This window comes from Acinetobacter sp. ANC 4654 (assembly GCF_002135425.1).
Lineage (GTDB): Bacteria > Pseudomonadota > Gammaproteobacteria > Pseudomonadales > Moraxellaceae > Acinetobacter > Acinetobacter kyonggiensis.
In genome coordinates, this window is record NZ_NEGL01000003.1 from 1 (window position 1) to 115343 (window position 115343).

107 protein-coding genes (1 of these 107 running past the window's edge) are annotated in these 115343 nt (G+C 40.2%); 47 read left to right on the forward strand and 60 right to left on the reverse strand.

Annotation, left to right across the window (positions count from 1 at the left end; all coding sequences use genetic code 11):
• The first annotated feature begins 438 nt into the window (after window positions 1-438).
• The 5 genes from B9T24_RS05865 (at window position 439) to B9T24_RS05885 (ending at window position 4461) form a co-directional block, all read left to right on the forward strand.
• Window positions 439-1359, forward strand: a complete 921-nt coding sequence (locus tag B9T24_RS05865; RefSeq protein ID WP_086164933.1) for a VacJ family lipoprotein — start codon at window positions 439-441, stop codon at window positions 1357-1359.
• A 112-nt stretch (window positions 1360-1471) separates the two neighbouring features.
• The gene (gigA, locus tag B9T24_RS05870; RefSeq protein ID WP_086164934.1) at window positions 1472-2440 is read left to right on the forward strand and encodes an RsbU family protein phosphatase GigA; all 969 of its coding nucleotides are present in this window, start codon (window positions 1472-1474) and stop codon (window positions 2438-2440) included.
• Window positions 2441-2553: 113 nt separating this feature from the next.
• Window positions 2554-3072, forward strand: coding sequence for an anti-anti-sigma factor GigB (gene gigB, locus B9T24_RS05875; RefSeq protein ID WP_004649727.1), 519 nt, complete (start codon window positions 2554-2556; stop codon window positions 3070-3072).
• A gap of 24 nt (window positions 3073-3096) precedes the next feature.
• The gene (locus B9T24_RS05880) at window positions 3097-3921 is read left to right on the forward strand and encodes a carbon-nitrogen hydrolase family protein (protein WP_086164935.1); all 825 of its coding nucleotides are present in this window, start codon (window positions 3097-3099) and stop codon (window positions 3919-3921) included.
• A gap of 114 nt (window positions 3922-4035) precedes the next feature.
• Window positions 4036-4461, forward strand: coding sequence for an organic hydroperoxide resistance protein (locus B9T24_RS05885; protein WP_086164936.1), 426 nt, complete (start codon window positions 4036-4038; stop codon window positions 4459-4461).
• A 198-nt stretch (window positions 4462-4659) separates the two neighbouring features.
• Here the strand turns inward: B9T24_RS05885 and gspE are convergent, their stop codons facing one another.
• Entirely contained in the window at window positions 4660-6147 is a 1488-nt protein-coding gene (gene gspE, locus B9T24_RS05890; RefSeq protein WP_086165226.1) for a type II secretion system ATPase GspE, read from the reverse strand.
• A gap of 100 nt (window positions 6148-6247) precedes the next feature.
• On the opposite strand from gspE, the gene B9T24_RS05895 reads away from it, so the two are divergent.
• On the forward strand, window positions 6248-7069 hold the full coding sequence (locus tag B9T24_RS05895) for a hypothetical protein (protein WP_416224351.1): 822 nt from the start codon (window positions 6248-6250) through the stop codon (window positions 7067-7069).
• Window positions 7070-7077: 8 nt separating this feature from the next.
• Window positions 7078-8004 (forward strand): mechanosensitive ion channel family protein, encoded by a 927-nt coding sequence (locus B9T24_RS05900; RefSeq protein ID WP_086164938.1) that lies wholly within the window; start codon window positions 7078-7080, stop codon window positions 8002-8004.
• A gap of 105 nt (window positions 8005-8109) precedes the next feature.
• On the opposite strand, the gene B9T24_RS05905 is transcribed toward B9T24_RS05900, so the two are convergent.
• On the reverse strand, window positions 8110-10806 hold the full coding sequence (locus B9T24_RS05905) for a DUF2339 domain-containing protein (protein WP_086164939.1): 2697 nt from the start codon (window positions 10804-10806) through the stop codon (window positions 8110-8112).
• A gap of 162 nt (window positions 10807-10968) precedes the next feature.
• On the opposite strand from B9T24_RS05905, the gene polA reads away from it, so the two are divergent.
• Window positions 10969-13734, forward strand: coding sequence for a DNA polymerase I (gene polA / locus B9T24_RS05910; RefSeq protein WP_086164940.1), 2766 nt, complete (start codon window positions 10969-10971; stop codon window positions 13732-13734).
• A 169-nt stretch (window positions 13735-13903) separates the two neighbouring features.
• Here polA and B9T24_RS05915 read toward each other — a convergent pair whose 3' ends face one another.
• From B9T24_RS05915 to ppx, 6 genes are all read right to left on the reverse strand, one after another.
• Complete coding sequence (locus B9T24_RS05915) at window positions 13904-14356, reverse strand: DUF2314 domain-containing protein (RefSeq protein ID WP_086164941.1); 453 nt, start codon at window positions 14354-14356, stop codon at window positions 13904-13906.
• Window positions 14357-14431: 75 nt separating this feature from the next.
• Entirely contained in the window at window positions 14432-15001 is a 570-nt protein-coding gene (locus tag B9T24_RS05920; protein WP_074943448.1) for a YggT family protein, read from the reverse strand.
• 27 nt (window positions 15002-15028) lie between these two features.
• Window positions 15029-15859, reverse strand: a complete 831-nt coding sequence (gene proC / locus B9T24_RS05925) for a pyrroline-5-carboxylate reductase (RefSeq protein WP_086164942.1) — start codon at window positions 15857-15859, stop codon at window positions 15029-15031.
• A 28-nt stretch (window positions 15860-15887) separates the two neighbouring features.
• Entirely contained in the window at window positions 15888-17237 is a 1350-nt protein-coding gene (gene tilS, locus B9T24_RS05930) for a tRNA lysidine(34) synthetase TilS (RefSeq protein WP_086164943.1), read from the reverse strand.
• Window positions 17174-17998 (reverse strand): acetyl-CoA carboxylase carboxyltransferase subunit alpha, encoded by an 825-nt coding sequence (locus tag B9T24_RS05935; protein WP_086164944.1) that lies wholly within the window; start codon window positions 17996-17998, stop codon window positions 17174-17176. Before B9T24_RS05935 ends, tilS begins: the two co-directional genes overlap by 64 nt.
• 50 nt (window positions 17999-18048) lie before the next feature.
• Window positions 18049-19569: an exopolyphosphatase gene (ppx, locus tag B9T24_RS05940; RefSeq protein ID WP_086164945.1), complete on the reverse strand. Its 1521-nt coding sequence runs from the start codon at window positions 19567-19569 to the stop codon at window positions 18049-18051.
• Window positions 19570-19831: 262 nt separating this feature from the next.
• Between ppx and trxA the strand changes: the two genes are divergently transcribed.
• From trxA to B9T24_RS05955, 3 genes are all read left to right on the forward strand, one after another.
• Entirely contained in the window at window positions 19832-20158 is a 327-nt protein-coding gene (gene trxA / locus B9T24_RS05945) for a thioredoxin (RefSeq protein WP_004649742.1), read from the forward strand.
• 329 nt (window positions 20159-20487) lie between these two features.
• A complete protein-coding gene (rho, locus tag B9T24_RS05950; protein WP_086164946.1) occupies window positions 20488-21756 on the forward strand; it encodes a transcription termination factor Rho in 1269 nt (422 codons plus the stop codon).
• Window positions 21757-22169: 413 nt separating this feature from the next.
• Window positions 22170-22427 (forward strand): hypothetical protein, encoded by a 258-nt coding sequence (locus tag B9T24_RS05955; protein WP_086164947.1) that lies wholly within the window; start codon window positions 22170-22172, stop codon window positions 22425-22427.
• Between the two features lie 244 nt (window positions 22428-22671).
• Here B9T24_RS05955 and B9T24_RS05960 read toward each other — a convergent pair whose 3' ends face one another.
• The 3 genes from B9T24_RS05960 to pheS all read right to left on the reverse strand — a co-directional run bounded on the left by B9T24_RS05960 (window position 22672) and on the right by pheS (window position 26480).
• On the reverse strand, window positions 22672-22968 hold the full coding sequence (locus tag B9T24_RS05960; RefSeq protein ID WP_004649746.1) for an integration host factor subunit alpha: 297 nt from the start codon (window positions 22966-22968) through the stop codon (window positions 22672-22674).
• Window positions 22965-25346 (reverse strand): phenylalanine--tRNA ligase subunit beta, encoded by a 2382-nt coding sequence (gene pheT / locus B9T24_RS05965; protein WP_086164948.1) that lies wholly within the window; start codon window positions 25344-25346, stop codon window positions 22965-22967. Before pheT ends, B9T24_RS05960 begins: the two co-directional genes overlap by 4 nt.
• A 153-nt stretch (window positions 25347-25499) precedes the next feature.
• Window positions 25500-26480 (reverse strand): phenylalanine--tRNA ligase subunit alpha, encoded by a 981-nt coding sequence (gene pheS, locus B9T24_RS05970; protein ID WP_004649748.1) that lies wholly within the window; start codon window positions 26478-26480, stop codon window positions 25500-25502.
• Between the two features lie 156 nt (window positions 26481-26636).
• Between pheS and B9T24_RS05975 the strand changes: the two genes are divergently transcribed.
• Window positions 26637-27680 carry a hypothetical protein gene (locus B9T24_RS05975; protein WP_086164949.1) on the forward strand — a complete coding sequence of 348 codons (1044 nt, stop codon included), beginning with the start codon at window positions 26637-26639 and terminating at the stop codon, window positions 27678-27680.
• Between the two features lie 204 nt (window positions 27681-27884).
• On the opposite strand, the gene B9T24_RS05985 is transcribed toward B9T24_RS05975, so the two are convergent.
• The gene (locus B9T24_RS05985; RefSeq protein WP_086164951.1) at window positions 27885-28670 is read right to left on the reverse strand and encodes a ThiF family adenylyltransferase; all 786 of its coding nucleotides are present in this window, start codon (window positions 28668-28670) and stop codon (window positions 27885-27887) included.
• 161 nt (window positions 28671-28831) lie between these two features.
• A complete protein-coding gene (gene orn, locus B9T24_RS05990; RefSeq protein WP_004649751.1) occupies window positions 28832-29383 on the reverse strand; it encodes an oligoribonuclease in 552 nt (183 codons plus the stop codon).
• A gap of 125 nt (window positions 29384-29508) precedes the next feature.
• On the opposite strand from orn, the gene rsgA reads away from it, so the two are divergent.
• From rsgA to secB, 4 genes are all read left to right on the forward strand, one after another.
• Window positions 29509-30576 carry a small ribosomal subunit biogenesis GTPase RsgA gene (gene rsgA, locus B9T24_RS05995; protein WP_086164952.1) on the forward strand — a complete coding sequence of 356 codons (1068 nt, stop codon included), beginning with the start codon at window positions 29509-29511 and terminating at the stop codon, window positions 30574-30576.
• A 93-nt stretch (window positions 30577-30669) separates the two neighbouring features.
• A complete protein-coding gene (locus B9T24_RS06000) occupies window positions 30670-31077 on the forward strand; it encodes a rhodanese-like domain-containing protein (RefSeq protein ID WP_004649754.1) in 408 nt (135 codons plus the stop codon).
• Between the two features lie 20 nt (window positions 31078-31097).
• Window positions 31098-31352 carry a glutaredoxin 3 gene (gene grxC, locus B9T24_RS06005; RefSeq protein ID WP_086164953.1) on the forward strand — a complete coding sequence of 85 codons (255 nt, stop codon included), beginning with the start codon at window positions 31098-31100 and terminating at the stop codon, window positions 31350-31352.
• A 42-nt stretch (window positions 31353-31394) separates the two neighbouring features.
• Entirely contained in the window at window positions 31395-31850 is a 456-nt protein-coding gene (secB, locus tag B9T24_RS06010; RefSeq protein WP_004649756.1) for a protein-export chaperone SecB, read from the forward strand.
• 156 nt (window positions 31851-32006) lie between these two features.
• Here secB and B9T24_RS06015 read toward each other — a convergent pair whose 3' ends face one another.
• From B9T24_RS06015 to B9T24_RS06055, 8 genes are all read right to left on the reverse strand, one after another.
• On the reverse strand, window positions 32007-32813 hold the full coding sequence (locus B9T24_RS06015; RefSeq protein ID WP_086164954.1) for an enoyl-ACP reductase FabI: 807 nt from the start codon (window positions 32811-32813) through the stop codon (window positions 32007-32009).
• A gap of 506 nt (window positions 32814-33319) precedes the next feature.
• The gene (locus B9T24_RS06020; RefSeq protein WP_086164955.1) at window positions 33320-34054 is read right to left on the reverse strand and encodes a Bax inhibitor-1/YccA family membrane protein; all 735 of its coding nucleotides are present in this window, start codon (window positions 34052-34054) and stop codon (window positions 33320-33322) included.
• Between the two features lie 205 nt (window positions 34055-34259).
• Window positions 34260-35081: a TatD family hydrolase gene (locus B9T24_RS06025; RefSeq protein ID WP_086164956.1), complete on the reverse strand. Its 822-nt coding sequence runs from the start codon at window positions 35079-35081 to the stop codon at window positions 34260-34262.
• On the reverse strand, window positions 35081-36073 hold the full coding sequence (locus B9T24_RS06030; RefSeq protein ID WP_086164957.1) for an RsiV family protein: 993 nt from the start codon (window positions 36071-36073) through the stop codon (window positions 35081-35083). The genes B9T24_RS06025 and B9T24_RS06030 overlap by 1 nt, the downstream gene beginning before the upstream one ends.
• A gap of 67 nt (window positions 36074-36140) precedes the next feature.
• Window positions 36141-36965, reverse strand: a complete 825-nt coding sequence (locus tag B9T24_RS06035) for a hypothetical protein (protein WP_086164958.1) — start codon at window positions 36963-36965, stop codon at window positions 36141-36143.
• A gap of 359 nt (window positions 36966-37324) precedes the next feature.
• A complete protein-coding gene (locus B9T24_RS06045; protein WP_086164960.1) occupies window positions 37325-38917 on the reverse strand; it encodes a peptide chain release factor 3 in 1593 nt (530 codons plus the stop codon).
• Between the two features lie 124 nt (window positions 38918-39041).
• Entirely contained in the window at window positions 39042-41111 is a 2070-nt protein-coding gene (locus tag B9T24_RS06050; RefSeq protein ID WP_086164961.1) for a putative bifunctional diguanylate cyclase/phosphodiesterase, read from the reverse strand.
• A 460-nt stretch (window positions 41112-41571) separates the two neighbouring features.
• Window positions 41572-43770, reverse strand: a complete 2199-nt coding sequence (locus B9T24_RS06055) for a carboxy terminal-processing peptidase (RefSeq protein WP_086164962.1) — start codon at window positions 43768-43770, stop codon at window positions 41572-41574.
• A 200-nt stretch (window positions 43771-43970) separates the two neighbouring features.
• Here B9T24_RS06055 and nagZ point away from each other — a divergent pair, with 200 nt between their 5' ends.
• Together nagZ and B9T24_RS06065 are read left to right on the forward strand one after the other, a co-directional pair.
• A complete protein-coding gene (gene nagZ / locus B9T24_RS06060) occupies window positions 43971-44993 on the forward strand; it encodes a beta-N-acetylhexosaminidase (RefSeq protein ID WP_086164963.1) in 1023 nt (340 codons plus the stop codon).
• A 185-nt stretch (window positions 44994-45178) separates the two neighbouring features.
• Window positions 45179-46039, forward strand: coding sequence for a class I SAM-dependent methyltransferase (locus B9T24_RS06065; RefSeq protein WP_086164964.1), 861 nt, complete (start codon window positions 45179-45181; stop codon window positions 46037-46039).
• A 28-nt stretch (window positions 46040-46067) separates the two neighbouring features.
• On the opposite strand, the gene B9T24_RS06070 is transcribed toward B9T24_RS06065, so the two are convergent.
• Window positions 46068-47399 carry an alpha/beta fold hydrolase gene (locus B9T24_RS06070; RefSeq protein ID WP_086164965.1) on the reverse strand — a complete coding sequence of 444 codons (1332 nt, stop codon included), beginning with the start codon at window positions 47397-47399 and terminating at the stop codon, window positions 46068-46070.
• 305 nt (window positions 47400-47704) lie between these two features.
• Here B9T24_RS06070 and B9T24_RS06075 point away from each other — a divergent pair, with 305 nt between their 5' ends.
• The 4 genes from B9T24_RS06075 to pta all read left to right on the forward strand — a co-directional run bounded on the left by B9T24_RS06075 (window position 47705) and on the right by pta (window position 53220).
• Window positions 47705-48970, forward strand: a complete 1266-nt coding sequence (locus B9T24_RS06075; RefSeq protein ID WP_086164966.1) for a glutamate-5-semialdehyde dehydrogenase — start codon at window positions 47705-47707, stop codon at window positions 48968-48970.
• Window positions 48971-49092: 122 nt separating this feature from the next.
• On the forward strand, window positions 49093-49506 hold the full coding sequence (locus B9T24_RS06080; RefSeq protein WP_086164967.1) for a hypothetical protein: 414 nt from the start codon (window positions 49093-49095) through the stop codon (window positions 49504-49506).
• Between the two features lie 279 nt (window positions 49507-49785).
• Complete coding sequence (locus B9T24_RS06085; protein WP_086164968.1) at window positions 49786-51003, forward strand: acetate/propionate family kinase; 1218 nt, start codon at window positions 49786-49788, stop codon at window positions 51001-51003.
• A 57-nt stretch (window positions 51004-51060) separates the two neighbouring features.
• Window positions 51061-53220 carry a phosphate acetyltransferase gene (gene pta, locus B9T24_RS06090; RefSeq protein ID WP_086164969.1) on the forward strand — a complete coding sequence of 720 codons (2160 nt, stop codon included), beginning with the start codon at window positions 51061-51063 and terminating at the stop codon, window positions 53218-53220.
• Between the two features lie 137 nt (window positions 53221-53357).
• Here the strand turns inward: pta and B9T24_RS06095 are convergent, their stop codons facing one another.
• Window positions 53358-54185, reverse strand: coding sequence for a hypothetical protein (locus tag B9T24_RS06095; protein ID WP_086164970.1), 828 nt, complete (start codon window positions 54183-54185; stop codon window positions 53358-53360).
• A 209-nt stretch (window positions 54186-54394) separates the two neighbouring features.
• A complete protein-coding gene (locus tag B9T24_RS06100; protein WP_086164971.1) occupies window positions 54395-55009 on the reverse strand; it encodes a class I SAM-dependent methyltransferase in 615 nt (204 codons plus the stop codon).
• A 687-nt stretch (window positions 55010-55696) separates the two neighbouring features.
• Here B9T24_RS06100 and B9T24_RS06105 point away from each other — a divergent pair.
• Together B9T24_RS06105 and B9T24_RS06110 are read left to right on the forward strand one after the other, a co-directional pair.
• Window positions 55697-57223 (forward strand): fumarate hydratase, encoded by a 1527-nt coding sequence (locus tag B9T24_RS06105; RefSeq protein WP_086164972.1) that lies wholly within the window; start codon window positions 55697-55699, stop codon window positions 57221-57223.
• A gap of 109 nt (window positions 57224-57332) precedes the next feature.
• A complete protein-coding gene (locus B9T24_RS06110) occupies window positions 57333-57881 on the forward strand; it encodes a DUF2059 domain-containing protein (RefSeq protein WP_086164973.1) in 549 nt (182 codons plus the stop codon).
• Window positions 57882-57886: 5 nt separating this feature from the next.
• Here the strand turns inward: B9T24_RS06110 and B9T24_RS06115 are convergent, their stop codons facing one another.
• The 4 genes from B9T24_RS06115 to tig all read right to left on the reverse strand — a co-directional run bounded on the left by B9T24_RS06115 (window position 57887) and on the right by tig (window position 62248).
• Window positions 57887-58600: a DUF2846 domain-containing protein gene (locus B9T24_RS06115; RefSeq protein WP_086164974.1), complete on the reverse strand. Its 714-nt coding sequence runs from the start codon at window positions 58598-58600 to the stop codon at window positions 57887-57889.
• Between the two features lie 177 nt (window positions 58601-58777).
• Complete coding sequence (clpX, locus tag B9T24_RS06120) at window positions 58778-60088, reverse strand: ATP-dependent protease ATP-binding subunit ClpX (RefSeq protein ID WP_086164975.1); 1311 nt, start codon at window positions 60086-60088, stop codon at window positions 58778-58780.
• Between the two features lie 27 nt (window positions 60089-60115).
• Window positions 60116-60721, reverse strand: a complete 606-nt coding sequence (gene clpP, locus B9T24_RS06125) for an ATP-dependent Clp endopeptidase proteolytic subunit ClpP (protein WP_004649780.1) — start codon at window positions 60719-60721, stop codon at window positions 60116-60118.
• 192 nt (window positions 60722-60913) lie between these two features.
• A complete protein-coding gene (gene tig, locus B9T24_RS06130; protein WP_086164976.1) occupies window positions 60914-62248 on the reverse strand; it encodes a trigger factor in 1335 nt (444 codons plus the stop codon).
• Between the two features lie 281 nt (window positions 62249-62529).
• Between tig and B9T24_RS06135 the strand changes: the two genes are divergently transcribed.
• The 10 genes from B9T24_RS06135 (at window position 62530) to B9T24_RS06180 (ending at window position 77071) form a co-directional block, all read left to right on the forward strand.
• Window positions 62530-64743: a TonB-dependent receptor domain-containing protein gene (locus B9T24_RS06135; protein ID WP_086164977.1), complete on the forward strand. Its 2214-nt coding sequence runs from the start codon at window positions 62530-62532 to the stop codon at window positions 64741-64743.
• A gap of 214 nt (window positions 64744-64957) precedes the next feature.
• On the forward strand, window positions 64958-67252 hold the full coding sequence (locus tag B9T24_RS06140; RefSeq protein WP_086164978.1) for a TonB-dependent receptor: 2295 nt from the start codon (window positions 64958-64960) through the stop codon (window positions 67250-67252).
• A gap of 109 nt (window positions 67253-67361) precedes the next feature.
• Window positions 67362-68045: a Fe2+-dependent dioxygenase gene (locus tag B9T24_RS06145; protein WP_086164979.1), complete on the forward strand. Its 684-nt coding sequence runs from the start codon at window positions 67362-67364 to the stop codon at window positions 68043-68045.
• 379 nt (window positions 68046-68424) lie between these two features.
• Window positions 68425-70749, forward strand: coding sequence for a catecholate siderophore receptor Fiu (locus tag B9T24_RS06150; RefSeq protein WP_086164980.1), 2325 nt, complete (start codon window positions 68425-68427; stop codon window positions 70747-70749).
• Window positions 70750-70864: 115 nt separating this feature from the next.
• A complete protein-coding gene (locus B9T24_RS06155) occupies window positions 70865-71548 on the forward strand; it encodes a Fe2+-dependent dioxygenase (RefSeq protein ID WP_086164981.1) in 684 nt (227 codons plus the stop codon).
• Window positions 71545-72648, forward strand: a complete 1104-nt coding sequence (locus tag B9T24_RS06160) for an alpha-hydroxy acid oxidase (RefSeq protein ID WP_086164982.1) — start codon at window positions 71545-71547, stop codon at window positions 72646-72648. Before B9T24_RS06155 ends, B9T24_RS06160 begins: the two co-directional genes overlap by 4 nt.
• Before the next feature lie 285 nt (window positions 72649-72933).
• The gene (gene leuA / locus B9T24_RS06165; RefSeq protein ID WP_086164983.1) at window positions 72934-74631 is read left to right on the forward strand and encodes a 2-isopropylmalate synthase; all 1698 of its coding nucleotides are present in this window, start codon (window positions 72934-72936) and stop codon (window positions 74629-74631) included.
• Between the two features lie 102 nt (window positions 74632-74733).
• Window positions 74734-75894: a homoserine O-succinyltransferase MetX gene (gene metX / locus B9T24_RS06170; RefSeq protein WP_086164984.1), complete on the forward strand. Its 1161-nt coding sequence runs from the start codon at window positions 74734-74736 to the stop codon at window positions 75892-75894.
• Window positions 75894-76487 (forward strand): methionine biosynthesis protein MetW, encoded by a 594-nt coding sequence (gene metW / locus B9T24_RS06175; protein WP_074943522.1) that lies wholly within the window; start codon window positions 75894-75896, stop codon window positions 76485-76487. Before metX ends, metW begins: the two co-directional genes overlap by 1 nt.
• Window positions 76484-77071 carry a tetratricopeptide repeat protein gene (locus B9T24_RS06180; RefSeq protein ID WP_086164985.1) on the forward strand — a complete coding sequence of 196 codons (588 nt, stop codon included), beginning with the start codon at window positions 76484-76486 and terminating at the stop codon, window positions 77069-77071. Before metW ends, B9T24_RS06180 begins: the two co-directional genes overlap by 4 nt.
• Window positions 77072-77084: 13 nt before the next feature.
• On the opposite strand, the gene B9T24_RS06185 is transcribed toward B9T24_RS06180, so the two are convergent.
• Window positions 77085-77555 carry a GNAT family N-acetyltransferase gene (locus B9T24_RS06185; RefSeq protein WP_322853446.1) on the reverse strand — a complete coding sequence of 157 codons (471 nt, stop codon included), beginning with the start codon at window positions 77553-77555 and terminating at the stop codon, window positions 77085-77087.
• 122 nt (window positions 77556-77677) lie between these two features.
• On the opposite strand from B9T24_RS06185, the gene rdgB reads away from it, so the two are divergent.
• Window positions 77678-78307, forward strand: a complete 630-nt coding sequence (rdgB, locus tag B9T24_RS06190; RefSeq protein ID WP_086164987.1) for an RdgB/HAM1 family non-canonical purine NTP pyrophosphatase — start codon at window positions 77678-77680, stop codon at window positions 78305-78307.
• 93 nt (window positions 78308-78400) lie between these two features.
• Here rdgB and B9T24_RS06195 read toward each other — a convergent pair whose 3' ends face one another.
• The gene (locus B9T24_RS06195; protein WP_086164988.1) at window positions 78401-79276 is read right to left on the reverse strand and encodes an AEC family transporter; all 876 of its coding nucleotides are present in this window, start codon (window positions 79274-79276) and stop codon (window positions 78401-78403) included.
• A 154-nt stretch (window positions 79277-79430) separates the two neighbouring features.
• Here B9T24_RS06195 and B9T24_RS06200 point away from each other — a divergent pair, with 154 nt between their 5' ends.
• The 4 genes from B9T24_RS06200 (at window position 79431) to B9T24_RS06215 (ending at window position 83102) form a co-directional block, all read left to right on the forward strand.
• On the forward strand, window positions 79431-79649 hold the full coding sequence (locus B9T24_RS06200; RefSeq protein WP_004649799.1) for a Sec-independent protein translocase subunit TatA: 219 nt from the start codon (window positions 79431-79433) through the stop codon (window positions 79647-79649).
• A 12-nt stretch (window positions 79650-79661) separates the two neighbouring features.
• Window positions 79662-80102, forward strand: coding sequence for a Sec-independent protein translocase protein TatB (gene tatB / locus B9T24_RS06205; protein ID WP_086164989.1), 441 nt, complete (start codon window positions 79662-79664; stop codon window positions 80100-80102).
• A complete protein-coding gene (gene tatC, locus B9T24_RS06210; protein ID WP_086164990.1) occupies window positions 80099-80869 on the forward strand; it encodes a twin-arginine translocase subunit TatC in 771 nt (256 codons plus the stop codon). The genes tatB and tatC overlap by 4 nt, the downstream gene beginning before the upstream one ends.
• Window positions 80870-81083: 214 nt before the next feature.
• On the forward strand, window positions 81084-83102 hold the full coding sequence (locus B9T24_RS06215; RefSeq protein ID WP_086164991.1) for a PhoX family protein: 2019 nt from the start codon (window positions 81084-81086) through the stop codon (window positions 83100-83102).
• A gap of 43 nt (window positions 83103-83145) precedes the next feature.
• Here B9T24_RS06215 and B9T24_RS06220 read toward each other — a convergent pair whose 3' ends face one another.
• The gene (locus tag B9T24_RS06220; protein ID WP_086164992.1) at window positions 83146-83928 is read right to left on the reverse strand and encodes an NRDE family protein; all 783 of its coding nucleotides are present in this window, start codon (window positions 83926-83928) and stop codon (window positions 83146-83148) included.
• Window positions 83929-84021: 93 nt separating this feature from the next.
• Here B9T24_RS06220 and lgt point away from each other — a divergent pair, with 93 nt between their 5' ends.
• From lgt to B9T24_RS06235, 3 genes are all read left to right on the forward strand, one after another.
• Window positions 84022-84834, forward strand: coding sequence for a prolipoprotein diacylglyceryl transferase (lgt, locus tag B9T24_RS06225; protein WP_086164993.1), 813 nt, complete (start codon window positions 84022-84024; stop codon window positions 84832-84834).
• An 85-nt stretch (window positions 84835-84919) separates the two neighbouring features.
• Complete coding sequence (locus B9T24_RS06230) at window positions 84920-85306, forward strand: hypothetical protein (RefSeq protein WP_086164994.1); 387 nt, start codon at window positions 84920-84922, stop codon at window positions 85304-85306.
• Window positions 85306-85677 carry a hypothetical protein gene (locus B9T24_RS06235; protein WP_086164995.1) on the forward strand — a complete coding sequence of 124 codons (372 nt, stop codon included), beginning with the start codon at window positions 85306-85308 and terminating at the stop codon, window positions 85675-85677. The genes B9T24_RS06230 and B9T24_RS06235 overlap by 1 nt, the downstream gene beginning before the upstream one ends.
• Window positions 85678-85772: 95 nt before the next feature.
• Here B9T24_RS06235 and B9T24_RS06240 read toward each other — a convergent pair whose 3' ends face one another.
• The 3 genes from B9T24_RS06240 to rpmI all read right to left on the reverse strand — a co-directional run bounded on the left by B9T24_RS06240 (window position 85773) and on the right by rpmI (window position 87136).
• The gene (locus B9T24_RS06240; RefSeq protein ID WP_228145694.1) at window positions 85773-86333 is read right to left on the reverse strand and encodes an NADAR family protein; all 561 of its coding nucleotides are present in this window, start codon (window positions 86331-86333) and stop codon (window positions 85773-85775) included.
• A gap of 236 nt (window positions 86334-86569) precedes the next feature.
• Window positions 86570-86929 carry a 50S ribosomal protein L20 gene (rplT, locus tag B9T24_RS06245; protein ID WP_004649808.1) on the reverse strand — a complete coding sequence of 120 codons (360 nt, stop codon included), beginning with the start codon at window positions 86927-86929 and terminating at the stop codon, window positions 86570-86572.
• A gap of 12 nt (window positions 86930-86941) precedes the next feature.
• A complete protein-coding gene (rpmI, locus tag B9T24_RS06250) occupies window positions 86942-87136 on the reverse strand; it encodes a 50S ribosomal protein L35 (protein ID WP_039621088.1) in 195 nt (64 codons plus the stop codon).
• A gap of 236 nt (window positions 87137-87372) precedes the next feature.
• On the opposite strand from rpmI, the gene B9T24_RS06255 reads away from it, so the two are divergent.
• Complete coding sequence (locus tag B9T24_RS06255; protein ID WP_086164997.1) at window positions 87373-88632, forward strand: MFS transporter; 1260 nt, start codon at window positions 87373-87375, stop codon at window positions 88630-88632.
• A gap of 103 nt (window positions 88633-88735) precedes the next feature.
• The gene (locus B9T24_RS06260) at window positions 88736-89482 is read left to right on the forward strand and encodes an energy transducer TonB family protein (protein WP_086165227.1); all 747 of its coding nucleotides are present in this window, start codon (window positions 88736-88738) and stop codon (window positions 89480-89482) included.
• 33 nt (window positions 89483-89515) lie between these two features.
• Here B9T24_RS06260 and B9T24_RS06265 read toward each other — a convergent pair whose 3' ends face one another.
• The 3 genes from B9T24_RS06265 to B9T24_RS06275 form a co-directional block, all read right to left on the reverse strand.
• Window positions 89516-89938, reverse strand: a complete 423-nt coding sequence (locus B9T24_RS06265; RefSeq protein WP_086165228.1) for a YqaA family protein — start codon at window positions 89936-89938, stop codon at window positions 89516-89518.
• An 18-nt stretch (window positions 89939-89956) separates the two neighbouring features.
• Window positions 89957-90241 carry a hypothetical protein gene (locus B9T24_RS06270; RefSeq protein ID WP_086165229.1) on the reverse strand — a complete coding sequence of 95 codons (285 nt, stop codon included), beginning with the start codon at window positions 90239-90241 and terminating at the stop codon, window positions 89957-89959.
• Between the two features lie 108 nt (window positions 90242-90349).
• Complete coding sequence (locus B9T24_RS06275; protein ID WP_086164998.1) at window positions 90350-90973, reverse strand: glutathione S-transferase N-terminal domain-containing protein; 624 nt, start codon at window positions 90971-90973, stop codon at window positions 90350-90352.
• 309 nt (window positions 90974-91282) lie between these two features.
• Here B9T24_RS06275 and B9T24_RS06280 point away from each other — a divergent pair, with 309 nt between their 5' ends.
• Window positions 91283-91741, forward strand: a complete 459-nt coding sequence (locus B9T24_RS06280; RefSeq protein ID WP_086164999.1) for an Hsp20 family protein — start codon at window positions 91283-91285, stop codon at window positions 91739-91741.
• A gap of 113 nt (window positions 91742-91854) precedes the next feature.
• Here the strand turns inward: B9T24_RS06280 and infC are convergent, their stop codons facing one another.
• Both infC and thrS read right to left on the reverse strand, forming a co-directional pair.
• Complete coding sequence (gene infC, locus B9T24_RS06285; protein WP_081399747.1) at window positions 91855-92406, reverse strand: translation initiation factor IF-3; 552 nt, start codon at window positions 92404-92406, stop codon at window positions 91855-91857.
• 5 nt (window positions 92407-92411) lie between these two features.
• Window positions 92412-94334 carry a threonine--tRNA ligase gene (gene thrS, locus B9T24_RS06290; RefSeq protein ID WP_004649817.1) on the reverse strand — a complete coding sequence of 641 codons (1923 nt, stop codon included), beginning with the start codon at window positions 94332-94334 and terminating at the stop codon, window positions 92412-92414.
• 651 nt (window positions 94335-94985) lie between these two features.
• Between thrS and B9T24_RS06295 the strand changes: the two genes are divergently transcribed.
• Window positions 94986-96629 carry an acyl-CoA synthetase gene (locus tag B9T24_RS06295; RefSeq protein ID WP_086165000.1) on the forward strand — a complete coding sequence of 548 codons (1644 nt, stop codon included), beginning with the start codon at window positions 94986-94988 and terminating at the stop codon, window positions 96627-96629.
• A 90-nt stretch (window positions 96630-96719) separates the two neighbouring features.
• On the opposite strand, the gene yjgA is transcribed toward B9T24_RS06295, so the two are convergent.
• From yjgA to mazG, 9 genes are all read right to left on the reverse strand, one after another.
• Window positions 96720-97256 carry a ribosome biogenesis factor YjgA gene (yjgA, locus tag B9T24_RS06300; RefSeq protein ID WP_086165001.1) on the reverse strand — a complete coding sequence of 179 codons (537 nt, stop codon included), beginning with the start codon at window positions 97254-97256 and terminating at the stop codon, window positions 96720-96722.
• A 2-nt stretch (window positions 97257-97258) separates the two neighbouring features.
• A complete protein-coding gene (locus B9T24_RS06305; RefSeq protein WP_034696949.1) occupies window positions 97259-97528 on the reverse strand; it encodes an HPr family phosphocarrier protein in 270 nt (89 codons plus the stop codon).
• Window positions 97525-98376 carry an RNase adapter RapZ gene (gene rapZ, locus B9T24_RS06310; protein ID WP_004649821.1) on the reverse strand — a complete coding sequence of 284 codons (852 nt, stop codon included), beginning with the start codon at window positions 98374-98376 and terminating at the stop codon, window positions 97525-97527. The genes B9T24_RS06305 and rapZ overlap by 4 nt, the downstream gene beginning before the upstream one ends.
• Before the next feature lie 38 nt (window positions 98377-98414).
• A complete protein-coding gene (panC, locus tag B9T24_RS06315) occupies window positions 98415-99260 on the reverse strand; it encodes a pantoate--beta-alanine ligase (protein ID WP_086165002.1) in 846 nt (281 codons plus the stop codon).
• 2 nt (window positions 99261-99262) lie between these two features.
• Window positions 99263-100072 (reverse strand): 3-methyl-2-oxobutanoate hydroxymethyltransferase, encoded by an 810-nt coding sequence (gene panB, locus B9T24_RS06320; protein WP_086165003.1) that lies wholly within the window; start codon window positions 100070-100072, stop codon window positions 99263-99265.
• 39 nt (window positions 100073-100111) lie between these two features.
• The gene (gene folK, locus B9T24_RS06325; protein ID WP_086165004.1) at window positions 100112-100600 is read right to left on the reverse strand and encodes a 2-amino-4-hydroxy-6-hydroxymethyldihydropteridine diphosphokinase; all 489 of its coding nucleotides are present in this window, start codon (window positions 100598-100600) and stop codon (window positions 100112-100114) included.
• A complete protein-coding gene (gene pcnB / locus B9T24_RS06330; protein WP_086165005.1) occupies window positions 100597-102054 on the reverse strand; it encodes a polynucleotide adenylyltransferase PcnB in 1458 nt (485 codons plus the stop codon). Before pcnB ends, folK begins: the two co-directional genes overlap by 4 nt.
• 136 nt (window positions 102055-102190) lie before the next feature.
• On the reverse strand, window positions 102191-102598 hold the full coding sequence (locus tag B9T24_RS06335; protein ID WP_171264861.1) for a ComEA family DNA-binding protein: 408 nt from the start codon (window positions 102596-102598) through the stop codon (window positions 102191-102193).
• Window positions 102599-102608: 10 nt separating this feature from the next.
• Complete coding sequence (gene mazG, locus B9T24_RS06340) at window positions 102609-103370, reverse strand: nucleoside triphosphate pyrophosphohydrolase (protein WP_086165006.1); 762 nt, start codon at window positions 103368-103370, stop codon at window positions 102609-102611.
• Window positions 103371-103490: 120 nt separating this feature from the next.
• On the opposite strand from mazG, the gene B9T24_RS06345 reads away from it, so the two are divergent.
• Window positions 103491-104264: an SDR family oxidoreductase gene (locus B9T24_RS06345; RefSeq protein WP_086165007.1), complete on the forward strand. Its 774-nt coding sequence runs from the start codon at window positions 103491-103493 to the stop codon at window positions 104262-104264.
• 207 nt (window positions 104265-104471) lie between these two features.
• Here B9T24_RS06345 and B9T24_RS06350 read toward each other — a convergent pair whose 3' ends face one another.
• The 12 genes from B9T24_RS06350 to B9T24_RS06405 all read right to left on the reverse strand — a co-directional run.
• Window positions 104472-105119, reverse strand: coding sequence for a 4'-phosphopantetheinyl transferase family protein (locus B9T24_RS06350; RefSeq protein WP_086165231.1), 648 nt, complete (start codon window positions 105117-105119; stop codon window positions 104472-104474).
• Between the two features lie 89 nt (window positions 105120-105208).
• Window positions 105209-106618, reverse strand: coding sequence for a ribosome biogenesis GTPase Der (der, locus tag B9T24_RS06355; RefSeq protein WP_086165008.1), 1410 nt, complete (start codon window positions 106616-106618; stop codon window positions 105209-105211).
• A 168-nt stretch (window positions 106619-106786) separates the two neighbouring features.
• Window positions 106787-107935 (reverse strand): outer membrane protein assembly factor BamB, encoded by a 1149-nt coding sequence (gene bamB / locus B9T24_RS06360; protein ID WP_086165009.1) that lies wholly within the window; start codon window positions 107933-107935, stop codon window positions 106787-106789.
• On the reverse strand, window positions 107935-108636 hold the full coding sequence (locus tag B9T24_RS06365; RefSeq protein WP_086165010.1) for a YfgM family protein: 702 nt from the start codon (window positions 108634-108636) through the stop codon (window positions 107935-107937). Before B9T24_RS06365 ends, bamB begins: the two co-directional genes overlap by 1 nt.
• Window positions 108637-108666: 30 nt before the next feature.
• The gene (gene hisS, locus B9T24_RS06370; RefSeq protein ID WP_086165011.1) at window positions 108667-109962 is read right to left on the reverse strand and encodes a histidine--tRNA ligase; all 1296 of its coding nucleotides are present in this window, start codon (window positions 109960-109962) and stop codon (window positions 108667-108669) included.
• A gap of 7 nt (window positions 109963-109969) precedes the next feature.
• On the reverse strand, window positions 109970-111085 hold the full coding sequence (gene ispG, locus B9T24_RS06375; protein ID WP_086165012.1) for a flavodoxin-dependent (E)-4-hydroxy-3-methylbut-2-enyl-diphosphate synthase: 1116 nt from the start codon (window positions 111083-111085) through the stop codon (window positions 109970-109972).
• Window positions 111086-111109: 24 nt separating this feature from the next.
• Window positions 111110-111898, reverse strand: a complete 789-nt coding sequence (locus B9T24_RS06380; protein WP_086165013.1) for a helix-turn-helix domain-containing protein — start codon at window positions 111896-111898, stop codon at window positions 111110-111112.
• Complete coding sequence (pilW, locus tag B9T24_RS06385) at window positions 111889-112668, reverse strand: type IV pilus biogenesis/stability protein PilW (RefSeq protein ID WP_086165014.1); 780 nt, start codon at window positions 112666-112668, stop codon at window positions 111889-111891. Before pilW ends, B9T24_RS06380 begins: the two co-directional genes overlap by 10 nt.
• A 46-nt stretch (window positions 112669-112714) precedes the next feature.
• The gene (rlmN, locus tag B9T24_RS06390) at window positions 112715-113950 is read right to left on the reverse strand and encodes a 23S rRNA (adenine(2503)-C(2))-methyltransferase RlmN (RefSeq protein WP_086165015.1); all 1236 of its coding nucleotides are present in this window, start codon (window positions 113948-113950) and stop codon (window positions 112715-112717) included.
• A 122-nt stretch (window positions 113951-114072) separates the two neighbouring features.
• Entirely contained in the window at window positions 114073-114504 is a 432-nt protein-coding gene (gene ndk, locus B9T24_RS06395; RefSeq protein ID WP_004649839.1) for a nucleoside-diphosphate kinase, read from the reverse strand.
• A 118-nt stretch (window positions 114505-114622) separates the two neighbouring features.
• Window positions 114623-114823: a Fe-S cluster assembly protein IscX gene (gene iscX / locus B9T24_RS06400; RefSeq protein ID WP_086165016.1), complete on the reverse strand. Its 201-nt coding sequence runs from the start codon at window positions 114821-114823 to the stop codon at window positions 114623-114625.
• Between the two features lie 87 nt (window positions 114824-114910).
• Window positions 114911-115343 carry the 3' portion of a phosphatase PAP2 family protein gene (locus B9T24_RS06405; protein WP_086165017.1) on the reverse strand. 119 nt of this gene lie beyond the right edge of the window, so only the last 433 of its 552 coding nucleotides appear in the window; its start codon lies beyond the right edge, outside the window — the gene reads right to left on this strand; its stop codon occupies window positions 114911-114913.

Below are 115343 nucleotides of genomic sequence, written 5' to 3' on the forward strand. Positions count from 1 at the left end.
AAGTTGTTCTTCATAATCTCTTAATGATCTTCTTGCTGATTCGTCATCAACAAGCTAGGTCGGCTATACTACTCTCTTTCCAGAGAAAGTCAACAGGTTTTGTTAAATTCTTTTCCGACAAACCCAAGCTTAAATCCAATCTTAAAATCTCATTCGAAATCTTAACAATCCAACCAACTTATTGATTTACCAGAGGTTTTATTTAACATCACCGCCGATGGATACGCATTATAGGGGAAAAAAATTCCTGCGCAACCCCTTTTTCAATCTTTTAGCAACAAGTGGTTGTTTATCACTCAAAATTAGTCTTTTTGTCTTATTTTTCTACATATTTTGATCAAATTTGTTTTAATACGCGTATTCAAAGACCTGTTAATATAGTTTATTACGTAGTTTCAGCTTTAAGCACCAGCTTACTATAGAGCTCTAGGATTTCTTATGCGTCACTTCCATTATGTTTGGGCCAGCCTTTTATCTTTTGGGTTAATTTCTCCTGTAATTGCAAATGATTCGATTCATAATTCTGAATCACCAACAACAAAGGGCTTAGAAACGCCTTCAACCAAACAAATCCAAAGTGCTCAACACCCTCGTCTTGAAGCATTAAAAGAATTAAAAAATGTAAAAGCTAAAGATTTAAATGTAAATGCGAATGCAACCCAGCCTGAAAGCCAAAAAGATCCGTTACAACCCTTAAATCGACAGGTGTATGCTTTCAATGATGCTCTAGACCGTCATGTAGCTCGACCACTCGCTGTTCAATATAAAGAAAAAGTACCTTCTGATATGCGCGGATCATATCGTCAGTTTCGCAAAAATTTAGGTGAACCATGGAATGCAGCCAATCAACTGATTCAGGGCCGACCACTTCGAGCTGCAGAATCATTAGGCCGTTTTTCCATTAATACTATTACGACTTTAGGTTTTGCCGACCCTGCTCGACGTTTAGGCTTATATGCTGAAGAAGAAAACTTTGGCACCACCTTAGGTTATTACGGCATCCCTTCGGGACCTTATTTGGTTTTACCTGTTTTTGGTCCAAGTACATTTCGAGATACTGTGGGTCTCGTCATGGATAGCCAAGCCCGACCACAAAAATATATCTTCGAAGATCGTGAAGGTGTTTATTGGACAGACCAAGTTTTACGAGGCATTGATGCGCGTTCTCAACTTCTAGAAATAGAAGATGTTTTACAAGGTGATAAATATGCCGCCATCCGTGATATTTACTTACAACGTAAAAATTTCGCAATTGCAGAAAAAAAAGGGCTAGAATCTGAGTCACTGTTTATTGATGATGATCAAGATAGCACTGAGAATGACGTGCCAGAAGATGATGTAGATACAACAAGTAAATAAGTCTTTTCCATTTATTAAAAATATGATCAGTTAAGCATCTTTCTTTGCTGATCATTAGATTGTTATAGTACAACTATAGGCATCATCACTTTAAGGGTCATACAATTTCTTTATGTATTTCATTCAACCAACTCGTAATATTCCTTATTTAGATCAGGTACTCAGTACACTCCCCAGTGTGCAAATGATTTGCATAGATGATATTGATTTGTATGATCCCACCATTTTAGCGATTGCTGATGTGCAAGACTATCTGACCCATCAATGGTCGCTTCCTACTATTGTGCTGGCCTTTGAAAATGAAGGTACGGCCTTAGCTCAAGCTTGGGAACTGGGTGCTTTAGCAGGTTGGGTATGGAATAAACTCCCGCGTGATCCTGAAGGGGCATTACTTAAAATTGATGCACAATATAAGCGCAATCAAGATAGTCGTGATTTACCCTCAGCTGCACATCTACAAAAATGCTTACTGCCTAATCCAATTGAATTGATGAACTATAAGGTTGAAACCTTGTTTCAACCTTCTGCATATTTGTCTGGTGATTGGTACGATTATTGGAAAATTAGCGATAAAGAAATTATGTTTTATCTAGCTGATGTTTCTGGGCATGGGGTTACCAGCAGTTTACTTACGTCGTGGATGGCTGCCTTTCATGGTCGATCTAAAACACCGCGTGAATTGATTAAAAAACTCAATGGCATGCTGGTTCAAGAAAATATTGAAAAGCATATTACGATGATTGCAGGCGTTTTAAATTTAGAAACCCATCAATTACGTTGGTCAAGCGCTGGACATTATCCGCCTGCAATTATCTTTGAACCGAATCAACCACCTAAAATTTTAAACACCAGTAGTTTTCCTTTGGGATTAACTGAAGATCTTGAAGTCGAAGAATTTGTCTGTGTACTGAATCGTCATGCACGGTTTATTATTTGTTCGGATGGTGCACTCGAACCTTTTGATGGTGGTTTGAATGAACAATTTGAAAAATTAGTCTTCCATTTGCAAAATCAATCGTTCCAAGCGCCTGAACATGTGGCAGATGACATTGCAATCTTAAGTTTACGTCGAATGAATTAACTATATAATCAATATGTTAACTTTCAAGTAAGTAAACTACGCCCTTTGGCTACTTGAGTCTCTAGTGGCCCTATGTGATAATTTTACAATCCTTCTCTGCAAATGGCATTTATATGTCAACAGGTCATGTTGAATATGCAAGCTTGAATGGAACGCATATTTTTAAGCTTATTGGCGAAGTGCGTGCCCAATCTTGTATCAGTCTAGACAAACTCCTTAGTAAAATTGAACAGCAATCAAATGTGGTTGGGGCAATCGTAGATTTAACCCAAACCACATTTATTGACAGTACTGTTTTAGGTGTACTCGCCAAGCTTGGTCTCAAGCTCAAGCAAATCCACCACATTCAGGCCGTCATGTTATCTACCAACCCTGATATTACAACTTTGGCCAACAGTATGGGTTTGGGTCAAGTTTTTGTGATCTTAAATTATTGTGGTGACCCCAAAGTATGCACACTTGAATTAATGGAAGAACACATTAGTCATAACACCATGTTAACCACTGTTTTAGATGCGCATAAAACACTGATGGAGTTGAATGAAAACAACCTCAACATGTTTGAGCCTTTGGTTAAACAGCTGCAAAAAGAACAAGATAATATTGAGCAAGTGTCTCAACAAAACGTATAAAAATTATTTATTAGAGCCCACCACATGACTTTACTCTCTGTTGTACAAATGAATTCCCAAGATGATATTGAAGCCAATTTCATCGTGATCGAGTCGTTGATACAACAAAGTAAAGCAGATGGTGCAGAGCTGATTGTTTTCCCTGAAAACTTTGTTTGTTTTGCAGGTGGAAAACAACGCGAGACAGCAGCGCAGTTTGAAATGATTCAACAGCGTTTAGAACATCTTGCCCAACAATATCAAATTTGGATTGTGGCGGGGACACTTCCCTGTCCCTTCCGCCCTGATGGTTCCATCATTGCTGATGGTCGTGTACGGACGGTCAGCCTGTGTATTAGCCCTGAACGTACTGAAGCACGTTATGACAAAATTCATTTGTTTGATGTGCAAGTCGGTGATGCTGTCGGTGGCTATCAAGAATCTAAATTTTTTGAACCTGGAACAGATGTTATCGTTGCAAAAACGCCTTTTGGTCAGATTGGACTGATGGTCTGTTATGACCTCCGTTTTCCCGAATTAGCACTCACTTTACGTGCTCAAGGTGCAAATATATTGACTGCACCTGCGGCATTTACTTACACCACAGGTCAAATGCATTGGCAGTTATTGCTGCAAGCACGAGCAATCGACAGTCAATGTCATATTTTAGGCGCAGCACAACAAGGCTGGCATGGTGAAAAGCGCCAAACATGGGGGCATGCAGGGGCAACCCATAGCCGTGGTCAAATTTTAGCAATTACAGAGGCTGAGGGTGCTCAACTGCTGACCATTCCTTTCGATTTACAAGAACAACAGGCGATACGCGCATCGATGCCTTTGATACAGCATCGTAAATTAATGACTTTATAAATCTTTTTCCTTTAAAGCAAAAAAAATTGATATAAAAATTACAAAATCACCGCTTATTTTTCCCTCCAAATCATCCAAGATAAAATCTTGATAAAATTTATGAGGGATCACAACATGTCTTTAGAAAAAGCGGTCTATACAGCAAAAGCCAAAGCAACAGGCGGACGTGATGGTCGAGCGACATCATCAGATGAAATTTTAGATGTGAAATTAGCCGTACCTAAAGAAATGGGCGGTGCCGGTGGAGGCACCAATCCAGAACAACTTTTTGCAGCAGGTTATTCAGCATGTTTCCTCGGTGCAATGAAATTCGTTGCAGGCAGAGATAAACTCAACATTTCCAAAGATGCTTTTATTGAAGGCGAAGTCGGTATTGGACCAATTCCTACAGGTTTCGGAATTGAAGTAAAATTAAATATTCACTTAGAAGGTATGGATCAAGCTGAAGCACAAAAATTAGTGGATGCAGCGCATATCGTTTGTCCATATTCTAATGCGACTCGTGGCAATATTAATGTCACTTTAAATGTGATTACCTAAGCAAGCTCGCAATCTATCCTAAAATAAAACTCATCATTTTAGGATAGAATTCTGCATTGATTCAATAAGATGTAAATATCAATAAAATACAACTCAGGTCATTCAACCACCCTATTTCATGCACAATGCATAAAAAAATTGCCGAATTTTATGAAGTTCAGCAATTTATCAAATTATAAACAATCAAAAGACTTCACGTTAATCTGCAGCTTCATTGGTCACGCGTAGCACTTCTTCTAAGGTGGTTTTGCCTTGTAACACTTTCCTTAAACCGTCATCACGAATAGAGCCTGATTGCCGACGTGCATAAGCCTCCAATTCATATTCCGCAGCATTACCATGAATGAAACGGCGCATTTGATCATCGACAGGGACAATTTCATAAATTGCAGTTCGCCCCATAAAACCAGTATGTGAACAATGATCACAGCCTTTCGGTTGTGGCAACTTGAATGTAGCTTCGGTATTTAAATGTCGAAAAACTTCAGTTTCAAAGGCATCCGCATCATGCCATGTGGCACAGCGTGAACATAAGGTTCGCACTAAACGCTGTGCGATCACTCCAATCAAAGAACTGGCCAGCAAGAAGGGTTCAATCCCCATATCTTTTAACCGTGTAACTGCCCCAATAGCCGTATTCGTGTGTAGCGTAGACAAGACTAGATGACCTGTGAGTGAAGCTTGAACAGCAATTTCTGCGGTTTCTAAATCACGAATCTCCCCCACCATGACCACATCGGGGTCTTGACGCAACATGGCTTTTAACGCCCGAGCAAAGGTCATATCCACTTTGGTGTTGACCTGCGTTTGTCCAATGCCTTCCAATTGGTATTCAATTGGATCTTCCGCGGTCAAAATATTTTTTGAGCCATCATTTAAGTCCGATAAGGCTGCATATAAAGTGGTGGTTTTACCCGAACCTGTTGGTCCAGTGACCAAAATAATGCCATGTGGACGATGCACTAAATGCGTCAAACGCTCATAATCAGGCTGCATTAAGCCCAAATGGGTCATATTTAATCGCCCTGCTTGCTTGTCAAGTAAACGCATTACCACACGTTCGCCATGTGACGAAGGCAAGGTCGAGACACGCACATCGACTTCACGTCCTGCTAACCTTAAAGACATACGACCATCTTGCGGCACGCGCTTTTCAGCAATATCAAGTTTTGCCATAACTTTAATACGTGATACCAACAATGGTGCAAGTTCACGACGTGGTTGGACAATTTCGCGCAGTTGTCCATCAACCCGTAAGCGGACGGACAATTTTTTCTCAAAAGATTCGATATGAATATCGGAGGCACCGACACGAATGGCTTCAGAGAGCAAGGCATTAATTAGACGAACAATCGGAGCATCATCTTCCTGATCCATCAAATCTTCAGCTTCAGGTACTGAATCTGCCAAACTGAGTAAATCTGGATGGTCTTCTAAACCCGCAGCCACTTGCTGCGATTCGCCCGTATCACCCGCAAAGCTTGAACTCAGCAATTGATGAAACTCTTGCTCGCTACATAATTGGTGCTGTGCAGGATAAGCTAAATAACGGCGCGCTTCTTGTATCGCAAGCAATGGCGTATTTTCACGGCGTACAATAAAGGCTTGATCACCCTCGTATCGGAGCAATACGCCATGACGCTTAGCAAAACTATAGGGTATTTGTAATTGTTTAAGTATTTGCATCAAAGTTTATAATGATGGATAAATTGATTTGAGTGTACTCTAAGCATATGGCAGCGTGAAGTCTGTTTTTTACTGATTAAGCAATATAGGAAATATGCTGTTGTCTAAAAATAATGAATTGATCGAACCTGAGCATCCCAATTTAAAATGGTGGGGCGAATACAGCTTTGAATTAAATCAGCCCAAGGCATGGCAATTTGGTTCACTGTTATTTCGTCTCACGCGCGGACTCCAAGAATGGCGGATGGAATTTCATCGCCCACAAGTTCAGTATGACTATGAACAAAAGTGGCATGCCATTGAAGATCCGCATTTTGGTTTTCCTCAGCCCGCGAAAATAGAACGTTATATGTTCAAATCAACGCAAAGTAAATTGCAATTGATGCCGCGTTTAGCGGACCGTTCTGTGGTAATCAAACCAGTCGATCCCATTTATATTCCTGCTGGACAACGTGGCACACTGTATATCAGCACCCCCTTATGGATTGCTGGTTTTGTCGAAGGACAAAAAGATCCACTGTTTGATATTCCAGTGATTCTGCCCAAAGACACTTGGTTTGGTCCGAATCATCGTATGGGTGAGATTTGTTATGCGACTGCTGTTGATGGTCGTACTGAACTACACCAGTTAAAACCACGTGCCTTTCGTGCAGTCACACCAATTGAATTCCATAATACCAGTCACCAACAATTACGCTTTGATCGAATGAATGTACCTGTTTCTGCACTCCCGCTGTTTTATAGCGAAAGTACGGGTCGATTATGGACATCGCAAATTAAAGTTCTACATGAAGGTTTAGATCGCCCACCTCGAATCCGTATTGAAAATCGCACACCGCCACATGCAGGTGAAGTCATGTATGTCCATCCGCCACGTGCGCCAGCCAGTGCTTTGTTTAATATGTTTGATTCATTTTTCTAGGGGGCAAAATGGCCGATTCAAATATTCCAAAAGAAATTACCAGTAGCCTCAAAGGTGTTTTCACCAATATTAATACCGATCGACTCACTGAAATTTTGGTTGCACTCTCCTTGGCTGTCATTGGTTTTCTGATTGCCAGATTTGTATCAAATGCCTTTATTCGTACGATTGGCTCACGTTTTAATGCACACCAACGTCTGGTGTGGCGACGTGGTATTTTTTATTTCATCTTCTTAATTTTTGTCATGGCAAGCTTAAAAGAAGCAGGCTTTAAGCTGAGTGTCTTTTTAGGTGCAGCAGGTATTTTAACCGTTGCTTTGGGTTTTGCCTCACAAACCTCGGCTTCCAACCTAATCAGTGGTTTATTTTTGATTGGTGAAGGTTCTTTTGAAATCGGTGATACCATTCAATTGACCTTAATTCGAGGGAACACCATTGAAGGTGAGGTCATTTCGATTGACTTACTTTCTGTCAAACTGTTAACCCAAGATAATGTGTATGTTCGACTCCCGAATGAGCAGCTCATTCGCGCCCCTGTACATAACTTGTCAAAATTTCCGATACGGCGTATTCCCATCACCTTAGCCATTAATTTTCATGAAGATATTATTAAAGTTCGTGAAGTGCTGCTTGATGTTGCCAATAAATACCCATTGGTTTTGGCTGACCCGAAACCCGCAGTGACCGTGACCGCATTCCGTGAATCTTCCATTGAACTGCTATTTGCCATTTGGTGTGACCGTGAAAACTTTTTTAAAGTGCGGGATGAAATGCAAGAACGCATCCGCAATGGCTTCCTAGACAATCAAATTGAAATCCCTGTCCCTAAAATGGGTTTTGTCGATCGACCAACGAATATGCAACCTTTAAATGATGCCGATATTGATCAATATGCCAATGCCAAGGAAGTCAAAAGAGAGCCTGATTTAAAATAATAAAATCTCCCTAAATCCCTCTTTGAAAAAGAGGGACTTTCCTGCCTTTTATAAAGATGAGAATCCTCAAAATATATTTTGAGTCTGCAAGGAAGAGGAAAAATATCAAATTTTTTCACCTTCAGGCATTGGTGCAATATACGCAATCACCAACATCACCAAGCCTGCACCTAAAAATGAAACAACTCGAGTTAACGTGCCAATATGGGACAAATCGAACAGTACCAATTTTAAAGTTACCACCACCAAGATACTGCCGCCCAAAATCCAGACTGAACGCAACTGTTTATGACTGGCTAAACTCATGGTCATAAAGGCCAAACCCACCCAAAGTAAAGTCAAACTGAGTTGAACCGTACCATCTTGCCATAAAGCCAATTCATTCAAGGGTGTGCCTAAATAAACATGTAATGCACGCAGTACAATATAACTGCTTAGCCAAAGTAAACTGAGCACCATCAGCACGGCAACAATGCCTTTATCCAAACCTGATTTAACCTGTAAGGACAGCATCCATATAAACCCAATCCACATGGCGATACTGACCAAATCAAATGGATTTAAAATGGGGAACACATACGCTTGGAATGCTTGCTGGCTAAAGAGCTGCGAGCACAGCATCCAAGTTGCCATTAAAAGCAAAGTACTACGTGCTTGCCAAAATATTTTCCAATCAGGATTATCTACTTGCCAATAACACCAAGCACAGAACAGCAAAGGGAAGATCACCACACTCATATATGGCATGCTCGGGACCAAGCTTAAACTACTCATGGCGAGGCTAAGCAAAACGCCGAAACTCACCCACTCTTTTTCGGCTCGAACGCCCAACATGGGACGCAGCCACAAGGCAGTCAACATCAAACCAGAGAGTGCGAAAGCAGTGCGATCAAAAGTCGATAACCAAACGATCATGCCTTGCTTACTCTGATCAAGCACAATAATGCAGGCAAAAACAAAGACTGGAATTAACCCGAGCCATTTTGGCAGTAACCACGACCATGTAGCTTTGCAATACAACATGACTTCATTCATCAGCAAATAACATCCACTGACAATCAATAGGCAAATCACCAACTGACTCACACTATCGATTTGATCAAGCAATAAAATAATCAACATTGTGGTTGCGGACAGCATCTGCAAACAATGAAAAGCGATCGTGGCATGGCTCAATTGCTTGCGAAAAGAGGCACGACTATTGGCAAGCAACACTACCGCAAAATAACTCAGACACAGCCCCCAATACATTTCACGTGGAAATTGACTCAGCTCTGCCAGATAATAAAAACTGGATAAGCCTGCAACGACCAATAACCCCACCCCCAGATAACGACTGACATTCGATTCGCGATATAAGGCATAAATAAAAATTATTAAACCTTCGACCGCCCAACCCATCACACTCCATTGTTCAGGTAAAAGGATCGGTGGAATCAAGGCCAAGAAAATCAACATGAGGCTTAAATAACTTTGCGAAATCAGTTGCACCGCTTGATGACGTTTAGAAAGCAGATACAGTCCTGCATACACCACTGCAAAGTCTAAACTTGCACTGGCTTGCCAATACATTTCATCAAAATACATTAAATAAATAAAAATATAACCCACAATAGGCGCACCAAAAATCAGCGCGACATCTAAGGCAGGTTTGAGTTTAAATTGAGCAAGATCCGCTTTGGCAAGCAGCTGACTAAAGCGAAAACTCAGCCAAACAAAAATGGCGGTATGTACCACAACCAGTGCCGTTAAACTTCTGCGTTCTTCTGTTTCACCCTGATAAAAGGCATAACTGCCCCCCACGATCACCGTGACAAGGAATGCAATCTGATTCAGAATTTTCCACGGGCGTAATGTACTCAGTACAGCAACCGCAAGGTTAATCACCACATAATAAGCAATCAATTCGACCGCTGTCGCATTGCGAACTGGTAAAGTGAACGGTGCGATATAGGCAATGATCATCGCCATGAGTGCCAATTCAATTGATTGCTGCTTTAAGCTTAAATGCAGGGTAAGCAACATAATGACAGCAAAACAAAATGCTGCGATCCCTAAAGTCGAAATTACCCCATTGTAATAGGCAAAAAATAGCGTTAAAAATAATGCCGCTAAACCTAAACCTTCTAAAGCCAAAGCAAAACTGCGGTTTTTAGCCTGTAACCCATACCCCAATGCCGTCACTGCACCACTTACACTTGCAACAATGCTCAGTTTCAACGCCAGACTCAACTGCCAATGTTCGGTGGCAAAACGTAGCAATAACACGATGCCAATAATCAGTACCAAGATGGCAACTTTTAAAACAGGATTCCCCTGAACTATCCACTGCCTGAACTGATCAACCAAACTGATCGAATTTGATGTCGCAGCTAATTCAGGCGATTCTGTATGGACTATTGGTTCAACAGCAACAGAAGTCGTGGTTGGAACTTGCTGTAAGCGCCTTTGTACTTGATTTAACAAGGCTTCTAAACGCCGTAACCAGCGCAGAAAGAAAAAAATCCAAGCTGTGACCCCTGCACCAACAACAAAACTCCAATCCATTGCCCCACCGACAAGCGCAACAATGGATGCAAGATAGAGTGGAACTTTTGAGGTTTCTTGAAATGAAATATGCGTCTCAGTCGCAATTTGAGCTGCGGGTGTTTGCAGCGCATCGACATATTGCATCACACTCATGACCAAGGCCAAGCCACACAAATAAGTAAAAATGTGTGCTTTTAAAAACCACGCACCCACACCGACAATAATTAATACCATCAGCCAAATCATGCGGATTTCGCTCTGCCCTTTGTGCATTTTGTCTTTCTCTGCATCCTTATGAATTGATCATACAACAGCTCTGACTTTGATTTTTAAGCATTCATCAGATATTCAGTAACATGCATCTTTCACGATGTGCCTGTGATCAGCGGTAAAATCACGTACAATAAGCGGGTTATTTGGATTAGGAATCTTTCAATGCCACCATTTGTTTTGGTCGATGGCTCATATTTTTTATTTCGTGCGTACCATGCACTGCCACCACTAACCACTTCTACGGGTTTACAGACCAACGCAATTCGTGGTGCGATTTCTGCAATTCAAAAATTGATGCGTCGTATTCAACCAACGCATATGGCCGTGATTTTTGATACACCAGAACCTACTTTCCGTCATCTCCTTTCACCGATTTACAAAGGTGATCGACCAAGTATGCCAGATGAGCTTGCTCAACAGATTCCCTATCTTCACAATCTGATTCGCGCTTTAGGCATTCCGTTGTACACCCTACCGGGTGCTGAAGCCGATGACGTAATTGGAACACTGGCGAAACGTGCAGAGAAAGCAGGTCATCAAGTGCTCATTTCCACGGGCGACAAAGACATGGCGCAACTGGTCACCGACAAAGTGACCTTAGAAGACAGCTTTAAAGATAAGCCAATGGATGTGAATGGGGTCTTTGAAAAATTCGGGGTTTGGCCTCATCAAATCATCGACTATTTGACCCTAATGGGTGATGCTTCTGATGGGATTCGTGGCGTGCCGGGGGTTGGTGCGAAAACAGCAGCTAAACTTTTAACCGAATATGGTTCAATCGGTGGCATTTTAGAAAATGTCGATCAAATCAAAGGTAAAGTTGGTCAAAACATTAAAGATAATGTCGAAGGCATTGCCCTCGACCACCAACTGGCCAGTATTGTGATTGACCTAGATTTAAATCTCACGTATGACGATTTAAAGCTGGCTGATCCGAATGTCGAAGCCCTACGTCAGCTTTATACTGAACTTGAATTTCGCAACCAATTACAGTCTTTAGACCATCCCAACAATCCCAATAGTTCGGTCTATAAACAAACCTCAAAAGTGATTGAAAAATCTGCACATACAGAAGAAGTGCTTAAAACTGAAGATCAAGCCGACATGAGCAGTGTCGATGATCAATTGGGACAAGCCACTTACCATACCGTTTTAAGCCAAGCAGACTGGGATAAATTCCTCCAGCGTTTCAGCACTGAAAAATGTTTTGCCTTTGACACTGAAACCACTAGTCTAGATTACCGTATTGCAGAAATGGTCGGTTTTTCAGTGGCATTTGATGCCGATGATGCCTATTACATTCCGCTTGCACATGACTATGAAGGTGCACCTGAACAGCTCAACCGTGAAACAGTTCTCGCACAAATTAAACCCATTTTAGAAGATGCTTCGGTTAAAAAAATTGGTCATCATTTAAAATATGATGCACATATCTTGCAGAATCACGGGATTGAATTACAAGGCTGGTATTTCGATACCATGCTGGCTTCTTACGTGCTTAATTCTGTGGCAACGCGTCACGGTATGGATGATGTTGCACGTTTATATTTAAGCCATTTGAGCACCACCTTTGAACAAGTAGCGGGCAAAGGAGTGAAACAAAAAACCTTTAATCAAATTGAATTAGAGGTTGCTGCACATTATGCTGCTGAAGATGCGCATGTGACTTATCGCTTATATGAAGTGTTGTCGAAAAAATTAAAAGCCGTACCTGAACTCGACAATATTTTGCATCATATTGAAATGCCTGTGGCCCGTGTTCTGACCATGATGGAAGAAAACGGCATTGAGCTTGATCTCAAATTCCTCGATCAATTAGGCGTAGATTTTTCAAATGCCATTCAAAATTTAGAAAATCAAATTACCGAATTGGCGGGACAAAGCTTTAATGTCAGCTCGCCAAAACAAGTCGGTGAGATCCTGTTTGATAAGTTGGGATTAAAAGGTGGCAAGAAAACTGCCACTGGACAATACAGTACCAGTGAAAGTATTTTAGAAAAAATTGATCACCCGATTACCGCGTTAATTTTGGAGTACCGTGGTCTTTCAAAACTCAAAAGCACGTATACCGATGGTCTACAAAAACAGGCCAACAATGACAGTGGTCGTGTCCATACCAGTTATCATCAGGCACTTACGGCAACTGGTCGTTTATCATCGACCGATCCAAACTTGCAAAATATTCCTGTTCGTGAAGAAATTGGCCGTCAAATTCGTAAAGCTTTTGTTGCACCTGAAGGCCGCGTGCTACTTGCAGCCGATTACTCGCAAATTGAACTTCGTTTAATGGCACATTTTTCTCAAGATGATGCCTTAGTGCATGCCTTTAATCATGGACAAGATGTGCATCGTCGTACCGCTGCTGAAGTTTTAGGCATTGCCCTAGAAGATGTAACGCATGACCAACGCCGTCAAGCCAAAGCCGTCAATTTTGGTCTGTTGTATGGCATGTCTGAATTTGGTTTGATTCGTCAGCTAGGCTTTACCCGTCAAGAATCTCAAGACTATATCAAACAGTATTTCCACCGTTATCCGGGCATTTATGAGTATATGCAACGCACTCGTCAAGTGGCTTTGGAACAGGGCTTTGTCGAAACAATTTCAGGTCGTCGTTTATACACCCCTGATATTGATGCGCGCAATATGATGGTGCGTAAAGGCGCTGAACGTGCAGCAATCAATGCTCCGCTACAAGGCAGTGCTGCGGACATTATTAAAATGGCGATGATTGAAGTCGATAAAATATTACCGCAAGATCAAGCCAAAATGTTATTACAAGTACACGATGAATTAGTATTTGAAGTTGATGCTGATATTGCTGATGAACTTGCGCCTAAATTGGCTGAAGTGATGCAATCGGTAGTGAAACTTTCCGTTCCGCTGATTGTTGAAGTGGGCAAAGGCATGAATTGGGATGAGGCGCACTAAACATTTGGAGTCCCTTCCTCCTTTCAGGAGGAGGGTTTGGATAGAGGCTGTTTTTACTATCTCCACAAACCGATGAAGGTCTAATCAAAGACCTTCTTTTTTTCAAAACCTGTATTTGATCAAGTCAGAAAGAATACAACTTATATTGTGAATTATAATATCTACGAATTTACCATTTCTGATCGATAAATTTAGATACTCCCACACGTTGATCAAACTCAGCTTTTCCTTCATCTGACAATATTGATCGTTGATACCGTAAAGAATAACCTCCCAGCATCTCTCCATTATTATATAAAATATACCAATCCAAGATATCTACTTCAGAAAACTTTAACCATTGATCTACTTGAATCCATTTAAATTCATTTGGTAACTCAAATGGTTTTGCATAACAAAATACATCTTCAAAAAATGGGTTCATCAACCAAATATTCGCTCCCTCCAATGACTCTCTGGTTTCTGGTATATAAAACTTCACACATGCAAAATCATCTACAGACAATTGCTCAATCTGAGCTTTAAAAATATGAAGTGTATCTTTTGCTGATTGTACTGCACTTAGATATCCACCAGCATCATTGCTCAGCGTCATAAAGATAGGTTCATTCTTTTCACTCATACATATTTACTCATTTTTATTTTTTTAGAACCTATAAAAAAGGACTCATCTGAGTCCTTTTTTATTGCTTACAGCTTAAAGACCAGTCAGAAGTGCAATCGCCACTTCATTCATAATAATTTCAGCAATATACAAAGCTAAAAATGCAACAATTGGCGACAAATCAATCATGCCCATATTTGGCAAAATACGACGGAACGGTGCCAACAATGGTTCTGCAAGCTCCTGAATCACTTCAATATAAGGCGAGCGAGATTGAGTAAACATCACCACCCAACTTAAAATAATGGTCGCAAAAATTAAATAACGGCAGAAACGAATCAAGTCTTGAATCATGGTGACAAAAGTCAAAATCAGCAAATGCACCGGACTATTCGGCATAGCCCCTGACAAATACATGACACCAAAAATTTTAAGTAAATATAAAACCAACAGTAAAGCCAAAGCCGCTAAATTGACGCGACCTTTTGCCACAGTTGGAAAAATACGACCAAAAACATCCACTATTTTCGTTGCTTTAACCGTAGACATCACCACTGGATTATAAGCATTTACCCCTGCCAACTGCATGAGAAAACGAAAAAATACGAGCAAAATCGCTACGTTAATGATAATGCCAAAAATCAGCGCAGAGTTTGCACCCATACTGGAACTTTCCTAAATAAAAACGAGTTATTTGCTACTTTCACTTAGCTCTTGAGCAAGTTCTTGGCTGCGCTTTTGTGCAGCAGCCAAAGCAGCCTGAATATTTTGAGAAATTTGTGCACGATCAAAAACTTCAAGTGCAGCTTGAGTCGTACCATTTGGTGAAGTTACATTTTTACGTAATTCCGCAGGTGTATTTGCACTGGTGATTGCCATTTGTGCAGCACCTAAGGCCGTTTGCAAAGTCAGTGCGGTAGCCACTTTTTCATCTAAACCTAAGTTTTTACCTGCACGAATCATGCTTTCCATCATATAGAAGAAATATGCAGGACCAGAACCAGATACTGCCGTGACGGCATCAATCTGCGCTTCTGAATTTACCCACAGGGTTAAACCTGTTGCCGCTAAAACTTGGCTTGCAAGCTCACGGTCTTTAGTATCAACTGCTTCAGTCGCATACAGACCATGCGCACCTGTTTGCACCAAAGCAGGAGTATTCGGCATCACACGAACAATTCGGTCTGTGGCTAAAAGCGTTGCAATAGTTGCAATCTCAGCACCCGCAACAATAGACATGACCAATTTGCCTTCAAACAAACCTTTAAGAGGCTTTAATACACTGGCCAATACCTGTGGTTTCACCGCAAAAAGGACGATATCGGCATCACGAATGGCAGCAATATTATCATCGGTCACACAGACATCTTTTTCTGCTAATAAAAGACGTACTTTTTCGACCGGATCAGAAACTGTAATACGTGTTGGAGGCAAACCGCGTGAAATTAACCCGCCAATTAAGGCTTGAGCCATATTACCGCCACCAATAAAACAAATATTACAATTTAAAGCTGCACTCATGAATCATACTCGACGTAGAATTTTTTAACTAAGAGATTAAATTTGGTTGCCAACCACCGACTTCACAATATTCAGATTGAGCTAACCAAAACCCTTTTGGTGTAAAAACACCAAGCATAACATTATCTATGCTTAATATTTGAATTGTATGACGCTGCCAAGGAAAAATTTGCGCGTCTTGAATGGCTTTTTTTAATGGCCAACGACCGACTCGCCCATTTAAATGAATTTTTTCTCCACCTTGGCGCAGCACCAAATTTAACGCTTTATCCAATAATGATGTTGATAGCCCTATTTGCGCAGGCTCAGCGCGATATTGCCCTGAAAGAACATTAATACTTTGATTGAATTGTACTTGAATCGTTTTAATTGAAGTATCCAATTGATTTTTCTCAGCAAGATATTCTTCTACGCTTAAACGGAAAATTTTTTGCTGATAACGTACATAATAATATTGCTTCCAATGCAAAGCCGCTTGTGCATCGGACTTAGACTCGATCACTTCATACCGCAAGCGTTCAACCATCTCAAAACTGGGCCGATAGGTGTCCAGCCCTTTCATCCATGCTGATAAAAGTTGTCTTTGACGTGCAGTGGATAATTGCGCTAATTTTTTTAAATCAAGTGCAGTTGCTGTACCACAAAATACCAAATCTTGCTGCAAAACATCTTGCAAAATTTCATCCGCATCTTGCATCAAATAACTGGTGCGACTTAGTGCTTGTTGCATTTTCGGATAACGATTTTGTAGCATTGGCCACAGTTCATGACGACACCATGCCCGATCATAATCGGTATTCAAATTACTTGGATCTTCAATATTGTGCACATTCAACTGTGCTGCCCATTGGCAAATCTGCTCACGTGAGATATCGAGTAGCGGTCGCCAAAGGCTAAATTGCTCACGAACATCAACCTGTTTCATGGCAGATAGCCCCTGCACGCCAGCACCTGAAAGCAGACGCAAGATTAACGTTTCCGCTTGATCTTGCTGATGATGGGCCAAAACTAAAATTTCATTGGGTTTTAAATGCTTTAAATAAGCTTGATAACGTACTTCGCGGGCTTGCTGTTCCACATTGCCTGCTTGTACCTTGACCACTTCAACAATACAAGGAACATTCAGCGTAGCACATTGATCAGAGACAAATGTTCCCCAACTGGCGCTGAGCGATTGCAATTGATGGTCGATGTAGATAGCACGAATTTTTTCAGGGTATAAATAAGACATCAAATGCAGCAGCAACATGGAATCCATGCCGCCACTACATCCAATTAAAAAGCAGGTATTTTCAGGAAACTGTTGTTCCTGTTTTAAGACATTAGACCTAAATTGTCGCTGCCAAACTTCATTAAACGCTGGTAACGTGCTTCGCATCGTTCATTCGCTTCCATTGGTTGCAATTCTTCTAAAGCTTGTTGTAACACATCTTTAAGCGCTTGCATGACTTGCTCAGGTTGCAAATGTGCACCTTCACCTTCATCCACAACATATTCCACGATACCCATTTTTTTGAGTTTTTCAGCGGTCAATGCCAAAGCTTCACTGGCTTGTTCAGCTTTCTCGGCTGTTTTCCATAAAATGGATGCACAGCCCTCAGGTGAAATCACAGAATAAATACTATGAGACAGCATAATAACGCGATCCGCCACACCAATACCGAGTGCGCCACCTGAACCACCTTCACCCAGTATGGTTGCAATCACAGGTACTTTTAAACTTGAAAGCTGTGCAAGACTGGTCGCAATTGCTTCTGCTTGACCACGTTCTTCCGCGCCCACACCCGGATATGCACCCATGGTATCGATAAAAGTAAACACAGGTAGATTAAATCGTTCTGCCATATCCAGTAAACGTTGCGATTTACGGTAACCTTCTGGATTACTCATCCCAAAGTTATGTTGCAATTTTTCACGCGTACTACGACCACGATGTTGTCCAACAATCATGACTGGCTGACCATTAAAACGTGCCAAGCCACCGATCATTGCACCATCATCACCAAACACCCGATCTCCATGTAAAGCATCGAATTCAGTGAAGATTTCACCAACATAATCCAAAAATTGCGGACGTTCTGGATGACGCGCAATTTGAACCGTTGCCCATGCTTTAGATTGAGCAGCTTTATTTTTCATAGGTCGACCATTATCCCTAAATTAACAATCACTTGTTAACCAATCACTTGTTAATAGATAAATTGTTCCGACTGAATATTCAATTCAATATCCCAATGCTTGAACTGCACTTGCTCATCATGCAAGTCGGCCACAAGCAAAGGCCATTGTTTGGCATCGCCAGAAACGCTGAGTTGCCATTGTTGCTCATTGCCAACACTTAATTCAATGGCAGGAAGCATCTCATCGCTACGACTATGATTGAGTAAAACTGCAAGACGAAGCAATAGACAAAGATAAACTAATTTGCTACCCCCCACCTTAATTACATCCACCCGACTGTCACTGCGTAACTTACGACGATGATGTGCCACTAAATGTGAAAGATGGTTTTGATCAATTTGCGAGAAACCAGCAATATCCGAATGTTGCAATAAATAAGCACCATGACGATGATAACCCCCATGACTAATGGCCAAACCAATTTCATGTAAATATGCTGCGCGGCGCAGTAAATCACTATCTTCAGTGTTTAAATTCAATATCTTAGCAACACCATCAAATAAGTCTTGAGCCGTTTTTACCACACGCTCAGCTTGTTTAGGGTCGGCATTATAACGGCCCATTAAAGCTTGAACACTTCGATCTCGGATATCTTCATGTTGGAAACGCCCCAACAGGTCATACATGACACCTTCACGCAATGCACCATCGGAATAGACTAATTTATCAAGTTCAAGCACATCAAACACAGCATATAAAATGGCAACCCCAGCTGGCAAAACTGCTCGACGATCTTCTTTTAAGCCATCAAAATCAACTTCAGAAATATCTTTAAATTTAAGTAACTTTTCTTTGAGCTTTTCTAAGCCTTCGCGGGTTAAATTTTCTTGCTCATCGCTCCAGCCCATATTAATGGTAATTTGACGACACGCTTTAATCGTACCGCTTGAGCCGACAACTGTATCCCAACCGGCTGTTTTATAGGTATTGGCAATACCTGAAAGCTCTTTACGCGCAGCAACCACAGCTTTGTCAAAATTTTTCTGATTAATTTCGCCATCACTAAAATAGGCTTTGGTAAAAGCCACACAACCCATTTGTAAAGATTCAGTATGAATCGGTTCAAACTCTTCGCCAATAATCAGCTCGGTAGAGCCCCCACCAATGTCGATCACCAAACGACGACCGCTATTCGCCATGGTGTGCGACACACCCAAATAAATCAGACGCGCTTCTTCACGACCCGCAATAATTTCAATCGGTTTAGGTAAAATTTCTGCCGCTTTTTGAATAAATTCATGCCCATTTTTGGCCTGACGTAAAGCATTGGTCGCCACAATTCGCATACGATTGGCTTGTACTGAACTTAAACGCCCGACAAAACGCGCAAGACAAGCTAAGCCACGCTGCTGAGCGGCCTCGGTTAAGTTTTTATTTTCATCCAGACCAGCTGCCAATTGTACTTTTTCTGACATTGAAGCCACTTTTTTGACTTCGCCATGATCTACACGTGCAATCGCAAGGTGAAAACTGTTCGACCCCATATCGATGGCAGCAAGTAACTCTTCATCAATCAAAAAATCAGACATTATTCAAACGAACCTATAAGAATTATGCTTAGAGTAATTCACATACATGCAATTTAAAAGCCATTTATCAAGACAAATAGAGGAGTTTTTAATTTTTTAGTCAAAAGTATAATTGTAGGACACGATGAGCAATATCGTGAGCATCAATTAGACAAACTCACTATAATGTTTGAAAATTTACATATCGCACTACATAGTTAAACAAGGCTATGTAATACTTATCGTTATAAAACTCTCTTAAAATTTTATTTGGAGCATATCCATGTCTGGCAATATCGTAAACACAACTGATGCGAACTTCGAAGCTGACGTTTTACAATCTGACGTTCCTGTACTTGTTGATTTTTGGGCGGGCTGGTGTGCACCATGTAAAGCGATTGCTCCTGTATTAGAAGTACTCTCTACAGAATTCGAAGGCAAAGTAAAAATTGTTAAAGTTGACGTAACAGCTTGTGAAGCGACTGCAGTAAACTACAATATCCGTAACATTCCTGCACTCTTGATGTTTAAAAATGGTGAAGTCGTTGCGCAACAAGTCGGTGCTGCACCAAAATCTAAATTAACTGCATTTATTGAAGAAAATATCTAATTCAAAACAATGTCATTTAATGCAATACGCTATCTTAGGGTAGCGTATTTTTTTCGTCTATAAATTGACAAAAAGCTTATTTACTCTTATATTACATGTTCAAGGAATAAAGGATTTTCCAATCCAGCGTTTTCTTACAAGACACAACACATAAGATCGCCGCTCGGCAACATATATTGTTTTTACACTTTTTTCTTCGAAACAATGAATCAGACCACTGAATTGTTATTGTGCAAATACAATTACGTTATTTTTATTGCGTGCAAGCGGCTGAATGTTGCTCCCTTTTCCCATCTGTATTCCAGAATTTTGATTCTATCTGACCACCTATGAATTTAACTGAACTCAAGAAAAAACCGATTGGCGAACTCATCAAGATTGCTGAGTTTATGGGCCTCGAAGGAATGGCGCGTAACCGTAAACAAGACATCATTTTTGCCATTTTAAAGCGCCATGCAATGAATGGCGAAGAGATCTTTGGTGATGGTGTTCTAGAAATTTTATCTGATGGTTTTGGTTTCCTACGCTCTGCCGCAGGCTCTTATCTTGCTGGTCCTGACGATATTTATGTCAGTCCCTCTCAAATTCGTCGCTTCAACTTACGTACTGGCGATACCATTACAGGAACAATTCGCCCACCGAAAGAAGGCGAACGTTATTTTGCTTTATTAAAAGTGAATCAAATTAACTACGACACACCAGAAAATTCACGTAACAAAATTTTATTCGAAAACTTAACGCCATTGTTCCCAACTGAACAATTGATTATGGAATTGGGTAACGGTACAACTGAAGATTTAACCGCACGTGTGGTTGACTTGGTTGCACCGATTGGTAAAGGCCAACGTTCAATTATTGTTGCTCCGCCAAAAGCGGGTAAAACCATGTTGTTACAAAACATCGCTCAGTCGATTGTTCGTAACAACCCTGAAGTGTTCCTGATTGTACTTCTGATTGACGAACGTCCTGAAGAAGTAACCGAAATGGAACGTACTGTTCGTGGTGAAGTGGTTGCATCAACATTTGATGAAGCACCTGCACGTCACGTCCAAGTGGCTGAAATGGTGATTGAAAAAGCAAAACGCTTGGTTGAACATCGTAAAGATGTGGTGATTTTACTGGATTCTATTACCCGTCTAGCACGTGCTTATAACACCGTTATTCCTTCTTCTGGTAAGGTTTTAACTGGTGGTTTAGATGCACATGCACTTGAACGTCCAAAACGCTTCTTTGGTGCCGCACGTAATATTGAAGAAGGTGGCTCACTGACCATTATCTCAACTGCTTTAATTGAAACCGGCAGTAAGATGGATGATGTGATTTACGAAGAATTCAAAGGTACAGGTAACCAAGAAATCACACTGGATCGTCGTATTTCTGAAAAACGCGTCTTCCCAGCGATGAATATCAAAAAGTCAGGTACTCGTCGTGAAGAACGCCTCATGAGTGAAGACAATCTACGTAAAGTATGGATTCTTCGTAAGCTTTTACATCCGATGGATGAATTGGCAGCAATGGAATTCTTGTTGGATCGTATGAAAGAAACCAAAACCAATGATGATTTCTTTGATCAAATGAAACGTAAAGCAACCAGTTAATAATGCAGTTATTTTGATAAAAAGGCTATCTGTAACGATAGCCTTTTTATTTGGTTGACTTTACTTACATAAAGATACAATTGACTTTTTTCTTTGTAAATTTTTATGCAAGTTTTTGATTATTAAAATAATCAGATCAAAAAAACGATATTTTTTAGCAAGTTATTGAGTGTTTATCCAATACAAACCTTGCAATTGATTGTTATTTTCTGTTAAAAAATTGCTCAATTTTCATCTTTTTTTGCATTTTTTAGCTACAGCCTAGTAGTAATTAAAAATGCGCAGTGATAGCATATTTGCAGACCAGTTAGACTGCTTCTGCATTGTTACTACCTAAAAAATATTAGGAAGAATAAAAGCACTTAACAGGCTAACAAAGGTTATTTTTAATCTCATATTTAGAGAGTGATGCCATGTTATTCAAAAAAATCGCTATTGCTGCTGCAGTTGCTACTACTTTAGCTTTCGTTGGTTGTGCTAAAAAAACTGAAGAAGCTCCTGCTGCTGAAGCTGCTGCTTCTGAAGCTGTAGTTGCTGCTTCTGAAGCTGAAGCTGCTGCTTCTGCTGCTGCTGTTGAAGCTGCTCCTGTTGAAGCTGCTGCTTCTGAAGCTGCTGATGCTGCTTCTGTAGCTGTTGATGCTGCTGCTGATGCTGCTTCTGCTGCTCACTAATCTTTAAGATTAGACAGTAAAAAAAGAGAGCCATTGGCTCTCTTTTTTATCACACTAAAAAATATAATCTGAATAAAAACATCATTAGCATTTATGCTGCGTTCAAAACACTTTTACAGCGATTAAACATCGCGCCTCATAATGATCATTATTCAAAATAGTTTTTTCATATTACTCATGTCGCTACCGCTGTATTTTCTAGAAAAGCAACTGGTAAACTCAAATTTAAGGATAAAAAAGCAGATCAATCGATCTGCTCATTTCCAACGCGCTGTCTAAATTTCTGACCAGCACGGAAGGTTACCACACGGCGTGCAGAAATCGGAATTTCTTCACCCGTCTTCGGGTTTCGTCCTGGGCGTTGACGTTTATCACGCAACTCAAAGTTACCGAAACCTGAAAGTTTAACTTGCTCACCCGAGATTAGCGCTTGGCTAATCTCATCAAAGAATAGCTCGACCATTTGTTTTGCTTCACGACGGTTTAAACTCGTGAGCTCACTTAAATGATCAGCCATTTCTGCTTTTGTTAATGCTGTCATGAAGCCCTCAATGTCGCTTGGTAAGTGTTTTCCAACACTTGTAGGATATTGTCCATACCGGATTTGATTTCAGCATCTTCAAGTGTACGGGTTGGATGCTGCCAAAGAATTGCAAATGCCAGTGAGCGTTTACCTTCTTCCACACCTTGTCCAGTGTACACATCAAACAACCAAGTTGAGTCTAAAAGCGCTCCACCCGTTTTTTCGATAAGTTGCTGAATTTCACTAACATTAATCTTATCACTAATTAAAAGCGCAATATCACGTCTAACCGATGGAAATCGTGATAATTCTGTAAAATTAGATACATAAGTTTGCAAAACAGCCTGTTGATCGATTTCTGCCACCCAAGTGACACCCAAATCTAGCTCATCTTCTAAAGATGGGTGTAAACGACCTAGGTAACCAACAGATTGCCCATTCACTAAAATTTCAGCAGATTGACCAGGATGTAACCATTCACGCTCTGAACGCGCATATTCAACTTCGACGCGACCCGCTGCTAAAATTTCTTCAACTTCACCTTTGAGGTCAAAGAAATCCATCGGCTGCGCTTTACCATGCCAAGATTCAGCCGTTTTAGCACCCACAGCAATCAGTGCCAAAGTTGGGATTTGTTTTAAGTCATGGATGCTGGTTGCATCTTGATAATCGAAACGCAAACCCAGCTCAAAGAAACGCACACGGCTTTGCTGACGATTGATATTGTACTGTACACATGGAATGAGGCTAGACAACAAAGTCGAACGCATCGCAGCCAATTCACTTGAAATTGGGTTTGCCAACATCAATGGATTGACATTCGGATTGAGCTGCTTTTCGAGCTTAGCATCCGCAAAGCTAAAGCTAATCGCCTCTTGATAACCCAAAGTCACCAAGGTTTGACGAAGCTGAGGCAGTTCAAACTGATCTTGATGTTTGGCTAATTTCACATCAATCACAGGTAGACTAATTTGAATGTTGTCATAACCGTGAATACGGGCAACTTCTTCAATCAGGTCTTGATAAATTGCCATATCATAGCGGTGTGATGGCGGAATAACACTCCACTCACCTTGCGCTTTGAGCGTCACGATGCAGCCTAAACGTTGTAGTGCGTCCGTAATAAAATCGCTTGCAACGGCATAACCCAACAATTGATCGACTTGTACTTGTTTAAGTTCAATCGCTTCACGTTTAGGTAAAAGTTCCTCTTTTTCTACAACCGCAATCGGACCGAATTCACCACCCGCGAGTTCCGCAATCAATTGTGATGCACGATTCATCGCAATGATTGGCAATTCAAAGTCAACACCACGTTCATAACGTTGTGATGCATCGGTATGTAGCCCATAGCGACGAGCGCGACCTGCAATTGCAAGCGGTGCAAAGAATGCTGATTCTAGGAAAATTTCAGTGGTTTCATCCGTTACAGATGAAGACAAGCCCCCCATAATACCCGCCATCGCCAAGGCTTTTTCGTCATCGGCAATGACCATCACATTATCTTGAAGTTCAACTTCTTGTTCATTAAGCAAAACAAGTTTTTCAGCGGCTGTTGCCTGACGAACATGGACAGCACCTTGGACTTTAGCACCATCAAATGCATGTAAGGGTTGACCCAATTCAATCAGTACATAGTTGGTAATATCAACTAAAATACTGTGCTGACGCATACCTGAGCGAGCTAAAGCTTGTTCCATCCAAGCAGGCGTTGCGGCTTTGGTATTTACATTTTTAATCACACGTCCTAAATAACGTGGACAACCATCTGTATCAACGACAACTTTTTTCTCATCGCTAATGGTTGCAGCAACCTTTGTAATGACAGGTTCAGTTACAGCCAACTGGTTAATCACCGCAATTTCACGCGCAATACCACGAATACTGAAACAATCACCACGGTTTGGTGTGATGCTAATGTCAATCACGTGATCATCAAGATTGAGATATTCACGGATGTTGATACCCACAGGTGCATCGCTTGGTAGTTCTAACAGACCATCAATTTTATCTTCAAGGTCAATTTCAGAAGCGCCGCAAAGCATGCCTTGTGATTCAATACCACGAAGTTTGCCTTTTTTGATTTTGAAATCACCTGGTAAGACTGCACCGATGGTTGCAACAGGGGCTTTCATGCCGACACGCACGTTTGGCGCACCACAGACAATTTGCAAGGTTTCAGCTGTACCAATGTTCACAGTAGTGACACGTAAACGATCTGCATCTGGATGTTGTTCTACCGTTAAAACTTCACCCACCACCACACCGGTAAAAGGTTTCGCGGCTGGAATCATTTCATCGACTTCTAAACCCAGCATTGTGAGCTGGTCAGATAGAGTTTCGCTATCAATGGTAGGGTTGACCCACGTGCGTAACCAATTTTCGCTAATTTTCATAAATTCAATTTCCTTAATCTCCCCTAACCCCTCTTTATAAAAGATGGGGAAAGCCACGTACTCTATTTTTGACGGTGGAAGTCCCCCTTTCTTAAAGGGGGATTTAGGGGGATTTCTATAAACCTTTAACTTGTTAAATTTGTATTTAAACCATTAAGCAAATTGGCGTAAGAAACGCACATCATTTTGGAAGAACATACGCAAATCATTCACACCGTAGCGAAGCATTGCAAAACGTTCCACACCTAGACCAAAAGCAAAACCTTTATATTTTTCAGGGTCAATGCCCGCTGCTTGAAGTACATTCGGATGCACCATACCGCAACCTAAAACTTCTAACCAACGACCACGTTCATCCATAATATCCACTTCCGCACTTGGCTCAGTGAATGGGAAATAAGATGGACGGAAACGCACCGTTAAATCTTTTTCAAAAAATTCATTTAACAGATTAATCAACAAACCTTTAAGTTCTGCAAAGCTAGTATTTTCAGCGATGTATAAACCTTCAATTTGATGAAACATTGGAGAATGAGTTTGGTCTGAGTCACAGCGGTATACACGGCCCGGACAAACAATACGAATAGGCGGTTGTTGCGTTTCCATGGTACGAATCTGCACACCCGAAGTATGGGTACGCAATAAATGATTCACATCAAAGTAGAAGGTATCATGCATCGCACGTGCTGGGTGATGCCCCGGAATATTCAATGCTTCAAAGTTATGATAATCATCTTCAACTTCTGGACCAGTCGCAACAGTAAAACCTGCTTTGGTAAAGAATTGACAAATACGTTCCTGTACTTGAGTCACAGGATGGATACTTCCCACACTTTGACCACGACCTGGCAAGGTAATGTCGATCACTTCGCTAGCAAGTTTTTGTTCTAGTGCAGCTTTTTGTAATTCCGCTTGGCGTGTCGTTAATGCACCCGTAATGGCTTCACGTACCGCGTGAATTTTCGCCCCAAAAACTTTACGTTCTTCAGGGTCCATTTTGCCAAGTGCCTTCGATTGTTCCGCGAGCTGGCTTTTTTTCCCTGTAAATTGCACTCGGGCTTGATCGAGTGTAGCAAGGTCTTGAGCTGCTGCAATCGCAGCGAGCGCTTCAGTGGTCAGGGCTTCCAGTGACATAGTAACTCTCAAAGCAACAATTTAAAAATATAATAAAACCCCATATTCTAACAGTTTTTGAACGTATTGATGAAGTTCCCAATAGAGGAAAATTAGATTAGCATCCAGATTTATAAAAAGGATAAGATAAAGCCAATATTCATGAGATCAATAACAATGGCTCTCGATCAAATTTGGAAACAACAACTGACTTTAGTGACCTATGGCAATGAGTATCTGAAGCAAAATTTAAGCTTTAATCATTGGGTACAGCATGCCATTTTTAACCAGCATAACTTGCGTTTCCGTGATCTTTTGTCACAGCATTTACTGGCGCAACATTTTCAAGTTTGGCTAGAAGCACTAAAAAAACAAGGCACACAGCGTATTAGCTTACACAGCTCAAGTCTTTTAAATGATGAAAAAAATCCAAATGCTAATGTAGAACTATTACAGATTCCACATATTATTATCAGCCATGAACAGCATAAAAAAACCGCATGGATTTTTGGCAAAGAATTAGCAGAATGGTATAGCGCTGATAATGACTATGAAGTGCCTAAACTACAACAAGAACAATGTCGTCAGGAAACATTTTGGCGTTTTGAGCTGAATCCAAAACTGGCAAAACGTGTAGAGGCCGATTTACAACAGCCAAATTGGGATGATATTCAGCTTTATACCAACAATGAATTATTTGACAATAAATTTGCGCAAGGCTTTATGGAACCAGCAAATCGAGATTTTCCTTATTACGGCATCAGTCCATCAGACCTAGAGCATGCCGATAGATCACCTGTCGCAGAAAGTAAATATCTCCCGTTACTGCCTACCGAGTATCAAGCAGATTATGCTCATACAACGCTGCATCGTTTAGAGGCCTTATCAAGCTATATTCAGCACAAACTACAACATCCCTATCATGCCGATGGCAGTGAGCTTAGCCCTGAAGAACAGCTGAATCTGCGTCATTTTTCCCAAAAATTAGATGATTTAACGACAAAATTTATTGTTAAAGTGGCCAATCATTATCAGTCTGCAAAACTAACCCCAGTCGAAGTTGCCAATCCTTTAGATGGCGCTCATGCAGCACCCCATACAGCAAAAAATTTAAAAATGCATACAGCGCATACTTCGCAAAAAGTCGGTGCATCTGGAGTGATTAAACTGATTTTGTTAACCATTGTGATTTGTATCTGTGCTTATTATTTTGGACTTTGATTTTTGATCAAGATTCTAGAATCAATGTTAGGTATTTGGAAAATGTAAACTCAGCATACGCGCTGTATGATGTTTTAAATCAAGATGCTTTGAATCAATCGCAAGACATTCACAAAAAAGCACTGCTTATTTGCAGTGCTTTTTATGATGAGGACAGTTGTATTGTGATTTCCACATTCAAATATCAACAGCTCTTAGCTTTGATCACGATCTCACAAATTCAACTTTAGCTTTTTTCGCGGCCAATTTTTTTAACACTTCAGAGACTGCCACCATGGCAAAACTTGAAGTCACCACCACCGCTGAGCCGTAGCCGCCACAACGCAAGCCTGCACTTGGACAAACCTCTGCACTTGAAAATGGGTTATCAATTGAATACACGCAGGTAATGCCAAATTTTTCTTTACTCTTTTTACAAATACCTTTGGCACGCAACTGACTGCGCAATTTTGCCAACATGGGATCTTGTTCGGTTTTAGACAAATCTGCCACCCGAATTTTCAGTGGATCAAGCTTGCCACCCGCGCCACCTGAAACAATCAAAGGGATTTTATTAAAGCGACAATGCAGCATTAGCGCGAGTTTTGCTTTGACATCATCAATGCAATCCAGAACAACATCTGGCGTATTGGCTAAAAGTTCTTTAACATTTTCAGGGGTTAAATAATCATCGACCACATTAATTTTAATGCGCGGATTAATCGCATAGCAACGCTCAGCCATCACCTCAATTTTTTCACGCCCTAAGGTTGAACTCATGGCGGGCAATTGACGATTAATATTCGATGCCGCAATCACATCCATATCAATCAGGGTCAGTTCAGCAATGCCTGTTCGTGCCAAGGCTTCAACCGCCCAAGAACCCACACCGCCAATTCCAATCACCATGACATGGCTCTGTTCATACTGACGAAAAGCATCCTCTCCATAAATTTTTTCCACACCCGCAAAGCGGCGCTCATATTCATCATCTTGGGGAAAATCAGTCATTCGTCATCTATCTAACAGCTAAAACACCAGCGCATTTTATCAAATTCTGTGTTGTTCCGATAATGTATCTGTTCAAGAGAATAAATAGAATGTGATTCAAATAAAAAATAGCGATGTCTTTCGCCCATAAAAAAAGAGGCTTAAGCCTCTTTCTATACACCTTAATTCATAATAAAAAAGTATTCACGGTAATACTTTAATTCTGCAATCGAATCACGAATGTCATCCATGGCTAAATGTGAGGCATTCTTTTTCAAACCACTCATGATTTCAGGACGCCAGCGTTTCGCTAATTCTTTTACTGATGAGACATCAAGGTTACGGTAATGGAAAAACTGTTCCAATTCAGGCATCAAACGGTGCATAAAGCGGCGGTCTTGGCAAATTGAGTTGCCACACATTGGTGACACTTTAGGATTGATCCATTTTTTTAAGAATTCAATGGTCTGCTGCTCTGCATCTTGTGCAGTCAATTTACTACGGCGCACACGTTCAATTAATCCAGATTGACCATGTTGACGCGTATTCCATTCATCCATCGCATTGAGGATCAAGGGTGACTGATGGATCGCCAGCACAGGGCCTTCCGCCAAAATATTGAGCTTGTCATCGGTCACAATGGTCGCAATCTCAATAATTTTATCGTTATCGGTATCTAGACCTGTCATTTCAAGGTCAATCCAAATGAGGCGGGTATCAGGAGTGCTGCTCATAAATGTGCAATCTTATTAGGCTTAAAAACGGCTATAGTAGCAAATTTATTGCAACTTGGCTGTAACTCATACCCCGCTTCATGCTATTTTTGCCTTCCTTAGTGCATGGTTTTTTTAGGATATGAATGGCTTTAATTCGTAAACGTCGTTTAACTGAACAGCAACAACGTCGCATTCAGAAACAACATAAAACACGTCAAGAAGAACTCGATACTTCAAATGACCTCGAAGGCTTAGTGGTACAGCACTATGGCCGTCAACTTGAAGTTCAAGCCCTATCAATGCCTGATGAGCATCCGATTAAACCTGAAGTCAAATCAGGTGAACCAGAGCCTTTTTGGAAGCCGATTGAAATCGGCAGTGTCTGGCGCTGTCATACACGTACCAATTTAGAGGCATTGGTAACAGGTGACCGTGTTAAATGGCAAGCAGACCCCAATACAGGTTTGGGTATTATTACGGCCATTCACCCACGTCAATCACTCCTGACACGCCCAGACCGCTACCACAAAGTCAAACCTGTGGCAGCCAATGTCAGCTTAATTGTGATTGTGTTTGCCTCCTTTCCAGAAGTTGCACCCAGTCTCATTGACCGCTATATCGTGGCCTGTGCCGATGCCCAAATTCCTGCACTTTTAGTGTTAAATAAAGCTGATTTAATTCAAGAAAATGATCCGATTTTAAAGCTAATGCAAGAGTATCAAGCCTTAGGTTATGAAGTCATGCAATGTCAGTCGACGGGTGATGCCTCCGCAGTCTCTGCATTAGCAAATCGCCTAGCTGGTGAAACTGTAGCCTTTGTCGGACAGTCTGGTGTTGGAAAAAGCTCACTGATTAATGCCATCGTTCCCGATGCTGCACAAAAAACCAATATCATTTCGGAAAACTCAGCACTGGGTCAACACACCACGACCTCGACACGTTTGATTGCTTTTGGCGAAGGTTCAGCACTGATTGATTCACCCGGAATTCGTGAATTTGGTTTATGGCATTTAAACCCAGACAAAGTTCAACATGGTTTTCCTGAAATTGAAAATCTGCTGGGATATTGCCAATTCCGCAATTGCACCCATAAGCATGAAAAGCAATGTGCCTTGCGTCAAGCAGCGCAATCAGGTGAAATTTTGCAACGTCGTTTAGACAGTTATTTACGTTTAACCGATGAAATTGCTGAAGCACAGCAAAAAAATTAATTTTTCTTAACCCTTAGCCCTTGAAGCGGTGATTTTGATCGCCATATTTATGAGCTATACTCTACGCAATTTTAAATTGTAATTAGGTGACTTGTGGAACGTTGGTTGGCATTTATGGGGAATCACCCCTTCTTGTTTGGAACACTTGGGGTCTTGATTGTTTTGTTCTTCGTTTTAGAAGGACAACGCAATGGCCGTAAAATTTCAGCACAATCTTTGGGTATTTTAGTTAAAGCTAAAAATGCCATGCTGATTGATTTACGCGATGCAAAAGACTTCCGTGAAGGTCATATCAGTGGTAGCCGTAACATTCCGTATAGCCAAATTACAAGCCATATTGAAGAGTTAAAATCTGCGGATCGCCCACTCGTGTTTATTTGCAACTTAGGTCAAATCGCGGGTACAGCATTACAACAAGTCGGTCATGCCGATAGCTATCGTTTAGATGGCGGTATAAACAATTGGAAAGCCCAAGGCTTACCTCTGATTAAAAGCAAATAATTCACTTAAGGAGAATTTAAATGGCTGAAGTAATAATTTACTCCACCACAGTTTGCCCGTATTGTGTGCGTGCAAAACAACTTCTTGAGCGTAAAGGCGTGGCTTATAAAGAAATTAATTTGTCTAATGAAGCGCCTGAAGTCCGTATGGAGTTGATGCAACGCACCAATCACCGTACTGTTCCACAAATTTTTATTAATGATCAATTCGTTGGCGGGTTTGACCAACTTTATGCTTTAGAGCGTGAAGGCAAACTTAACGAACTATTGGCTTAAGACTTTAAATTAAATCACCTCTTCATAATTAAGGATTAAAGAATGAGTGAAGAACAACAAGCTCAACCACAATTGGCATTAGAACGTATTTACACGAAAGATATTTCTTTTGAAGTCCCTGGGGCGCAAGTATTTACCAAAGAATGGCAACCTGAACTCAATATCAATTTGTCTTCTTCTGCAGAAAAAATTGATGCAACGCATTATGAAGTGGCTTTACAAGTGGTTGTTCAAGCGAACAATGCGGGTGAAACAGCATTCATCGTTGATGTAACTCAATCGGGTATCTTCTTGGTCGATAGCGTTGAAGAAGAACGTCTTCCTTATATTCTTGGTGCATATTGCCCCAATATTTTGTTCCCATTCTTACGCGAAGCTGTAAATGATATGGTCACTAAAGGAAGCTTCCCACAATTGCTGCTTACCCCGATCAACTTCGATGCTGAATTTGAAGCAAATATGCAACGTGCTCAAGTTGCTGCTGAAGGTCAAGCGTAATTTAGCTTTGCTTTTGCATAAAAAAGACCGCAAATGCGGTCTTTTTTATTCTCAATTTATTCCCTCTCCTCTCAGGAGAGGGTTAGGGAGAGATTATTTATTAATTCCCTCATTCCCCTTGCGCAGCAGTGCTGCTCATCCCAGAGGGAGAAAAGCTTATTCAGTATCTGCCATAAGATCTGCACTCATACCCACCGTATTGAAGCCAGCATCGACATACATAATTTCACCAGTAATACCGCTTGCCCAAGGTGAGCAAAGGAATAATGCAGCATTACCTACATCTTCAATGGTCACATTACGTTTAAGTGGTGCAACTTTTTCATTAAGATCTAACATTTTACGGAAAGATTTAATCCCTGATGCCGCGAGTGTACGAATTGGACCCGCTGAAATCGCGTTGACACGAATGCCTTCACTACCCAAGCTAGAGGCTAAATAGCGCACGCCTGCTTCCAATGATGCTTTTGCCATACCCATGACGTTGTAATTTGGCATCACACGTTCAGAACCTTGGTAAGTCAACGTCAGTAAGCAACCTTGGCGAACGGTTAATAATGGTTTTGCAGCACGTGCCATTGCAATAAAACTATAGGCGCTAATATCATGTGCAACTTTAAAGCCTTCGCGATCGGTAACATCGGTAAAGTCACCATCTAAAGTGTTTGCTGGCGCAAAACCAATAGAGTGAACCACGCCATCTAAACCATCCCAATGTTTTGCCAATTCAACAAAAGCTTGCTCAATCTCTGCATCAACAGCAACATCACAAGGGAAAACTAAAGTTGAACCAAATTGTGCAGCAAAATCATCCACACGTTTTTTTAATTTGTCATTTGGATACGTAAATGCGAGTTCTGCACCTTCACGGTGTAAAGCTTGAGCAATACCAAATGCAATGGATAATTTACTTGCAATACCCGCAATTAAAAAACGCTTACCCGCCAATAGTCCTTGTGACATGTGAATCTCGCTTAAAATAATTTACAAGCATAATGCCAAGTCTGAAGCATTTGCGAAATTGCATAATGCGCCTTTTTTTAATATGTTCTGTAAAAATCATAAAAAATGCCCCTCAATCTAGGTAATGCTGATCAATTAAAGATTTTAGAAATAAATTCCTTAACTTTTTATTATTCACGACGGAGTCATATATTTTTAAATCAAATACTTGGAGCTCATTTTGTTCTTTGGTTTAGCCCAAATGAGAAGCAGAGCTTCGCAAGAAAGGCATCTTGCGGCGCAGTGCGCCCCACCGCAAAACTCGTTAAATACCTTTTATTGATCAATTAATCGCAGAAACAATACTTTTTCAAAATAGTTTTACCTCGGACAATTGCGGATGACATTTCCGTGAATCTCATAGTATCTATAATTTAAAAAAGAAAATGCCAGTCAATTTATTAACTGACTGGCATTACCTCAATCTAACGGCCTTGAGCTTATAATCAATTTAGTTTTTAGCTTGATTAATCATCACCTTGCAATAAACCAAGCAAACGAAGGAAGGAATAATACATCCAAACCAAGGTCGCTAATAATGCGATACCACACAACCATTCCATCGCTTTCGGTGCATACTGTGCAGCGGATGATTCAATCAGGTCAAAATCGAGGATTAAACTTAAAGAAGCAATCACCGCGACAAATGCAGCAAAACCAATTCCGAGCCAATTACTTTCAAAAATATAAGGAATGCTTGAACTAAAAGCCAGACGCATCACCATTTGCACCACAAAAACAATGGCAATCGCAATAGATGCGGACAATACAACCGCCTTAAATTTTTCTGTCGCACGAATAATTTGAAAGCGATACAAGGTAAACATCACCAAGGTGGTAACGAAAGTGGCAAGTAAAGCCTGCAACGGTACACCTGGGAATTTGACTTGGAAGACCACTGAAATCCCTCCTAAAAATGCCCCTTCAAACAAAGCATAAGGGATGGCCAACACAGGGGCAGTATTCGGCTTAAATGTCGTGATTAGCGCCAATATCAAACCACCAATTGCACCAACCATTGCCGCAGCATAAGCCAGTGACAAATTTAAGGTGATGAAGCTATAAAAAAACAGGGATAAACCGACGACAGCGGCAATCACGGTTAATAAAATCGATTTTTGCACCGCACCTTGCACGGTCATGGTGTCATTAAAATCACTGTGGGTTTCTACCCGCGTTAAAATGGGGTTATTACTTTGCATAATGGACTCATTCTTTTCATTTAAATAAAATTTTAAATATATAAGTAGGGTTTGTTCTTTTTTATACTACTGCTCTGTCGTGTAAAAGCCAAATCAGAACATTAAATCAATACAAAATATGACCAAGTCAAATAGCATATATTCATAGCAAACTATCAGGCGAAATACGAATCTTTATGGATAAAAGGTTGTGAGCAAGACTTTTTTAAAACTCAAGCTGTAAAGCCTGAAGTGAATTTCGCCATAACTGCGGTGCTAGAACATGCAAATCAAGATGCAATGTTGCAGCCAATCCCGTTAAAACATGCGGTAAATTGACTGGCGTATTTCGGGTGCGATGTTCAGTGGAACTTTGACAGCATAAGGGTGTCATGTCGGGACAGTCCGTCTCGAGCACCAAATGTTCAGCACCCATCGCCCGCACCACGGCATGTAGTTTTTTCGCATTCGGATTGGTAATTTGTCCCGTCACACCAATTTTAAAACCCAATTTAATAAAGGCTTTAGCTTCTTCTATTCCACCACTAAAAGCATGTGCTATTCCACCTAATTTAAATTGATGCTGTTTTAAAATCGCCAATGTTTCAGCATGCGATTTACGAATATGCAAAAGTACAGGCTTCTGAAACTGCTCAGCCAATTCAATTTGGGCCGAAAAAAAATCTTTTTGCTTTTGAAAAATTTCGGGGTACTTATGCTGTTTAAAAAAGGTGTCTAAGCCTATTTCCCCAAGCGCCACACATTCTTCTGTTTTTAAAATAGCTTCCAAATCGGCAAGATGGGACAGTTGATGCTGTTCAATATAAAAAGGATGTAAACCCGGAGCTAAATAACTTTTCGGTGCATGATCTAATTGATTTAAATCATGTTGGCTTTGTAGCAACGCTTGAAAACGCGATTGTACAAAACCAATCAAAATTAAGCGTTCGACCCCAACCGCTTTTGCTGCACGAGCCAATTGCTCCCGATCAAGATCAAAATCAGGAACATCAAAATGGGTATGGGTATCAAACAATGAATAAAGCATTAAGGTTTGGCTTTATTTACAGTGGCAGCACTTGCAGCCACAGCCTGATTTTTGGCTTCAACCTGCGGTAAATATTCTTTTTTTAGGATGGTTTGCAACTGATCATAGGGAATCATCAAACGTGGTAATCCTACAACATAGGGACCGATTTCATATTCGCCATATTGCAAAATCAAGCCTTGTTTAGATAAATAAAAATTATCTGATAGGGTAAATTTCCATGCCTGTTCATATTCTTCAACGCTGTTGGCTAATTTAGATTCCAGCACCCACGTTTTAAAAACCTCATGAGCTTTTTTTTCTAACTGGGCTTTCTGATTGGGCGCTAAAATAGCATTAAGCTCAACGTGTTTTTTATTTTTTAAATCAAAATTATAATAACGCTGTGAAGAAGAACCATGTGCCCCACCCAAATAACTACTGGAATTTAAAACCACAGTCGCCAAAGGTAAGTTTGCATTTAAAATTTTCGGTTTAATCATCAAACTGATTTGATGATTGGCACTTAAAGCCTTTAATTCCTTATCTAAAGCCAAAAATGTCACTAAATAAGGTGCAACTTGTTTTTCCAGCTTTTGCTTGGGCGTTTCAACCGTTGCCAATGTTTTTTGCGCAGTCTCTTGATCACTGACTTTGTTATGCTCTGGATCAGCAGTGCTTGTCGCCAATTGATCGGCCTTAAGTAGCTTTGGTGAAATGTCGACCATTTGATTTAATTGTTTTAAGATCTGTTGATCTATAAATTCATCAATAAAAGCTTGGTTACTCGACAGACGTTCAATCGAAATTTCTGGGCAATTGTTACCATCACATTCTGGCAAAACCAAAGCTAACTTTTCAGAATCCCCTGCAAATTTTAAAATTTCAGGTTCTACAATCGCGGGTTTCTGTACTGGATCGTCTTTTGGCTCAGTTTGTTTCGGTTGGCAGGCACTCAATGCCATCATGGATGCAAGAATACTGATCGTAAATAGTGTTTTATTTTTCAACATGATTCTGACCTATAATTTTTATCTGATAAATTGACTGTCATGAAATGTCAGTATTGACTACGGATGACTAGAACATATTCTGATAAGCATCAACTTTCAATATCTGTTGCGTTTGTTGTTTATTGAAATAAATATCCAGTTGCGCACCATCTTTGGCAATTTCATGAGTCCGATAATGCAAACCAATGCCTTCTTGATCAAAGAACCAATCTGCTTGTCCCCAGTAAAGTTTTTTCGGTGCGTGTTGTTTCACTTCGGTGCTTTGTGCTTTTAACCATTTTTGATACGCTTGCTGCACAATATTATTCATGTAAGCTTGTTGTTTCGGCTGAATTAAATCCAATAAAGCTACAGTTTGTTGCTTTTTACGATCTGCCACAAAGAAGTAATAACGCTCTTTGACATTAACCCCTTCTTGCTTGGTATCTACCCCTAACTGCATCAGTACATACTGATTCCGTTGATAAGCAATTCGGGTATACATCGACAATTCGTAGGCTTTATTCTTAGAAAATTCCGCTTGCCATGCATCCGATTTTTTCACATAGGCATTGATGGCTTGCTGCAAAGTCATATTTTGTTTCAGACCAAGTTGATCTTGAATCACTTTAGCTTGGCTTTTTGCAATCCAATCATTGAGCCAAGCATCAGCGGTATGCACCGTTTGAATACTGAGATCGATACAATTCTTGGTTTCACAAAAAGGTAAGGCAATTTTTGCCTCTTGTTCTTGGATATTTAAATACGGTAAAACTTCCGCTTGCTCGGTTTTAAATATAGCGGCGGGTGACTTTTCCTGTGTCGGTTCTTTCGGTTCTTGTTTTGAAGCATCACAGGCACTGAGTATCAGACCAATGGCAATCATGGATGCAGCCACTATTTTCCCGTTCATGCTCACAACTCTTTTTCTAAAATAATAATCTATATAAATCACGCTAAGGGGTCTGTTGACACTTCCTCTATGTTTGCGACAACCCATCTTTTTTAGCTGACATAAGGTACGAAGTAGGAAATTTAGTCATTCTAAATAACAGCTTCGTAACGAAATAGCAGCTAAAAATATGCATATCCTGAAAGGCTATGGCTAAAATTTTCTCAAATTTCGTTATGAAATTTAAAAATAGTCTCACTATTCTTTGCATTTCATGCCTTATCGGCTCAATTTTAGCCTACAGCGCAAACTATTTATGAAATGTCATCAGCCCCTAGTAAAACAGCCTCATAAAGAAGCTGTTTTATTTTGCGTTCTATTTAGTGTTCGCGTGTCGCCCGGAATTGGATATCTGGGTAACGCTCTTGCATCAACTGTAAATTCACACGGCTTGGCGCAAGGTAGGTCAAATGACCGCCACCATCAAGGGACAATTGATCATGGGCTTTTTTCTTAAACTCATTGAATTTTTTTTCATCATCACATGAAACCCAACGTACGGTGTTGATGTTAACTGGCTCATAAACACAATCTACTTTGTATTCTTCTTTCAACCGATAGGCCACCACATCAAACTGAAGAACACCGACTGCACCCACAATTAAATCATTGCTGATTTGTGGCATAAATACCTGCGTTGCACCTTCTTCTGAAAGCTCTTTCAAGCCTTTTTGCAACTGTTTCGATTTTAACGGATCTTTTAAACGAACACGGCGGAACATTTCCGGTGCAAAGTGCGGAATACCGGTAAAGTGTAGATTTTCACCCGAGGTAAATGTATCGCCAATTTGAATGGTGCCGTGGTTATGTAAACCAATAATGTCACCCGGCCACGCTTCTTCAAGCTGTTCGCGCTCACCTGCGAGGAATGTTAAGGCATCACTAATCCGTACATCTTTACCTAAACGTACATGATTCATTTTCAGACCTTTTTCATACTTACCTGAACAGATACGCATGAAAGCAATACGGTCACGATGTTTCGGGTCCATATTGGCTTGAATTTTAAATACAAATCCAGTAAAGCCTTCTTCCGTCGCTTCAACTGCACGTTCATGGGTCGGATGGGCTTTAGGTTCTGGTGCCCATTGAATAAAAGTATCCAGTACGTGGTCAACTGCAAAGTTACCTAAAGCCGTCCCGAATAAAACGGGGGTTTGTTTACCTTGTAAAAATAATTCACGATCAATTGGATCATTGGCCATTTGCACCAATTCCAATGACTCTTCAAAAGCTGCAAACGCCAAATCGCCGACTTTCTCACGTAAGTCTGGATAATCGTAGCCATCGCGGGTTTCAATTTCGGTAATGGTCGAACCAAAACCTGCTTTATAAACATAAAATTTTTCTTCGATCAGGTGATAAACCCCAGCGAAGTCACGGCCTGTGCCCATTGGCCACGTAATCGGCACACAACGAATTTTCAAAACATTTTCAATTTCATTGAGTAATTCTAAAGGCTCACGAATTTCCCGATCCATTTTGTTGACGAAAGAAATGATCGGTGTGTCGCGCATACGACACACTTCCATGAGTTTAATGGTTCGGTCTTCGACCCCTTTTGCACCATCAATGACCATCAGTGCAGAATCAACCGCGGTCAAGGTACGATAGGTATCTTCCGAGAAGTCTTCATGTCCGGGGGTGTCGAGTAAGTTGATCACATGTTTTTTAAACGGAAACTGCATTACAGATGTGGTGATGGAAATCCCACGTTCTTTTTCCATTTCCATCCAGTCAGACGTTGCAGCACGGTCTGACTTACGGCTTTTGACCATTCCGGCAACCTGAATTGCCTTACCCCATAACAACAGTTTTTCTGTCATGGTGGTTTTACCAGCATCGGGGTGGGAAATAATCGCGAACGTCCGTCGCTGAGCGACCTGTGCCGCTAATTCATCTTTAAAACTCATGAAAGATACCTACTGCAGAATGGCAGTGTAAAAGATCAGAACTGATCAATATAAAAATTTGCCGATATTGTAGCAGATCATCAAACTTTTGAAATGAGCTAAACTTGTTCAAAGCACATCTATCTTAACTTGAAAATGTATATTTAATCTCTTCTAAGTGATCAACCTTCACGGGCATTCCTAACAAATACCCTTGCAATTGCTGACATCCTAAACGGGTTAAGATCTCCGCCTGCAATGGCGTTTCTACCCCTTCTGCTGTGACCACCAAGCCTAATTTAATTGCCAATTGAATAATACTGGCTAAAATCATTTCATCTTTTGAACCAACAGCAAGATCTTTAATAAATTCTCGATCTATTTTCAACTCATCAACAGGTAAATTTTTTAAATACAAAAAACTAGAATGTCCTGTCCCAAAGTCATCAATGGCAAGTTTAATCCCCATCTGACGCAAACGGTTAAAACAACGAATACTGGCATCAATATGATGCATCGCGGTAGATTCAGTGATTTCAATTGCCAAATGATGTGGTTTAATTTGATACTTTTGAAATAAGCCTTCAAGCGTTGAAAATAGATGTTTGTGTTCAAATTGTACCGCAGACAAATTTACAGCCACAGGGAAATAATTTGAACCATTACGCTCCCAAATTTGGATTTGTTTACAAGCTTGCTCGAGTGCCCAATAACCCATTGGAATAATCAGTCCAGTTTTTTCAGCACCAGGAATAAACATATTGGGTGGCAAAAGCCCTAAATTTGGATGATTCCAACGAATAAGTGCTTCTACGCCACAAATTTCACGATTTTTGGTGGTAAATTTAGGCTGATAAAACAGCACAAATTGTTGTTCTTCTACTGCTTTATATAAATCATTAATCAGTTTAGTTTGGCTTTTCGCTTCTTGTTGATCGGCTGTGAAATTAAAGAATGAATAGGTATTTCTGCCCTGATTTTTTGATGTCAACATTGCAGCATCAGCATTAATTAATAAATCTTGTAAATTATTGGCATGATCTGGATACATTGCGATGCCGATACTACTCGAAATATTAATTTCTTTACCCGCAATTAAGAAACTGTCTTGTATCCATCCCAATACCTCTTCTGCGGTTTCGCTAGCAGTGTCAATGGTTGCTCTTTCCAGCACCATCAAAAACTCATCCCCCCCGATACGCAGCAACTTTTCATTTGCTTTGAGTTTACTGTGAATCCGCGTAGCAAGCAGTACCAACAGTTGATCACCCACATGATGACCAAAAACATCATTCACTGCCTTAAAGCGATCTAAATCAATATAAAGAAAGGCAATTTTATCATCGCGATAACGATGCTCAGTAAATAAAAAATGTGAATATTCGGCTAAGAATAAACGGTTAGGCAACTTGGTTAAATTATCTTCCACTGCTCGATTGGCTAACTCACGATTGACTTTAGATAACTGTTTATTACGTGCTTCTAAGCGTTGTTCTAATACGGCTACACAAAATGTAGCAACTAAAATTAAGCTACTAATAAACACGATTGTAAATAAAATTAATCCTTGTCCCGTTTGATAATTCGAAACCAGTTGATCGGTATGGATAGAATTAAAAGACATTGCAGCCATACCTGTATAGTGCATAGCAACAATGGTAAAAGCCATCATCAATACAAGGTAGAGTTTAATATGAATCAGTTTATAGACCGCATTTTTATATTTAAAAGTCAGCCATAAAGTTAAGCCAGATCCACTAATGGCAATCAAAACAGAAAAAACTGTTAATAATGGATCGTAGTGTATTTTATGCTGACCCAACACTAAGCCCATCATTCCGACATAGTGCATTCCAGAAATACCGAGCCCCATCAAGAGTGCACCCAAAATAAGGCGCATAAAAGGCAATGTTTCTTTGGTGATTAACCACACAGCGAAGGTAGATGCAATAAATGCAATAATATAAGAAACAAAAACAAACCTGTAATCAGAAGAGTAAGCTGCTGGTAAATGGCTGGCCAGTATACCAACCAAATGCGTACACCAAATGGCAGCACCTAAAACAAAGCCACTAATCACAAGAAGAATTTTTTTATACTTTTGAAACAGCTCACGAAATAATAATTGTTCAATCGATATTGCTAAATAGCAAACTAAAATAGCAACAATAATAGAACCTACAATGAGGCTAAAATCATAATGTATATGAATCATATTCAGCTTCCGTATTGGTTATATTTTTGTTTTAATCCGCATTATTAATATCAATTACCCTTTCACGAAAGTTTTTCGCCTCTAAAAAGTACTTATATAAAAAATCGATCAAAATAAGAATCTTATACTATTTCATTTTGGTCAAGTGGTAATTACGCTATCTACTTTTATTTCTAATTTAGGTGTTTCATTAAGCAAACATAGATCAAACTTTTTTCAATTAACCCTACTCCGTTCATGTTTCTAATAGTTAAAGTCACCATCCACCAAGCTCAAAAATCAAACAAAAACTCTAATTTATTTAAAAAAATCGCTAAAATTGCTGTCTCTTTTTATCTGCCTTTATAACATCAAACCGCGCTTATGCAACCTACAATAACTGATATACCGCCAAATAAAACCAGTCAGCTGAACTGACTGATTTTTTAACATTTAAATAAACAATGCTGAATCAACCCTTCTATTGAGCAGAAGCTTGAGTCGATTGTAATTTAGCATAATCCAATAAAACTTGAGCAGACTCAGTCACAAATACTTCTTCCTCAGCTAAAGCAGGTCGTTTTGCTGCTTTCATTTTGGCACGAGACTCAATCAAAGCATCAATTGAGGCTTGATAACTTTCCCAGTTAGCATACGGTTTTTGTCCTGTCACAACTCGACGTTGATTCTCTGACTCTAAGGTTTGCTGCTCTAACGCATTCAATTCTGCTTTACGCTGATCAATATCCAGTACAACACGTTTTTGCTCATCGGTTTTTTTAGCAATGGCTTTACGCTGTTCTAAATATTTAAATTGCGGATCATTCACCACCCGTTGTTGTGATAACTGGGCTAAGTTTTGTACATAAGGTTGTACAGAACCTTCGCGCTTAAAGGGTGCCGTTGGAATAGTGTCCCACTTCAAGGCATTTTTTGCCTTACGCTCACCAAACTCTTCATTGTAAATATCAACGAGTTTAATGTCTGGTACAACACCTTTATTTTGAGTACTACCGCCAGTAACACGATAGAACTTGCGCTGCGTTAAAGTCGCTTGACCATAAGCCAAGGTGTCCAATTGAACTTGTGCTGTACCCTTGCCTGTGGTTGTGCTGCCAATCACAATACCGCGCTCATAATCCTGAATTGCAGCTGAATAAATTTCACTCGCAGATGCTGAAGCCAAATTAACCATTACCGCCAGAGGACCTGCATAGGTTTGTGTGCCACCATCATCATCTTCAAATACGCTGACATTACCACTGCCATCCCGTATTTGTACCACTGGACCGGTCTTAATCACTTGACCCAACATACGTGCAACTTCTTCAAGTGAACCACCTGGGTTATTACGTAAATCAATAATAATCCCTTCAACATTCTTTGCAGCCAAAGATTTTAGTGCGTTGTTGGTGTCTTCAGATACTGAACGATATTCTGTGCCTGCACGACGCGCACGATAGTTCAAATAGAAAGATGGAATTTCAATCACACCAAAAGTATAATTTTTACCATCACGCTTAATATCAACTGTACGTGAACGTACACCCGCATCTTCTTCTTGAATCACATCACGCACCAAACTCACGGTACGCGCTTGACCCATTGATGCACCAGCACCCAATAAACGTAAGCTGACTTTTGTGCCGCGCTTACCACGGATTAAACCAACCACCTCACCACTTGACCAGCCCACGACATCGACCATTTTGTCGCCATCTTGCGCAACACCAATAATGCGATCACCCGATTTAATTTGACCTGACTTACTGGCAGGGCCACCCTCAACAATCGTTTCAATCTTGGTGTAGTCTTCGTTGCCACGTTCAGGACGAATTGAAACCCCAATCCCTTCTAATTGCAAAGTGGTTTGGCGGTTCAGCTCCATCGCATCTACAGGTGGAAAATAGTTGCTATGCGGATCATAGGTCAACATCATCGCATTTAAGGTTTTGTCCAAGACATCATCGCTTTTCACACGACTGACACGTTCAAGTTGACGCGTATAACGCTTGGTCAATGTTTGGACAGGTGTTAAATCTTCTGGACTGGTTAAATCCTGTCCATTGGCTAAAGTAGGATCATCTTTTAATGCTTTTTGTTTGGCAGCCTCTTCTTCTTTGCTAATGTTTAAGTTAATCAGCTGCGACACCAACATTTTTTGCCAATGTTTATGCTGCTCTTCTACAGAATTAAAATAAGGTGCTTTTTCACGATCTGTTTCAATATAAACATTACTTTGCTTTAAATTTTGTGGTTTTTTCAATTCAGCCAACATGAATTGATAGAACTGTTTTAAACGCTCACGATATTGGGCATGAATTAAATAAGGACCCGATAAATCCCCTGCTTTTAATGCAGCGCCAAAAGTTGAACCATAATTTTTCTTATACTGTTCAACTTCAGAAGCTAAAAATAATGAATGATCTGCATCTAAACTATCTAAATAGAAATCAAGAATTCGATTAGAGGTATTGGCATCTAAGCGCATATTTAAGTAATGTTGACGGTCAACCAATGTTGCCAATTGGCGTGATACCAGTGCTTGTTCTTGTGTCGATTGAATGGTTTCAGGCGCTGCAACGGTATTATTGGCTGCAATTGCCTCGTTCATTACATGGGAAAAGAAAAATCCACCTGTCGCAATTGCAACGGCACAAGCTAATGTTTGAAGTTTCATAAATAATTCGTACTTCCTTGGTCTTTGACCAATATTACAACGTTGTTTTTCAGCATGAATTGAGTATATTCAAATTCTTAAACAACTTAATATGTGTATGTCGTGTAGTTTTATCATATTCTGTACTGTCAAAATGTAGCAAATCATTGCAGAATTCAGGTATTGTTTTTGCTTTATAAAATACCCACACGGACACCGATATGATTGGCGCATTGATGCTAGACATCGCTGGCACAGAACTTACTCAAGAAGATATTGAACTATTACAAGCACCGCAAGTAGGCGGCATGATTTTATTTTCTCGAAATATAGAATCACCAGAACAAGTTCGTGCTTTAACAGATCATATGCGTCGTGTAAGACCCGATATTTTAATTGCCGTTGATCAAGAAGGTGGTCGCGTGCAACGCTTAAAACAGGGTTTTACCTTGCTTCCTGCAATGGGTCGTTTAGGTGAACGCTATCTGACTGACCCTGAACAAGCCATTGCTTTAGCTGAACAATGTGGTTGGCTGATGGCAACCGAAGTCCTTGCTGTGGGGATTGACTTTAGCTTTGCACCCGTATTGGACTTAAATGATGTCAGCGATGTGATTGGTGACCGTGCATTTGCCCAAAATATTCAAGATATTGTGCCACTTGCCCGTGCATTTTTAGCAGGTATGAAACGTGCGGGTATGGCAAATACAGGAAAACATTTCCCCGGTCACGGTTCAGTCAAGGCCGATTCTCACGTTGCAGCACCTGTAGATTCACGTTCGTATGACGAAATCTATCACAAAGATATGCAGACGTTTATTCAACTCATGCCGCAACTTGATGCACTCATGCCAGCGCATGTGATTTACGATCAAGTCGACCCAAATCCAGCGGGTTTCTCACCTTATTGGATTCAAAAAGTCTTACGTCAAGAATTGAACTTTGAGGGTGTACTTTTCTCTGATGACTTAACCATGCAAGCTGCCTGTGTGGTCGGTGGTGCAGATGCACGTATCCAAGCTGCACTCAAAGCGGGTTGTGATATGGGCTTAGTCTGTAATGACCGTTCAGCAGCGTGTACTGCTTTAGCAGGTATGCAGCAACTCCCCCTACCCAACCAACAACGCTTGGAACGTATGCGTGGAAAAATCCCATCCATCACTGTGGGTCAAACCCTTGAATTAGGTGCTGAATGGAAAAAAGTGAAAGACAATATCGAAAACTTTAAAAAATCATTTAATTAATGCGACAAAAGGAACACGACAAGGTGTTCCTTTTTCTTTATGATAATAAAAAACAAAGTCACAGACTTTTTAAATTGCTTGGCTCATTTTATCTTGCACAAGAGATTTAAAAAAAGCCGTGATGAAAGTAAAAAATCGAAGCAACTTACATTTAAAACTAAAAAAACAGATAAGGTCAGGATGACATGACACAACAGCTTTCAGAACATCGACATATTTCATTTACTGCGCATTATACGGGCTATATTTGGTACAGCATGGGGATTTCTCACCCTGTTTTTGCGACATCTAAGGGTAAAATGCTGGCAAAATTGGTTCACCCTTTAGAAAGTTGGGCGGAAAAATTTGTCGGTGGCAGCATGCGTACTACGCTGAAACAACGCCACAGCATGATTGACCAACACCTTATTCAACTGATTGAGCGGCACCCTGACTTACAAGTGCTGGAAATCGCCAGTGGTCTTTCACCGCGAGGATGGAATTTCCGCCAAAAATTCCCCAACATTGATTATCGTGAACTTGATTTACCTGATATGGCGAGAGTTAAAACCCAAGCTCTCCAAAAAATTGATTGCACTAGCCCCGAAGTTTTATCAGTCGATTTATTCACTGCGGACTTCGAACAAGCATTTCAAGTCTTTGATCCTACTCGCCCATTGGTGATAATTAGCGAAGGTTTAATTAACTACTTCAATAAAAACATGTTGTTACAATTACTTCATGCCATTTCAAATTACGGCAAAAATTTCAAAGAATTGCATTACCTCACAGATATCTACCCTGAGCCAGTCAAAAATAAATTAGCCAATTTTATTTGGGGTTGCAGTAAATTACTGAAATTGATGTCGCGTAGCGCTTTTAGTTTTCACTTCGTTCACCCTCAACAGGCACAAAGTTTTTTCCAACAAGCAGGCTTTGAACAGGTCAATATTACTCAACCGCAACTCTATTTTGACCATCAGACATCCTCTTTATCCTGTAACGATGAACATCTAGGAGACTTAGTTTGGATGATTCATGCCAGCATAAAAAACAGCGTTGATTAACGCTGTTTTTTATGCTGTATTGAAAAAATCAACTCACCGCTTCCAATACCGCAACGGCTTCTTTTTGCCGTTGTATATAACGCATTAAGCGCTCTGCCACCTCAAAACTACCATGTTTAAATAAAGCACGAATTTGCGTTGCACCTACATCAAAAATTAAACATTCAATTTTAAATTGACCTTCTTCATCTTCCAGATGCAAAGCCAAATCACGTGGATATTGTTGCGCTTGTGCCGTCAAACCTTCAGTAAATTCAAGTAAAATGCCAAAGTAGTTTAAATCAATAATCTGGGTCGGCAGTTGCAAATCTGAATGACGATGGGTCAATAGTGTCATCGGTTGTTGTACTGCAATCCGCTCTTCTCCACGACGCTCTAAGGTGAGCAATTGCGCCCGTGTCATGGGAATAATGCCTTCCACATTGTGAATGGATAGACCTTGTAAGAAGGTCGCAAATAAACTCATGGTTTCTTTACGACGTTGTAATTGTGGCACATGATCGGCATTGGCAATCATGGCAAATTCCATCTCTGGGCATTGCAAGGCAAAATTGGCATTTTCATGGGGCAAAGTAAAACTATCATATTGCCCACATGCCACCAGCACTTTACACTGTGGAATAGGCACATCGGTTAAACGCAACAACCGATTACAGTTAATTTCATAGCGCTCTTGCTCAGTGGTAGTAAACTCCGCCATCTGCCTAAAAAACAAACGCTTTGCCGTAGGGGACATGCGCGTTTTATCCATTTTGGCATGATTGACCAAATATAAAATCACCGCCTGACCAAACTCATCCATGCGTTGTTCTTTCATCAAATGCAAGGATTCTTCAAGCAACATCCGCCAACTTTTACGGGTTTTTTGCATCACCCCCATCAAAATCATGCGATCTACCAATTCTGGTCGTTGCACAGCAAAACTCGAAGCCACCACCGACCCCAGTGACATACCCATCACGGAAACTTTGGAAAGGTTCTCGATATCGAGCCATTGCCCTAACATTTTGGCTAAATCGGGTAATTCTAAAGTTCCGGCTGAAATACCCGTATCGCGGTTGCTGATTTGTTGATTTGCCCCCATTGAAGGTAAATCAATTAAAATGATTGGACCTGCACTCAGCAACTGCTCAACACAGTATTTATAAGAATTAAAATTTTGAAATGCCCCACCCACAATCACAATGGGCGTATTGTGCATCGTTTCAGGCTGAGCAATCGCCATATATTCAATTTTCCAGCCATCAATCCATGTGGTACGTGCAGGCGCTTTAAAACTGTTTCGATGATAAAGATCAAAAAAACCAACGTCCATATTTGATTGTTGTACTTCCGCGTCCATTTGGATCATGGAATTCATATCCCTTCCTCCATCCTTGCCTTATTGTTATTTTGCAAGAAAATATATATAGAATTTCTGCGCTGTACTGCATCCATTCTTGGCTTTAATTATCAGACGTCTATGTCCCTATATTTTCATTCTATACAGAGGATGATTTCACGTGCAACTTATTCCATCACCACTCATCTAAATTTACAAACAAAAAGAATTTCAAAATATTAACCGCGTGAAAAGTTCTAAGATTTTTTTTCAAGCGAGATGCTTCATTGTCGTGTTCCAGACTGTTACTATCAAAGGTGTAATTTCTAAGTGATCAAACCGCTATGCAAGATTCAATTGAACAATATATGCAAACGGTAGGACAACAAGCACGCCAAGCTTCTCGCGTGTTGGCAAGCGCTTCTACCCAAACTAAAAACCATGCTTTATCTGCAATTTACACTGCTTTACAAGACAGTGAAGCTGCAATTTTAGCTGCGAACCAAATGGATATGACTAAAGGTCGTAACAGCCATTTGGACAGTGCATTACTTGATCGCTTAGAGCTTACTCCCACACGCTTTAAAGACATGTTACATGGCTTAAAAGATGTCATGAATTTGCTCGACCCAATTGGTGAAATCACCGATTTAGCCTATCGCCCTTCAGGTATTCAGTTGGGCAAAATGCGCGTACCTTTAGGTGTTGTGGGGATGATTTACGAATCACGTCCCAACGTCACTTTAGAAGCTGCATCACTGGCACTAAAGTCAGGCAATGCCATTATTTTGCGTGGTGGTTCTGAAGCATTAGAGTCGAATAAAGCCATTGCCCAAGCCATTCAACATGGTTTAAAAGCATCTGGACTACCTGAAACTTCGGTACAAGTGGTGAATACGGCAGACCGTGCAGCAGTCGGACATCTGATTACCATGTCTGAATATGTCGATGTCATTGTCCCGCGCGGTGGTAAAAGTCTAATTGAACGAATTAGCAATGAAGCGCGTATTCCTGTGATTAAGCATCTGGATGGCAATTGTCATGTTTTTGTTGAAGCACAAGCCGATTTGCAAAAGGCCTTACCAATTGCACTAAATGCCAAAACGCATCGTTACGGTGTGTGTAATGCTATGGAAAGCTTGCTGGTCGATGAAAAAGTAGCTGAAGAATTTTTGCCACGCATTGCTGAATTATATGCAGAAAAACAGGTTGAACTTCGTGGCTGCCGCGAAACACAGCGCATACTCGGTTCAATGGTAAAACCTGCCAGCGAAGAAGATTGGTACACCGAATATTTAGGTCCAATTTTAGCCGTTAAAGTGGTGAGTGGCATTGATGAAGCCATTGAGCATATCAATAAATATGGTTCACATCACACCGATGCCATTATTACTGAAAACTATAGCCTTGCCCGCCAGTTCTTAGCGCGTGTCGATTCAAGTTCGGTGATGATCAATGCCTCTACGCGTTTTGCTGATGGTTTTGAATATGGTTTAGGTGCCGAAATTGGTATTTCAACCGATAAAATTCATGCCCGTGGCCCTGTTGGACTCGAAGGTCTTACCTCACAAAAATGGGTGGTTTTCGGTGATGGTCAAATTCGCCAATAAGCGCCTTTAACCCATTAAAATACCCATGTTCAGTTTCAAGCATGAGGCTGAACACAGTCACTACAATATCCCTGCGCTAAATTTCGTAACATCATAAAAACAACGATAAAAGGAAAAACATAATGTTCTATTATTTAATGATCTGTACATTTTCATTGGCATTATTGGTTTCTTTTGGTGTCATGAAAATTTTTTCCAAGTCCATTAACCAAATTCTGGCGCGTATTATCAATGACCCGATTCATAGTGCTTGGGCTAAATACACCAAATTTGCGGGTATGGTGGTTGGCACGTCATCAGGCATTCGTATTTATGATATGGAAAAATACATCACACCACTGACCTATACTGATAGTGACAAAAAAATTGTGATTGAATTAACCCAAGAACGCTGGGTACTGGAAATTTACCGCACGATTATTGAAACCTTACAGGGCTTGGCTTGGATGATGCTGGTATTTTTTATGGTGGCATTAATTGCTTATGTTATTGTGCGTTGGTCAGAAATTAAATACCAATCTAAGCCTTCAGAATAAAGCCTATTCGATGGTTTCAGATACATTATGCTACTGTTATACAAGCAATAACCTATTTGGCAAACAAAACATGACTATAAATAAAAACAATCACCTGATAAATTTTAAGTATTAATCGTTTTCAGGTCGATAGTGCTTAAGTCTAATCACCTAAAGTCTATCTTGGACAGAAAAAAAACACATGTTAAAACATCACTACAGATCCAGATTGCATTAAATCGTACTGCATGAAGATCACTACGGACAACTTACTTTCAATTAGAATTCGGGTATAAAAACGTGTCTACATCAGTATTAGTAATTAACTGCGGATCTTCATCAATTAAATATGCACTTGTTTCTGAACGTCGTGAAGATCGTATTTTTGGTTTGGCAGAAAATTTAGGCTCTGCTGAAGCACGCATTAAAGGCATTACCGCAGGTGGTGCTGCACTTGAACTCTCAATTCCACATGCCGACCATGAAAAGGCTTTGGAAACCATTTTAGAACGCTTATCGCATTATAATCCGCAAGCCATTGGTCATCGTGTAGTACATGGTGGCACACTGACCAAAGCAGAATTACTGACACCTGAAATTGTTGACCGTATTCGTGCAGCAACACCGCTTGCACCGCTTCACAACCCTGCACATTTAGTGGGTATTGACGCAACCATGCGCTTATTCCCTGAATTACCGCAAGTCGCTGTATTCGATACTGCATTCCATCAAACCATGCCTGCACATGCATACCGTTATGCATTACCTAAATTTTTGTATACCGAACATAATGTCCGTCGCTACGGTTTCCACGGCACTAGCCATGCCTATGTTTCAGAACGTGGTTCTGAATTGGCAGGCAGTTATAAACAAGGCGGTTGGCTTACTGCGCACTTGGGTAACGGTAGCTCGACATGCGCCATCTGGAATGGTGAAAGTGTCGATACTTCTATGGGTTTAACCCCATTAGAAGGTGTGGTGATGGGAACCCGTAGCGGTGATGTCGACCCAAGTCTCCATAGTTTCCTCGCAAGCAACTTAGGTTGGGATATTTATAAAATCGACAAAATGCTCAATAGCCAAAGTGGTTTATTAGGCTTGTCTGATTTATCCAATGACATGCGTACGCTGATTGAAGCATCAGAACAAGGCAATGAAGATGCAAGCATTGCAATTGAAGTGTTCTGCTACCGCCTTGCTAAATCACTGGCTGCTTTAAGCTGCGGCTTACCGCGCCTTGATGGTTTATTCTTTACTGGTGGTATTGGTGAAAACTCTGCCTATATTCGTGAAAAAACACTGGCATACCTCCCTCACTTTGGCTTCAACTTAAGTAAAGAGCAAAACGATAACTTAAAGCGTGGCACTGAAGGTCGTATCGATACGGGAACAGGTCCTCAAATTTGGGTTGTTCCGACCGATGAAGAAGGTCGTATCGCTAAAGAAACTGAGTATGTAGTGAGCCAAGAGGTGAATCAAGCAGCTGCAAAAAAGTCTAAAGATGTTGCAATTGCTTAAGTGCTCGCAAACCTTATGCTCGGATTAAACCAATTTTTTATTATTTAGAATAAATTTATGAAAACAATTTTGCTGGTACCCACTGGAGAAGGTGTAGGTTTATCTTCAGCCTGCTTAGGACTTATTTACGCTTTGGAATGCCAAGGTGTAAAAGCAGGTTTTCTTAAACCTTTTTCACAAGAAGCGCATCAAGAATCAGACCGTTCAACGGCACTGTATCGCCATTTATCAAACAGCGAAACGGTTGAACCGATTCCTTATCTCAAGCTCATCCAACAACTCAACTTAGGTGAAAATGATGAGTTACTTGAAGATGCAGTACGATTACATCGCCAAATTGCTAAAAATCATGATTTGATTATTGTCGAAGGTCTGGTTCCAAACAGTCGTGACTCATTTGCATCTACACTCAATGCCGCTTTGGCTCAGGCACTGGATGCAAAAGTGATTATCGTCAGTAATGCCGATATTAACAAACCGGAAGTGACTGCTGAAAAAGTCGAAAATCAATTACGCTATTTGGGTGGAGTATCGTCTACCCGTATGGCTGGCGTATTGTTCATGCGTACTAAAGGCTTACCAGAAGACTCTGCTGAAATTCCCGTAACGATTGATCCAAATTTACGCTTAATTAGCGACACCAATAAATTTACCGCCAATATTCAAAAAACCCATGCACATATTGGGTCTGAAAAACTTCCAGTGATTGGTTTAGTCCCTTTTAGTAATACGCTTAGTGTGCCACGAATCTCTGATTTGGCAGCCCATATTTCAGCAGAATGGATTAACCAAGGTGAAGCTAAGCAACGTCGGGTATTACACAGCAGTTTAATTGCATCAAATATTGAACATGAACTCAATAAATTTGTCGCAGGTGAACTCATTATTAGTGCCTCTGACCGCATTGATGTGTTATTGGCCAGTAGCTTAGCCACCAGCAATGGTGTTCCATTGGCAGGCTTAGTATTGACTGAACATCACGAACCGAATGCTTCCGTTTTAGAGTTCTGTCAAGCCGCAATTAAAAATGGCTTACCAATTCTGCATACCTCTTTAAGTACATTTGAAACGGCACAAAATCTTGCAAACTTAAGCAATGAAATTCCAATTGATGACACTGAACGTGCCGAACAAGTGACACGTTTCGTTTCTAGTCACATCAATGCCGATTGGATTGCACTGCTTTTAAATGGCTCATACAAACCGCGCTTATCCCCTTCTGCTTTCCGTCATGAATTGGTGCAAAAATCAATTGCGGCGAAAAAACGGATTGTATTACCCGAAGGTGACGAGCCACGTACCATTCAAGCGGCAGCAATTTGCCAATCACGTGGTATCGCACATTGTATTTTATTGGCAAAACCTGAAGTTGTGGTTGAAGTCGCTAAAGCACGTAATATTGAATTGCCACATGATCTTGAAATTATTGATCCTGACCTGATTCGTGAAAACTACGTACCGAAAATGGTTGAACTACGCAAAGGTAAAATCAACGAACTACAAGCGCGTGAACAACTTCAAGATACAGTTGTTTTAGGTACGATGATGCTTGCTCTGAATCAAGTGGATGGCTTGGTCTCTGGTGCTGTACATACCACGGCAAATACTGTTCGCCCTGCATTCCAACTGATTAAAACTGCACCTGAATATTCATTGGTATCCTCAGTATTTTTCATGCTGTTACCTGATGAAGTCTACGTGTATGGTGACTGTGCGATCAATCCAGATCCTGACGCTGAACAATTGGCTGAAATTGCCATTCAGTCTGCCGACTCTGCTAAAGCCTTTGGTATTGACCCACGTATTGCCATGATTTCCTATTCAACAGGAACATCGGGCGCTGGTGCAGAAGTCGAAAAAGTGGCGAAAGCGACTGAAATTGCCAAACAACGTCGCCCTGATCTACTTATTGATGGCCCACTACAATACGATGCGGCTTCAGTTGAAAGTGTTGGACGTTCAAAAGCCCCTGATTCGCAGGTTGCTGGTCGTGCCAATGTGTTTATTTTCCCTGATTTGAATACAGGCAACACCACATATAAAGCCGTTCAACGCTCAGCAAATGTCGTAAGTGTAGGACCAATGTTGCAAGGTTTAAATAAACCTGTAAATGACTTGTCGCGTGGTGCATTGGTGGATGATATTGTGTTCACCATTGCTTTGACGGCAATTCAGGCGGAACAACAAATTGAAGCCAAGGCCAGCAAAGCCTCTTAATTTTGTTTAATTGTTTTCAAAGACCACTCTTTCGAGAGTGGTTTTTTTATGGATAATTTATCTCAATATTATTCTGTTAAATGGAGTGCATGATAAATTTACTTCACATTTGCATGGGTATATTAATCTATCTAGGATCAATTATGTCCCCATAAGCCTTGTTCTCCAACAAAATAGGTATGATAATCTTCCACCTCAAAATTATAAACAGGCCTACATAATGTTGGTATATCCGCTATATAACCTCTCACACTGGCTATAATTTTTTCATAATTTTCCTGAAAATCCTTATAAAAAGGATAATCATTTGGATAATCTACATGACGATAAGGACCAACAAAATAATCTCTTTTAATTTTTATCCCTTCATTTATATCCCCACCGATAATATAATAATTATCATCATTTAAATATACTAAAGTATCAAACGGCTTATTGTCATCGACAGTTGCCGCACTAATAAAACCATAGTTACGATTTACATCTTGTACAGGCGCGATACTAACAACTTCATAACCTGCTCCATCACCATGTTTAGGGTTTGATACAACAATTTGATCATATATTCTCAAATCTCTTGCAGCCTGCCAGCTATTACTACGTGCATTGATTTGATCAATATTACCTTCATTATCCCACCCTTCAACAAATACGCTATTTTCTACATATATTGGATGCCCTCCTGTTAAATAAATCATTTCATAAATGTTACGTTGAATTCCATCCTCGACATATTCCAAATCAGGGTTAATAGTTTTTCTAATAATTAACTCATAAATTTCTTCGGATTCTGCCTTAAAGGTATTAATTACACGTTTATATTCACGAATTGAACCATTTCCTTGTTCAGGACTAGATAAAACCATATCACCAGCTTTAATCTCGTGAATTTGGATTAAGCCTTTATCCGTATTTACAAGAGTTCCAGCAGGAAAACCAGCTCCTGAATTAATATATGAGTGCATAAGTCTCTCTTACATTTTTAATTTGATTATTAATGAGTTTATCTACAGTTAACATAAACACTTACACGAAATTCCATTTTTATTTCCATATAAATTAATCACTTAAGCATTTCACAAAAGCCCAACCCTCACCGATTGAGCTTTTACGTGAATAGTTGTGTTACACGCTCATTATTTAATCGTTATTCCACATTTTTATTTAGCAGAATTTAATAAAGTTTTTGCGCCAACCACACCGTATGTCCTGTACATTCAACATCTTCAGCGACCATTTTTATGACCTGAAAACTATGATCATTCAATAACGCTGTATATTCTTCAGGGGCAAGACTTGCATGATACAAAGCATCGCCAAACAGATCGCCTATCGCTTCACCATGACTTGGCCCACTGCTAAACATCAGTACCGTTCCTTGCTGCGCAAATCTTTCAAATTGATTAAACATCTGCCGTTGATCATTCGGTGTTAAATGAAAAAAACTATCCCACGCCAAAATCGCATTAAATTTTTGATCTAATTCAACGGTTCGCATGTCTGCTTGAAGCCAAAGCTGTTCAGGAAAATTTTGCCTAGCCATTTCAATCATCACATCTGAACTATCAACACCCGTTATTTTATGATCATGCTGAATCAGATAATCTGCTATTGGTTTTCCCGAACCACAGCCTAAATCTAATATTTTAGAATGTTGAGGAATCAGTGCTAGAAAATGATCAAGCCATGTTTTTTCATACAGAAAATTGCCGCGTAATTCCGTCCATGCACGCGCATGTTTTTTATAAATTTCAATAATATTTTGCGCAGACTCGAACTGATTTTTCATGATCCACAATTTCTTATGTTTTAAACAGTATACGTAAATTTAGATCATAATTTGAAGATTTGAAGATTTGAAGATTTGAAGATTTGAAGATTTGAAGATTTGAAGATTTGAAGATTTGAAGATTTGAAGATTTGAAGATTTGAAGATTTGAAGATTTGAAGATTTGAAGATTTGAAGATTTGAAGATTTGAAGATTTGAAGATTTGAAGATTTGAAGATTTGAAGATTTGAAGATTTGAAGATTTGAAGATTTGAAGATTTGAAGATTTGAAGATTTGAAGATTTGAAATCGAATATATTTGAATCTTTTTAAACAAAAAAAAGAAGATAAAGCTTAAGCCTGATCTTCTTGTTGACCGTAAAACCACGTTGCTGCGATAAACAATGAAAAACCAAGCACTGAAACAACTGCTGTAATCATGTGTTTTTTACTCTAAATTTAATGAAATGATTATGTAAAAATTTTATGACAAAATTATGACAACACTGTCATATTTCACATAATCAAAAACAATATTTTAACTTTCAAAAAGATATAGATAAAAAACACCATAAAAATGGTATCAATCTTCAGTTGAAATTGCCTATTAAACTTTCGCCCAAAAAGCAGTCAAAATACCCACAAAACTTGCTTTTTATCTTATAATTTAGCCCGCTAGCTAACAGCCCGCTCAAGAGATATTTGATATGACAACTATTATCAAGCAAGATGACTTGATCACATCAGTAAAAGATGCGCTTCAGTTCATTTCTTACTATCATCCACAAGACTTTATCCAAGCGATGAGCCGTGCTTATGATCGTGAAGAGAACAAAGCCGCAAAAGATGCTATTGCACAAATCTTAATTAACTCTCGTATGTGTGCAGAAGGTCATCGCCCGATCTGCCAAGATACAGGGATTGTTAACGTATTTCTTGAAGTGGGTTTAGACGTTAAATTTGATTTAACCATGAGCCTAGATGACGCAATTAACGAAGGTGTACGTCAGGGTTACCTAGAAAACTCGAACATTCTTCGTGCATCTGTTTTAGCCGATCCTGCTTTTGGTCGTAAAAATACCAAAGACAACACCCCTGCTGTGATTCACTACAAACTCGTACCGGGTAACAAAGTCGATATTACTGTTGCTGCCAAAGGTGGTGGTTCAGAAAATAAATCGAAATTGGCGATGTTGAATCCATCTGACTCTATCGTGGATTGGGTACTTAAAACTGTTCCGACGATGGGTGCAGGCTGGTGTCCACCGGGTATGTTGGGTATTGGTATTGGTGGTACTGCTGAAAAAGCCATGATGCTTGCTAAAGAAGCATTAATGGAAGAAATCAACATGGACGAATTGCTTCGTCGTGGTCCACAAAGCAAAATGGAAGAACTCCGTATCGAGATCTTCGAAAAAGTAAATGCTTTGGGCATTGGTGCACAAGGTCTTGGCGGTTTAACCACTGTTCTGGATATTAAAATTAAAGATTATCCATGTCATGCTGCGGGCAAACCAGTCGGCATGATTCCGAACTGTGCTGCAACGCGTCATGCACACTTCCAGTTAGATGGTTCAGGTATTGCGCATATTCAAGCACCTAAATTGTCTGACTACCCTGCTGTGACTTGGGATTCTTCAACCTCTAAACGTGTTGACCTAGACAATATCACCCAAGAAGAAATGAACTCTTGGCAGCCGGGCGATACTTTATTGCTTAACGGTACGATCTATACAGGTCGTGACGCTGCGCATAAACGTATGTGTGAAATGTTAGATAACGGTGAAGAGTTACCTGTAGATTTAAAAGGTAAATTTATTTACTACGTCGGTCCAGTCGACCCGATTGGTGATGAAGTGGTAGGTCCTGCTGGTCCAACAACTGCGACACGTATGGACAAATTTACCCGTCAAGTTTTAGAAGCAACGGGCTTGTACGGCATGATTGGTAAAGCAGACCGTGGTCCAACGGCTATTGAAGCGATTAAAGACAACAAAGCCACTTATCTAATGGCTGTAGGTGGTGCTGCTTACTTAGTTTCTAAAGCGGTACGTCAAGCTGAAGTGGTTGCTTTTGCTGACTTGGGTATGGAAGCAATCTACAAATTTGTGGTTGAAGATATGCCTGTATCGGTTGCAGTTGACGTGAATGGTACGTCTATCCATGCCACTGCACCCAAAATCTGGCAAGCAAAAATTGGTAAAATCCCTGTGGTAGATGCAGCAGCAGGCTAAGCAACAAGTTTTACTTTTTTTCAGCACCCTTAACATGCTAAAGTCATGTTAAGGGTGCTTTTTTTGCCTAATTTTTTATACTTTCCAATCAATAGATACTAAAAATACGATGAAAAAACTAAACCAACTGCTTTATAGCATCACATTATGTAGTCTCAGTTTCGCCACATTTGCTCAACCTGCCACAGAAGCATCGGTCGAGAAAGCCCTGAAACTGAGTGACATTAGCGGAACATTAGCACAATCACAACAAGACATGCGTCCAATCTATGACCAGCAAGCTGAAGAAGTGATTAGAAACATTTTTAAAATACAACAGTTGAATGCTGAACAACAAAAAGCAGCCAAACAAATTGCAGATGTTACGGCTTCCTTTAGTCAAAAACTCATTTCCGACCCTAAATTTGTACAAATGCTAAAAATGGTTTATATGCAAACCTTCACAGAAGAAGAGGTTTTGGCGAATATCCAATTTTTAGAAACACCAATTGGACAATCAATTAACAAAAAAAGTAGCAAAATGATGGCTGAAATCATGCGTAATAGTATCGAAATGTCTACTGCAATGATGCAAGATCCTGCAACGCAAAAAGAAATGAATCAACGCGTTGAAAAAATTCTAAAGCCTTTGTTTAAACAACATGAGAAATCAGAATAACCCCATCACCATGTTGTGGGGTTCCAAAGTTTAAACGGTTGTGTCAACTGTACATCATCCGCTGGATCATATTTTACTGGTTTAAATTTTTGCGCTTTTTTGCGTACTTTTCCGGTATTTTGATCATTTGCGACAAAATTAAAACTTTCAGATTTCCACTGGGTAAATGCGATCTCATTTAAGCCTGTTTTTTCAGGCACAATAATTAAAGGGCCTGAAACTTCACGACGCGTACTGAGGTTCTCCTCATCGTATTTAATAAAATAGGTTTGTCCCGCATCTACAGTAAAATCTAAATACTTCGGCTTTTGAAAATGTTGCACTCCCAGCGGACGGCTGGTCGATAGACGATAAGTCCCCGCAGGTAACTCAACCCAGTAATAATGATTATTTAATAAACTGGGAATGCGTTCACTATTCATAAAAAGACTGGAGGCGACTATTTCTTGACGATTCCATTTGCTATCGGGACGGTACATATACACGATTGCAGCCTGATCATTTTGTGCATGTACAGGATGGAAGCGCTGTCCGGGTGTTTGATTAACCCAACCACCGATGGTAAACAGACCAAAACGGTATTGCTCCAACATACCCGGTTCATGTTCAGTATTCACAGGTTTTAAAGTTGATGTTGCTTGAGTATGTTCAATAGTAGATTTACCATGACATCCCAATAAAATAAAGCTTGCACAAATGGCTATACAGACTGCACGCATGATTTTCCCTCACCGCGTATTTTTTATTTTTGTACGAATTAAGCAATTCATTTTTCGATAGATCGATTGTATTTAAGCGTCCACGCCTAGCAGTTGAGATTAACACTCGATGTTATTTTTGGAAATAAAAAACGTGCGAAAACTCAAGTTTTCCGCACGTTTCAGACGAATAGCGAATTAAGCAGATTTAGAGTTAATCACCTTTAAATCTACTTTAGGCGCAACTTCATTTTCTGGTTTTGGCTGACGTTCTGGTTTTAATTCTGGTTTTTCTCCAGCATTAATCACCGCATCATTCACCACTACAGTACCTACATCGGTACGGCTTGGTAAATCATACATGGTTTCAAGTAAAGAGTTTTCCAGAATTGAACGCAGACCACGCGCACCAGTATTACGTTCTAATGCTTTTTTCGCAACAGCACGTAATGCCGAATCTTCAAATACCAAATCAACATTTTCCATACCGAATAAATATTGGTATTGGCGTGTTAAGGCATTTTTAGGCTCAGTTAGAATCTGCATGAGTGCTTCTTCATCTAACTCTTCCAATGTTGCAATCACAGGTAAACGACCAATAAATTCTGGAATCAAACCAAATTTCACCAAGTCATTGGCTTCCACTTGACGGAATAAATCAGACAATTTTTTAGTTTCGTCTTTTTTCTTCACATCTGCTGTGAAACCAATACCGCCTTTTTCCTGACGTTGCTGCACAATTTTCTCAAGACCAGAGAATGCACCACCACAAATAAACAGGATATTTGAAGTATCAATTTGAATGAACTCTTGTTGCGGATGCTTACGACCACCTTGAGGAGGAATTGAAGCCACCGTACCTTCGATCATTTTCAATAATGCTTGTTGAACACCTTCACCCGATACATCACGAGTAATTGATGGGTTCTCAGACTTACGGGTAATCTTGTCGATTTCATCGATATAGATAATGCCCTTTTGCGCTTTTTCTACATCATAATCGGCTTTTTGTAGAAGCTTTTGTACAATGTTTTCAACGTCTTCACCGACATAACCTGCTTCGGTTAATGTTGTCGCATCGGCCATCGCAAAAGGAACATCTAAAAGACGTGCTAAAGTTTGTGCCAATAAAGTCTTACCTGAACCTGTTGGGCCTACAAGTAAAATATTACTTTTCGCAAGTTCTACAGCATCGTCAGGTTTGTGACCTGAATGAGTGACTTTTAAACGCTTGTAATGGTTATACACCGCAACTGACAATGTTTTTTTCGCAACATCTTGCCCAATCACATATTGATCGAGCGCAGCACGAATTTCGTGTGGTTTAGGCAAAGGCTTAGTTGCCCAATCACTCGATTCAACTTGTTGACTGGTTTGGACTAAATCTAAGCATACGTCCACACACTCATTACAGATGTACGCGTCCTCACCTGCAATCAGTTTCCCGACTTCAGACTGCGTTTTACCGCAAAATGAACAATGCTTTTGTCCTTGAGGATGTTCGGACATATTCACTCCAATATTAAAATCTGAAAATTATGGACGTTTGCTTAACACTTCATCCACGAGACCGTATTCTTTCGCAGCCTGAGCTGTCATAAAGTTATCACGATCGGTATCTTGCGCTAAACGTTCATAGTCTTGACCACTATGTTCAGCCATTAAACGATTTAAACGTTCTTTAATGAATAGAATTTCACGTGCATGAATTTCAATATCTGATGCTTGACCACGGAAGCCACCGAGTGGTTGGTGAATCATCACACGTGCATTTTCTAAGCAATAACGTTTACCTTTTGCGCCTGCATTGAGCAAGAAAGCACCCATTGATGCTGCTTGCCCCATACAGTATGTCACTACATCAGGTTTAATAAACTGCATGGTGTCATAAATCGCCATACCCGCAGTTACAGACCCACCTGGTGAGTTAATGTAAAGGTGTATATCTTTATCTGGGTTCTCTGCTTCTAAAAACAACATCTGAGCAACAATTAAATTTGCCATGTTATCTTCGACTTCACCAGTCAGAAAGATGACGCGTTCACGTAAAAGACGTGAGAAAATATCAAAAGAACGCTCACCACGAGAGGATTGTTCTACGACCATTGGTACTAAAGCGTTATCAATTGTTGGAACATACATACGTTATTTATTCCTAAATTTTTGTTACTCAACTCATAATCACAATATGAGGGATAATTGCCGAAATTGCAAAATATTCCCAATTAAATAACAGATATTTTTTATATAAACATTGTGAATTCAGGCCATGTTGAATATAAACCGATACATAAAAAAAGGCGCATGATGCGCCTTTTTTTAGATTAACCAAGCTTAGCCTTGTTGGCGAGCTTGTTGTTCTTTCAACAATTCTTCGTAGCTAACATCTGTATCAGTCACTTTAGCAGCAGCTAAAATATGATCAACGATTTGATCTTCTAATACAACAGCTTCGATTTGAGCGCGTTGTTGTTTGTCATTTTTGAAGTATTCAATCACTTCAGTTGGATCTTCATAAGAAGAAGCCATGTCATTGATATACGCTTCAACACGCGCTGGATCAACTTCAATTTTAGCATCAGCTAAAACTTTGCTGACCAATACGCCAAGTTTAACAGCTTTCTCAGCTTGTTCTTTGAACAAGTCATCTGGAAGCATGCTGCTGTCAAATGCTTGCGCACCTTGAGCACCAAACTGTTGCGTGAATTGTTGGATCATTTGTTGACGTTGACGGTCAATTTCTTGAGACAACATAGCAGCAGGAACTTCAACTTCGTTCGCAGCGACAAGTGCATCAAACGTTGCAGCTTTAACTTGGTTACGAAGACCGTTCATTACTTCACGTTCCATGTTTTTGCGAACGTCAGCTTTTAATTTTTCAACGCCTTCTTCTTCAGTTAAACCAAAGATTTTTAAGAATTCAGCATCAATTTCTGGAAGTTTTTGTTTTTCAACAAGTTTAACAGTAATTTTAAACTGTGCAGCTTTACCTGCAAGGTTTTCAGCTTGGTAGTCTTCAGGGAAAGTAACATCAATCACTTTCTCTTCGCCTTTCTTCATACCAACGATACCGTCTTCGAAGCCCGGAATCATACGACCTGAACCTAAAACAAGTTTAAAGTCTTCAGCAGTACCGCCTTCAAACTTCTCACCGTCAACAGTGCCTTCGAAATCAAAAGTCACTTGCATGTCTTTTTTAGCCATGCCTTTTGTTTCAGCCCAAGCTGCACGTTGCTTTTGAAGGTTTTCAATCATTTGGTCAACGTCTTTGTCGTTAACTTCAGATTTTTTACGTTCAATTTCCAAAGCATCAAATGCGCTTACTTCAACTTCTGGATAAACTTCTACAGTTGCTTGATAAACAAGAGCGTCGTCTTTGTTTTCAACTTTATCAATGTTTGGCATACCAACAGCATTGATTTTTTCTTGCTGAATTGCTTCGAAAACTGTGTCACGAATAACATCGTTCACAACTTCTTGATAAATACCTGCGCCATATTCACGACGTACAACATTTAAAGGCACTTTACCTGGACGGAAGCCGTTGATCTTCGCAGTTTTGGCAGTGCGTTTTAAACGAGCTTCAAATTGCTCGTTCACACGGCTCGTCGGTACAGATACATTTAAACGACGGGCAACGCCCGAAACCGCTTCAGAAGTTACTTGCATGGCTTCCTCGATATAGAAATAGTAATTGCAATTTTGAAAGTGCCACATTATATGACAACATTGCAAGATATACAAAGCAGGATAATTTAACCACTATTTTTACGCTTTCCCTCAATAAAATCTACGTTTTATGTAAACAAAACTCCCTTCTTTATCCATGAGTGGCACTTTTGTATATTTTTTATTGCAAATGATAAACTTTATCATTACTATTAAGTTGTTTGTTTTTTATCTTATTTGTTTTCAATTATTTATCTCGTCCATCTTTGGAATTCTATTTTATGAGTAAGTTCAACCTTCGTCCGCTTAGCATCGCTATTCTAGGAATGACCTCCGCTTCTGTTTTTGCCAATACTGATACAGATTCTTCTTCCAAACATCAGCTTGCGACCATTGTGGTGTCCGCGGCAGGTTATGAACAAAAAATTAAGGATGCGCCCGCTTCTATCACGGTGATTACAGCAGAAGATTTAAAAAATAAACGAATTACTTCGATTGCCGATGCTTTAGTGGATGTAGAAGGCGTTGATATTAGCCCTACTGCTGGAAAAACAGGTGGTTTAAACATTCGTATTCGGGGGATGGATTCAGAATACACCTTAGTTTTAGTCGATGGACGTAGACAGAATAGTACTGGCGATATTTCGCCCAATGGATTTGGAGAATCCAATAATAGTTTTATTCCACCTATATCAGCAATTGAACGAATTGAAGTGATTCGTGGCCCTGCATCTACGCTTTATGGTTCAGATGCAATGGGTGGCGTAGTCAATATTATTACTAAAAAAGTTTCACCAGTATGGACAGGCGCTGTCACCTTAGAAGGCACAGTACTTCCGAATAGTTCTGATTTCGGCAATCAACGCGCTGTAGATGCTTTCGTATCTGGCCCTCTTGTTAAAGATTTACTCGGTATTCAACTTCGTGCACGAAAGGCTGAACGTGATCAATCAAATGTTGGATATTTGGATGAAAGTGATCAAGATATAGAATTAAATATGGGGCAAAACCCAACTAAATCGGATTTAGAAACCATTGGTGTGCGCTTAACCCTAACACCTACAGATGATCATGATTTATCTGTTGAATATGAACAAACAGAGCAATGGTACGATAACAGTAAGGGACAATTAGGAACCTTAGGTGCGAATGGTGGATATGATGAAGCAAAAGAATTTAATCGAGATAAAGTTATTTTAGCGCATACATGGCGCAACAAAGTTGGAACACTTGAATCGAGTATCAGCAACACTCAAACAGAAACGATTGGACGTTTAATTCCTTCTCGTGCACAAGGTGGTTCGACTGTTGTGACACCTCGTCTTTTAGAAAGTGAAGATACAACCATTGATAGTAAATTTACGACCCAAGCCATCCAAGGTCACAATATGACTTTTGGTGGACAATGGTGGGAAGCAAGTATTAAAGATGGTTTACGTGCAAACAAAGAAGTCTCTTTTGAACAAATTGGTTTATTTGCTGAAGATACATGGGCATTGACAGATCAATTGGCTTTAACACTGGGTTTACGTTATGACAACCATGATACTTTTGGTGATTTTTGGACACCACGAGCTTATTTAGTTTGGAATGCCAATGAGAGTTGGACATTTAAAGGAGGTTATAGCGAAGGCTATAAAGCACCTCGTTTAGAACGCTTAACCAATGGTATTTATAACGTTGGTGGTCAAGGTCGAATTCCTCTTTTTGGCAGTTCTAATTTAAAGCCAGAAACCAGTAAAAATTTAGAGTTTGGAACTTATTTTAGTAATAATAAAAACTTTGATGCCAATATCACAGCATTCTTCAGTCAGGTGGAAGATAAAATTGTCACTGGCAATACAGAATTCAGCTGTAATACAGATACTACTATTACTTCAGGTAGTAATTGGTCTAAAGCAGATTGTGAAAAATACATGTCTTCTATTGGGACACCTTGGATTATGGGCTACCATCCAACAAATGGACAACCCGATTCATGGAACGTCGCTCGACCAGTAAATGCTGAAAAAGCTGACGTCTATGGTATAGAAACCGGTTTCAATTGGGAATTCGCTCCTACTTGGAAATTTGGTATGAATTACACGTGGACAGAAACTGAAATCAAAGACAATTCTTTAGGGAATCCCCCTCTGAACGATACACCAGAGCATATTGTGAATGCTTCCCTAAAATGGCAAGCAGACGACAATATTCAACTCTGGGCACGTGGTGAATATCGTAGTGAAAGAACACGTTATTTAAAATCATATGAAAGCATGACAGCTATAGAAAAGAGCGTTTACAACACTTTAGGTGACTTTAAATCCTATGGTTTATTTCATGTTGGATCTAATTTTAATGTAAATGACAATTGGGATGTAGGTGTAGCTTTATATAATGTCTTTGACAAAGACTTTAATGACTATGAAAAAGTAGGAACTGGCTACTACAATCGTTATAGCAACACCCAAGAAGGCCGTCGCGTTCAGTTAAGCACCACCTTTAAATTTTAAAATTCAAAATCCCCATAAAAAACCCTGCTTATGCAGGGTTTTCCTATATAACAACACAATCAAACACTTAATTACAATTTGTTACATTGTTTCATCTAATATTCCGTTTTATTTTATATTGAGAATCGTCAATTCCAATCTCTATCAATAGTGATAAAAAATAAGAATCATTATTATTCTCATACATTTTCACAGTACACATTTTGAGTTAGAAATGGCCTTCATTAAAACACGCAAAAAATTCGTATCTTCTGCGATTGTGTCATCACTTTCAGTTATCGCTGGTAATGCCATTGCACAAGATCAAGTTGCTCAACTTGATACTATTCACACTCAAGCAAAAACAGAACAAAGTCTAAAAGTAGATCAATCTGCAAATTCTAAATTTGTAGCTCCCCTTCTTGATACTCCAAAATCAGTTTCTGTCATTTCAAAACAGCTGATTGAAGACACTCAAGTCACGACTTTAAGCGATGCTTTACGTACAGTACCAGGTATTACTCTTGGCGCTGGTGAAGGTGGTAACCCAAATGGCGATCGTCCATTTATTCGTGGTTATAACTCAGAAAGTTCAATGTATGTGGATGGTGTGCGTAACTCAACTTCGCAAAACCGTGAAATGTTTGCCGTAGAACAAGTTGAAGTGACTAAAGGTTCTGCATCAGCTATGGCGGGTGCAGGTACAACTGGCGGTAGCATCAACATGATTTCTAAAGTCGCTAAAAAAGGTGACTCATTAGAGGGTTCTGTTGGCGCGGGTACAGACAACTACCAACGCATTACCTTAGATGGCAACAAAGATTTTGGTAATGGCATTGCGGCACGTGTTGCTGTGATGGGTCACCACAATGAAAAAGCTGGTCAAGCGAATGGTGCAGAATATGCACGTGCAGGTATTGCACCAAGCATCACCTTTGGCTTAGATAGCGATACACGTGCGACTTTAAGTTACTATTACTTAAAGTCAGATGACACACCTGATTCTGGCATTCCATATAACAATCCATTTGCAGCTACTAATGCAAAAGCAGGTTTAAATGGTAATGGTAAACCGATTGATGTGAAACAAGGTATGTATTACGGCTGGAAAGATCGTGATTTCCAAAAACAAGAAAATCAAGCGGGAACAATCAAGCTTGAACATGATTTGACTGACAATCTAACGATCAGTAATACTGCCGTATATAACAACTCTAAAAATGATTACCTTTGGAGTAACCCAGATGATTCAAGAGGTAACTTTTATGATGCTACAGGGGCTTTAACAGGTAATATTTGGCGTCGAGTAAACTCTCGTGTTGCAGATACCGATACCTTTACCGATCAGTTGGCATTAACTGGTAAGTTCAATACAGGTGCACTCCAACATCGTTTTAACTTGGGTGCTGAATATAACGATCAAGAAACAGACCGTACGCAATACATTATTGACGGTCTTAACAGTACAGGTAGCGCACATAACACCTGCTCAGCTGCTGATCTTGCTTCGGGCTGGTGTACTTCGGTGCAAAATCCAAGTAATGCGCCTTGGACAGGTTCAATCAGTACTGATGGTGCTGACCGCTATAACATTCAAAGTACATCAAAATCAGTTTATTTCTTAGATAGTATTGAATTCAATCCACAATGGATTTTAGATTTGGGCGTTCGTTGGGATGACTATTCAACTGAACAAACTATGGTTGCGGGTCGTTTTAATACAACGGCTCCTGTAGGAACCATTGTTAAACTTGAAAATGATAAAGACTTTATCAACTATCAAGCCGGCATTACATTCAAACCTGTAGAAAATGGCAGTATCTATGCAAGCTATGCGACTTCTGCCAACCCAGTTGGTGTAGATGGTGGTGATGGTTCTGAAGGAATTACTGCAGCTATTCAGAATTTAAAACCTGAAGAAGTTAAAACTTATGAAATCGGCACAAAATGGGATGTGCTGAATGAGAAGTTAAATTTAACTGCTGCGATCTTCCGTACTGAAAAAGCCAATACTCGTGCTACTGCTGAAGATGGAACGACACGAAACATTGGTGAAACGCGTGTTGATGGTATCGAGTTTGGCGTAAATGGCAACATCACGGATAAATGGGCTGTATCTGCGGGTTATACTTATTTAGACAGTGAGTTAGTTGATGGCGGTTTTGAAAATATCGGAACGACAGCTGCTCCTATCTATATTTCAAACAGAAATAATGGCAAACAAGTTCAAAATGTTGCAAAAAACAGTGCAACGCTATGGACAACGTACCAAGTTATGCCACAGTTAACATTAGGTGCGGGCGCTGTTGCAATGGATAAAGTCTATGGTAACGCTGCTAATACTAAATACGTGCCAGGTTACGTGCGTTACGATGCAATGGCACGTTATAACGTGAACAAAAATGTTGATTTACAATTAAACGTAAACAACTTATCTGATGAACGTTACTTCACTAAGGCATATTCATCACACTATGCAACAGAAGCTGAAGGTCGTAGTGCTGTATTATCGTTAAACTTTAAATACTAAAATCCAATCAAATAATCCCATAAATATATTATGGGATTTGATTTAAAATAGCCTCATCATGAGGCTATTTTTATAGCCAAAGAATTCATTTTTCTAAAGGTGTATTACCGTGATTCATCATATTCCAAACGTACTCAGTAAAGAACAAGTTCAATATTTTCGTGATGAAATGGCAAAAATTGAATGGGTCAATGGCAAAGTCACTGCTGGAACGCTTTCTGCGACGGTGAAACAAAATCAACAACTGCCTGAAGATCTCCCACTGACCCACCACTTAAGTACGATTATTTTAGAATCTTTAGGTCAACATCCACTCTTTTTGTCTGCGGCTATTCCTTTAGACATTATTCCCCCACTGTTTAACCGTTATGAAAACAATGAAGCATTTGGTTTTCATGTCGACAATTCAATTCGTCGTATTCGAGGAACCAACGAGCGTCTACGTACAGACTTATCCTGTACTGTTTTTTTAACTGAACCAGAAGAATATGAAGGTGGTGACTTAGTGGTTGAAGACACTTATGGCTACCATGAAGTTAAGCTTCCTGCGGGCGATATGATTCTTTACCCATCGACCAGTTTGCATGAAGTAACCCCTGTGACGTCAGGTTGCCGTATTGCTTCTTTCTTTTGGGTACAAAGCATGATTCGTGATGATGCTGAACGCCATATGTTATTTAATTTAGACCAATCTATTCAAAGCCTGCGTATGCAGTTGGGTGATCAACACGAGGAAGTGGTCAAACTGACCAATCTTTATCACAACCTGATGCGAAAATGGGCAGAACTTTAAGAAAAATTTATTTAATAAACCCAATTCTGGAGAATCTTTTCATTAACTCCAGAATATTTAATTTCTTTTCATAAACTTACTAAGATACTGGTTTTTATATATTTTACCATTCGATTTATTTCTGTATAAAATTTAGTTTACCTTTCACCTATCATGATTGTTTTCTTAAATCACTAAGTCTCATTTAAACATTATTTCCATCATCAAATCGTTCTATTTCAAAGAAATAACATTGTTAATGATAACTATTATCACTAGAATTCGCATCAATTGTTACTCGCTATAACAATACCTCCATATTTACTGCTATTTTGCAGCAGCTCAAAAGTTGCAGGCAGTAAGGAAATTCTGTCATATACGATATTAGGGATTACCCACAATGGCACAGATTAAAAGCCGTAAACACAATAGAACAGCGCCTTTGGTTGCTTTAGCTGCATCTCTCCCCCTCATGACCCATGCGGCAACACCTGCTAAAGATGAGACAACGGTTCTACCAAAAATTACAGTTCAATCTGAAGTCGAAAATAAATATAAAGCAAATGCCGTCAGTTCACCGAAATATACTCAACCACTGGTCGATACACCGCAAACAATCTCAGTCATCAAAAAAGAATTATTAAAAGAACAAGGGGCAACCTCTTTAACAGAAGCATTGCGTAATACACCGGGGATTACTTTGCAACTGGGTGAAAACGGCAATACCAGCGCGGGAGATTCTTTCCAGATGCGTGGTTTCGATACTAAAAACTCGATTTATCTAGATGGTATCCGTGACATTGGTGCAATTAGTCGTGATATCTATAATCTAGAACAAATTGAAGTGGTTAAAGGCCCTTCTGGTGCAGAAGCTGGTCGTGGTGGTGCGGGTGGATATATCAATTTAGTCAGTAAGCTTCCTCATTTAGAGAATAGTCAGGAAGTCTCTGCAACGTATAATACTGCTAAACATTCACGCCTCACTGCAGATATTAACCAAGCACTTTCTACAGGAACAGCGATTCGTTTAAACGTAATGGGTCAGGAAGGTGGTATAGATGGCCGTGATTATGTCGAAAATAACAGCTATGCCATTGCCCCTTCGATTGCATTCGGTTTAGACAGCGATACACGTTTTTACTTGTATTCGCAGCATGTTCGCCAACGTAATATTCCTGATGGTGGTATTCCAACCATCGGCATGAAAGGCTTTTATTACAATAATACCGATGCAAAACTAACGCAGGCACAGCATGACATCATTAATGCCGCAGTCAATGCTGCAGAACCTGTAGATCGCGAAACTTTTTACGGTAATATTAATGATCATGAAGATGTTGATGCTGACATGTTCACCGCAAAAATTGAAAGTGATCTGAACGAAAATATCAAACTCACCAACATTTCTAGATTTGGAAAAACTGAAATGGATCGCGTATTAACAGGTGTTAATGGTTTGGTGATCAGCAATCTTGCAACCCCTAAAGATCCCAATTCATGGTCTGTAGTACGCACGCGTCAAGGGGTTGATCAAGAAAATAAAATTCTCACCAACCAAACTACGCTCAACATCAAGGCTAAAACAGGTTTTGTTGAACACGATCTTGTCGCTGGTTTAGAGCTGTTACGAGAAGAGCAGTTTAATAATACCTTAAATGTACAAACTCCCGGACAGGCAGCACCAACAATTCCATCAGCAAATTTGTACTCTCCCGATCCTTATCAAATTTTGCCAGACCTCGTTTATACTGGGGCTTATGCGAATGGAAAAACTGATACTGCAGCAGCCTATTTATTTGACACACTTAAGTTTGGCGAGCGTTTCCAACTGAATGGCGGCGTGCGCGTTGATTATTATGATACTGAAGCAGATGCATTAACTGTTGCAACCGATGCTACAACTTTAGCCGTGACTAAAACGCCAAGCAATTTGAGCACGCATGGTACGTTAGTCAGCTGGAAACTCGGTGGTGTATTTAAACCAACAACAGCAAGTAGTGTTTATGCCTCTTATGCAAAATCACTAACACCGCCAGGAACTGGGTTTGTATTAAGCAGTGCTTCAAACTCTACAACGAGCGTAACCAATAACCCATCAACTAAACCGCAAGAAACCCATCATTACGAAGTTGGCACGAAATGGACCTTCAATGAAGATAAGCTTATCTTAACTGCGGCGGCCTATCATACTGAAAATGAAAATCAAATTACGCAAGATCCGATTACCTTACAATATATTCCAGAAGGGAAAACCACGGTTAAAGGTTTAGAACTTGGTGCAGTAGGGCAAATTACCCGTGCATGGAATGTATCAGCAGGTGTTGCTCTTATGGATAGCGAACAAGAAAATCAGCAGACTTATAATGCAACCACTAAAGTTTGGACCGAAAATAATGCAGTACGCTGGTCCCCAGACTGGGCTGCAACGCTATGGACGACTTATAGTGTTGCTGGATTTAGAGCAGGTTTAGGTGCACGTTATGTCGATGAACAGAAACGCTCAATTACTCCTGGTTCAACTGCAACAACAACCATGCCTGCCATTCCAAGCTATATGGTCTTTGATGCACTATTAGGCTATACCTTGAATGATAAAGCATCATTAAACCTCAATATCTACAACCTTGCAGATAAAAAATACATTAGTACGCTAAATAATAGTGGTGCACGTTTAGTGATGGGGCAACCACGTTCGGCAGCACTGACCTTTAATTATAAATTTTAAGCCACTTAAAGCTTAATTAAGCTAAAAAAATTGAGTATAAATGTAGTGTGTTATGCGTAATGCACTACATTTTTATTTTTGAGTTCAACCCATTTAAGGAAGGTTGATAAGCCTGATGATGTTACATATTCCTGAAGTTTTGAGTAAACAGCAAGTGACTGAATTACGTCAGCAATTAGATGCCAGTCAGGCATGGATTCATGGACAACACAGTGCTGGCATTCAAGCGCAAAAAATTAAACATAATCTACAAATTGATGTGAATAGCATCATTTATCAATCTCTTTCCCCAAAAATATTGCACGCCATACAACAAAATTCGCAGATCAAATCCGCTGGATTACCGAAACATATACTCGCACCCTTATTTAATTGTTATCAACATGACGGCAGTTATGGCAACCATGTCGATAGTGCAGTGCAATATTCAACAGCAACAGGGCAAGCGATTCGGACTGATGTCTCCATCACCCTATTTTTATCGGAACCCGAGGAATATGAAGGCGGAGAACTGGTGGTTGAAGATCATTATGGCAGCCATGAAGTCAAGTTAGACGCAGGTGATGCCATTCTCTACCCTGCCACCAGTTTACATCGGGTTGAAGCGGTTACTGCGGGCAAACGGGTTGCCGCATTTACATGGTTACAAAGCATGGTGAAAGATGACTGGCAGCGTAGCATGTTGTTTGACCTTGATATGACCATTATGAAACTACGCCAACAGATCGGTGATTCAGAAGAAATCATCCATTTGACCAGTCATTATCATAATTTATTACGCCAATGGGGCGACCTATGAACGCTTTTACACCCCTCGCGCCTTTAAAACAAATTCCAGCTTATTTACAAACCATTGCAGACTACGAAAAACAAGCCCAGCAGCATCTTCCAACTATGGTCTGGCACTACTTACAGGGCGGATCGATGAATGAACTGAGTGTCCAAGACAATCTTGATCAATTTAAAAAAATACAACTGATTCCACGGCATTTAAACGATCTAACCCAAGGTCATACCGCCTGTGAAATTTTGGGGCAAAGGTTCCCTCATCCTATTTTTTTAGCCCCGATTGGACATCAGCAACAATTTCATCCTGAAGCAGAAATGGCTACGGCTTTGGCTGCTGAAGTACTTGAAAGCAATCTTATTTTAAGTAATTTTAGCAATACCGATATGCGTAGTCTAAAGATAGACAACCCATACAAATGGTTTCAGTTATATTGGCAAGGTGATCGTGAAAAATCACTGACATTGGTCAAACTGGCAGAACAACAAAATTTTAAAGCCCTCGTCATTACCGTTGATTCACCGCATACAGGCATTCGGGATCGTGAACGACGGGTGTTTTTTCAGTTACCTGAAGGCATGCAACATCCACATACCCCGACGCATATTCCATTGCCTGAAATAGATGAAAATCAGCATCCTGTATTTAACGGCTTAATGCAGATTGCACCAAAATGGAAGGATATTGAATGGATCATTGCACACACCTCCTTACCCGTGATTTTAAAAGGCATTGTGCATCCTCAAGATGCCAAACTTGCACTGCAATACGGTGTGCAAGGACTGATTATTTCTAATCATGGTGGTCGAGTCTTAGATACGTGTATTTCCCCGCTCACTGCTTTGCAACTGATCAAAAAAGTCGTCCCTACAGATTTCCCTTTAATTTTGGATGGTGGTATTCGCCGTGGTTCGGATGTATTCAAAGCTCTTGCTTTGGGTGCAGCAGCCGTATGTATTGGTCGTCCTTATATTTATGGACTGGCAAGCGCAGGCGCTTTAGGCGTGGCGCATGTGCTTAAAATTTTAAAGGAAGAATTTGAGATTACGATGGCTTTGATGGGAACAGCCACCGTCAATGACATCAATCAAGAACATATTTTGCAGAAATAAAACTTTTAAAGGAATTTTTTTTCTTAATCCAATCATACACTGCAAAATAAGGAAATTATTTCCAAGCGCGCTATTTTAGAATTAGGGTCAAGTTAATCCATTTACAAGATAAGCGTATTTAAGCTTATAAGGTGTTTAATCCACCGTATAAGACTTATGCTACTTTAGGTGAAAATTCTCCGAAAATTACTTGTAAATCGATACAATAGACACCATCTATATAAGTAGCAAGCAGTTGCCTTTACCCAAGATACGAGCAACCTATGCTGCACAAGGAGTTACCTCATGATGTTAGCTGATCCAAGTAAAAAATATCGTCGCATGTATCAACGTGTAGACTTGCCAGATCGTCAATGGCCGAATAAAGAAATTAATCAAGCGCCTATTTGGATGAGCACAGACCTTCGTGACGGTAACCAAGCAATTTTTGAACCGATGGATATGGAACAAAAATTCAAAATGTTCCAAATGTTGGTGAAAATTGGCTTTAAACATATTGAAATTGGTTTCCCTTCTGCATCACAAATTGACTTTGACTTCACCCGTAAATTGATTGAAGAAGATCATATTCCAGATGACGTTTATATTGAAGTTTTGGTTCAAGCCCGTGATCATTTGATTGAGCGTACTTTTGAATCTTTAGTTGGTGCAAAACGTGCCATCGTGCATATTTACAATTCAAACTCACCGACTTTCCGTGAAAAAGTCTTGAATGTTGATGTTGCTGGCGCTAAAAAATTAGCCATGAATGCGGCGACAAAAGTCAAAGAATATGCAGCACAATATCCAAATACAGACTGGATTTTCCAATACAGCCCTGAATGTTTTACTGCAACTGAATTAGACGTCGCAAAAGATGTCTGTGATGCGGTCACTGAAATTTGGGAAGCATCTCCAGAGAATAAAGTCATCTTAAACTTGCCTGCAACAGTTGAAGTTTCAGGTCCGCATGTGTATGCCGACCAAATTGAATGGATGCACCGCAACATTCAACGTCGTGATGGTGTGATCATTTCTGTGCACTGCCATAACGACCGTGGTTGTGGTATTGCCGCTTCTGAATTGGCCATTATGGCAGGTGCAGACCGTGTTGAAGGTTGTGTATTTGGTAATGGTGAACGTACGGGTAATGTCGACGTTGCCGCAATTGCTTTAAATATGTATACCCAAGGTGTTGCACCTAACTTAGATTTCTCCAACATTAATGAAATCATTGCCACCATTGAAGAATGTACTGGCTTACCTGTGCATCCACGTCATCCATATGCTGGCGACTTGGTGTTCACTGCATTCTCTGGTTCGCATCAAGATGCCATCAAAAAAGGCTTTGAATTCCAAAAGAACCAAGACATGTGGGATATGCCTTACTTGCCAATCGACCCGAAAGATTTAGGTCGTGACTATGATGCAGTGATTCGTGTCAATTCACAGTCGGGTAAAGGCGGGATCGCTTACTTGTTAGAATCTAGTTACAACGTGGTGTTGCCGCGTCGTTTACAAATTGAATTCTCACAAGCAGTGCAACAAGTCACCGATGAACAAGCCAAAGAAGTCACCGCACAAGACATTTGGGCATTGTTCAAAGAAAATTATGTTGCTGCCAAAGATGCACATTATTCAGTAAAAAACTATCGCTTGTCAGATGAAAATGGCTGTCAAGTGATTGAACTTGATGTTGATGTGAATGGTGAAACGCAACAATTGCGCGGTGAAGGCAATGGTCCAATTTCTGCAATTTTGAATGCACTTCAATTGCCGATTGATGTTTTAAGTTATGAAGAACGTAGCATCAGTTCTGGCGCACATGCCAAAGCTTTGGCCTTGATCGAACTTCAAATCAAAGGTACGGGTAAATCTGCATTTGGTGCTGGGGTGCATGACAACATCGTGACCTCTTCAATCGAAGCGATTATTGCCTGTACCAACCGCTTGATTGAACAAGGTGTACTTAACACAGACCAAGTGATTGCAGCTGCGGTATAAATATTAGCAATAATATTTAGCACTAAAATGACTTTAGAAGGATACCACTCAAGTGGTATCCTTTTATTTATACATTCTAAAGATTTAAGGCGAATTATTCCTGTGTCTTTTCCAGCTGACTCAGTGGGCATCGTTCTCCCACAAAAGTTCCAATTCGAAGAGCCGTTAGAGCTTGAATGTGGTCGTGTTTTGCCACGTTTCGAAATCATGGTTGAAACCTACGGTACGCTTAATGCAGACAAATCCAATGCCATTCTGATTTGCCATGCGTTGTCTGGGCATCATCATGCGGCAGGCTATCATCATGATGATGATAAAAAAGCAGGCTGGTGGGATGCCTGCATTGGTCCGGGCAAAGCGATTGATACGTCTAAATTCTTTGTGGTGGCACTGAATAATATTGGCGGTTGCAGTGGATCAACGGGGCCAATATCGCCCAACCCTGAAAATGACAATCGTCCTTATGGTCCAGATTTTCCATTGGTGACGGTACGTGACTGGGTTAAAACTCAAGTCTTATTATCCGATCGTTTAGGGATTGAAGTTTGGTATTCCATTATTGGTGGTTCACTGGGCGGTATGCAGGCTTTGCAATGGTCGGTGGATTATCCTGATCGGTTAAAAAACTGTGTCATTATTGCCAGTGCACCAAAACTCTCTGCACAAAATATTGCTTTTAATGAAGTTGCGCGGCAGTCCATTTTATCTGATCCGGACTTTTATAACGGGCGCTATCTAGAAAATGACAGCTACCCTAAACGCGGCTTAATTTTGGCGCGCATGGTCGGTCATATTACCTATTTATCTGAAGAAGCCATGAAACAAAAATTTGGCCGCGACTTAAAGTCGGGTAAATTTATGTATGGTTTTGATGTTGAATTTCAAGTCGAAAGTTATTTGCGTTATCAAGGTGAACAGTTCAGCCGTAACTTTGATGCCAACACTTACCTCATTATGACCAAAGCCTTGGACTATTTTGATCCAGCACGTGAATATGAGCTGTCTTTAACCAAGGCAATGGCGAACACCAAATGCCGTTTCTTGGTGGTTTCCTTCACCACAGATTGGCGTTTCACCCCACAGCGCTCACAAGAAATTGTCGATGCACTGATTAGCAATCATAAACCCGTCAGCTATGTCGATATTGATGCAGAACAAGGTCATGATTCCTTTTTATTCCCTATTCCGCTTTACGTGAAATCATTACGTGCATTTTTAGGTGGCGTAGAACACCTCGAAGCCACACCTAAGGAGACTGTGTAATGCGTATCGACCATCAACTTGCTGAAAAATGGATTAAACCTGACTCTAGCGTGCTCGACCTTGGTTGTGGTGATGGAGAACTGCTGGCACATATGGGGAAAAAGCACAACATTCGTGCATATGGATTAGAAATTGATCAAGAAAAGATTGCAATTGCGGTCAGTCGAGGGTTAAATATTATTCAACAAGACTTAAATCTTGGTTTAAGTCGTTTTGCAGACCAGTCATTTGATTATGTGGTTATGGCACAGGCTTTGCAAGCTGTAGATGCACCAGACGTATTATTGCGTGATATGGTGCGTGTAGGGAAACAAGCCATTATCACCTTTCCTAATTTTGCCCACTGGAAGACGCGTTCTTTTTTGGCTTTAAAGGGAATGATGCCTGTTTCAAATGCTTTACCTTACATGTGGTATAATACACCCAATATCCACTTATGTACTTTCCGTGATTTTGAAGCACTTTGTGCTGAAAATGATATCCGGATTATTAATCGACTCGCCGTGAATGGGAACCAACAAGGTAGTTTACTCAGTAAACATGTTCCGAATCTGTTTGGTGAAGTCGCTATTTATCGAGTGAGCGCACTATGAAAAAAATATTACTCAGCACACTATTGGTTGGATTTTTTAGCATTCAAGCCCATGCGGATTATGTTGCCTCGACCCCCTCTGTTTCAAGTCAGGCTGCACAATATTCTGTAATGGATATTAATAGCCTGATTAAAGCCGCTAAATCTGGCCAAGCGGGCGCACAATTCTATCTAGCGACCAAATACCAACACGGCAAAGATATTCAACAAGATGAAAACCAAGCCTTTACTTGGTATAAAGCTGCTGCGGATCAGGGTCTTTCTGCGGCGCAATTGAATGTCGGTCGTATGCTGGCGGATGGTGTTGGCACCAAAAGAGACGAAACTTTAGCCCGTAAATATTTTGAAAAAGCAGCAAGCCACGGTGACAACCGTGCCAGCTTCAACCTCGCAATGATGGAAGAGCAAAAGAAAAATTACGTGGGTGCATACCAATGGTATGAACTTTCAACCCGTGATGGCATGCTCGACAACAAAGTGATTTCCCTGTCTGAAGGTAAGAAAACTGCTTTAGCTGCAAACTTAAGCCAAGACCAAATTCGTATGGCGCGTGACCGTGCCGACAAATGGATTCAAGCGCAATAATATTGCACTGATTCTAGACAGCACCTTCGGGTGCTTTTTTATTTTGGGCAGTTCTATTTTTTTGCATCATCACAAACCTCAAGCCATGTGCTTCAATAACCTCCGATACCGCTTTAAAGCCAAATTTTTGATAAATAGGCTGCGCATAACAACTTGAATTTACGCTTATCACGGTGATATTTTCCTGTAGTTCAGCTGCAACATAGTTCCACAGCTTTCGACCAATGCCCCGCTTCTGTACAGCGGTATCTACAAAAAAATGTACGATATGGGCGGGTTCTTTATAAGCAATCATGCCTAGAACTGTTTCATTCTGTTCATACACATAATAATGAACCTGTGGCGTGTTTAATAATCTTAAAATGATCGCTGAAGAAAATTTTTCTTCACCTTCACGGCTTATGGCAAAGTCAGCAATATAAGGCTGAATTAATCTCTCGATTTGTTCTAAATCTGCATAGGTGGCTGAGCGAATCATCTTCATTCCTCTCCTGTTGTTATTCGAAGTAAACTGGTGGCTTTAATCTTCATGGATTATGCTGCTTTTATGCAATCTAATTCAGTTAAAATATAGACCTTCATTTTCAACTCATGAGCACAAATATAATGTCTGCAAATGCATGGTTATCTCAAGGGACTTTAGTCCTTGCCAGCAATAACAAAGGGAAAATTGCTGAATTTGAAAAATTATTTGCTGGGCTTAATCTTCCTGTTGAAGTGATTGCTCAAGGTAAGTTAAACATTGATGATGCCATCGAAGACGGATTAAGCTTTGTTGAAAATGCCATTATTAAAGCCCGTCATGCCTCGCGCATTTCAGGTAAACCTGCCATTGCCGATGACTCAGGTATTTGTGTTCCCGTACTGGGTGGTGCACCGGGCATCTACTCTGCACGCTATGCCGGTGAACATGGCGATGATGCTGCCAATAATGAAAAGCTATTAGCCGACCTTAAAGCACTGCGTAAAGATGGCGAAGCGATTGAAGGTATGTTCGTCTGTGTATTGGCTTTAGTTCAACATGCTGAAGATCCCTTGCCACAAATTTTCCAAGGCATTTGGACAGGCGAAGTTTTAGAACATGCGCGTGGTGAAAATGGTTTTGGTTATGACCCTTTGTTCTGGTTGCCTGAACTGGGAATCTCAAGTGCAGAAATGTCAAAAGAAGATAAAAACAAAATCAGCCATCGTGGGCAAGCGATGCAATTGTTTAAAGCGAGTTTGGAAAATCATTAAGCATTTTTAAATCCTCCCCTTGCGAAACAGTGTTTCTCATCCTGTTTAGGCAAAAACCTCTCTTTTTAAAGAGGGGTGTGGGAAGATTGCGCTTTAAAAGAAATGCAATACCACACCGTATAGCATCACCACGACACAGCTCACCATCGTACCCGATGCAATATCTTTTGCTGAAGTCCCCGTTCCCTGATAGTGGGTTTCTAACGCCACAATATTGGCCGCTGGCGGTAAACAGAACAATAAGAACATGACCCCAATATAGTGTTCAATATTCGGGATCGGAATTAACCAATACGTCAATCCACATAGCACCACACCACAACTCAGTTTTAATATAGCCACACGGCTACTACGCAATAAATCTTTTTTATACACTTTGGTATGACGCAACCACATCCCTAACACACACATGCCAGAAAAACTCATGCCAATTTTAGCGAGGCTATAGATGAGATCTATCGATTGATGTTGTTCCAAATGCTGCACACCCAATATTCGACAGATTAGTGCCAAAATTAATGCCATTATGGGGGGCGATTGCATGACTTTTTTTGCAATATCAGAGCTGGCTTGTTTGTCTGAACTGACGGAAGTGACTGCCCAAATATTGCCAAAAATAGAACCGCCAACATATAAAGCCACCATCGGCGCACTAATTTCAGGGCCAAATAAAGCAATCGCAAAAGGAAAGCCCAACCATGCCATATTCACATAGCTAAAACATAAAGCCCCTAATTGGTCTTTAGACAGCGCAAGGAAAAAATAGAACAGTAATACCGCAACCACAAAGCTAAAGAGCATCAAACTTAAGCTGCCGGCTTGATAAAACACCATGTTGTAAATAATCACGACAGGAATAAAGATCCGTGCCAATAGGCTTGCAAACAGTGCTTTTAAACGTGTTGAAAATTGGCTTGAAGCAAGTTCCCAGCCACATAAAAAGCCAAAAAGTGGTAACAGCAAAGCCACAACATCATCCTAAATATTCCACCTAAATATGCTAGCACTGAATTAAGCACAACAGCAGGTTTAATCTTGCCTGTCTTTAAACTGCAATTTTTCAGTCACATTGCTGTCATGGCAAAATGTTCAGATGGAACTCAATAAAAAATGAGTAAAGAACATGGCAGGATTATCGATTTGGCACGTTGTGATTTTCGCAATTGTGGTGATTTTATTATTTGGTACATCTAAACTCAAAAACTTAGGTAAAGATGTCGGTGGTGCTGTTAAAGATTTTAAAAAGTCGATTAAGGAAGATGAAGCTGAACAAGCTAAGCTTAAAGAGCCACTCACCATTGATGCTCAAGTGAAAAATGCTGAAAACTCTATAAAAAGCTAAGAGCACTCCCTTATGCTGAACATCGGAATGACCGAACTTCTTTGCTTTGCCATCATTGCATTATTAATTCTTGGGCCAGACAAACTTCCTGAAGGCGCACGTTTTGCTGCAAAATGGTATGGCAAAATTAAAAAATTCATTGGTAATGTTCAAAATGAAATTGACCGAGAATTACGCCTTTCTGAATTTCGTGAAGAAATGCAAAAAGAAATTGATAAAATCAGCGAACTTGAACGTCGGATGCAGCAACAACTGGATGCAATTCGAAGCACTGATGACAACAATACAGCTAAAGATCAACAGACCAAAAAACAGCAAATCAACAGTTATCAATGCTTAGAAAGAAGTGACTTCACTCCATTTTCTAAAGGTTATATTCAACGTCATTGGAAAAAATTACTGACTCCTTTAGAAATCCAAACAGCACCTACTCAATTGAAGATTGCCGTATGAGTCAAAGCCAACTCCCTACAGCTTCCGTGAAATCTGGAGCTGAAAGTTTAGAACAAATGCCCGTTATGCAACATTTAGTGGTATTACGTCGCTATCTTTTTAAGATTGTAGGTGTAATCCTTTTTTTGTTTTTTTGTTTATTACCCTTTCGAAATTATACCTATCAATTACTCTCAGACCCTTTAAGACAGCAACTTCCAGCAACATCTACGATGATTGCAACGGATGTCACTGCGACCTTTATGGCGCCATTTAAGCTCAATTTATTTGTTGCACTGATGTTGGCCATGCCTTTTATTATTTATCAACTGTGGTCTTTTGTACGCCCTGCACTTTATGAAAAAGAGCGTTTTCTTGCAGTCCCATTATTGTTCGGTAGCATCTTATTATTTTATTTAGGTATCGCATTTGCCTATTTTATTACGCTACCCAGTATTCTTCATTTCTTTATTAGTGTCTCGCCCGAAACAGTTGCTCCAATGACGGATATCAACAGTTATTTAAGTTTCTGCCTTAAACTCTTTTTAGTGTTTGGTCTGACTTTTGAAATACCGATCATTACTCTAATTTTAATTTTAATTGGTGCTGTCAGTACCCAAAGTCTGGTTGAAAAACGCCGTTTCATTGTCGTTGGTTGCTTCTTCATTGCGATGTTTGTAACACCACCTGATGCCATTTCAATGATTATGTTGGCTGTACCGATGTGGATGTTATTTGAACTTGGATTACTGCTAGGAAAATTATTAGAAAAGCGAAAAGCAACCTAAATAATGACATATATTTTTCACACAATAATATGTGCTTTTAAAAGCACATATTATTGTTTTTATTTATAAATATAAAAAATAAAACTGCTTTCCACCAAAGTAAAACCTGTCTTTAAACTGACTTCAAAATGTAAAAGAACTGTCACTAACTATTTATACAATCACTCACGATAACGAACTAAATAATACTTTTATTACTTTATACGGATTTATTATGACAGCCACTTCTAATCAGCCAAGTCGCCGTGATTTGCTTAAATGGTTTGCAGGAATTCCATTTTTACCTTTGGGTGCAATGAGTACAGCCGCAGCACTCAGCGGATGTAACGACAGTGACAATACTACTGCTGTGATTACACCACCAACAAAACCAGCAAATTTTAAAAATGCTAAATTCACTCCAATGGCTGCGCCAGATCTAAGCAATGCAGCAGCGATGGCGACAACAACGGTTGCGTCTAAGTTAACGATTGAATGGGATGACAATAGCCAAACTGAGTATACACTTGGTTATAAATCTTTCTTTAACACGGGTGTAGAGGTCGACAACTTAGCAGGTGGAAAAATTTTAGCAGGTGGTTATTACGACATTCATAATCAGCCAATTTTAGATACTTCCCTTGCAGGAACATCGCGTCAATTTTTCTCCGACTGCCCAGATGGTTCTTCCCTGATTCATATTGAAGGTGCCAATGTTTCTGGCGTCAATAAGCCTGTTTTTCATGTTGTTCAATTTGAATATGCATCTAAAAATCTGGCTAAACAGGATATGTATGGCAAATTACCCTCTCCAATCGCAGTACTCACTTTAGATCAAGATCAGACTACCGGTCATTTAGAACTTAAAAAATACTTTAATGTCGATATGTCAAATGTTCATGGTTTGTGGATTACCTGTGGTGCAAGCCTTTCACCATGGAATACCCACCTTTCTAGTGAAGAATATGAACCTGATGCATTCAATCAAATTGGTACAAAACTCAGCACATTAAAAGCATATAGCTCATATTTGTACGGTAATGAAACTCAAGCCAATGCTTACAACTACGGGCATATGCCTGAAATTGTTTTAGATGGTAAAGGCGGTGCAACAGCGAAGAAACATTATTGCTTAGGTCGTATTTCACATGAATTGATTCAAGTCATGCCAGATAATCGTACTGCTATTATGGGCGACGACTATACCAATGGCGGTTTCTTCATGTTCGTTGCAGACAAAGAAAAAGACTTATCTGCGGGCTCACTTTATGTTGCTAAATACAAAAATGAGCTAAATGAAACGTCAACTGCTGGCATTGAATGGATCAAACTGGGTCATTCAGACAGCAAAACCATTGAAGATTTAGTCAATGTTCGTGGTATTAAAGCTGAAAATATCATGGAAAGTTTAGCCACTGTTCCAGCAGATACAACAGGCTATAGCGAAATTGTTTTAGATGGTAAAACCCTTTGGGTCAAACTTAAAGAAGCCAATAATGGCTTTAGCAAAGCTGAAATTGAACTGGCAGCAGCATTCCTTGAAACCCACCGTTATGCAGCGTTAAAAGGCGGCAGTATGGCATTTACAAAAATGGAAGGCACAACGGTCAACATTAAAGATAAAGTTGCTTACTCTGCTTTGGCGAATATTCAAGGCTCTATGGTGCAAGGTCAAACTGGCTGGGTCGCTTCACATAACGTCAAATTCAGTAAAGTTGTTAAAGCTGGCGGCATTATGGCGCATGACTTAAAAGGCAGTCTGGTCGATACTGGAAATAGCCTGATTGACAGTTCTTGGGTTCCATATCAAAGCCATATGCTACGTATGGGCGAAGATATTCCTGCTGACAGCCTAGGCAATACCGCTAATCCGAATAATATTGCTAGCCCAGACAATCTGAAATTCTCAGAAACATTGCGCACATTATTTATTGGTGAAGACAGCGGTAACCATGTAAATAACTTCCTTTGGGCTTACAATGTCGATACGAAATCCCTTGATCGCATTCTTTCTACACCCGCAGGTGCAGAAGCAACAGGCTTACATGCGGTCGACTCCATTAATGGTTGGACGTATATTATGAGCAACTTCCAGCACGCAGGTGATTGGGGCGGTATTCATAATGTCGTCAAAACTGCTCTCACCCCCTTAATTAATGCAAATTATAATGATGGTTATGCAGCATCAGTTGGCTACATCACAGCAGACCCAATGCCATCCATCGTTAAAAAAATTGCGAATCCTAAGAAATAACTAAACAATCTTAAAAAAATGCCGACGTGAAGTCGGCATTTTTTTATTGACTCAAAGGAAAATTCAGCTTAATAATTTTCCCTTGAGTCTCGCCTTGTTGGGATTTTTCTTGCCATAACCATGTCTGGTTTTTCATTCTTAAAAAATTTGAACAGCGTGTGCCATAAATTGGACTTTGAATAAAAGTAGAAGACAATAGCGCTTCCATTTCTAGACTAATCCCTGTTTGTGGCAATAATTCAACAATAATTTTACGTTCATCTTCTAAAATATCCCACACTGCACATTCCAAGTCTGCTTCTATTGTCGTGGTCTGTTGCAACATGGGTAAAAACTCTTGGGTAAAGCGCTTGCGTAGATGTTTGCTCTTTTCCCAGTGTTCGGTCATTAAACCATTAGAAACCACATATACCCCTTGAGCCAAGACTTGTGGCGCTTCACCACGATTACTCATATAGACCGCTTGATGCTGATCACCGACAAATAAATTAAAACCCGCATAATCAAGTTGTTGCTTTTCTAAGGCTTGAGCAAAGCGAATTGGTGTTAAATCGGATTGTAAAAAATGTTGAATCAATTGCCCGCGGGAAGTCTGATATTTTTTTTGATCGGTGCCATCTCGAAAGTTGGTCACTACAGCCCATCGGCCCGATTCAGTCACCCCCATCCACGTTCCACCTGACTGCAAATCTTGTCCAGCAATAATTGGGCTATTTTGCCAAGTTTTTAAACCACTGGTCGGACGCTGATAAAACTCATCACGATTTGAAATTAAGCATAACGGTGTATCATCTAACACCTGCCAAGCTAAAGCTACAATACACATAAACCGTGCTCATTATCTTTACACATTGAATGTACAACATTTTTCATCACATTCAGCTAAAATCTGTGCAAAACATAATGACAAGGAACAGCAATGCTGACCTATCCAAATATTGATCCAGTTGCTATATCGCTGGGACCCTTACAAGTACATTGGTATGGACTAATGTATTTATTGGCATTTTTATTTGCTTGGGGGCTTGCCACCTATAGAACCAAACAGCGTGATGGTTGGACACCCGATATGGTCTCTGACCTGATTTTCTATGGTGCTTTAGGTGTCGTTGTCGGTGGTCGTATAGGCTACGTGTTCTTTTATGGTTTTGAACAATTTCTTGCCAATCCACTGTGGTTATTCCAAGTCTGGACAGGTGGCATGAGCTTCCATGGCGGCTTCTTGGGCGTGATGATTGCCATGCTGTTTTGGTGTAAAAAATACCAGATGACGTGGTTCCAAACCCTCGATTTTATTGCACCTTGTGTACCAACAGGCTTAATGTTTGGTCGTATTGGTAACTTTATTGGCGGTGAACTGTATGGTCGCCAAGTCTCCGATCCAAACTTTGCGCTTGGGATGATTTTCCCGAACGATCCTCTGCACTTGGTTCGTCATCCATCACAACTTTATCAAGCCTTAGCAGAAGGTCTCATTCTGTTTATTGTGCTCTGGTGGTTCAGTTCAAAACCACGCCCACGTATGGCGGTTTCAGCCCTGTTCTTGATTGGCTACGGTATTGCACGCTTTGTGGTGGAGTTTTTCCGCGAACCCGACCATGGACAACTCTTTATTGGCTGGATGAGTAAAGGGCAATTCCTCACTGTACCCATGATTTTGATTGGTCTATGGATGATGTGGTATGCCTACCAAAAGAAAATTTATGATTGGGGTCCACTCAAAAATTCATAAAATTTAAAGCGAGGCAAAAGCCTCGCTTTTTTATGGCTATTTTTGCTAAAGTACAATTCAATCCTCCTTGATCTATCCGAAAAATATGCTCGAATTTTGGTTTAATCCTCAAGTTTCAACTTTCCGTAAACTGATGATTTTTATTGTCATCTCGATTGCCACAGGCGTGCTTTATTGGATGGAACCCCTCAAACTTGATGCAATACTCATGTTCTTAGGTACAGGCATCATTTTTCTGATTTGTCTTTATTGCAAAATTCATTTTGCCGCTCAAAATCCAACAGGTTTATTATATCGACTGTTAACGTGGATTCCGATTGCACTATTAATGTCACTCATTTTTATGCATATGCAAGATGGAGAAATTTTAATTCCTGGTGCACAAGGGATTGGCTTTATGGCTTTAGCCATTTGTTTATTCTCGCCCTTATCGTTACTCAATAAAAATGACCTTGTAGATGAGCAGAAATAATGTTGCAGTTTTGGTATTCGGAGAGATGTACGCGTCAAATTAAACTGCTGGTATGTATAGCCACCTGTGTCATGATTTATCTCTGTTCCACAGAGCAACAACTCTCCACTATGTTTACGGCAATTAGTCTAATGATTGGCATGGGCATACATTTATGCAGAACTTTAAGCTTAAAAATCGCGGAAGATAACGCTTATAAAAAGGGCTTTACTCTTCTATTTTGGGTGATGCCATTCACTGCATTGATGACTTTAATGGCTGCATTGCCTACCGAACATAAAATCATGCTGATCCTACAAAGCATTGGATTTACAGCCATTGGTTTATTTATCTTATCGACCTTTCCGAATCGAAAATTTGATCAAAGCTAACCACAGATCACTCAGGTTGTTGTCTTTTCCTCTCCAATCTATCAATTTATTTTTCATAAAATGTTCGAACTCAATCGTGTCTAGCCCTAAAAAGCTCAATTAGACTGAGCCAAAAGCTGAGCTCGAACTTGCATGAGTGCAAAGCCGAGCAGATTTAATCCTTTCCACTTCGTTGGATTTTGAATATCTAGATGATCTTGCGCCATACCAACACCCCAAATCGCATCAACTGGCGATGCTTCAACCAGAATGTGATCATGCGTGGCAATTAAGAAATCTCTTAATTCAAGATGTTGAGAAAATTTAGCAAGGTTTGCTTGCAACACAATGTTAAATCGTTTTTCTTTCCATGCCTGTTCATCATAGTTTTGTACTTTTCGACCCAACTGCTTTGCTTCATTCGGATGTGTGACTTTTAAGATTTGATCAAATGTCTCATCATCATGAAATAACTGTGCTTTTTGCGCCATCATATAATGCTCAGCGGTGAAATATTTAATCCCATCCAATTCAAATTGCGCTGGAAACCACTGACTAAAACAACTTTTATCAACAATATGGGCTTGCTTTGGAGTATGCCCCCAAAAATATAAATATTTGAACTGACCACCTTGCTGTATTTGTTGTATTTGTTGTATTTGTTGTATTTGTTGTATTTGTTGTATTTGTTGTATTTGTTGTATTTGTTGTATTTGTTGTATTTGTTGTATTTGTTGTATTTGTTGTATTTGTTGTATTTGTTGTATTTGTTGTATTTGTTGTATTTGTTGTATTAAATCATTTAAAAAATTTTCATTATTCATAATTTATCTCTAATTATTATCTACTTAAAAAATAATCTAAAATAAAAAAGACCGCTAAAAGCGGTCTTTTTTTGAATCATCTATGATGATTAAGCAGCTAATGCGCTTTTCGCTTTTTCAGCGATAGCAGCAAATGCAACTGCATCATGCATAGCGATGTCAGCAAGTACGCGACGGTCGATGATTACTTGAGCTTTTTTCAAGCCAGCAATCATACGGCTGTATGACAAACCGTTTAGACGCGCACCAGCATTGATACGAGCAATCCACAAAGCGCGGAATTGACGTTTCTTCTGACGACGGTCACGGTAAGCATATTGACCCGCTTTGATTACTGCTTGGAACGCTACGCGATATACGCGTGAACGAGCGCCGTAGTAACCTTTAGCACGAGCAAGAATTCTTTTATGACGGCGATGAGCCTGGACACCACGTTTTACACGAGCCATTTATAAATCTCCTTAAAGGTATGGGCACATACGGCGAACTGAAGCAACGTCACTCACGTGAACCATTACACAGCCGCGTAATTGACGAATACGCTTAGCAGATTTTTTGGTCAAAATGTGGCGTTTGAACGCTTGTTTACGCTTAAAACCGTTAGCAGTCGCTTTAAAGCGTTTAGCTGCACCACGGCGAGTTTTCATCTTAGGCATAACAACCTCTTTTGAACACCTGTTCGGAGCGTCTGCACCATTGCAAAAACGACCTGCAGGTAAGGGAGCCAGTATTGTAAAGCATCTTTGCTTAAAACAAAAGCAAATATCCTTAAATATACCGATTGATTATCTGCTGGACTGAGTCTTATTTTGAATATAAAAAGTGCTATATTTTTATTAAAAGCCCACTATTCGGTCTTATAATTATCACAACATAAGAATACTGGACCCATATGAACCCTGCACTGGATGCTTTTGCAGCCCTACGTTATCGCGATTTTTCTATCGTCACGATTAACCAGTTCTGTCTGACGATTGCTATTTTAATTCAAGAAATTATTGTCGCCTATTCACTTTATCAAATTACCAAAGATCCTTTGACCTTAGGCTTGATTGGTTTAGCCGAAGCGATTCCATTTATCGCTTTGTCTTTATGGGGTGGTTATTTTGCCGACCGCTTTAACAAACAGAGCATCATGAAAATCTGTTTATTGTTTGCAATCCCCTTACCTATGGTTTTATGGTGGTTGTTTCATCGCTATGGATTAGGTCAAATCACAGTCAACACACTGTCTTTGGGAATTTATGCGGTCATTTTTGGCTTAGGCACCATTCGTGGTTTTTATAATCCATCTGCAACCTCGCTTAAGCCATTCCTAATCCCACGCGAGCTGTATGCCAATGGTGCAACGTGGACCACCATTGGTTGGCAAAGTGGCGTGATTATTGGCCCGATGTTGGGTGGCTTCATGCTGGCATTTTTAGGTCGTGAAAGCAGTTTACTTACTGTGGCTGTATTACTCGCCATTTGCTTTATATTAATTAATCTACTGCAAAAACGCAGCTTTCCTAAAATCGAAACAAATAATTTAATTGAAAGTTTGGGTGATGGTTTCCGTTTTATTTGGAGAACCAAAATTGTTCTGTGGGCAATTTCTCTGGATTTGGTTTCGGTACTGTTTGGTGGTGTGATTGCACTGCTGCCTATTTTTGCTGAAGATATTTTAAAAGTTGGCCCTGAAGGTTTAGGTTATTTACGTGCAGCACCTTCTATTGGTGCACTCATGACCATGATTGCCTTAACCAAGTTACCCCCTACACAAAATGCTTGGCGCAATATGCTGCTTGCAGTCACAGGTTTTGGCTTATTCACGCTGTTGTTTGCCTTTTCAAATAACATCTGGCTATCCCTGTTCGCTTTAGCCATGACGGGGGCTTGTGACAGTATTTCAGTGGTCGTGCGACAAACCATTCTACAAATTTATCCGCCTGAAAATATGCGTGGACGCGTAGCCGCAGTAAATGGCATGTTTGTTTCAAGCAGCAATGAACTGGGTGCTTTTGAATCTGGCTTAGCAGCAAAATACATGGGAACTATCATGGCAACAGTATTGGGCGGCTGTATGACCATGGCTGTCGTCACCATAAGCTGGATCAAAACCAAAGATTTATTTGGTGTAGATATTAGTAAAGGCAATGATCAAAGACATTAATTTATTTTTTAGACTTGCGAGTATTTTCAATTCAGGAAATACTGCGCACTTACAATGCTCCGCTACCGCTGCCATCTCTGATTTGATTAAAGAAATAATATTTATGAAACAAATCCTGTGTTTTTCTCTACTCATCAGCTTACCGTTAAGCGCTGCTTATAGTGCTGAACCTAAAGCCACACAACAACTTTCCGTTCAGAAAAGCGCAGCCCTTCCCGCGCACTTGACTACACGCATTCAGTGGAACAAATTTCCACGCCCGCAATATAAAAATGAAGATTTAAAAGATCAAAATAGAAGTGCCATTATTCGGATCTATGCCGATGAAACGGGCAATATTGCCGAAGCTCGGGTACAAGAAAGTACCGGTTTAACCCATTTAGATAATCTTTTAGTGCAAGCGGTTCGTGAAGCACATGTCAAACCACATGTTGAAAAGGATACCGTAACGCCAGTGATTGGCTACCAAACCTTTAGCTTAAAATTAAGCCCAGATGAAGACAGAGAAGTTTGCCAATATCAATTTGATTCTAAAAATTGGCAGGCTCAACAGCAAAATAAAAAAACAGCCTTTTCATATCGTAGCCAACCGACTTTAGAGCTCGATTCTGAGCAGTTAAATGAACATAACCGTGCGGTCAAATTCAGCTTTAAAGTGAATAAACACGGTGATGTGAAAAAAGTTAAAGTGAAAAAAGGTTCGGGTATTTATGCGGTAGACCAAGCTGTTGTTCAGGCAGTTTCACAGAGCCAAATTTCTGTGAAGCGCACGGCCAGCACATTATGGCTATATAAAAAATCAACTCTGAAAGATGAAATCAAATTTGATCTCAATCAATGTCCAGAATAAAAAGCATCAAAGAGATGCACAAGCATCTCTTTTTTAAAACATGGAAAAAGCCCAATAGATAAAAACATAACGCCCTACTTTTGCAAGGCTCACCATCAATAAAAACCGTACAAAGTTTTCTTTAAGTAAACCTGCAATGAGGGTAATCGGATCGCCAATCATCGGCACCCAACTGAGCAGCAATGACCAGTAACCATACTTTTGATATAGGGTCTGTGCTTTCAACATTTTAGCTTCAGAAACGGGGAACCACTTTTGATCTTTATAGTGTTCAATTTTAAAACCGAGCCACCAATTCACACAAGAACCCAAAATATTTCCTAAGCTGGCAACAGACAGTAGTGCAATGACCGAATGACTACCTTCAGCGAATAATGCCAATAAAACGGCTTCGGACTGCAATGGCAATAAGGTTGCTGCACCAAAAGCCGAAATAAACAATAAAACATAAGACAACATGCGGCAAATACGAGGTTAAAGCCCAAGCTTTTTCTTGGTTGTCTTGTATTCATAGACAGACCAAACAATAAATAACACCATCACCAGTCCACGCGCTAAATTATAACGTCGTGCAATCACACCAAAAACTTCACCCGATGCCGATGGTGCACTCGCTTTTAGCATTTCCGCCAAGGATTGCATATGAATTATTTCAGCAATATAAAGCAATAAACAACATGCAATACCAAAGATAATCGCCCAATAAATTTTCGCATTGCTTTCAATAATACGCGTTAAATTTAAGAAAAAATCTTTCATCATCATGTCATCCAATAAAAAACCACCGCAATGGGTGGTTTATTTCTGCGAAATTTAAGCGGTGTAATCACGAGATCTTAGCACAAAAACATGCACTATTTTTTGCAATCAAGTCACCACTTTAAGCGCTAATGCACGTTGCACGGCTGGGCGTGCGGTTAAGCGTTCAATATATTCTTTTACATAAGGATAATCGTCTAACTGAATTTGCTGCCATTCATAACGCAATATCCACGGCAGAATGGCCATATCAGCAATGGAATATTCACCTGCCACATACTTTTGACCAATTAACTGTTTATTCAACACGCCATAAAGCCGTTTGGTTTCATTCACATAACGCTCTATCGCATACGGAATTTTTTCAGGTGCAAATTTATTAAAATGATGATTTTGCCCCAGCATCGGACCTAAACCACCCATTTGCCACATCAGCCACTGCTCTACTTCAACGCGTTGCTGTTCATCCGTTGGATAATATAAGCCTGTTTTACGCCCCAAATATTGTAAAATTGCACCTGACTCAAACACTGAAATCGCTTCGCCACGAGGGCCGTCTTGATCCACAATGGCTGGAATTTTATTGTTGGGAGAAATACGTAAAAAGTCGGGTTGAAACTGATCATTTTCCAAAATATTAATGGGGAAAATTTGATAATCCAACGCCATTTCTTCTAATGCTATTGTAATTTTATGACCATTGGGTGTACCCCAATAATATAGATCAATCATGTTCTCTACCTTCCACCTTTCTCATTTTTTACATCACATTATTGAGATTTACCCCTAGTTATAGCATGTTTTATGGCAACAAACAGTACAACTTCATGTAGCAAATACCCTGATTGAACACAAAATTTTGCAAGCAATTATCAAATGAAGATTTTTTACTTTTTTTTAAATTTTATTGTTGAAATCTACAAAAGCAATCCTATATTTAAAATACAGCAATGAACCTTTAAGGAGATTGCTGAAGATACTGCGAATGCAACAATCAAAAACTTGTTTATAAAACTTTGCTAATTTCAGGAGGTTCTATCCATGAGCAACTTCAGTCTTAGTCCATTATTCCGTCGTAGCATTGGTTTTGACCGACTCAATGACTTATTCGATTATGCAATGCAAAGCGATACACCAAATTATCCGCTCTATAATATTGAAAAAACTGGTGAGCATAACTACCGCATAGTCGTTGCAACCGCTGGATTTAATCCAGAGCAATTAGAAATTAAGCTGGAAAATCAAGTCCTCACCATCACGGGAAAATCGGTTGAAGAAAAGTCGGATACAAGCGTTGAATTTCTACATAAAGGCATTGCCAATCGTTCATTTAAACTGTCTTTACGCTTAGATGAACATATTGAAGTACAACGCGCTGATTATGAACATGGTTTATTGAAAATAGACTTGCAGCGTATTATTCCTGAAGAAAAATTACCGCGGCATATTCCAATTGGCCAAACAGCAACACAACGGCTTGCTTCACCCGAAGCGAAATAAGCTAAAAAAAGACCAGTCATCGACTGGTCTTTTTTAACTTGCAAGATCAATCCTATTCAAACACAGACGTAAAAAAGCACTGCATATGCAGTGCTTTTTTGATCAATGAGTGCTTACTTTTTACGTTTCGGTCCAAGTAGCATACCCATTTGACGACCTTCCATTTTTGGTGCTTGTTCGACTGTACCGTATTCAATTACATCTGCTTCAACTTTTTGTAATTGAGCAAGACCTAATTGTTGGTGAGCCATTTCACGACCACGGAAGCGCAAGGTGATTTTTACCTTGTTGCCTTCTTCAAGGAACTTGATAATTGCACGTAATTTTACGTTGTAATCACCAACATCAGTCGCAGGGCGGAGCTTGATTTCTTTCACCTGGACTTGATGCTGTTTTTTCTTCGCTTCTTTTTGCTTTTGCTTAAGGTCAAACAAATGCTTATTGAAGTCCATAATTTTACAAACTGGTGGCTCTGCATTTGCAACAATCTCAACCAAGTCAAGATCAACGCTTTCAGCAGCACGTAAGGCATCAGCCAAGCTTACGATGCCTTTTTGTTCGCCATTTTCGTCTACAAGACGGACTTCTTTTGCACGAATTTCATCATTCAAAGCAGGACGGTTTGATTTATTACCGCCCTGTTGATTACGGTCAGGCTGTTTAATCGCTGTTACTCCACAATGTACCGGCCGCGTTCGGCTACGGCTGCTTTCACTAAGTCAACGAAGGCATCGATTGACATAGTACCTAAATTTGTTCCTGAGCGGGTACGTACGTTGACTGTACCTTCCTCTACTTCTCGGTCTCCAAGAACCAATAAGTAAGGAATACGCTCTAAAGTGCGTTCACGAATCTTAAAGCCGATTTTTTCATTTCTCAAGTCTGAAATCGCACGGATACCGCTTTCTTTAAGTTTTGCGACGACTGACTCACATGCCTCAGCTTGTGAATCTGTAATATTCATTACACACGCTTGTACTGGCGCTAACCAAGGTGGCATGAAGCCAGCGTAGTGTTCAATTAGTATACCAATAAATCGTTCGAAACTGCCAAGAATTGCACGATGCAACATAACAGGTTGATCACGATCATTGTCTTCAGTCACATAAGAGGCGTCTAAACGCTCTGGTAAATTGAAGTCACACTGAATAGTACCACATTGCCATACACGACCTAAGCAGTCTTTCAATGAGAATTCAATTTTTGGACCGTAGAATGCACCTTCACCCGGTTGTAAATCCCAAGCCAGACCTGCTGCATCTAAAGCATCTGCCAAAGATTTTTCAGCCATGTCCCAAAGTTTGTCATCGCCAACACGTTTTTCTGGACGTGTTGATAATTTCATTTGCACTTCTTCAAAGCCAAAATCTTTATACACATCTAAAGTGAGCTTAATAAAATCAGCAACTTCTTTACCAATCTGTTCAGTGGTACAGAAAATATGTGCATCATCTTGCGTAAAGCCACGCACACGCATAATGCCGTGTAATGAACCCGATGGTTCGTTACGGTGGCATGAACCAAATTCAGCCAAACGAATAGGCAAATCACGGTAAGATTTTAAACCTTGGTTAAATACTTGCACGTGACATGGGCAGTTCATTGGTTTTACCGCATAGTTGCGGTTTTCCGAATGCGTGGTAAACATGTTGTCTGCATAGTTTGCAGCATGTCCTGATTTCTCCCAAAGGGTGAAATCAACCACTTGCGGTGTACGAATTTCTTGATAACCATTGTCTTGTTGAACTTTACGCATGTATTGTTCAAGTACTTGGTAAATGGTCCAACCATTCGGATGCCAGAACACCATACCCGGTGCTTCTTCTTGCATATGGAATAAGTCTAAAGCTTTACCAATTTTACGGTGATCGCGCTTTTCCGCTTCTTCAATACGTTTGATATACGCTGCAAGTTGTTTCTTGTCTGACCAAGCTGTACCGTAAATACGCTGTAATTGTTCATTCTTCGCATCGCCGCGCCAGTAAGCACCAGAGATCTTAGTCAACTTGAATGATTTTAAGAATTTAGTGTTTGGTACGTGCGGCCCACGGCACATATCCAAATAATCTTGATGGTAGTACAAGCCCATTTGCGTTTCTTCAGGCATGTCCGCGATCAAGCGTAATTTATATTCTTCGCCACGTGCTGTGAATTCTGCAATCACTTCATCACGCGGTGTCATTTTTTTCACAACATCATAATCTTGATCGATGAGCTTTTTCATGCGCTCTTCAATCGCGGCCATGTCATCTAAAGTGAATGGACGTGGCATCCAGATGTCATAGTAGAAACCTTCTTCAATGACTGGACCAATGACCATTTTTGCTTCTGGGAACAATTGTTTAACAGCATGACCAACCAAGTGCGCGCAAGAGTGACGAATAATCTCTACACCTTCTTCGTCTTTCGGTGTAATGATTTGTATGGTTGCATCTTCAGTAATCAAGTCTGATGCATCGACTAGACGATCGTTTACACGACCTGCTACTGTATTTTTCGCAAGACCAGGACCAATGCTTAACGCAACGTCCATCACAGATACGGCTTGATCAAATTGTTTTTGATCGCCATTTGGCAAAGTGATAATTGGCATATATAAAAAATCCTTAAGGAGTGATGCCCCGTACCATGGGGCATATCACCGCGAGATTATGATCGAGGAGAACCTCAAAAGATAAAAACGGTGGATAAATAAAAATCGATTAGAATTTTACACGTCTTAACCCTTCGATTAAACCTTTTCGCGGGAAAAAACTCGATCTGCGATAGATTTGTCATTTTTTGCCTAGTTTACCCTGCCTAAAACAACCGCAATCACGCTTAAAACTGATTTCTTATTTGGGGCTTACAACAGCACCAAACAAATGACCTGCCCCACGGAACGAATTTATATAGCTGATTACACTATTTTTATCATTCAAATACATGTCTAGATTAGAAAATTTAAGGCGAAAATTTTTTAAGGTCTCGATCAATGGCTCCATATTTTATTCACCCATTGTATTTTCATTATTATTCCTCGGCTAATCTTACTTTTAATTTCCCAATTAGAGTAAAATAACTAAAAAAGCAAAGATGGGAACCCATGCGTTCAAAAAGACCATGCATAATAAAATAATTTTATTAATATTCAATACCTTATAAGTTTAAAAAAAACACTCGACTAAAGCCTAAATGCAAGACACTGTAGAAGTGCATATCTTTTCAGCAGGGTTTTAAAATAAATAGAGAATGGAGTTTTAAAATGGTTAGCGCATACGATGAATTACCGCGTACTCCCGCAAACTTTGTAGCGTTGTCACCGCTACGCTATCTTGATCGTGCGGCATATATCTATCCAAATCAACATGCGATTATTTATGGTCAGCGTCGTATTACTTGGCGTGAAACATACAATCGTTGTCGCCAGTTTGCTAGCCAACTCCAAAAACTCGGCATCGGTAAAAATGATACCGTTTCTGCACTGCTTCCCAATATTCCTGCCATGATTGAAGCGCACTTTGCTGTTCCTATGGCGGGTGCTGTACTCAATACCTTAAATACCCGTCTAGATGCCAAAACTTTAGCTTTCATGCTGGAACATGCGGAAACGAAAGTGTTATTGGTCGACCCTGAATTTGCAGCAGTTGCTAAAGAAGCACTGGCACTGGTTCCGCAAGACATCTATGTGATAGATGTCGATGATGCTGAATATGAGTATGGATTTTCGACCCCGATTGGTCAAATTGAATATGAAGACTGGCTGCTTGACGGCGATGAAAATTTTGAATGGCATTTACCTCAAGATGAATGGGATGCAATCAGTTTAAGTTACACCTCTGGAACCACAGGCAATCCTAAAGGTGTGGTTTACCATCACCGCGGTGCTTATATCAATGCAGCCAGTAATATCATTGCTTGTGGCATGACCCCTCGTGCAACCTATTTATGGACACTTCCTCTATTCCACTGTAATGGCTGGTGCTTTGCGTGGACTATGGCCGCCAACGGTGGCACTAACGTCTGTTTACGTAAAGTCGATGCAGAGCTGATTTTCAAATTAATTGCTGAACATAAAGTTGATTATTTCTGCGGTGCACCTATTGTTTTATCGATGCTAATTAATACCCCAGAAGATAAAAAAACGGCCTTTGACCACCGTGTAGAGGTCATGGTTGCAGGAGCCGCACCACCTGCGACAACCATTGAAGGCATGCGTAATATTGGTATTAATGTGACTCACGTGTATGGCTTAACGGAAACCTATGGCCCTTCTGCACTTTGTGCCTCACAGGCAGGCTGGAGTGAGTTGTCCATTCAAGAACAAGCGCAACTCCATTCACGTCAAGGCGTACCTTATCCGCTGCAAGACAGCATGAAAGTACTTGATCCTGAAACCATGCAAGAAGTACCTCATGATGGACAAAGCATGGGCGAGATTATGTTCCGTGGCAATATTGTGATGAAAGGCTATTTAAAGAACCCCGAAGCAACAGCTGAAGCCTTTGCTGGTGGATGGTTCCATACTGGTGATCTGGCTGTTTGCCAACCCGATGGTTATGCCAAAATTACCGATCGCTCCAAAGACGTGATTATTTCCGGAGGTGAAAATATTTCGTCACTTGAAGTCGAAGAAATATTATATAAACATCCTGCCGTACTCACTGTAGCCGTGGTTGCCAAACCTGATCCACGTTGGCAAGAAGTTCCATGTGCCTTTGTGGAACTTAAAAACGGTAAAACAGCAACTCCTGAAGAACTGGTTGAATTTTGCAAGCAGCATTTAGCACGTTTTAAAGTACCCAAAGATATTATCATTACCGAAATTCCCAAGACATCGACAGGAAAACTACAAAAATTCATCTTACGTGATTGGGCAAAAGAACGTGCTGTCAGTGAATTTAATTAATCCTCTGCAACATTCATCATATAAAAACGGTTTTTACCAATAAAAAAAGCGGCTCACAAGAGCCGCTTTTTTGCTTTAAAGATAAACAAATTAATTGTCTGAAATTAAAGCCACTTGTTGAATGTAATTAAACAGTTTCAGCTTTGAAGCAGCCAATTCATCTTCAGGCAATTGTTTTGCAATATCACGATGAATACGCAAAATATGCTGACGAATTGGATGATGCTCTGCTGCATTATGCGCTTTGATGAATTCCTTAATCACAGGATCACCCTGAGCAATCATACGATCTACCCAACGGTTCAATTGTGCTGTTTTTTTCGCACCTTGCTGTGGCGTTAAATAAGATAAAATTACGGTTTCATCTTCATTACGCAACAATTTACCAATACGTAAAAATTGGCGACGACGTGCTTCATGTGAAGTAATACTACGTACATCCAACAAAGCATCAATTAAACGCTCTTCTACTGGAAGTTTCTGAATTTGTTTCAGGCTCAATTCAGACAATTGTTCACCTAAAGCAGCCATACGTTGCACTGCTTTTTTTTGTTCGGTTTTGCTTGCACGCCCTTCTAAAGTGTCAAAGTCATCTTCAGTAAAACGCTGTTGCGGTCGACGTGCCACGATTAATCTGCCTCGTAAAATTTTGCTGCAAATAATGCTTGAATTTCAGATAAAGCTTGTTCTTCATCTGCACCATCAAGCACTAAACGTAAAGTTGTGCCCTTGCCTGCACCAAGCATGAGCAAGGACATAATATTTTTTGCATCAACCAATTTATCACCTTTACCAATTTGAATCGATGAACGAAATTTGGTGGTGACTTCGATTAGCTTTCCAGACGCACGCGCATGTAAACCTAGTTTATTAATTACGTCAACAGTTGTGTCAATCATGACCAGTGCTTCATTTCCCTGTGTAAGACCTGAATAGACCATTTTTCCTCAAGGGCTTTTTTAAGTCTATCCACGATATATACTGAACGGTGCTGCCCTCCCGTACACCCAATAGACACTGTCATATAGTGACGGTGACCTTCGGCAAAGGCAGGCAACCACTTATCTAAAAAATGGTAAATATCTTGGAACATCTCATTGGTTTGTTCACTTTGTAACAAAAATTGTTGTACAGGCAAGTCTAAACCTGAATATTTTCGCAATTCCAAATCCCAATGTGGATTAGGCAAATGACGTACGTCAAACACATAATCGGCATCAAGTGGAATACCGTGTTTATAACCAAAAGATTGTAAAATTAAAATTAAGTTATCCGATTGCCCAAGTTTGGACAATAAAGTGTGCTTTAAATCATGCACACTTTTATCGGTGGTATCAATATGTACTGTTGAGCGTAATTGTATCGGAAGTAATAATGTTTTTTCTTCCTGAATACATTCAGTCAAACTTTTAAAACGACTGGCTAAAGGATGTGGACGACGTGATGCACTAAAACGAGAAATCAATTCTTGGTCTTGCGTGGTCAAATAAATAATATCAACCGAACCATGTTTCTGTAATTGTTCAAAAACATGGTCAAATTCTTGCAAATCTGCGCGAGTACTGCGGACATCCACCCCTAAAGCCAATTGCTCTAGATTATTTTCACGATCCAGCTTCGCCACGATTTCAGGCAGCAAGGCCAAAGGTAAATTATCAATACAGTAGTAACCTAGATCCTCAAGCACCTGTAAGGCAGATGATTTTCCTGATCCAGATTGTCCTGTAACGATTAAAATACGCTTCATGGCAAGGCTATCCTTTAGCTTATGCTGTTTGCTTAAAACTATACCGTTTGTTTAACTTGTAAGTTATCAATCAGTCGAGTAGTGCCTAATTTAGCCGCAATAAATAGAATAACATTCTGATTAAATTCTTCAATTTTTTGCAATTCAGGTGTACGTGCTTGCACATAATCCACAATAAAACCAACTTGTGTCAACGTATGCTTAATATTTTCTAACACTTCTACAAGACTAACACCATTGTGCAGCTCTTGTTCAGCCGCTTTTAAACTTTGGAAAATGGTCGGTGCTATTTTACGCTGTTCTTCAGTTAAATAGCCATTACGCGAACTAAGTGCCAAACCATCTTCTGCACGCGTAATTGGTACACCGATCACTTCTAAAGGAATATTCAAATCACGTACAAACTGACGAATCACCGCCAGTTGCTGATAATCTTTTTGTCCAAAGAAAGCAAAATTCGGCTGTACAATGTTAAACAATTTTGTGACAACCACTGCCACGCCATCAAAGTGACCTGGACGTTGTAAACCACATAAATCATTGGTGATATCAGACACGCTAATATTGGTGAAGCGTGGTTTGTTGCCATACATTTGTTCAACGGTAGGCGCAAAAACAATGTCACACCCCACATCGGCTAACAAACGACTATCCTGCTCCAAAGTACGCGGATAATTTTCAAAATCTTCATTTGGACCAAATTGAATGGGATTGACAAAAATACTGACCACCACGACATCACATAATTTGCGTGCTTCACGCACTAAGTTTAAATGACCTTCGTGTAAATTCCCCATGGTCGGAACAAAACCAATAATTTTTCGCGCTGATCGAGCTGGACTGAGTGACGCTGATAATCCTTGAATCGTGGTTTCTGTTTTCATGTTTACAGCTCGACTTGAAAAGTGTGTTCTTTAGCAGGGAAAGAGCCCTCTAGTACCGCAGCATGGTAGGCTTTAAAAGCATCCAAAATTGCAGTTTCTCCCGCTTGTTCTTTCATAAAATTACGGACAAATTTAGCCACGCGACCAAAGGTCAAGCCCAGCATATCTTGAACAACCAGTACTTGACCGTCAGTATCTACACCCGCCCCAATACCAATCACAGGCACATCAGGAAACAATTCACTAATTTCTTTGCCTAATTGTGCAGGCACACATTCTAATAATAATAAAGATGCACCTGCTTCAACCACTGCTTTACAATCAGCAATTAAGCGATCCGCAGCTTCACGGGTACGTGCTTGTAGTTTATAACCACCAAAGACATGCACCGATTGTGGGGTTAAACCTAAGTGTACACAGACAGGAATACCATTTCGGGTCAAAACAGTGACCGTTTCATTTAACCATGCACCGCCTTCCATTTTGACCATTTGCGCACCCGCTTGCATCACAGTTTTTGAACTGCTTAAAGCATCATTTAAAGTGGCGTAACTCATAAACGGCAAATCGGTCATAATAAAGGCATGCTGATTACCACGGCGTACTGCTGCTGTATGGTAAGCCATATCTTCTACAGTAACGGGCAACGTTGAATCACGCCCCTGAATCGCCATCCCCAAAGAATCGCCAATTAAAATACTGTCGACTTGTGCAAGTTCCATTGCTTTCGCCATACTGGCATCGTAACAAGTCAAACACGAAAATTTGCGGCCATTGGTTTTAAATTGTCTTAAGTCACTGAGACTAATCATCAAGATGTTCCTCTAACATGTTCCAAGAACATGTCTAAATTAAATATTTGACCAAGAGTCATCATCCAAAACAGCAACTGTCGGATGTTGTACCACGGGTAAATCTTTTAATCGTTGTGCTTTGATTTCTATATTTGCATCTAAATCTAACAAAGGTATCACCACAAAATCACGCTCAAACAGCCCAACATGTGGCACCGTTAAACGGGCATTGTGTATGTGTTGCTGACCATAGACCAATAAGTCTAAATCTAAAGTCCGTTCACCCCAATGGCGCAAACGTACTCGACCAGACTCTTGCTCAAAACATTGCAATTGGTCTAATAAAGCCAAAGGGGCTAAATCCGTTTGCAACTGTACCACCGCATTTAAATAATTCGGTTGGTCTTGTGGTCCCATGGGCGGACTTTGATATAACTTCGATGTCTTCACTGTTCCAAGCGTCGCCAGCTTTTGCACAGCTTCGATCAAAATTTGCCGTGAGTCACCCAAGTTACTGCCTAAACCAATATAAGTTACAGTGGTCATTGAGTCGGTCCAAAAACCACTTGGTTTAAATCGCGTTTGACCCGTTTACGTTTTAAAATCGGATGATCTGCTCGAATTTCCGAACCCCCTGAAGTCACCATTTGAACAGGTCTTTCAGGTTTGCTTCTGTCCCTACTACGCTCACGACGACTGCGTGGTGCAGTCTCTTTAACCAAAGGCTCAATCTCAACAGATACGGATTTAGCTTCAACCACATCCCCAGTAGGAGCTTTACGACGGCTTTTTGCACGTTGGCGGTTGTATTGACTAATGGCACGTTCTTTTTCATCGGTGCTCATTAACTGATACGAATCCCACCACGTTCCCATGCCTTGTGTACTTTGATCACCTGACTTCTCTCGAAGTAACAGGAAGTCAAATCCTGCACGGAAGCGTGCATGCGTAGATAAAGCTTGAATTTGCTGGGGTTTAGGGCTAAGCAAACGGGTTTGCATTTCCCAAACTTCACGAATAAAGGTTTCTGCAAAACGTGGAATAATGGTTCGCGTTGCTTGACGTTTTAAAACATCTAAACCCGCTTGTGCTCGCGCTTCAGCAGCAACCATGCCTTTATTTGCATAAAACTCACAACGCTCTAAAAAAGGTTTCCATAACAAAACCGCATAGAAAAATGCAGGATTGATGGTTTTACCGATTTGAATACGTTGATCAGTATTGATGGCAGCACGTTCAATAAAGGTTGAGATCTCTGGATCGATGTCTGCAAAGAGCTGACGCCAAATATCAAAATCGATCAGCATCGGCAGCACACGATTCAAATGCCCCATAGTGAATAATTTCTGCGATTCATCATATAAACGATGCGGAGAAATATCACGCAACAACTGGGTCATTTCAGGGGTAAAAACCTCTAAAATGTCAGGTGCAATACTAAAATTCAATTTTGCTGCAAAGCGTAAAGTACGCAGCATACGGACGGGATCTTCCTCAAAACGTAAAGTTGGATCGCCCAGTAAGCGTAAAGTTTTATTTTTTATGTCATCAATGGCATGACAAAAATCGAGTACGATACCTTTACGTGGTTGATAATACATCGCATTAATTGAAAAATCACGGCGAGCAAAATCTTGCTCAATCGTGCCCCAATTATTATCTCGTAAAATCATGCCCGAAGCAGAAGTGACCGCTTTTTTCGGTGGCGCACGGAAAGTCGCAACTTCGACCAGTTCTCGACCGGAATAAACATGAGCAAGCTCAAAACGTCGTCCAATAATACGACAACGTCGTCCGAAAACTTCTTTCACTTGAGCAGGTGTAGCATTGGTGACGGCATCAAAATCTTTAGGATTTAGACCCAACATTAAGTCACGAACACCACCCCCAACGATATACGCTTCAAAGCCTGCCTTGGTTAAGGCATCGATAACATCTAAGATGTAAGAAGGTAATTGAGCGGTTGATAAACCACATTTTGACGCGTGCAAAGTTTGCAAAAGACGCTGTCTCCTACGTCTGAACGTAAAATATCTAAGATGACGCTAATCATATATCTAACACAATCAAAGGGCAATTTGATTATCTCAATGCTAGATATATTGTTCGCCCCTTTGTACTCACTTAAAGTATAAATTACAGACCTAATCGGTCTTTATTCTTGGCAAATAAAACAGGCCCAATGCCCTTCACCTGCTGCAATTCCTCAATGTTTTTAAATTTCCCATTTTTTTGACGATAAGCAATAATCGCTTCTGCTTTTTTTAATCCAATACCAGATAATTCTTGTAATTGCGCTAAATTGGCTTGATTTAAACTTATTTTAGCAGCACTGGATACTTGTAAAGCCGGCTTTGCCAAATAATAATTTTGAGTTGTGGAGACGCGTGGAATTTTTAAACGTGCATCTTGGGCTTCTTGTTCTGCCTTCCACTTTAAATATTGTTGATCAAATTGTTGCGCATAAAGCGTCGACCCACCCAACAATGACATAAAGATACAGAGATTAAAAATGCGCTGAAGCAGCTGTTTTATTTTTTTCATTGGACACCTATTATTTTAATTGTTGTTTCGCTTGCTCCCACAATTGATCCATTTCTGCTAAAGAAAGCGCTTCAATTTTTTGCTGTTGTTGCTCAGCCTGATTTTCAATGAAAGCAAAGCGTGTTCTAAATTTATGAATGGTGCTTAAAAGTGCCATTTCACTCGACACTCCAAGTTTACGTCCAACATTGATCAGTGAAAATAAGCAATCCCCAAATTCGTCGAATATTTCGTCGGAATTTTGATTGTCTATCGCTTGCTGCAATTCAGCCAATTCTTCGTTTAATTTTCCATAAGCACCTGCAACATCAGCAAAATCGAAACCGATTTGTGCTGCATTTTTTTGGATTGCATCTGCTTGTTGAAGGGCAGGTCCATGCTTAATTTCATCTAAGCGAGATTGAGTTTTGCCCTGTTTTTCTTGCTGCTTAATTTGCTTCCACAGCACCGCAACATCTGCCGAACTCAATTGTGAAAATTGTTCTGTTTGAAAGACATGTGGATGACGACGAATTAATTTTTCAGTGATCGCCTGTACGACATCATCAAAATCAAAAGCCCCCTGCTCGCTAAACATTTGCGCTTGAAAAACCACTTGTAGCAGCAGATCACCAAGTTCATCTCGAATTTCATCGGTGTTACCATCTCGAATCGCGGCTTCCACTTCATAAGCCTCTTCTATGGCATATTTGGTTAAACTTTGTGGTGTTTGTTGTTGATCCCATGGACATTTTTCACGTAACTCACGCATTATTGCCAATAACTCATCCACGTTTTATCACTCCAATCACGTTATATAAACTTAGATTTTCACTGTTAATATTTGTTATGCTCAAGCCAAATAAATGAAAAACCGACGCGCGACAAAAACAAAATAAACAGGGAAAATGACATGCACAGTATATTTATTAGTGGAGCAGCACAAGGCATTGGCGCTGCAATTGCAACGCTGTTTTATCAACATGGCTACAAAGTGGGCATTTATGATATTAACGCTGTTCAAGCGCAAAAACTGGCCCAACAATTGGGACCACAAGCCAAAGCAGGGTTACTGGATGTGTCCAACTATAGCCAATGGCAACAGGCGCTAAGCGAATTTCAGGCTTGGGCTGGTGAAATTAATGTATTGGTCAATAATGCAGGAATTTTATATTCAGGTGCTTTTGAACAGACCGATATTGCCGCACATCATCGTACTATCGACATTAATATCAAAGGGGTTTTAAATGGTTGCCATGCAGCCTTTCCCTTTTTAAAACAAGCCTCGTTTGCTCGGGTGATTAACTTATCTTCTGCTTCGGCCATTTATGGACAAGCCGATCTGGTATCTTATTCTGCCAGCAAGTTTGCCGTGCGCGGCATTACCGAAGGATTAGACATTGAATGGCAAAAATATGGCATACGCGTTTTAGATGTGATGCCACTGTTTGTACAAACCGCTATGGTTAAAGATATGGATGCTGGCAGTATTCAAAACATGGGGGTGCATTTAACTGCCGATGATGTTGCTGAACAGATTTATCAATTGGTGCAACGCCAAGATACAATCTTTACACCAACGCACCAACCTGTGGGCTTGAAAAGCAAACTTCTCTTTACCCTGTCTGGCATGAGTCCACAATTTGTCAATCGAATCGGCAATCGTATACTGGCCAAAAGAAAATAAGCTGAATCAAAAAAAGCCTGTCTTTCGATAGGCTTTTTTATTTCATAAAACTTTATTCAACCAAACACCCTATGCAATAAACTTCATATTTAGCAATATACAACCAATATCACATTTAATATTGCGATCATTTCCTTCCGCATCGTTTCCATCTCTTTTCGATCAGCAGTTTTTAGCAACCAGCCCATTTAAAAATTTCTTAATAAACTATAACGCAGAAATAATTTGAATTTTGGGAAAAGCAAAACCATTACAAGAAGCTTCGGAACGCCATGCAACTGTGAGCATCACCTGCGCCAAATGAAAGTTTTGATAGGCAAATGTCCCAATTAAGGGGTGATAACATAATCCACCATCGTGAATTGGATGCACCCGCGTTTCTAATTCATTTAAGTTCAAACGCACCCCAAGCCCTGCAGCTTTCAGAACCGCTTCTTTAGTGGTCCAAACCTTAAACCAATAATTTCGGTCTTGTGCTAACGCATGCCAATGCTGTAACTCATTGGGGTGAAATGCATGTGCTGCTAATGCTTCAAAGCGTACCTTGCGGTCTAAGTCTTCAACATCCACACCCAAATCGTGCATCTGCCGACTACTTGCTAAGGCATAATGTTTGTGGCTATGGCTATGATTAAAATAGAATTTAGGAAAATTGATTAAATACGGTTTGCCGTACTCGGTCTGAGCAAAATCCTGTTGTTGTAACTCAATCTGTAATTGCTCGGACAACAATTGATTGCGATAACCATAGACCGCCTGCTTTTGCAGCTGAATTTTAGCCTTACGATCTAATGTTGGAGATAATGGTACAATATGCTCCAGTGTATCCACCTCTACACGTATCAGTCTGGTCACATCAATCACCTGATCAAAAATATAATCACATCTTAAAAGAAAAAAGCCCAAAGTAAACTTCGGGCTTTCTTCTATCTAAACCAAATCAATTAGCTTTTATATTTCTTAGCAGCCTTTTTAAATTTCTGCACATAACGACGTTTACGTGCTAACACACGCTCATTCACTTGAGACTTACGACCTTCAAATGGATTTTCAGACGTTTTAAACTCAATTCGAACAGGTGTACCTTCAAGCTTATAAACTTTACGGAATACATTCTCAAGATAACGGCGATAATCTGCTGGGGTTTTATCCACCTTATTACCATGAACCACAATCGTTGGTGGATTTTGTCCACCCATATGCGCATAACGCATTTTAATACGACGACCGCTAATCATCGGTGGTTGATGTGCTTCAGTCGCATCATTCAAAATTTGCGTAATTTTCGCAGGTGAAACTTTTAAATGCGAAGAATCATAAGCACGATGAATCGAAGGATATAACTCACCCACCCCTGTACCGTGTAATGCAGAAATGAGATGCACTTTTGCCCATGGAATAAAGTCAAAACGACGGTCAACATCAAGCTTACATTGCTTGCGGTCATAGTCCGTCATGTTGTCCCATTTATTGATGGCAATCACCATGGCACGACCTGCTTCTAAAGCATAGCCAATTAAATGGAGGTCTTGTTCTACTACACCCTCACGAGCATCTAAAACAACCACAATGACATGGGCATCTTTGATCGCTTGTAAAGTTTTAACAATTGAGAATTTCTCAATCATTTCATCTACTTTACCTTTACGGCGCACACCTGCGGTATCAATTAAGGTGTATTGACGACCATCACGCTCAAAAGGAATATAAATCGAATCACGTGTTGTACCTGGTTCGTCAAATGCAACTACACGCTCTTCACCCAACAAACGGTTAACCAAGGTCGACTTACCGACGTTAGGACGACCAATAATCGCTAAACGCAGACCTGTTGCTTTATCGTGTGCAGCACCATCTTCATCTTCAGGAACGTCTTCAAGCACTTCCTCAAGCATTTGTGCCACACCACGACCATGACTGGCCGCAACGTGTAATGGCTCACCAAAGCCCAGTTGATAAAACTCAACCACAGCAGCTTCAGCATGAACGCCATCGACTTTATTCGCCACGAGGTAAACTTTTTTACCCAAAGTACGAATTTCACGGGCAATCTGTTCATCAGATGCAAGTAGTCCTGCGCGTGCATCGACTACAAAAACAATAATATCTGCTTCATTGATGGCCGTTTTAGACTGTTCTGCCATATAGGCATCAATACCACCTTCACTTTCGCCAATACCGCCAGTATCGACCACAATAAATGATTTATTTTGGAAAACAGCATCGCCATATTTACGGTCACGGGTAAGACCGGCAAAGTCAGCAACGAGTGCATCACGGCTCTTGGTAATCTGATTAAATAACGTTGATTTTCCGACATTCGGACGACCAATGAGCGCAATTACGGGTTTCATAGATTAACCTTTATTCAAAATCAGCCAGTGAGACTGGTCTGAACATCAGAAACAATGGAAGAAAATAAAATATAAATAACTAAATAAAACACGGGGCATTGAAAATTTTCAAATACCCCGTGTTCAAAAATACGGATTTCGCCTAGTTTAACATAAGCTAGAACAAAATTAACGATTCTGCCAAACGCTTAACGCACCCTTTCGAGTGGAAACATACAGCTGATTATCAATTACACGTAATGAACGTACTTCACCACTGGTTTTTGAACGACCAATCAGTTGCCCCGAAGTTGGATCAATTAAGTGTAATACACCATCTAGATCACCCACTACAAGGTCTTGTCCAAGAACAACAGGATTACTTAATTGACGATTCAGCAAACTGTCGTTTTGCCACAGTTGTTCACCTGTTGTCAGTGCATAAGCCGTGATTTTACCATCGGCTTGAGCAACATAAACGGTGTTATTAAACACTTCTGGACGTAAAATACTGCTTGCATCTTCACTCCACACTACTTGTTGTGAAGCTAAATCAGTCACAGTGACCTGTCCTTGAAAACTGGTCGTCACCAAAAATTGTCCTGCAACCACAGGATCACCATCAATATCATTTAGACGTTGAATATCTGAACGACCTTCACTGACTGCAACACGGCGCTGCATACGCGGTATACCACTTAATACATCAAGCGCATAGACATAAGCGTTGGATGAAGCAATCAAAACTGTCCACGAATCAAGTGCAACAGGGGATGCCATGCCACGTAAGCTAAATTGTACATTCGGCAAGTTGTATGTCCAAACTTGCTGACCTGTCGCCAGATCATGGGCATAAACAGTACCGTCGTTGGTGACGCTAATCACGCGACCAGATTGAATCAATGAAGCTGACAATAGCGCACCTGACAACTGTGCCGTCCACTTTTGCTCGCCTGTAGCTTGATCAAGGGCAAACAATTGACCTTTTTTATTCCCAACAACAACAGTCCCTTCACTTGCTTCCACACCAGAGCTTAATCCCTGTTTGGAAACTTGTTTTTCCCAGAGACGTTGCTTCCCTTGGTAAGCACTCACTTCACCTTTAGGATCAAGGGCGAAAACCACCCCATTGTCGACATCTAAACGCAGACGTAATGGATCCTCTTCACTGGTTGAAGAAACACTATGAGAAAATACAGGAACAAGACTTTTTGCTTGGACGAGTTTCGGCAATGGATTGGGTTTAACCTTCTCCACTTTAATTTTATTTGTTGAACAGCCAACAAGTGCAAAGGTTAAAATTGTTAGCGCAAAAGGTATTTTGTATTTTCTATCCATCATGACTCATCCACGTGTATTTCTAAAATTGGGCGTTCAACTTCAGGATCATCAACTAAAACGCCGACACTTTCGAGTTTAATTTGTAAAATTTGACGTTCTTGTTGGCGTTCAACCAGTGCATCCCATGCACTTTGATAGAATTTCTTCGCATTTTCGATATCATTTTTAGCAACATACACATCACCGCGTGCTTCATCGGCTGTCGCTTTAAAAGCAGGATCGGTCACCAAAGATAAGGTTTTAATGGCTTCATCATATTTGTTTTGAGCAAGCTGAGCATAAGCCAAGCGCAGTTTAACCACTTGAACCAAGCCAGTATCATCTAGCTTAGAATTTTCAACTTTTTTCAATGCACGTTCTGCATGCGCATAATCTGCTTTGTCATAAGCCAATTTTGCCATGAGCAATTGCGTTTGAATGGCTTGTGCAGAATCGGGGGCATCTTTGACAATTTTGTCCGCAGTTGCAGATAAAGCATTAAATGCATTGGGATTGCCTTGTGCATTCTTCGCGTCATCCATCAACTGTTGAACTTTGGCTGTTTCCATTTGTGATTCAGCCAAATTTTTCTTCTGCCAATATTCCCAACCGAAAAAGGCAATCAACGCAATTAAAATCCCACTAATCATGGCAGAACCATATTTTTTAGTGAAAGATTTTAAGCTATCAAGTTGTTCATCATCACTCAATGCGTTCATGTGATTACCTTTTCCTTATGTTTTTTAAGCTTATTTTGAAGAAAATTTTTGAATGAAGAATGGTACAACATTTGCCACAGCAACTTCAGTTTGCTCGGCAGTCGCCAATTCTTTCACGGTTAATTGCTGCGCTTCCCACTCACGCTCACCGACAATCACAGCAAAAATAGCACCGGACTGATCTGCTTTTTTCATTTGGCTCTTCATCGAACCTTGTGAACCGACTTTCAGACGAATATGACTATTTTCTGCTTCCAGTTGGTTACGAATTTGTTCTGCCAGAAGCAACGCTTTACCTTGCAATGCAGCATCTGACAATAAGAACACTTCGCAATCACGTACTGGTGTCTGGTCTTCAACTTGCTCAAGTAGAAGCAGTAAACGCTCCATCCCCATGGCAAAACCAACAGCAGGTACTGACTGATCGGCCTTGCCTTTCAATTGCCCCACCAGACCGTCGTAACGACCACCTGCACAGATGGTGCCTTGTGAACCCAAATGTGTCGTCGTCCATTCAAAGACAGTTTTGTTGTAGTAGTCTAGACCACGCACCAATTTCTGATTAATCACAAATTCTACGCCTGCATCAGTTAAATACTGCTGTAAGGTCGCAAAATGACTCATCGTCTCTTCACCCATGAATTCATGCAATTTAGGTGCATTTTCAAGGATTTGTTGTGTACGCGCATCTTTAGAATCCAAAATACGCAGTGGATTGGTGGTTAAACGACGCTGTGAGTCTTCATCTAATTCAGCTTTATGTGATTCTAAGAACTCAACCAATGCCGCACGATATTCTGCACGTTCATCCGACTCACCCAAAGTATTCAGTTCAAGCTGAACTTTATCGGCAACACCCATGCGTTTCCACAAACGTGCGGTCATCAAAATCAACTCAGCATCTTGGTCAGGCGTAGCCACACCAAATGTTTCCACACCAAACTGATGAAACTGACGATAGCGACCTTTTTGTGGTTTTTCATAACGGAACATTGGACCGATATACCACACACGAGGGGTCGCACCACGAAGCAAATTATGCTCAAGCATGGCACGGACACAACCCGCCGTTCCTTCTGGACGTAAAGTCAAAGACTCAGGTGGATTACCTTTGTCCAGAAACGTATACATTTCTTTTTCGACAATATCCGTCGCGTCACCAATTGAGCGTTTAAACAAATTGGTTTGTTCAACGATAGGCAAACGAATCTGCTGATAACCATACGCATCCATAAGTGATGCTAAATGTTGCTCAAGACGTCTCCACGCAGCAGTTTGCGTTGGCAGAACGTCATTAAAACCTTTGATTGCGACAATTGAACTCATGAACTACTCAAAAACTTGTGCGAATAATTTCTTTAGATTTAGCTTCTTCAAGCTCTATTACACGTTGACGAACCATCGTTTCGATTTCATCAACCAACTGATTAGTATCAATTAAATGGCTTTTCTCACCATTACGATATACCAGTGAACGTGGTGCAGCACCCACAACGCCAATATCGGCTTCTTTGGCTTCGCCTGGACCGTTCACCTTACACCCAATGACAGATACATCCATTGGAGTACGAATATCTTCCAAACGTTCTTCTAGAGCCTGCATCACAGCAATCACGTTAAATTCTTGACGTGAACAACTTGGACAAGCAATAAAGTTAATTCCATTGGAACGTAAGCTCAGTGATTTTAAAATATCAAAACCAATTTTCACTTCTTCTTCAGGTTCAGCCGCCAATGAAATACGCATCGTGTCACCGATGCCTTCCATCAATAGACCGCCTAATGCAATCGCAGATTTCACTGAACCAGTCCGATAAATCCCTGCTTCGGTGACACCTAAATGCAATGGGTTATCAACCTGTTGAGACAACAGACGGTAGGCATCCATGGTTAAAAACACATTGGATGCTTTAACTGAAATTTTAAATTCTTGGTAATTTAAACGGTCTAAAATATCAATGTGGCGCATGGCTGACTCAAGCAATGCCTGACCCGTTGGCTCACCATATTTTTTCTGAATATCTTTTTCTAGCGAACCCGCATTCACACCAATACGCATGGAAATATCATGATATTTTGCGGCAGCAACCACTTCACGAATTTTTGCTTCAGAACCAATATTACCCGGATTAATACGTAAACAATCCGCACCTGCATCCGCTACGGCTAAAGCAATTTTATAGTCAAAATGAATATCAGCAACCAAAGGCACCGTAACTTGCTTACGAATTTCACCAAAAGCGGCGGCGGCTTCCATTGAAGGCACAGAAACACGCATGATGTCCGCACCCGCTTCGGCACAACGTTGAATTTGCGCAACCGTTGCAGCAACATCACAGGTTTCAGTATTGGTCATACTCTGGATGCTAATTGGTGCATCGCCACCCACGTAGACTGAACCAACACGAATTTTACGAGTGGGACGACGCTTAATTGGATTTACAATCATGAATATCGCTCTTCTCTTGACCCATTAACGTGACAAACGGAAGTCTGCTTTGCCATTCACTGTATAAGGTGACAAAGCAATTTTTTCATTATTCAAGGTTAAGGTTACAACCGATGCATCATCAAGGCGAATTTGGAACGGTGTTTCACCATTCAATTTCACTGTCGCGGCTTGACGACCTGTTGCTAGCACCTTCCCAGTCGAATCGACAATATGAACAGAAGTCGGTTGACTAAACTCTAACTCCAATTGATCACCAGATACAGCTGTTGAATTATCTAAATTCAATACTTCTACATCTGATTCCGCTGGAGCAACATCACGATTATCACTTTTGCTGGCTGACCAATTTTGTATCGCCATAACTACAACAGCCAAAATCACTAGGATCACGCCAGCAATAACCATGCGCTTTAACCACTTTTTATTACGATCACTATTAGAACCTGAGAGTTTACCCATAATTTTAATCGGTGAATTGTTTAAAGCATGGTTGGGCAACAAGCCTGTATCATTTTGATAAATCTCATCAAAACGCTGAATAATACTGCTTGCATCTGCCTTTAAGTATTTTGCATAGGTACGATAGTAACCTTTAATAAAGGTTGCTTCAGGTAAAGCCTTATAGTCATCTTGCTCTAAAGCTGTCAAAGTTTTCAAAGGGATATTCAAATCTTTGGCAGCGTCATTTAATTCACGCTTTTGTGCAATTCGAATTTGACGTAAGTACTCACCTGGACGCTGAATATTTCCTAATGCATTGGGTACTACGCTTGAACCATTCGATTGCTGTGAATTAGGATTTACTTCCATACGGCCTCAGTACTGTACTTTAATTGCAAATAACGTTGGTATTCTGGACTTTCTGGGAACAGTGCTCGTAATTGATTCACAAGCTCCTGCATTCCCATCGTGTCACTATTTGCTCGTGCAATCCGGATACCAATCCAAAGCGCACGCGCACCTTGATTTTTCTGACCGACTGCACGCACAAATTGTTCATACAATTGTGTCGCAGCAGCGGTCTGTTGTTTCAAATAAAAAATTTCTGACAACTCTAACATTGAAATAGAGGAATCACGATTCACTTGCAGGGCTTGTTTGAATGATTTTTCAGCATTCGCAACATCGCCTAGTTTTAAATAAATTCGTCCTGCATTTTCCAAAGCTTTATAACGTTGATCATAGCCCAGTGTCGTTCCTGCCACATTAAGCTGTTCAATGGCATCATTATAACGCTCAACTTGATACAAATAAGTACCATAGTTGTTACGGGCTTGTGCATTTTGAGGATCAGCAGAAATTGCACGCTTAAAATAGGCTTCTGCTTTATCCATACTGGTTTTACTGCCCTCTTGTTGCAGTAAAATCCCCATCATCATATTGGCTGCTGAATCACGAGAGTCGATATCCAGTGCCTGATCTAAAGCACGTTTTGCCGAATCTAGCTCGCCAGATTTAATATATTCGGCTGCCAATTGAGTCCGAACTTTAACAGCCTTTTCAGGGTCTTTCTTACCCATTGTTGTTGTCGGTGTTTGACAAGCAGTCATAAAAATAGCAGACAAACCTATTGCTGTCATAAACGCTAATTTATATGTGGGCTTTCTCAATTGGCATCCCCCTTTATTATCCTTGCGAGCGCATAATCTCATTCTGCTGCGCTACTTTCTTCTTCCACTGTTCCGCACGACGTGTACGATCGGCCACTTGACCCACTAACTGTCCACATGCAGCATCAATGTCATCACCGCGTGTCTGACGAATCGTACACACAAAACCGGCATCAGACAAAGTTTTTTGGAAAGAAAGAATACGGTTACGACTTGAGCGACCATATGGGGCATGCGGGAATGGATTAAATGGAATTAAATTAATTTTACTCGGTAAGTTCTTTAACAACTTAATCATTTGCTGTGCATGCTCAGGATGATCATTCACCCCATCCAACATGACATATTCAATGGTCACGTGTTTACGTGAACTTTCATTACCGTCTTTCGTAATATAACGCTGACACGCAGCAATCAATTGCTCTAACGGATATTTTTTATTAATAGGCACCAATTCGTTACGCAATTCATCATTTGGCGCATGTAATGAAATCGCCAAAGCAACATCAATATCTTTGACCAATTGATCAATTTTTGGCACCACACCTGAAGTTGACAAAGTCACACGGCGTTTAGACATGCCATAAGCAAAGTCGTCAAGCATAATGCGCATTGAGCTGAGGACTGCGTCATAATTAAGTAGAGGCTCACCCATACCCATCATCACCACATTGGTCACCGAACGCTCACGGTCAGCAACGGGTACATCTTCCATATAGGAATAGTTTGCCACCCATAATTGGCCAATAATTTCATCAGGAGTTAAATCACGCTGAAAACCTTGTTTACCCGTTGAACAAAATGAACAATCGAGCGCACAACCAACTTGTGAAGAAATACATAACGTCCGACGTAAACCACTACGATGTTCGGCAGGAATCAGAACCGTTTCAACCAATGAGCCGTCACCTTCTCCAACACGAAACACCCACTTACGCGTACCATCTTTAGAATAATTTTTATGCACGACTTCTGGTGCTTTAATTTCACAAAGTTTTTCGAGTTTTTCACGTAACTTGCCTGAGATATTGGTCATCTCGGCAAAATCAATGACAAAAAATTGGTGAATCCATTTCATCACCTGACCCGCACGGAATTTCTTTTCTCCGATATCTTCGAAAAATTGTTCCAATTGCGGACGTGACATGCCAAGTAAGTTCACTTTCGTAACAGTATTTTGCTGCGTCGGAGCGGATGGAGATTGTTGCTGTTCAGCAGAAATTGCTGCTGTAGCGACTACTTCAGTACTCATGTGTATTACCTAAACCATGTCTAAAGATGAAAGGAGAAGCTCAATATGTGAGCAAAGCTTTATTCAGAGAATAAAAAAACCAGATAAGTATAATAACACTTATCTGGTTTGAATACTTCGAATTAACGAGTACGTGGGCAGATCTCAGTTTGAGCGAAGAAGTAGTTAACTTCACGATCAGCAGATGCAACTGAGTCAGAACCATGCGCAGCATTTTCATCGATGCTTACTGCGAAGTCTGCACGGATTGTACCTGGAGCAGCTTCTTTAGGATTAGTTGCGCCAAGAATTTCACGGTGTGCAAGAATAGCGTTTTCGCCTTCAAGAACAGATACTACAACAGGACCAGAAGTCATGAATGCAACGAGGTCAGCAAAAAAACCACGTTCTTTATGCTCAGCATAGAAGCCTTCAGCTTCAGCTTGAGTCAAATGTTTCATTTTAGTTGCAACAATTTTAAGACCCGCTTTTTCAAAACGAGCAAAAATTTCGCCAACATTGTTTTTAGCAACAGCATCAGGTTTTACGATAGATAAAGCACGTTCAATAGCCATGATTGGCTCCTTAGGTCAATTTGACGTTAAAATTTTGCGCATTATACCGAATAATGGGCAATTTTCTGCTTTTGATATGTAAAAAAAATGCTTTTTTCGACATGCAGAAAGCTGAGGATTAGTTTGCTTCGTCAATCCATGCCATTTGAATCCCTTCCAACAGACCTTCTGTCGATTTGGTCGGATCATCATTAAAATCTGGCAATGCACAGACCCATGCATGTAAGTCAGTAAAACGAATCCATTGAGGATCTACATCTGGATGTGCTTCTGAAAGTTCAATGGCAAGATCAATGGTGTCAGTCCAACGTAAACCCATGGGTATTCCTTAGCGCTAAATGAATAGTGCTACTTTAACAAATTCCTAAAATTGAAAAATAGTTTTTCGGTTTTTAAAAGCACATTTTTATAAGATGATATTTAAAAAGGGTGCAGCGCAAATAATTCCACTGGCGATGACCACACCAATCAATGCACCCACCAAGACATCACTTGGATAATGTAAACCCAACACCATCCGTGATATCGCAACCAAAATGGTAAAAGGTAACATCAGAATCAGCAGCACGGGCTGAATATACCCCAACACTGTACTTACCATGACGGCATGTAAAGTATGACCTGATGGAAAACTAAAGTGATCTAGTGGTTGTTCTTGTAACCGAATCACTTGATGCACTTGATAAGGTCGAGGGCGGGTGGTTTTTTGTTTTAAAATTTTATAAATAGCCGTTCCAACGGATCCACCAATGATGAGATAAAGCAGCTGCACCAGATAAAATAGCCCTTCCAACATCCAAAGACCAGCCAACATGGTCAACCAAAACAAACCATCACCC

Bases quoted from the DNA above. Each gene is read 5' to 3' on its own strand.
- rpmI (WP_039621088.1), bottom strand. From the start codon at position 87,136: ATGCCTAAGATGAAAACTCGCCGTGGTGCAGCTAAACGCTTTAAAGCG.
- B9T24_RS06140 (WP_086164978.1), top strand. From the start codon at position 64,958: ATGGCCTTCATTAAAACACGCAAAAAATTCGTATCTTCTGCGATTGTG.
- proC (WP_086164942.1), bottom strand. From the start codon at position 15,859: ATGAGTGCAGCTTTAAATTGTAATATTTGTTTTATTGGTGGCGGTAAT.
- B9T24_RS06235 (WP_086164995.1), top strand. From the start codon at position 85,306: ATGTTGCAGTTTTGGTATTCGGAGAGATGTACGCGTCAAATTAAACTG.
- B9T24_RS05975 (WP_086164949.1), top strand. From the start codon at position 26,637: ATGGCTCTCGATCAAATTTGGAAACAACAACTGACTTTAGTGACCTAT.
- tatC (WP_086164990.1), top strand. From the start codon at position 80,099: ATGAGTCAAAGCCAACTCCCTACAGCTTCCGTGAAATCTGGAGCTGAA.
- ispG (WP_086165012.1), bottom strand. From the start codon at position 111,085: ATGATTGTAAATCCAATTAAGCGTCGTCCCACTCGTAAAATTCGTGTT.
- B9T24_RS06230 (WP_086164994.1), top strand. From the start codon at position 84,920: ATGCTCGAATTTTGGTTTAATCCTCAAGTTTCAACTTTCCGTAAACTG.
- B9T24_RS06295 (WP_086165000.1), top strand. From the start codon at position 94,986: ATGGTTAGCGCATACGATGAATTACCGCGTACTCCCGCAAACTTTGTA.
- B9T24_RS06215 (WP_086164991.1), top strand. From the start codon at position 81,084: ATGACAGCCACTTCTAATCAGCCAAGTCGCCGTGATTTGCTTAAATGG.
- B9T24_RS06065 (WP_086164964.1), top strand. From the start codon at position 45,179: ATGACACAACAGCTTTCAGAACATCGACATATTTCATTTACTGCGCAT.
- B9T24_RS06015 (WP_086164954.1), bottom strand. From the start codon at position 32,813: ATGTCACAAGGACTATTGGCGGGTAAGCGTTTTTTAATTGCGGGTATT.
- B9T24_RS06270 (WP_086165229.1), bottom strand. From the start codon at position 90,241: ATGAAAGATTTTTTCTTAAATTTAACGCGTATTATTGAAAGCAATGCG.
- B9T24_RS06050 (WP_086164961.1), bottom strand. From the start codon at position 41,111: ATGATTCATATACATTATGATTTTAGCCTCATTGTAGGTTCTATTATT.
- B9T24_RS06095 (WP_086164970.1), bottom strand. From the start codon at position 54,185: ATGCACTCATATATTAATTCAGGAGCTGGTTTTCCTGCTGGAACTCTT.
- trxA (WP_004649742.1), top strand. From the start codon at position 19,832: ATGTCTGGCAATATCGTAAACACAACTGATGCGAACTTCGAAGCTGAC.
- gspE (WP_086165226.1), bottom strand. From the start codon at position 6,147: ATGCAAATACTTAAACAATTACAAATACCCTATAGTTTTGCTAAGCGT.
- B9T24_RS06080 (WP_086164967.1), top strand. From the start codon at position 49,093: ATGTTCTATTATTTAATGATCTGTACATTTTCATTGGCATTATTGGTT.
- metW (WP_074943522.1), top strand. From the start codon at position 75,894: ATGCGTATCGACCATCAACTTGCTGAAAAATGGATTAAACCTGACTCT.
- der (WP_086165008.1), bottom strand. From the start codon at position 106,618: ATGAAACCCGTAATTGCGCTCATTGGTCGTCCGAATGTCGGAAAATCA.
- B9T24_RS06255 (WP_086164997.1), top strand. From the start codon at position 87,373: ATGAACCCTGCACTGGATGCTTTTGCAGCCCTACGTTATCGCGATTTT.
- B9T24_RS06380 (WP_086165013.1), bottom strand. From the start codon at position 111,898: ATGGAAGTAAATCCTAATTCACAGCAATCGAATGGTTCAAGCGTAGTA.
- B9T24_RS06045 (WP_086164960.1), bottom strand. From the start codon at position 38,917: ATGAGTTTTAAAGATGAATTAGCGGCACAGGTCGCTCAGCGACGGACG.
- rho (WP_086164946.1), top strand. From the start codon at position 20,488: ATGAATTTAACTGAACTCAAGAAAAAACCGATTGGCGAACTCATCAAG.
- B9T24_RS06160 (WP_086164982.1), top strand. From the start codon at position 71,545: ATGAACGCTTTTACACCCCTCGCGCCTTTAAAACAAATTCCAGCTTAT.
- B9T24_RS06110 (WP_086164973.1), top strand. From the start codon at position 57,333: ATGAAAAAACTAAACCAACTGCTTTATAGCATCACATTATGTAGTCTC.
- nagZ (WP_086164963.1), top strand. From the start codon at position 43,971: ATGATTGGCGCATTGATGCTAGACATCGCTGGCACAGAACTTACTCAA.
- B9T24_RS06220 (WP_086164992.1), bottom strand. From the start codon at position 83,928: ATGTGTATTGTAGCTTTAGCTTGGCAGGTGTTAGATGATACACCGTTA.
- iscX (WP_086165016.1), bottom strand. From the start codon at position 114,823: ATGGGTTTACGTTGGACTGACACCATTGATCTTGCCATTGAACTTTCA.
- B9T24_RS06180 (WP_086164985.1), top strand. From the start codon at position 76,484: ATGAAAAAAATATTACTCAGCACACTATTGGTTGGATTTTTTAGCATT.
- rlmN (WP_086165015.1), bottom strand. From the start codon at position 113,950: ATGAGTACTGAAGTAGTCGCTACAGCAGCAATTTCTGCTGAACAGCAA.
- B9T24_RS05865 (WP_086164933.1), top strand. From the start codon at position 439: ATGCGTCACTTCCATTATGTTTGGGCCAGCCTTTTATCTTTTGGGTTA.
- B9T24_RS06030 (WP_086164957.1), bottom strand. From the start codon at position 36,073: ATGTTGAAAAATAAAACACTATTTACGATCAGTATTCTTGCATCCATG.
- B9T24_RS06275 (WP_086164998.1), bottom strand. From the start codon at position 90,973: ATGATTGATCTATATTATTGGGGTACACCCAATGGTCATAAAATTACA.
- leuA (WP_086164983.1), top strand. From the start codon at position 72,934: ATGATGTTAGCTGATCCAAGTAAAAAATATCGTCGCATGTATCAACGT.
- pheS (WP_004649748.1), bottom strand. From the start codon at position 26,480: ATGTCACTGGAAGCCCTGACCACTGAAGCGCTCGCTGCGATTGCAGCA.
- pta (WP_086164969.1), top strand. From the start codon at position 51,061: ATGAAAACAATTTTGCTGGTACCCACTGGAGAAGGTGTAGGTTTATCT.
- thrS (WP_004649817.1), bottom strand. From the start codon at position 94,334: ATGCCAATTATCACTTTGCCAAATGGCGATCAAAAACAATTTGATCAA.
- B9T24_RS05915 (WP_086164941.1), bottom strand. From the start codon at position 14,356: ATGAGTGAAAAGAATGAACCTATCTTTATGACGCTGAGCAATGATGCT.
- B9T24_RS05985 (WP_086164951.1), bottom strand. From the start codon at position 28,670: ATGACTGATTTTCCCCAAGATGATGAATATGAGCGCCGCTTTGCGGGT.
- B9T24_RS06365 (WP_086165010.1), bottom strand. From the start codon at position 108,636: ATGAACGCATTGAGTGATGATGAACAACTTGATAGCTTAAAATCTTTC.
- B9T24_RS05885 (WP_086164936.1), top strand. From the start codon at position 4,036: ATGTCTTTAGAAAAAGCGGTCTATACAGCAAAAGCCAAAGCAACAGGC.
- rsgA (WP_086164952.1), top strand. From the start codon at position 29,509: ATGGCTTTAATTCGTAAACGTCGTTTAACTGAACAGCAACAACGTCGC.
- B9T24_RS06200 (WP_004649799.1), top strand. From the start codon at position 79,431: ATGGCAGGATTATCGATTTGGCACGTTGTGATTTTCGCAATTGTGGTG.
- pilW (WP_086165014.1), bottom strand. From the start codon at position 112,668: ATGACAGCAATAGGTTTGTCTGCTATTTTTATGACTGCTTGTCAAACA.
- folK (WP_086165004.1), bottom strand. From the start codon at position 100,600: ATGACCACTGTAACTTATATTGGTTTAGGCAGTAACTTGGGTGACTCA.
- B9T24_RS06150 (WP_086164980.1), top strand. From the start codon at position 68,425: ATGGCACAGATTAAAAGCCGTAAACACAATAGAACAGCGCCTTTGGTT.
- B9T24_RS06035 (WP_086164958.1), bottom strand. From the start codon at position 36,965: ATGAACGGGAAAATAGTGGCTGCATCCATGATTGCCATTGGTCTGATA.
- gigA (WP_086164934.1), top strand. From the start codon at position 1,472: ATGTATTTCATTCAACCAACTCGTAATATTCCTTATTTAGATCAGGTA.
- secB (WP_004649756.1), top strand. From the start codon at position 31,395: ATGAGTGAAGAACAACAAGCTCAACCACAATTGGCATTAGAACGTATT.
- B9T24_RS05920 (WP_074943448.1), bottom strand. From the start codon at position 15,001: ATGGGTGCAAACTCTGCGCTGATTTTTGGCATTATCATTAACGTAGCG.
- tig (WP_086164976.1), bottom strand. From the start codon at position 62,248: ATGCAAGTAACTTCTGAAGCGGTTTCGGGCGTTGCCCGTCGTTTAAAT.
- tilS (WP_086164943.1), bottom strand. From the start codon at position 17,237: ATGCGAAGCACGTTACCAGCGTTTAATGAAGTTTGGCAGCGACAATTT.
- B9T24_RS06055 (WP_086164962.1), bottom strand. From the start codon at position 43,770: ATGAAACTTCAAACATTAGCTTGTGCCGTTGCAATTGCGACAGGTGGA.
- clpP (WP_004649780.1), bottom strand. From the start codon at position 60,721: ATGTATGTTCCAACAATTGATAACGCTTTAGTACCAATGGTCGTAGAA.
- B9T24_RS06280 (WP_086164999.1), top strand. From the start codon at position 91,283: ATGAGCAACTTCAGTCTTAGTCCATTATTCCGTCGTAGCATTGGTTTT.
- polA (WP_086164940.1), top strand. From the start codon at position 10,969: ATGCCACCATTTGTTTTGGTCGATGGCTCATATTTTTTATTTCGTGCG.
- B9T24_RS05900 (WP_086164938.1), top strand. From the start codon at position 7,078: ATGGCCGATTCAAATATTCCAAAAGAAATTACCAGTAGCCTCAAAGGT.
- tatB (WP_086164989.1), top strand. From the start codon at position 79,662: ATGCTGAACATCGGAATGACCGAACTTCTTTGCTTTGCCATCATTGCA.
- clpX (WP_086164975.1), bottom strand. From the start codon at position 60,088: ATGTCCGAACATCCTCAAGGACAAAAGCATTGTTCATTTTGCGGTAAA.
- B9T24_RS06025 (WP_086164956.1), bottom strand. From the start codon at position 35,081: ATGCTTTATTCATTGTTTGATACCCATACCCATTTTGATGTTCCTGAT.
- B9T24_RS06105 (WP_086164972.1), top strand. From the start codon at position 55,697: ATGACAACTATTATCAAGCAAGATGACTTGATCACATCAGTAAAAGAT.
- B9T24_RS06020 (WP_086164955.1), bottom strand. From the start codon at position 34,054: ATGCAAAGTAATAACCCCATTTTAACGCGGGTAGAAACCCACAGTGAT.
- B9T24_RS06345 (WP_086165007.1), top strand. From the start codon at position 103,491: ATGCACAGTATATTTATTAGTGGAGCAGCACAAGGCATTGGCGCTGCA.
- B9T24_RS05935 (WP_086164944.1), bottom strand. From the start codon at position 17,998: ATGAAAAATAAAGCTGCTCAATCTAAAGCATGGGCAACGGTTCAAATT.
- B9T24_RS05960 (WP_004649746.1), bottom strand. From the start codon at position 22,968: ATGACAGCATTAACAAAAGCAGAAATGGCTGATCATTTAAGTGAGCTC.
- B9T24_RS06070 (WP_086164965.1), bottom strand. From the start codon at position 47,399: ATGAATTCCATGATCCAAATGGACGCGGAAGTACAACAATCAAATATG.
- rapZ (WP_004649821.1), bottom strand. From the start codon at position 98,376: ATGAAGCGTATTTTAATCGTTACAGGACAATCTGGATCAGGAAAATCA.
- lgt (WP_086164993.1), top strand. From the start codon at position 84,022: ATGCTGACCTATCCAAATATTGATCCAGTTGCTATATCGCTGGGACCC.
- rdgB (WP_086164987.1), top strand. From the start codon at position 77,678: ATGTCTGCAAATGCATGGTTATCTCAAGGGACTTTAGTCCTTGCCAGC.
- bamB (WP_086165009.1), bottom strand. From the start codon at position 107,935: ATGGATAGAAAATACAAAATACCTTTTGCGCTAACAATTTTAACCTTT.
- B9T24_RS06135 (WP_086164977.1), top strand. From the start codon at position 62,530: ATGAGTAAGTTCAACCTTCGTCCGCTTAGCATCGCTATTCTAGGAATG.
- B9T24_RS06260 (WP_086165227.1), top strand. From the start codon at position 88,736: ATGAAACAAATCCTGTGTTTTTCTCTACTCATCAGCTTACCGTTAAGC.
- gigB (WP_004649727.1), top strand. From the start codon at position 2,554: ATGTCAACAGGTCATGTTGAATATGCAAGCTTGAATGGAACGCATATT.
- rplT (WP_004649808.1), bottom strand. From the start codon at position 86,929: ATGGCTCGTGTAAAACGTGGTGTCCAGGCTCATCGCCGTCATAAAAGA.
- ndk (WP_004649839.1), bottom strand. From the start codon at position 114,504: ATGGCTATTGAACGTGCTTTATCTATCGTAAAACCTGATGCTGTTGCT.
- B9T24_RS06115 (WP_086164974.1), bottom strand. From the start codon at position 58,600: ATGCGTGCAGTCTGTATAGCCATTTGTGCAAGCTTTATTTTATTGGGA.
- B9T24_RS06075 (WP_086164966.1), top strand. From the start codon at position 47,705: ATGCAAGATTCAATTGAACAATATATGCAAACGGTAGGACAACAAGCA.
- B9T24_RS06335 (WP_171264861.1), bottom strand. From the start codon at position 102,598: ATGAAAAAAATAAAACAGCTGCTTCAGCGCATTTTTAATCTCTGTATC.
- pheT (WP_086164948.1), bottom strand. From the start codon at position 25,346: ATGAAAATTAGCGAAAATTGGTTACGCACGTGGGTCAACCCTACCATT.
- B9T24_RS05880 (WP_086164935.1), top strand. From the start codon at position 3,097: ATGACTTTACTCTCTGTTGTACAAATGAATTCCCAAGATGATATTGAA.
- ppx (WP_086164945.1), bottom strand. From the start codon at position 19,569: ATGTCTGATTTTTTGATTGATGAAGAGTTACTTGCTGCCATCGATATG.
- B9T24_RS06155 (WP_086164981.1), top strand. From the start codon at position 70,865: ATGATGTTACATATTCCTGAAGTTTTGAGTAAACAGCAAGTGACTGAA.
- B9T24_RS06305 (WP_034696949.1), bottom strand. From the start codon at position 97,528: ATGATTGACACAACTGTTGACGTAATTAATAAACTAGGTTTACATGCG.
- orn (WP_004649751.1), bottom strand. From the start codon at position 29,383: ATGAGCAGCACTCCTGATACCCGCCTCATTTGGATTGACCTTGAAATG.
- panB (WP_086165003.1), bottom strand. From the start codon at position 100,072: ATGATTAGTCTCAGTGACTTAAGACAATTTAAAACCAATGGCCGCAAA.
- B9T24_RS06185 (WP_322853446.1), bottom strand. From the start codon at position 77,555: ATGAAGATGATTCGCTCAGCCACCTATGCAGATTTAGAACAAATCGAG.
- B9T24_RS06100 (WP_086164971.1), bottom strand. From the start codon at position 55,009: ATGAAAAATCAGTTCGAGTCTGCGCAAAATATTATTGAAATTTATAAA.
- hisS (WP_086165011.1), bottom strand. From the start codon at position 109,962: ATGAGTTCAATTGTCGCAATCAAAGGTTTTAATGACGTTCTGCCAACG.
- panC (WP_086165002.1), bottom strand. From the start codon at position 99,260: ATGAAAACAGAAACCACGATTCAAGGATTATCAGCGTCACTCAGTCCA.
- B9T24_RS05905 (WP_086164939.1), bottom strand. From the start codon at position 10,806: ATGCACAAAGGGCAGAGCGAAATCCGCATGATTTGGCTGATGGTATTA.
- grxC (WP_086164953.1), top strand. From the start codon at position 31,098: ATGGCTGAAGTAATAATTTACTCCACCACAGTTTGCCCGTATTGTGTG.
- B9T24_RS05955 (WP_086164947.1), top strand. From the start codon at position 22,170: ATGTTATTCAAAAAAATCGCTATTGCTGCTGCAGTTGCTACTACTTTA.